The organism is Polaribacter cellanae, assembly GCF_017569185.1.
GTDB lineage: Bacteria > Bacteroidota > Bacteroidia > Flavobacteriales > Flavobacteriaceae > Polaribacter > Polaribacter cellanae.
The window spans coordinates 3,940,172-4,055,514 of record NZ_CP071869.1 but is presented as its reverse complement, the minus strand read 5'-3'; the positions used below and the strand labels follow the sequence as shown (position 1 = coordinate 4,055,514).

Here is a 115,343-nt window from a genome sequence, read left to right as displayed (position 1 = left end):
ACATTTCGTTTGTATAAATCCATGGCAGTTGTGCTCGCCAACGCATTTAATTCAGATGCTGTTGAAGACATTGCAGCAGATAAAATAACCGCTAATAAAAGTCCGATTAATCCTCTTGGCAAGTTGTTTAAAATAAAATGAATAAACACATAATCTTTGTCATTCGATTCTATTTTTTCTAGTGAATTTTCTTCATCAATTTTATCGATAATTACTTTCGATTTTGCTTTTAAAGCCAAATCTTTCGTATTTAAATCTAAAATTTGTTGCTTTTCTTCTGCCTGAAAACCATCAGCAAATAGTATTTTTTTAGCGTTTTCAATCTCTATATGCTCATCTTGTAATTGCTTATATTCATTCGCATACTTAGACCTTGCAACTTCTTCATTTGCACCAGGATTAAAATTTAAAGGCGAAGGATTAAATTGATAAAACACAAAAACCATGACACCAATCAGTAAAATAAAGAACTGCATTGGCACTTTTAAAAGTCCATTAAAAATTAAACCTAACTGACTTTCACGAACAGATTTTCCTGATAAATAACGTTGCACCTGACTTTGGTCTGTTCCAAAATAAGACAACATTAAAAAAGTTCCACCCAAAATCCCTGTCCAAACTGTGTAACGATTACTCAAATCGAAAGAGAAATCTAAAACTTCCATTTTGCCACTTGCACCAGCAATTTTTAATGCTTTTGCAAAAGTAATATCTGTAGGAAGTTGACTCATAATCATATAAAAAGCAATGATCATTCCACAAAAAATGATAATCATTTGTTGTTTCTGTGTTACATTTACTGCTTTTGTTCCTCCAGAAACTGTGTAAATAATTACCAAAAAACCGATGATAATATTTAATGTTAATAAATCCCAACCTAAAACCGCACTTAAAATAATTGCGGGTGCAAAAATGGTAATTCCTGCTGCCAAACCACGCTGAATTAAAAATAAAATCGCCGCCAAACTTCGTGTTTTTAAATCGAATCTTCCTTCCAAAAATTCGTAGGCTGTATAGACTTTTAATTTGTGATAAATAGGTATAAAAACCACACAAATTATTATCATTGCAATTGGCAAACCGAAGTAAAATTGCACGAATCCCATTCCACTATGAAACGCTTGTCCTGGCGTAGATAAAAAGGTAATTGCACTTGCCTGTGTTGCCATGACAGATAAACCGATTGTCCACCATTTTGAGTCGCTTCCTCCTTTTATATAATCGGTTACATTTTTACTTTTTCGCGTTACATAGGTTCCATAAGTTACTATAAATAAAAGTGTTATCGAGAGCACAATCCAATCTACTGTGGCTAATTTATCTGCTACTTCCATAACTAAACAGTAAAATAATTAGTAATTAAATAAAACGCAATTAAATACACCAAATTTGCCACCAAAACCAGCGTGTAAACTTTTTTCCAAACGTATTTTTGTTCTTTCATAAATATTGTGTAATTGTTAAAAAGTTGAATTGTAAATAATCTAATTGAATTCTTTTTAACTTTATTTAAACCTTTTGCAACTTTGAAGCTTTGAAATTCTATAGTTTTGAAACTATTTTTTCCCTACAGACAACATATTCGCAAACAATTTATACGCACCAGAAACTCCTGCTGGCAATTCTCTAAAGAAACTTAAACCTGTGTATATATAATTTCCTTTTCCGTATTTTGCAATTAATAAACTTCCGTTTTTAGATGTTTCTCCTTTATCATTCATCGATAAAATTGGGGTGAAATTCGCATCCCAAGAATTGGGGAAATACAAACCTCTTTCTTGTACCCAACCTTTAAAATCTTCTTCTGTTATTTTATTCGGAAAGTTTAGTAAGGGGTTGTTTTTATCTAATATTCTTACTTCTGCAAATTCGTCTGTAACTCTATCTCTCGATAATTTTAAAGGAAATGGTGGTGCCACATCTACACCTCTATTGGTGTTGTATTGCACAATCATATTTCCGCCATTTTTTACAAATTCCAACAAATATTTTTGTTTGAATTTTAATTCTTTTACCACATTATAGGCTCTAATTCCCAAAACAATGGCGTCGTATTTCTGTAAATTTTCAGCATTTATTTCTAACGGATTAATTTCTTCTACTGTATAACCAATCTGACGTAAATTTTCTGGAACAGTATCTCCTGCTCCTTTGATATAACCAATATTATTTCCAACTTTTTTAATATTTAAACGAACAATTTTTGCTTCAGAATTTAATAAAACCGATTGTTTTGGAATGTGATTGTATTTAATTTCCACCAATTCTTTAGTAAAGTTTTTACCTTTGGAGGTTGCAATAACTTCTAACTTTCCTTCTGATTGTTTTTTAGGTGGATTTACTAAAAACTCAATGGTTTGTTTGTCGTTTTTTTGCTGAATTTTAAAATTGATTTCTTTTGGTGAAACTTTCCAATTTGTAGGTAGTTTTAAATGTACTTTTCCTGCAACATTATTCTCTCCTGCCCTAACTTCTACGACCACTTTTTGAGGAACATCCTCAGAAAAAATAATTACTTTATCTTTTAGTTTTGTGGTTACTTTGGGCAAAATTTCAAAAGGTTCGTAAATCTCTCCTTTATCTCTTTCTGCATACCTTCTTACCACGTCTTTTGTGATGGAAACAGGCACATTTTCCATCATTAAATTGAATGTAATTTTCGCTGGCCTTGGTGTTTCTGGTTTTCCAATTAATAACTGATTCTTTACTTTGTACATTCCCAAAAAAGCATTTTCACGCAACCAATATGGGTCTGAATAAGTATTTGTTTTTAATTGAATGGTTTCTTTAAAATTTGATTTTTTATTACTTTCTAAATCAATATTTTTAGCGATCTTTTTTCCATCAATTGTAGAAATAATGGATGTTAATTCAATTGGAAAATCGCTTCTATTTAAGGCTTCAAAATTAATTTCTATTGAAGAATTTGGCGTTCCTGACGAGCTTACTGCAGAAGCTTCTAAATACAAACCTGCACAAGCTTCTATAACTTCTAAAATTTGTTTTTCTTTAATTTTTTTCCAATGATTATCTTTTAATTTCTGTATCTTCTGATAGGCTTCCAGCAACATTGGTAAATGTTTAGACGGATTTACAAAATCGAATTTTTCTTCAACTTCGTATAAAATATCGCCAATTTCTCCTCCACTTTCTACACGATTCCAAGTGGTATTAATTCCTGAAAAAATATCGTTTTTATCTTTTGGTTTGTCGCCTTTTAGAAATTCTACATATTCAGTTTGAGTTCCTCTTGTTGTTAATCTTCCAAAACCTTGGCACAAGTGCTGGCTACTTGCTATGGACGCTAATTCGTTGTTAGACAAGCCTTTTAGCGGATAATAAACACCGATGTTAAATTTTGTAAAATCTTTTGCAATTTCTTTAAACTTCTCTTTATCTCTATAAAACCAAGAAGATGTATTAAAAAAAAGTCTTTTTGGTTGCCAGGTTTCTGTATATTTTAATTGTTCTGGAAATTGTGTTTTATCGCCAACTTTATCAAAAGCCTCTACACTTAAAATGGCAGAACTTGTGTGATGCCCATGTGTGGTTCCTGGAGTTCTATGATCAAATCTATTGATAATTACATCTGGTTTAAAGGTTCGAATTGCCCAAACAACATCGCTTAAAACCTCATTTTTATTCCAAATTTTTAAGGTTTCATCTGGGTGTTTAGAATAGCCAAAATCGTTGGCTCTCGTAAATAATTGTTCTCCTCCATCTACTCTTCTTGCTGCCAATAATTCTTGCGTTCGAATTACACCTAACAATTCTCTAATTTCTGGGCCAATTAAATTCTGGCCTCCATCTCCTCTTGTTAAAGATAAATAACCAGTTCTTGCTTTTACGTTGTTGGCTAAATAAGCAATTAAACGTGTATTTTCATCATCTGGATGCGCAGCAATGTATAAAGCAGTTCCTAAAAAGTTTAGTTTTTGAACTTTCTCATAAATTTGATTCGAGTTTAATTTGGCTGGTTTTTGTGCAAATATATTAGTAGAAATCAGTAAAAATACTGATACAAAAAATAAGAATTTCTTCATTTTAATATTTTGATAGTAAGTAGTAAATATATTTAGGACGAACGTAGTCGAGACCTAAATAAAACCTCTCAAGAACTACGTTTGTTATTTTTAATAAAAAATCTTTTTATTTCAGTAATGTTCAAAGAGACATTATCTTTTTTAAAAAGAAAACATGCAAGCAAACAAATGTACTTTTTTTATCAACCAAAATAGGCGAATTAACATAATTATAACGTTTTTAAAATCATCAATAAAATTGCTCATAACCTGTTGATAAATTAATTTTCAGAATAACATATTAAGGTTATATTTGTAATACTAATTAAGATAAGAAAATCAATGAAATTTATTGTATCGAGTTCGCAATTATTAAAACAATTACAGGTTTTAGGTGGCGTTATAAATAGTAATAATACATTACCAATTTTAGACAATTTTTTGTTTGAATTGTCTGAAAACCAACTAAAAGTTTCTGCATCAGATTTAGAAACGACAATGAGTTCTGTGGTAGATGTAGAAAGTAATAGCGAAGGTTCTATTGCTGTTTCTGCGCGTTTATTGTTAGATACTTTAAAGACGTTTCCAGACCAACCTTTAACATTTAAAACGGAAGGAGACAACACCATTGAAATTAGCTCTGACCAAGGAAAATACGACATGGCTTATTTTGGTGGAGATGAATTTCCGAAAGCGGTTTCTTTACCATCTCCAAGCCAAACTGTTGTTCCTGCACATATTTTAGGAACTGCCATTTCGAAAACGATTTTCGCAGCTGGTAATGATGATTTGCGCCCAGTTATGAGTGGCGTTTTCTTTCAGTTTAGTTCTCAAAGTTTAACGTTTGTGGCTACTGATGCTCATAAATTGGTTAAATATTCCAGAACAGATGTTACTGCAGACCAAACTGCAGAATTTATTATGCCCAAGAAACCTTTAAATTTATTAAAAGGAATTTTAGGGGGCTCTGATAGCGATGTAACGATTGAATATAATGACGCAAATGCAAAATTCACGTTTGATAATGTGGTGTTGGTTTGTCGTTTAATTGATGGAAAATATCCAAATTACGAAGCTGTTATTCCAAAGGAAAACCCGAATAAATTAACAGTAGATAGAGGTTCTTTCTTAAATTCTGTAAGACGTGTTTCTATTTTCTCAAGTAAAACTACACACCAAATTCGTTTGAAAATGGCGGGTACAGAACTAAATATTTCTGCGGAAGATTTAGACTTTGCCAATAAAGCAAACGAGCGTTTAAGTTGCGATTATCAAGGTGATGATATGCAAATTGGATTCAACTCTCGTTTTTTAAGTGAAATGTTAAACAATTTAAGTTCTAACGAAGTTTTAATTGAAATGTCGTTACCAAACAGAGCAGGAATTTTAACGCCAATTGATGGAACTGATGAAGGTGAAAAAATTACTATGTTGGTAATGCCAGTGATGTTGAATAACTAGATTTATTTTGAGAATTTTTATAAAAGAAAAAAGGTCGTCTAAAAATTAATTTTTAGACGACCTTTTTTCTTTACATTTACTATTATGAACTTCCTCGCCCATTTATACCTTTCACAAAACAATACCAATATTATGATTGGCAATTTTATTGCAGATCATATTAGAGGAAATAATTACAAGAATTTTTCAAAAGAAATTCAGCAAGGAATTTTCTTACACAGAGCAATAGATACATTTACAGATGCACACGAAATTGTAAGAAAAAGCAAACGCAGATTACACAAACGCTACAGACATTATGATGGTGTAATTATCGACATTTTTTACGATTACTTTTTAGCAAAAAATTGGGCAGATTATTCAGCAATTCCTTTGAATGTGTATACAGATTCAATTAATAAATTGTTTTCTAAAAAATCTCCTGAATTACCTTTAAAATCTCAAAGCTTTATCAAATATATGATTGAATATAATATTCTATACAATTATCAGTTTAAAGAGGGAATTCAAAAAGTTTTAAATGGCGTAAATGCAAGAACTAAAGGGAAATCTCAAATGAATTTAGCCATTGAAGATTTACGAAAATTAGAACAAGAATTACAAGAAGATTTTACACTCTTTTTTAAAGATTTAATAGAATTTTCTAATCAGAAATTATTTGAATTAAAATATTAATGTCTGTTCGAGCGCAGTCGAGAACTTAATAAACTATTCAATTATGAAAACAAAAAACATCTTTATAACATTCCTATTCCTTTCTTTACTAATAACTTCCTGTAAAACATCAGAAAAAAAAGAAAGAGTTATTGGCAAAATAACCGAAAAAGCCATGGTGGTTTCTGCAAGAGAAGAAGCTTCTAAAATTGGTGCTCAAATATTAAAAAAAGGTGGAAATGCTTTCGATGCCATGGTTGCTACAGAATTGGCTTTGGCAGTTGCATATCCTTATGCAGGAAATATTGGTGGTGGTGGTTTTATGGTGTATCGAAAAAACAGTGGAGAAATTGGTGCTTTAGATTATAGAGAAAAAGCGCCTTTGGCTTCTTCTAAAAATATGTTTTTAGACGCTCAAGAAAATGTAATCCCTAATAAAAGCACATTGGGAGCCATGGCTGTAGGAATTCCTGGGACAGTTGCTGGCGTTTTCGAAGTGCATAGAAAATTCGGAACATTATCGATGGAAGAAATTTTAGAACCTGTAATTAAGCTTGCCAAAAAAGGAGTTGTAGTAACAGCTAAACAAGAAAAAAGAATTAAATATTACCAATCTTCGTTTTTAGAAGCAAACAAAGATTCTATTGTTTTTAATAAAAGTTGGAAAGAAAATGACACTATAAAATATCCTGAATTGGCAAAAACTTTAACCAGAATTCAAAAAAATGGACGAGACGAATTTTACAAAGGAGAAACCGCCAAACGTTTGGTTACTTTTATACAAGCAAATGGTGGAATTATAACGCTTGAAGACTTGGCAAAATACGAAGCAAAATGGAGAACTCCTGTTACTTTTACGTATGACGATTTAAAGATAATTTCTATGTCTCCACCTTCAAGTGGCGGCATTTGCTTAGCGCAAATTATGAATGCAATTGAACCTTTTGATTTGGATAAATTCGGGCATAATTCAGTAAAAACAATTCAAGTGATTGTAGAAGCCGAAAGACGTGCTTATGCAGATAGAAGTCATTTTTTAGGCGACCCAGACTTTGTTACAATTCCTCAAAAAGAATTGATTTCGAAAGCATATTCAGCAAAAAGAATGGCAAATTTTTCTTTTGACAAAGCAACACTATCATCAGACGTTTCTCACGGAACTATTAAAATTATTGAGAGTGATGAAACTACGCATTATTCGATCGTAGATCAATTTGGAAACGCAATTTCTGCAACCACCACCATAAATGGCGGTTATGGTTCTAAATTGTATTGTAGTGATTTAGGTTTTTTCCTAAACAACGAAATGGACGATTTTTCCAGCAAACCAGGTGTGCCAAATATGTTTGGTTTGGTGGGCGCAAAAGCAAATGAAATTGCTCCAGAAAAACGCATGTTAAGTTCTATGACACCAACTATTTTAGAGAAAAACGGAAAGCTACATATGGTTGTTGGAACTCCTGGAGGCTCCACTATTATTACCTCTGTTTTGCAAACTATTTTAAATGTACATGAATTTAAAATGAGCATGCAAGAAGCCGTAAATGCGCCAAGATTTCATCATCAATGGTTGCCAGATGAGATTAAAATGGAACCTAATAGTTTTAATGAAAATATAAAATCGGAACTTATAAAATTAGGCTATACTTTAGATGAAACCAATTCGCCAGTTATCGGAAAAGTAGCTGCAATTTTAGTTTTAAAAAACGGACATTTAGAAGGTGGCGCAGACAAACGTGGAGACGATTCCGCTTCTGGTTTTTAGAAAATTATTTGGTTTATTTTTTTGGGCGTTCGAGCGGGCTTTCCGTTCCAATCTTTTGCCTTAAAAAAAGGCAAAAGGATTTCCACTGCAATCCCTAACGCACTTACTCAAAACAAAACTCAAACGGAAATTAAGACTAATAAATTTTCTTAACTTTGAATTTTAAATAAAAAAACTTTGAATATGAAACTACAACCCTTCCACCTCGCAATTCCTGTTCAAAATTTAGAAAAATGTAAAGCTTTTTATAGAGATATTTTAAATTGCGAAGAAGGTCGCTCAACAAAAGATTGGATAGATTTTAATTTCTTTGGTCATCAATTGGTACTTCATGTAAAAGAAGATTATAAACCCCAAAGAATCTCTAATGCTGTGGATGGACATAATGTTCCTGTTCCGCATTTTGGCGTTGTGTTAACTTGGGAAGATTGGAATGCTTTGGCAGGTAGATTAAAAGAAGCCAACACAAAATTCGAAATAGAACCTTGCATTCGTTTTAAAGGAAAAGTAGGCGAACAAGCCACCATGTTTTTTATGGATCCAGAAAATAATGCGTTGGAATTTAAAGCGTTTAAAGATATTGGGCAATTGTTTGCGAAGTAGAATTTTAAAAATTCGTATACCTTGTCTCTTCGAGCATTACTAAAATCAAAATAAATTTTGATTGAAAGTACCGAACGCAGTTCTCGAGAAGTTATTAAATTTAGGAATTTATATTTAGGTCTCGACTGCGCTCAACCAGACATTTTAGCATAATAATAAATTTTGACACTCACAGAAACTCATATCGCCAAAACATTAGAAAAACCTATTCGTTTTCAAGAGTATGCAGTAGGTATTTTTAAAACAATTCCTACAAAATCTGCGATTAAAAAAGCCATCAAAAAACAACTCATTTTTATTGATGGAATTGTAGCAACCACATCAAAATTTATTGCTGGAGGAGAAAAAATAGAGCTTTTCGAATCAGAAAAATCTTCAACTTTCGAAAGACTAAAATTAGATATTGAAGTTTTATTTGAAGACGATTATTTAGCCGTTATTTACAAACCTTCAGGAATATTAGTTAGCGGAAATAAGTTTGTAACCATAGCAAACGGATTGGCACAAAACTTACAAAAAAGCAACCAACAAGATGCAGTAAAACCACAACCAATTCACAGATTAGATTATCCAACAAGCGGATTATTATTAATAGGAAAAACAAGTTCTGCAATTCTCGAACTAGGAAATTTATTTCAAAATAAAGAAATTAGTAAAACCTATTTTGCAATAACAATTGGCAAAATGAATTCTAAAGGAATTATAAATGCTCCAATTGACGAAAAAGAATCCATTACAAAATACACAGTAATACAAACCGTAAAATCGGAACGTTTTGGTTTTTTAAATTTGGTAAAATTAAATCCAAAAACAGGTAGAAAGCATCAATTAAGAAAACATTTATTATCTATTGGAAATCCTATTTTAGGTGATAAAGAACACTTTTTAGAAGGAAAGGTTTTAAACGGAAAAGGATTGTATTTACATGCTTCAACATTGGAGTTTATGCATCCTTTTAGGGATGAAAATATTTTAATTTTTAAAGATTTACCAAAGAAGTTTACAAAGATTTTTTCTATTGACATTATAACCTAAAAAATCTTCTCAAACACAATCGAAAAGGTTATTTTCTTATAATAAGCTAAATTGTATTCTCTTGAAGGATCTATTTTAGTACTTTAACATCATTTATCGTTTTTGAGAGTCTTTTCTATAAATTTATAAGTTTCAGCTTCATTATAAAGAGTTTTTAATAAATTCCGAAACATGTTTTAGAATATTACGAGTAAAACAAATAAATTCCTTTAAAATGTAATAAATTAGCTTCTTTATTTTAAATTCTACGAATGAGACAATTTTTCAAGTTTTTAGGAGTCATTATTTTGTTATTAATTGTTGCTGGAACGATTTTTTATTTTATAAAAAATGAAGAACTTCCTAAAGGAAAACAAGGCAAAGAAGCAGATGCATTAGCTATTAAAATGTTCAATGCCATAAATAACGATGCTTTTGAAAACACAGAAGTTATAGAATGGAGTTTTAGAGATGTGCACCATTACAAATGGTTGAAACAAGAAAATATTGTACATGTTTCTTGGGCTAATAACAAAGTAATACTAAACACAAAATATCCAAAAAAATCAACCATTTTTGTAGATAAAAAAGAAACAAATAATCCTGAAATTATAAAAAAAGCCACAGAGTTTTTTAATAACGATTCTTTTTGGCTAATTGCACCTTACAAAATTTTTGACGTAGGTACAGAAAGAAGAATTGTAAATTACGAAGGAAAAGACGCACTTTTAATTACCTACAGTTCTGGAGGTTCTACTCCTGGAGATTCTTATTTGTGGATTTTAGATGAAAATTATTTGCCAGTTTCTTTTAAGATGTGGGTAAAAATTATTCCTATTGGTGGAATTTCGGCAACTTGGAATCCTTTAAAAACTACTGAATCTGGCATAAAATTGCCAACCTCCCACACACTTTCTTTATTTGGTTTAGAGATTCCCTTAGAAAATGTAAAAGCGTACAATCCGAAAGCAAACGAATTGGCAAACAAAATTCTAAAAGCTATTAAACACGAAAATTATAAAAATACGCGCTATTTAGAATGGAGTTTTGGTGGAAGAAGAAGTTTTAAATGGGATAAAGAAAAACACATTGTAGCTATTTCTTGGGATTCTATTCGTGTGAATTTACATCCTCAAAATAAAGAAAAAAGCACTGTTTTTATCAATGAAAAACTACAAAAAATCGCAGACTCTACAATCGTAAAAAAAGCTTGGAATATTTTTAACAACGATTCTTTTTGGTTGGTTGCGCCCCATAAATTATTCGAAAACGGCATTATTAGATCCATTCAAAAAGAAGATGGTAAAGATGCTTTGTTCGTTAAATATACAACTGGTGGCACAACTCCTGGAGATTCTTATTTATGGGTTTTAGATAAAAATTATTTGCCAATTTCTTACAAAATGTTTGTTCCAAGTATGAAAATGAATGGAGTTTCTGCAACTTGGGAAGGTTGGATTACCACAGAAAGTGGCACTTTATTACCAACGAACCATACATTTGGTAATGGTAGAAATTTAAGTATGGGCGAAGTAAAAGGATATAATTAAATGACAGCAAAAACTTTATCAAACGGAATTTTAAGAGCCTTAGCCATTTTATTAGGCATTTTTCTATTGGGTTATTTTTTATACACCATCCAATCTGTAATCGTTTATGTTATAATTGCAGGTGTAATTTCGTTAATTGCAAGACCCATTATTTTGTTTTTAAGAAGAAAATTAAAGTTTCCAAATACCATTGCAGTAATTACAACCATGGTACTTTTCTTGGGAATAATAACAGGTATAATTATATTATTTATTCCTTTAATTACAGAACAAGGTAAAAGTTTATCGCTTCTGCAAAGTGATGAATTACAAGCAAATATTCAGAATATTTTCAATCAAATTACCACTTATTTTTCTTCTAAAGGAATTGATGTTTTGGGCGAGTTAAAAAGTATCGATTTTACATCTCAATTTAAAGAAATTCCTAATTTATTAAACTATGTTTTAGGAACACTAGGCTCTTTAAGTGTTGGGTTATTTTCTGTTTTATTTATCTCTTTTTTCTTTATGAAAGATAGCCGAATTCTTAAAAACGGAATCATGACAATTATTCCGAATAAAACTGAAACAAGATTTTCTAAATCGCTAGAAATTATTAACGATTTGTTGTCGAGATATTTTATTGGTTTAATATTACAGATTACTATTTTGTTTGTTTTATACACCATTATTTTACTAATTTTTGGAATAGACAATGCAGTTGTAATCGCTTTTTTATGTGCTTTATTAAATTTAATTCCCTATGTTGGTCCTTTAATTGGTGCAGTAATTATGTTTGTTTTATCGATGACCAGCAATATTGAAATGGAGTTTCAAACAGAAATTTTACCAACCACAATTTATGTGATGATTGGTTACCTAATTGCTCAAATTATCGATAATTTTGTGAGCCAGCCAGTTATTTTCTCTAAAACAACAAAATCGCATCCATTAGAAATTTTCTTGATTATAATTATTGGCGGTTTACTTTTCGGAATTGTTGGTATGATAACAGCAGTTCCATTATACACCGCTTTAAAAGTTATTTTAAAGGAATTTTTATCAGAAAATAAAATTGTAAAATCGTTAACTAAAAACTTGTAATTTTATTTTGAATCTCACTATTCTACAGGCAGATGTTCAAAATTTCATCAACGAAAATTTAAGGACAAAAATTACAAAAGTTGTTTTAAAAGGAAGTCCTTTTAATGCTATTTCCATCCAAGAAATCGCAAACCAGATTTTAGCAAAACAGAAGTCCGAAAAGAAATTACCAACTTGGTTTCTAACAGAAAACATTTACTATCCTGCGAAAATAAGTATTGAGCAAACCTCTTCTGAAATTACTGCAGATTACAAATCTAAAATTGTTTCTGGTGATTCAATTATTGATATTACTGGTGGTTTTGGAGTAGATGCTTTTTATTTCTCAAAACAATTTAAAAAAGTAATTCATTGCGAAATTAACGAAGAATTATCTGCAATTGTAAAACACAATTTCCACCAATTAAAAAAAAACAACATCGAAATATTTGCAGGAAATGGAACCAATTTCTTACAAAAAACATCTAAAAATTTTGATTGTATTTATATAGATCCATCAAGAAGAGACGATGTAAAAGGAAAGGTTTTTCTGTTGAAAGATTGCCAGCCTTACATTTCTCCAAAAATTGATTTCTTTTTCACAAAAGCCAAAACAATTTTAGTAAAAGTATCTCCTATTTTAGATATTTCACAAACCATTGGCGAGTTAAAAAATGTAAAAGAAATTCATATTGTTGCTGTAAATAACGAAGTAAAAGAATTGTTGTTTTTATTAGAGAAAGACTATGAAAACACGATAGAAATCAAAACAATAAACGTTAAAAAAGAAAAAACAGAAAGGTTTAATTTCAATTATAAAGAAGATGTACTTTCTAATTATTCAGAGCCTCTCTCCTATTTATACGAACCAAATTCAGCAATTTTAAAATCTGGTGGCTTTCATCAAATTACAAATCAATTAAAAGTTTTTAAATTACAGCAACATTCACATTTATATACTTCAAACAAACAACTAAATTTTCCTGGAAGAGCTTTTAAAATTAAACATATTTTATCTTACGATAAGAAGAAAATACTAAAATTACTTCCTAATAAAAAAGCAAATATTACCACTAGAAACTTTCCAAAAACAGTTGCTCAAATTCGAAAAGAAACAAAAATTAAAGATGGTGGAAACACTTTTACTTTCTTTACAACAGATTACAAAGGAAAACTAATTGTGTTAATTTGCGAGAAGGTTTCATAGTTATTTTGTTAAAATATTCATAATTAATCTATTTACATAAAAGAAATAAGGTGTAATATTTATATCTTTGAAGAGCAATTGTGTGTTTTATTATTAGGGGTGTAAAACACACAAGAAAAAGTCTCGAATTAACTTTCGAGACTTTTGTTTTTTTAGGCTAATAGTTTTTATTAAGTTTGTATAGTAAGTCTTAAATTGCATGCAAACACTCTCTTACCAAGGTTTAAAAGTATCTAAATTTTTAAAAACCAAAACTTTAGATAGTTTGGTAGTGGAAGCTCCATTGCAAATAAATATCAACAAAGAAGCGTACACTGTTGTTATGAGAACTCCCAATAACGACCTCGAATTAATACGTGGCTTGTTATATGCAGAAGATATTTACAAGAATTCTTCTAGCTTAAAAATGTCTTTAGAAAAAGAGCAAGACAATATTCCGCAAATAATAAATGTAAGTATTCCTACTAAATTTTTAGGAAAAGGATATTTAAATAAAAGAACACTTTTATCTGTTTCCTCTTGTGGAATTTGCGGAAAAAAAGAGTTGAAAGATATTAAAGTAAATGGAGATAAACTTACTGAAGAAAATCTATTTTCATCAAGAGAAATCCATGAAATGTTTATTCAAATGACTCAAAATCAACCTACTTTTAAAGATTCTGGTGGAAGCCATGCAGCTGCAATATTTAATAAGAATTACGAATTATTAACAATTAAAGAAGATATTGGAAGACACAATGCTGTTGACAAAACAATTGGCGATTTACTAAACAAAAAAAAATTAAAAGAGGCTAATTTTTTATTAGTTAGTGGTCGAGTTTCTTATGAAATTGTTTCCAAAGCTTTTATTGCAAAAATTCCAGTAATTATTGCTGTTTCTGCTTGTTCTTCGTTAGCTGTCGATTTTGCTAAAGAATTTGGGATTTGCCTGATTGGGTTTACTAGAAATGGTAAAATGACTATTTACTCAAATTCTTCTTACCTCAAAAAAAATTAGATATGTCGAAAAATACAAATGCACAACCACCAGAAAAATTAACAGGTATAAAATTTCAGGAAATACCAAAATCGGCAGTTGGTGTAAAAGCAATAAAAGTTGCATTAACCCATATTAAAGACGAAGTTGGTGTAATAGATGGAATTAGACTTTTAAAAAACTTAAACCAAAAAGATGGTTTCGATTGCCCAGGTTGTGCTTGGCCAGATCCAGATGAAAAACGTGCTTTTTTAGCAGAGTATTGCGAAAATGGAGCAAAAGCAGTAGCAGAGGAAGCTACAAAAAACAAAGTTTCGCCTTTATTTTTCGCAACACATTCTGTAAAAGAGTTAGCAAAACTACCTGATTATGAAATAGGAAAAAGCGGAAGAATTACGCATCCAATGTATTTACCAGAAGGAAAAGATAATTACGAAGAAATTTCATGGCAAGATGCTTTTAAAATGATTGGAGACGAACTAAATTCTTTAGATTCTCCTGATGAAGCCATTTTTTATACTTCAGGAAGAACCAGTAACGAAGCCGCGTTTTTATATCAACTTTTTGTACGTCAATTTGGTACAAACAACTTACCAGATTGTTCTAATATGTGCCATGAATCTAGTGGTTCTGCACTTTCGGAAACCTTAGGTATTGGAAAAGGTTCTGTAACTCTAGAAGATTTCGACCATGCAGATTTGGTAATTGTAATGGGGCAAAACCCAGGAACAAATCACCCAAGAATGTTAACAGCTTTGGGAGATACTAAAAAAAATGGCGGAAAAATTATTACTATAAATCCTTTACCAGAAGTTGGTTTATTAAATTATAAAGACCCTCAAAACCCTTTAAAATGGGTGGGTACAGGACAAGACTTAACAGATTTGTTTTTGCAAGTAAAAATAAATGGAGATGTAGCTTTATTAAAAATTATTCTTAAGTTGATGAAAGAAAAAGAAACTAAAAATCCAGGTTCTGTTTTTAATCATCAATTTATTAAAGAAAAAACAGCTGGTTTAGACGAATTTCTATCAAATTTAAATAACTATACAATTGAAGAATTATTACCTCAAACAGGTTTAACTTTAGATCAAATTAAAAAAGCAACTGAGCTTATTATCGATAACGATAAAATTATAATTTGCTGGGCAATGGGTTTAACACAGCACAAAAACTCTGTAGATAATATCCGAGAGCTCGTAAATATTTTATTATTAAAGGGTAGCATTGGAAAAAAAGGTGCTGGAACTTGCCCTGTTCGTGGTCATTCTAATGTGCAAGGAGATAGAACCATGGGAATTTGGGAGAAATCTCCAGATTCTTTTTTAGATAAATTAGATAAAGAGTTTAATTTTAAATCGCCAAGAAAACATGGTTTTGATGTTGTAGAATCTATTAAAGCAATGCACAAAAAAGAAGCAAAAGTATTTTTTGGAATGGGTGGAAATTTTATTTCTGCAACACCAGACACAGAGTTTACTGCAACAGCTTTGCGTAATTGCAATCTTACAGTTCACGTTTCCACAAAACTAAATAGAAGCCATTTAATTCATGGAAAAAAAGCCTTAATTCTGCCATGTTTAGGTCGTTCTGAAAAAGACATTCAAAGTTCTGGAGAACAGTTTGTAACTGTAGAAAATTCTATGGGAATTGTACACCAATCTAGTGGTGTTTTAGAACCACATTCAAACAAATTATTAAGCGAACCAGCCATTGTCGCTGGAGTTGCAAACGCAACTTTAAAAAACTCTAAAGTAAATTGGACAGAATTAGTCTCTAATTACGACCATATTAGAAATAAAATTGAAGCCACCATTCCTGGTTTCGAAAACTACAATCAAAGAGCTCGTATAAAAGGAGGTTTTTATTTACCAAATAATGCTAGAGATAATAATTTTAAACCGACTTCGACCGGAAAAGCAAACTTTAGTACAAATTTACCATCGGATATTTTACTGGAAAAAAATCAATTTTTAATGATGACGATTCGTACACACGATCAATACAATACAACAATTTATGGATTAAACGATCGTTACAGAGGTATTTTAAATGAACGAAGAGTTATTTTTATGAATAAAAATGATATGAAAAAACAAGGTTTAAAAAAATTAGATTTGGTCGATTTAACTAGCCATTTTAACGGAGAAAAAAGAGAAGCTAAAGGGTTTTTAGTTATTCCTTACAGCATTCCAAAACAATGCACAGCTACTTATTTTCCTGAAGCGAATGTATTAGTTCCTATAAAAAGTGTGGCTAAAATTAGCAATACTCCAACATCTAAAACCGTGGTTATTTCTATTCAAAAGAGAAGTTAATTATATTTTATGAAAAAGTACATCCCATTATTATTATTGATCGTTTTATGTAACCAAATTATTAATGCTCAAAATGATAAAGTTCCAAATAAAATTACACAAAAAGCATTTGCTAAAATAGATTTTCTATCTATAAATATGCCAGAAGCCCAAATTTTAAACGAACCTAATATGGGGTTTACTGGAATTCATTACAACTTAATGTTAAATGATTGGGCCTATGCTGGTTTAGGTATTTATGGTTCTGTTAGAGGTGCCAGAGGTGGTTTTTTTACTTTAGGTATTAACGCAGGTATTAAAAAATATTTCTCCAAAAAATTGTATGTAGATACTGGTTTCCATTTTGGTGGTGGTGGTGGTGCAGGAGCTCTAGATGGTGGAGGCGCATTTATTTTACCACACGTAAATTTAGGGTATGATTTTAAACATTTTACTTTAAATAGTGGTTGGAGTTATGTCAATTTTTTTGATGGAGGAAAGATAAAAGGACACCAATTAAATGTCGCTTTAGAAATTCCTTTAGATTTTGAATATTCTAATTACAAAGCTTCAGAAAATGATTTTTCGCTTATAGAATTAAAAAACTCAAATTGGAATCAAAAGACAAATAGAACTTCTTTAATGTTGCATCTAAACAATTTAAAAGTTACAAGTAAAGCAGATGCAACAACAGGAGAAATTTTAAATGGAAAAATAATTCGTTTAGCAGGTTTTGAGCTTGCTTCTTTTATCAATAAAAACTGGTTTGCTTTTTTAAAAGTAGATGGTGCTTATAGTGGAATAAGAGCAGGTTATATGGATGTGCTTTTAGGAGGTGGCTATCATTTATCTATGAATAAAAATCGAACTAATATTCAAGCTAAATTTGGAATTGGAGCTGGTGGTGGTGGTGGTGTTGATACACAAGGTGGTTTTTTAATATATCCTGATATTTCTTTAGAACAAAAAATACATAAAGATCTTTACCTTTCTGTAAATAAAGGCTTTTTATTTACTCCTAACAAGTATTTTGCAACCTCTTCTTTTGGAGCTGGTTTAAAATATTACATTGAAAGAAATGGTACTTATAACAATACTTCTAATTTTAACGAGGGTATTTTTAAAGGGTTCGAAGTAATCGTAAAACAAGATTGGTATTTTAATGCAAAAAGGATGACGAATTCAACTGAAGACATGCACCAAATATCTCTTCAAATTAATTTAAATATGAATAAAAATATATTTGTTGCAGGGCAAACCTCATTTGCAAACTTTGGAAATGCTGGTGCTTATGCAGAAGGTTTGGTTGGTTTGGGTGTAAAAACGAATCCTCTCTTGGGTGGCAATACTACTTTTTTTACACAAATTTTAGGAGGAGCTGCAGGTGGAGGAAATATTAGTACTGGAGAAGGTTTTATAATAAAACCAAGTTTAGGTATTGATTACCAAATAAATAACACTTTAAGTTTACGTGGTTCTGCTGGTTATGTAAAAGCTAAAGGAGGTAATCTTAGCAATCCTTTTATCAATTTTGGAATAAAATATAATTTTTCGTTTTTAAAGTTGAAATAAATTTGTGTATATTTATATGCTCAATTATATATAATTGTTACTCCCTTTTTACAATTTATAAAAACGTTCAAAATAATTTTTGTTCTTAAATGAACAAACTTAATGTTTATTGTAATACAAATTAAAGCTCCCTAACTTTACGTGTATTTTTGTACTATTATTTTATGGTATTAGAAAAACCATAGCTCCAACCCCTACAAAAGTTCGTCTCTGAGAATAAAATAATAGTTTTTTATTAAAAATTATTTATTATGAAAGTGTTACTAACTTTAACATTTGTAGGGAGTATACTAATGGGTTGTCAACCAGTAAAAACAGAATTAGAACATTACGAATCTAACAAAACTGTTGTTGAGAAAGAATTTCCAAACTATCATATTACATCATTTAGACAGTTTAGCTATGTGTTTCAGGTATCGAATTCTAAATATGTAATTAAAGTAACTTTAGATAATGCAAAAATTGTAAAAAGAGATACTTTAAAAGTATTTTCTAAAATTTCAAAAAGATAACTATTCCCCACAAGTACGTTTATAAAACGTTTAATATTAACGTAACTAAAGCAACCTTTTTGGTTGTTTTTTTATTGGTCTCAAATTTAGTTAAAACTATAAACTTTTACTGTATTTCGCTTTGGTTACTAACGCAATCCTAACATACCTCCTACTGATTATCAGGTGTTTATGTGTTTTTATTTAAAAATAAATGTTATTTCGATGACGCAGAAAAGAGGAATCTTACAAATTGTAGTTATAAATTATGAGATTTCTCCTATCGTCGAAGTAACAGGAAGTACAAATTACTGTCTATCAGAAAATTAAAATATAATTATATATTATTTCTTAAATCGAACTCACGTTACTAAAAAATTTATCTTTATTGTATGTCGAATGTGCGAGTTAATAATCGTACAGTTTAAATATTAAACAATATTTAAACAAAACGAAATACAAAATTTTAAAATGGAAAGGAAACGGAATAAATAAGCAATAGAAAAAGTAATGACTTTATACAGTTTCTTTTCCGAAAATATTTTGCGATGTTTATATTTCGATTATATTGTATGAATATCGTATTTAATAGATTTTTTAGTGGTTGATTATAAATGAGTTTCTAAACCTTTATGAATCTATATCAAAAAACATTATAAAAGTTTAATCGTTAAGCTCACGTTTTTTTATTTGAAAATAAATATAGAATCCTACAAGAGAAATTGATACCCAAAGCATATCAACTATAAAAATGTCATGCCGACCTTCTATAAATGTTTTCCAAAACCAATTGCCTGAAAAGATGCCATTTGCAATAGGGATTAAAATTCCCAAAATGCTCCCTAAAAGAAGTGTAAGTTTATTGGTGAGCACATTGTCTTTTTTTAGTATAAAAAATAAGCTGAGTACCAACCATGTTATAAAGTAAAATGGATATAGAAACTCCTTACCAGATGTTCCGTTGATTTTGACCATTAAAAACGTTAGTGCTGTTGTAGGGTACATACTAAGACAAATAGCCAAATAAAGCCTAACTAAAATACTATTAAACCTTTTTTTGTGTTCAGGAATATGTTTTTTGTCACGTGCTACAAGCCATATCATAACTCCAGAAATAATAACAAAACACGAAACAAAGCCCAAGACCATAGAAATTAACTTTAAGGCATAACCTCCATAATCTCCATAGTGCAATCGGTACAGTACATTTTTTACACCATCTAAATATGTGGTTTCCTTGTAGGGGTCTTTTGTGGAAAGCATTTTTCCTGTAATACCATTGTAAAGCACTTTCCCTTTACCTGTAAATTTATGATTATAATCAGTTTCTCCTTCTACAAGTACTTTCATGGTCTTATCGCCGTAATTAAGAACTTTTAGACCTGTAGGATTAAAATTTTTCCATATACTTTTTGTACTGTTCAATAACATATTGACACTTACAAATGAATTGGTTTTTTGATATTCTAATGGCATAGTGGGTATCGTATATTCCAAATCTTCATATAATTTATTTTGATTGCCATTGTAGAGTATCATTACACTTGGCGCAATCACTAGAGCCTTTATCATAAAAAAAGATCCAGTAACAGCGTACACAAATTGAAACGGAAGCCCTATAACGCCTAATGAAGTATGAGCATCTGTCCACATGGTTTTTAGCTTTGAAAAAGGTCTAAAAACATAAAAGCTAGAAATTATTTTTTTCCAATGTACTAATACTCCAGTTATAATGGCGAACAAAAAAAAGAAAGCAGTAAAGCCAGAAAGGTAATAGCCAATTGGGTAGGGTATCTGTGCTAAAAAGTGTAACCGATATAAAAACTCTCCCAAAGCATAAGATTCCTCATAACTGGAGCTTTCATAGGTATCGATGTCCACATAAAAGAATGCTCCCCTTTTTTGAGCAACACTTGCTAAGGTGTCTTTTGAAGCGGAAAGACTTACATTTACTCTATTTTCTACACTTGGCCAATTAATGGTAATATCTCTTCCATAAAGATTATATTTACTTTTTATACCATCTAAAACAGTATCAAAGTTAACATCCTTTGGCAGTTTGCGGGATGTTGACTGGTTACGTTCCCAATTATTGATTTCATCCCTAAAAAAGGAAAAAGAACCCGCAAAAAATATAACATAAAGTACGGCACTTATTATAATACCACTTATAGTATGGGTATGGAAAAAAATATTGTAATAACGATTGTTCATTTACTTTAAGAAATTATAGGGTGATATAACTTGCCTAGATAAATGCACCCAGAAAAAAATAGAGTTAGTAACAAGTACAAACCCCAAACTTTCCATCCATTCTTTGCTAAAAAAGCAAGAAGAAACAATGCAACCCATAATATGAAGCCTGAAAACGTAATAGTTATCAATACATTTACATGATTTAGCCATTGTGCTAACGCCATATGTAGTGACATGCTTACCAAATAGCCACCTAAAAAACCAGCAGAAAATTTTAAAAAGCGTTGCCATTTAGAAGTCGTAAGATGTTTTTTATTTGCTGGCATACTTATACGATGTAAAGTTCTAAAAAAAATGAAAGCATAAATATGATTAATAGAATACGATAATTAAAAATTTGTAAAGGGACAATACAAACCACAAGGCTTGCAAGCGTTATAAGGATAATACATTCCATTAAAATTCCGGCACCAAAACCGTGAAGAATTATAGCTCCTATATAAGCCAAGAAAAGTATTCCTAAAGCAACTCTTTTAGATACAAGAGGATGCTGCTGTACCCATTTTTCAAAAGGGCGATTATTGAGCAAAATAGCCTTTTTAGACGTATTATAGGCTATGTAAAAACCAAGAAACGTAAATACAATTAAAATGGTATTCATCATTTACTTTTTAAAGAAATACAGTAGGTTGCACAATGCCAAATAAAGTCGTAGTCCAGTCCTTTAAATGTGCCCGGAACTTTTTCTTCAAAAATAGTTTCTACGATATATTTGGTTTCCCAAGGAAGCTTAAACGTAACCTTACCCTCTTTATCGGTCTTTAGTTTTTTAGACCATAGGTCAGCTACAAAAACGGACAGTTCATTTTCTTTTAAGGGCTCTCCATTAAAAAGAACTTGAAGTAGAACAGTACTTTCTTTAGAGAATTCTTGGTCTGTAAGGTCAATAATCTCAATACCTGTAGTATTCGTCTTGTTAAAATTAGAAAGTGTATTACCCACAACTACCTTGGCTTTTGCATGATATTGCCCTTTAAAAATTCCATAATCATATTTTGTATAATCAAGGACTTTTATGTTTTTGTTATCTAAGGCTATAGTGTAGGTTCCATCCTCTGTTGGTATAAAGGAAGCTGCGTAAAAATCTTCTTTAGCAGAAACTTTAAGAGGTGTTTTTTTTCCGCTTGGAGACATTACCCAAAGCGTAAATTTGCTCACACTTTTAAAAGCATCCCCATCTGTTTTCTCTAAGACTCCATAAGTATATTCACCAAATCGTACTTTTATAAAGTGCTCTGTATGCTGTTTTCCAACAGGTGCTGTTTCTATCCAAATATAATGAGCAAATAAGGGTGTTGTTGCTAAGAATAGAACTAAGCTTATTATGTTTTTTTTCATGATAAATTATTTTAAAATTATTTTCTGTAATTAATCGTTTTGAAGTTTTTATTTTAAAGCATCTACATTTCTGACAGAAAAACCATTAAAAACAACTAAACTAAATTTTTATAAAATTAGGGTTATTAAAATGTATAAGCTATGGTAAGTCTTCCGTTAATTTTGGGTTCATTTTGCCAACCAACATAGGTACTATATGAAGATCCAGAAAACAAATGTTTATTTAATAGGTTGTTTATATTTAAGTTTATCCTAAGGTTTCTATTTCGCCAAGATATACCACCATCTAACCTAAAATAATCTGGTAAAATAGCTTCATTATCAGCGGACCATGCCCAAGATGAACGATCTATTTGGTATTGGTACCCTAAAGAAACCCCAATACCTTTTAGTACAGTTTCATTTGGAAATGTATAATTTAACCAACCGTTTGTAATGTGTTTAGCATAGCCAGTCATTTTAGTGCCTATTTTTTTAGGATCGGTGTCTTTTGTAATCTCAACATTGGTATTGGCATAATTAAAAATTACATCTAACTGAGGTGTTAATCTACCTTGAACGTCCACTTCAATTCCTTTTGATTGTACTTCTCCTAACTGAATAGAAAAATTCGGGTTTTCAGGGTCGGCAACCAAGATATTTTCTTTGGTAATTTGATAAGCGGTAATGCTTGTATTTAGTTTGCCGTTAAACCATGTTTTCTTAATTCCACCTTCAATATCTTTGGCTTCTACTGGTTTAAATTTTTTATTAGTAAAACTTGCCCCAAATTGCGGAGAGAACGACTGATCATACAAACCGTATACTGTTAAACTAGGTAGCACATCGAAACTAAGCCCAACTCTAGGTGTAAGTTTACTGTTTTTAGTTTCATTGCCATAAGCAAATACTTTCATATCTGTATATCTGGCTGCTAATGTTAGCCTTAGTTTGTTTTTTAACATCCAAATTTCATCTTGTAAATATAATGCGTTGTAGCTGTTTCCTTGATGGTTGGCTAGCCCTCTTACTTTTATAGGTTTGGACCTATCAAATTTTGGGTAAACAGCCTTACCATAAACAGGATTGTAGATATTAAAAGGTGTTACGTCTATACTTTCTTTTTGAGACCAATCTGCATAATAACTTAGGTCTCGATAGTCATAACCTCCCATAATTTTGTGTATTATAGTTCCTGTATTGAGCTCGCCATTAAAGTAAATTTGCGCTAATTGATTTGTACTAAGTGCGTCCCAAATACTTATTTTTCTATCTGCGTTTCCAGCATTATCTATACCCCAAACCCAAAAGCTAGCACCTTCTTGTTCGTATTTAAAATAAGCATGTTGTGCTTCAATGGACCACTTGTCATTAAATTTGTGGGTAATATTTGTTATTACACTAAAATCGTCAATTTTTGTTTTTGGAAAACCTCTATCAATTGACGTATAATCATAGTCAAAAGCACCAAGCCCATCCTCGGGTAAAGCAAATACATAGGCGGATCCTAAAAGCATATTTGCTTTTTGATATGTAAGTTCTGTGGATAGTGAAGTTTTGTTACTAATCTTATATTTTAACGAAGGCACGATACTAAATCGATTTGAATTTTCAAAATCTCTATACGAATCAGCTGTTTGATACATTCCATTAAATCGATATTGAAGCTTTCCGTCTGAAGTTAATTTACCTCCCGAATCCAATGTACCTCTAAATGTATTAAAGCTTCCTGCTGTTAGGGTAATCTCATTAATAGACCTTTCCGTTGGTTTTTTTGTAACCACATTATAAAAACCACCTGGCTCTCCAGCAGACATCATAAAACCTGATGGACCTTTAACAAATTCTATACGCTCTACCATAGACATATCTTCAGATAATGGTCCCCAAGGCATTTCTACATTCATACCATTTCTAAACGCTGGGAGTTTAAAACCACGCATATTAATACGAGCAAAATTGCCCCAATGCTCAATCATTTGTGCGCCACTAATGTTTTTAGTAATGCTTTCCATCATATTTAGAATGCCTTGGTTCTCCAGTAGATCCTCACTTATTACCTGTATGTTTTGAGGTAGTTTAATAATCTCTGTCTTCAAACGAAGTGTAGTTGAAGCCTCCTTTTCTAAAAATTTATTCTTAGCATTACCTTTAACCACAACTTCATTTAAACCTTCTGTTTCAACGATTAAAATAATTTTAGGAATAAATGTAGTTTTGTTAGCATTAATTTTAGTTTCAAGTTTTAAAGTTTTATACCCCACATTACTTATAATCACAGTTGCTCTACCAGGACTTAAACCAGTTAGTTTAAAAGTTCCATCTGTTTTTGTATATGTACCAATAGACGAGTTTTCTATAGACACATTTACATAAGCTACAGGGTTTCCATCTTCTCCTACAACCCCCCCTTTTATTTCTCCTGATTGAGAATAAACCAAAGAGGTTATAAATAATGTGAAAAAAGTTTTTATTATTGTTTTCATAAGGATTGTTTTTTCGAGTACTCAGTTTTTTTTTAACAATGAGGTTATTCTTATTTTCTTTTTTTTAGGTTACTCTATATTTTCAAAAAAATATGCATACTTTTTTTTCTTAAAAATCTTATATTTAAATTTGTTATTTATATTAAGTCTAAATAAATTTACTGCGCAAATCTAATACTAGTTAAGCTCAGAAAAAAGACGGTTTATGGATAAAAAAAGACGTAAAAAAAACAAATGGAAAGCTTCACATATTATTAAAGAGAATGGTTGTTTAGAGGAACTTATAGGCACTATTAGTAACAAAATCCATAATAAAGAAAATGCTCTTAAAGAATATTCAATATCCCCTTCTTATGGAAAAGGAACCATATCCATTTACACTTTTAACGATATTTGGCTTAGCATAAGTAATTTTAAGCTGCACAATGATCTTTTGCTTACCTATGAAAAACAGTACAATTCACTTCAGCTAGTATTTTTATTAGATGGCGAAAAAATCATAACCCTCAATGGAGCCAATAAAGACATTGTGTGTGAAAACCAGCAATGTTACATGGCAAAAATCTATGATGTGAATGGAAACACCAGAATCTCTGGGGGCAAGCTATATAAAGAAATAAAAATAAGATTATCGCCTATATTTCTAAAAAAAATGGGAATCGAAAATCAATTGACCTTTAAGGATTTAACGGATACTAAACTTATAAGACCGATCACAAATGAATTGTCCAAGGTACTTAGAGAGTTAGAAGATTACAAATTACAGGGCATTAACCACAGGCTTTTTTTTAATGCAAAAGTATTGGAACTTCTTGTGTTTCAAATAGAAAACTATAAAAGCTCAAAACCCACAAAAGCATTAAACGGCAATACAGAGGTTATAAAACATCTTTATGGTATTCGCCAATATATTATAGACAATATTCACAAAAACTATACTATAAAAGAACTGTCATTAAAAGTTGGCTTAAACGAATTCGTCTTAAAAAAAGAGTTTAAACGGATTTTTGGTTATTCCGTAAACCAATTCAGTAGGAAAGAGAAAATGCGTTTTGCTCAAAATTTATTAAAAACGACCCAGATTCCAATTTATGAAATTGCCGAAAAAATTGGATACAAAAATGCAACACACTTTAGCGTCGCATTTAAAAAGTACACCGGTATCACGCCCAAAAAATTTAGGATGCGTTTATAATATGATATGGATTATTAGGTAACATGGCCTTTTATCGGTTGTCGAAATTTATTTTACAATTCAAACCCATAAATTACCATGTTCTTAAATTGTAGGCACCATCCCAAAATTGATATTCTAAATGGCTCGAAGTAATAAAAGCGTCCGTCATTAAATTTTGTTGGGCTTTTGTACAATTTAAAGCCAACCGATCTGTAATCTTTATTGCCTGTTCTACTAAAGTATTGAATTCCTCCCCTCCATAGGTGTCTATCCACTTTTGGTACGGATTATTTACCGACTTTAGATTTGTAGTAATATAATGCCCTACCTCTCTATAAATCCAGAAACAGGGCAGTACTGCAGCAACAGCTACTTCTATATTTGCTAAAGTTGCCGTACTTTTTAAAGTGTGGGCATAGTGATGACAACTGGGCTGCATACTACCTTTATCGGTTAAATTAAAGTCTTTAAAATAGGACTCATGAAGTGCGTTTTCTACAACAATGGCACCTTCTGCAAAACGGATAAAGGTAAGAGTATCGTTTATATTTTCAATTCGACTTGCAATTAAAGATAGGCTTCTGCCAAAGTGTTCTAAATAATGCGAATCTTGCGCCATGTAGAATTTAAATTTTTCTTTGGGTAAAGTGCCATCTGTTAATTCTGCAATAAATGGCATGTTTAAAATACGGTTATAAATGGGCTGTATTTGTTTCCAGACATTAGTGGACCAATTCATTTTTAATAAGTTTTTGTGGATTGAAAAAGTGATTTAACGGACCATTGCCTTTACCAATGATAACGTCCCTACCATGGTAGATTGCCTCTTTTGTATAATCTTGCCCCAATGTAACAGCATCCAACATTGATTTTCCTTGCGCCAAATAAGACGCGATTGCAGATGATAAACTACAGCCCGAACCATGGGTATTCTTTGTGTCATATTTTTTGAAATGAAACTCGTAAACCTTACCATCTCCACTAAAAAATAAGGACGTAAGCCGAGCCGTTTTCAGGTGACCTCCCTTTAGCAATATATTTTTAGCTCCTAATCCTTTAATCTTTTTGCCAGCCAGGTACATGTCTTCAATGGTTTCAATTTTCATGTTGGCCAATATTTCGGCTTCATCAAGATTGGGCGTAATAATATCTGCTATGGGAAAAAGTTTGTTAACAATGCTTTGAATGGTCTCGTCCTCTATTAATTTATGGCCACTGGTAGCTACCATAACAGGATCAAAAACCAGCGGTATTTTAGGGTATTTACCCAAAGTGTTAACTATGGTGTTAACCAGTTCGCAGGTATGCACCATGCCTATTTTTAGGGCATCAGGAAAAATATCTTCCAGTATTACCGCAATTTGTTCTTTTACAGCTTTATAGGGAATTGGGTAAATGGTATTTACGCCCATTGTATTCTGAACGGGTAAGGCCGTTAATACTGAAGTGGCAAAACAGCCCAGAGCCGAGATGGTTTTAATGTCTGCCTGTATGCCAGCGCCTCCACTTGGATCGAAACCTGCAATGGTAAGAGTTGATGTGTACCTATATTTTTTCATAATGCTTTTTCAATTTGATTTCTAATTTCTATTGCTGCCTTCATAGGGTCTTTTGCCAAGCAGATTGCCGAGGCTACAGCAATGCAATCGGCTCCTGCTTTTATGACGTTAGATACATTTAACGAATTCATATTACCTATGGCAATCAATGGTTTATCGGTTAGGTTTCGGATTTCTGAAACGCCTTGTAACCCCCATTCGGTTATGGTATTTTTTTTTGTGGATGTTTTAAATACAGGACTTACCGCCAAACAGTCGGAAACCTCCGCTTCTTTAGTATTGAGCTGTTCTAGAAATTCAATGGAATACCCAATAGACCTACAGTCCTTCCACACAGCGCTAATATATGATGGTGCTATGTCGTTATTTCCTACGTGTATTCCATAGGCCTTAACTTTTTGGGCCACTTCTAAATTATCATTTATTATCAATGGTGTGCCGGTTTTAGCAAGAACATCCTGTAAACGGAAGGCTTTCTCAACAAACTCTTGGGTAGAGGCTTTTTTCTCTCTCAATTGCACAATATCTACACCTCCCAAAATGGCTTGTTCCGCTACTGTTAGGAAATGTCTTTCTGCACAACCTTTTTCTGAAAGCACTAAATACAGTTTAAAGGGAAAGTTTTCTTTCGTCATATTTTTTCTAGTTGTATATGATGCATAAATTCCTCTTCTGTAATGTTATACAGTTTGTCGAGCAGTAGCATTTGTAAACTTCCGGGCCCTTTTGCGCTTTTAGCAGCAATTTCCCCACAGACACCCATTAGAGCAGTTGCAGCGGTTACAGCTGCTGTTCTATCCTCTATTACAGCTATAAACGCCCCTATAATTGCGGTTGCAGAACAGCCCAACCCTGTTACTTTTGTCATTAGGCTGTTTCCGTTTTTAACCCGTACTTGCTGTCCTTTTGAGATAATGATATCCGTTTCTCCCGATATACAGATCGTTGCCCCAAAAGTTTGGTTGAGTACCTTGGCCGCTTCAATGGCCTCAGTACTTTGAGCGGTACTATCCACTCCTTTTGTTTTGGTTGCATTAAATTTAGCAAGTGCCAAAATTTCTGAGGCGTTGGCTCTAATTACCGTTGGTCGTAAAGCTATTAATTTAGCCAGTGTACGATCTCGATAATGGGTTGCCCCAGCTCCAACAGGGTCTAAAACGAAAGGTTTTTTTAACGCATTTGCTTTTTCTGCAGTAGTTAGCATAGATTGTACCCAATATTCATCTAGAGTCCCTATGTTAATTACCATCGCTTCACACAGACCGACCATTTCGTCAATTTCCTGGTGCGCATGAGCCATAATTGGTGAGGCTCCAACAGCCAATAAAGCATTGGCGGTATTGTTCATTACGACATAGTTGGTGACGTTATGAACCAAAGGTGATGTTTTGCGGACAAGTACAATATTGTTCCAGATAGAAGTTGCCATAACTTTATTTTTTAAAATATAAATACGGCTAAAAGGTTCTCTAAAATGAGAAGAAATGAAATAAAAGGAAGAAATGTATTTCTAACTTTTCCCTACGCCAGTGTTAACTGAATCAGGTTCAAAGGGACTGTCTCAATTCTTTGCAGAATACCCCTAAAGCCAGTACAAAAATAATAAAAAAAGTGCTTTTTTTTACTTTAATTTTAAGTATTTATTAAAATAGATTTTTTGATGGATATCTTTTTTGAACCTGTCGTCTCGTAAAATATTAGTTAAACATTCCATATTTAAAAAGCGGGCTTAACTTTAAAGATGAAAAATTAAAAGAGGAATTTATATATTGAGGATAAACAATTCTAAATAGATGAAGTTTCTCAAAAACCATTTTTTATCTTTTTATATAAAATTTGATACCAAAAATGAAGCTGTCTCATAAATATTAGAATTTATCATCGACTATAATGAAGAAATCTTATTCATTGAATTTCTATTTTTTTTTAGATTTTTCGACTTCGCTCAAAATGAAAGCTAAATTTACTTTTGAGACAGCTTCATTTTTTATTTTGTTTTAAAAAAACTATTCTTTCGACAAAACAATTTTAGAAATCATTAAATTATTACCTTTTGTTGCTTTTGTTTTTAGAATTAATTTACCATCATTACTATCTTCTCTCATTACGTGAAATTTCACCCATTTTCCTTCTTTCCCTTGATGGTTTCCTAATTTTACTTTTCTTCCTTCAAACTCTAAGAAACCTTCCCTTCCTTGCTTGTTCCAATCGTTAAATTCTACGTAAAAAGTTCCTAAAATTCCGGCAGGACATTCAATTTCTATTGTTATTTCTTCTCCATACCAAACTGTTACAACATTGTCTTTCCAAAAACCATTTGCTTTTACCTTGTATTTTGTATCTTTAGAAACTTCAACAATATCTAATGCTGGTTTCCAAGGTTTATTGGTTTCTTTTTCATTAAAATTTCCTGCAGCGTTTATTTCAAGAATTACGTTTTTAAATTGACTATTGGTAGCCACATCTTCCACTTGTGGTATTAACGGAAAAAGATTTTTAATAAAAGGAATACTTACGGATTGTTCTGGAGCAAAATCCGATGTTTTCATATATGCTGTTAAACTATATTTCAACTGATTTGCAACTACGTTTTTAGTATTATTTAGGTCGAAACCAGAGATTAATAACTTTCCTTTTCCTACCTTAAATTCGAAAATTGCACCTTCTTTATTATTTCTATGAAAATCGTCTACAACCTGAGCAATAGGCTTATAATTTGCTGGTAAATCGTTTAAAATAAAGCCTTTTGTTTTATTTTTAAACGTTTCCCATTGCCAATCGCTATGAAACTTTGTTGGAAATTTATCGAAGGCTGGATGTTTGTCTTTTAACAACATTCCAATATTGGTTTTTCCTTGACCAGGGAAAAAAGTTAACGACCAATACAAAGGATAAAAACCAACATTTACACTGTTTTCTGTAGTTCCTAAATTATTTGCAACCAATAAAACTTTTGCTCCGTTTTCTAATGCCTGTAAAGTCTTATCATCTAATTGATCTGAAATAAGAATGGCACTATTATCTACTTTAGGCAACTCTTTTGGAAACACCCAAATTTGCCATTCGTTTTTATATTCTGTTCCTTTTAATTGTAAAGAAATCGTAAGTTCATCTGCATTTGTAATCTCATTTAATGGAAAAGAAATATTCCCTAAATTTATTAACGAGCCAATTTTAACATTATTAATATTCCAAGCATCTTCTTTTAATACTTTTCCTTCGGAAGTAAGAATTTTCATTTGCACAACTCCATTTTTAATCGCATTATTTCCATAATGAGATAGTTGTGCTTTTGCTTGGTAAACCTCGTCTGTAGACCATATAAATTTCTTCATTCGAAGTAATGGAACGGTTTCTGTAAAATGTTCTCTAAATTTTTCTGGTGTGGTAATTCCTTTACTATCCCAATGAGCATCTAACCAACCTATTAAAGCTTCTCCTTGTCCTTGGTAATCTTGCATGCTTAGTAATTGCACTCCTGCACAACTTTTTGTTCTTAAGAAAGATTCTGTTTCATATTTATACATAATTTGATTTAATGCTCCAGATGCCATTTTAAAATCTTCATCTTGATCTACAATTCCGTTTTTCTGAGCAACAGCTCTAAACTCTTCGAAATTTCTTGCTTTTAAAACTCCTGTATATTTATCGATTTCTGTCCAAGATGGGTATACTGGCCATTGCCCAATTTCATGTGCAATAATTGGAATATTCATTTTATTATATACAGCCTCGAAATCCCAATCTGTTCCAGGACCATTTAAACCTCTTGTTCTACCAACATTTGGTATGTAATGTGTTGCCATATAATCGTCTACTGTTGTTATTTTTCTTGCAGTAGAAATTGCGTATAGTCTTCTTGGATCTTTCTTTTTAAGGTCTGCAATCCAGTTTTTCATTACATCGAAATCTGAATTTCCTAACTCGTTTCCAATACAAAACATGGTAAATGATGGGTTATTTCCATAATAATCTACGACTCTATTCATTTCTGCAATTACAAATTTGTCTCTTTTGGAATCTTTTCCTAAACCTTTTGGATGCCCTTTTGTATCCATTTCTGGTCTCCCTTTTTTCTTCATATCTTCACTCATCCACCAATCTATCCAAATAGAAGCTTCTGCTTGCATATAAATTCCCACTCTGTTTGCGGCTTTAAATGCTGCTTCTGGTGGACACCAAGAATGGTAACGAACATGATTTAATCCGTAATCTTTATAAATCTCGAAAATTCTTATCCAATCTTCTACTTTTGTAGATGGATAACCTGTTAATGGAAAATGCACACAGTCTAAATTGCCTCTTAAAAAAACTGGTTTTCCGTTTACGGTAACTCTGGTTCCATCGTGCGAAAATTGTACAAAACCAAATTCTGTTTCGTAAATATCGTTATTTTTCCCTACATTTAAGGTTACTTTTAAATTATAAACTTCTGGTGTAAATTCGGACCATTTTTTTAGTTTTCCTTTCAAATTCAAAACAATTTCTTTTGAATTTTCTCCGACAACCAATTTTTCTTTCTCCTTGGTTTTAAAGGCTATTTTATTTGTTTTTACATCAATAATTTCTATTAAAAAAGTTCCTTTTCTTTTTTCTGATGAAATAATTGCAACATCTAATTTTAATTGATCTTTATCTACCAAAGGAAACGTTCGAATCGATTTTATAAATGAAGGATCGTTTGCAATTAATTCGATTTTTCCCACAATTCCATTCCAAATACTTTGGGTATATTCTCCATAAGCATGCCCTTTATCGCCAATATTATGAATCATGTCGTTATTTACTCGGATTGAAATTTTGTGTTTTCCTGGCTTCAATTTTCCAATTGGATGAATATGAGGCGTTCCCAAACCATCTTGTGTGGTAAATTTTCTACCATCGATATACACTTGAGATTCCCATAAAACACGTTCTAAAAAAACTTCAATTGTTTTATTTTTCCAATTTTTTGGAACTGTAAATTCTCTTTCGTACCAAGCGACTCCAATGTATTTATAAGCCGGGGTTAAAATTCCAAAATCGGAACCCACCGTTTTTTCTCCAATTGCGGCTTCTGCCAAACTTCCTGGCAATTGCATTTGTTTTTTTACTTTGCTTTTATCTAACTGAACATGCCAAGTTCCTTGTAGATTTAATATATTTTGCGCTTTTAAAACTGTGGAAAAAGCTATTAATAAGATAAATATGATTGTTATTTTCTTCATTATTAGGGTTTATATATGTAAGTAATTTTTTTCTATTAATTTTTGATGAATTACAGCACCATCATGATTGATGTTTTCTTGTAATACTTCCTCGAACTTTTTTTGAGCTTTTGCTATTTTTTTTAAACCAAGGAAACCTAATCCCATTAAATAATTACAATGGATTTTATTTCTATTGTTTAAATCGTCTTCCCAAATTAACAAATCTGGCAACGAAACTGCAAAATAATCTAATTTTACTTCATCATTAAAATGAGTTTTTCCGTAATTTAATAAATTATTAAACCTTGTTTTTGCTTCTTCATTTTTATTTAATTTTTGAAAAGCCAAACCTTGATAAAATATTTTATCTGGTTGTTGGTCATTATAAAAAATCGCTGGAGATGGTTCTGATAATCCTTCTGAAGCCTTTTCCCAATAGTTTTCTGCCAATTGCTGTTCTCGCAAACCTTCATAAGCACAACCCAACCAATAATTTATATCGTTTTCTTGGGTTCCTTCTAATTTCCCTTCTCCTAAATTATTGGGATATTTTTCGGTTTTTTCAAGGAACTCAATGGCTTTTTTAAATTCTCCGTTTGAAATGGATTTTTTAGCAATTGCAATAATTGCAAACAAATACTGCCCAGAAACTTTCCCTTCTCCTCCTTCCCAAGGATAAAATTGTCTGCTTATTAACAAATCTAAACTTTTCGAATGTTCACCTAAATGATTATAAATGGTACATTTTTCGAGATATAAATCGTCTCTAAACTCTACCAATTCTGGATGTGTATTAAATAATTCCAATCGCTTTTCAATTGAATAGTTCAATCTTTTGTACAGTTGATCCAGTTCCATTAAAACTCTTGCGTCGGTTTTATCTAACTCAAAAGCTCTCTCTAAAGCTTTTACTGCTTTTTCTTTATCATCTAACTTATTAAAATACGCCAAAGACAAATTTCTATGGACTGTTGCGAAATTATCATCTATATTTTTTGAAGATTCCCAACAAGAAATTGCATTTGAATATTGTTTTTTATCGTACCATAAATTTCCTAAATGATACTGTGCTTTGGCATCGTCTTTTTTTAATTTAATTGCCGATTTTAATGCAGCAATCGCTTCTAATCTGTATGCAAAACATCCATTTGCATCTCTGTCTTTCAATAATTCTAACGCTTTATTCTCATTTCCATACTGGGCATAAAACCAAGAAAGAAAATAAAATGCCAACGGATTTGTATCGTTTGTAGAAATTCCTATTTCGAGCAACGAAACCGCTTCTATATAAAGCCCTGCATTTGCATAATCTAAAGAAAATTCAATATAATTATTGATGTTATTTCTTATGATATTTTTTAATTGCTGAAGAGTTTCTGATTCTTCAAAAATTAAATAGCTTTCAAAAATTGCTCCAAAATTAAATTTATCCAAAGTCAAACTATCTTCAATTAACTTTTTTGCTTCCTCCTTTTTACCTGTTTTTCTTAATAAAGAAATTTTTAAAACACGTGCTTTATGGTTGTGCCAATTTCTTACCAACGATTTATCAATCAACTCTAAAGCCAATTGTAACTTACCTTGTAAAGTGGCAATTTGCGCCAAATGAAAATACGCTGCATCCTGCCAAGCAGCATTCCAAGCAGATTTATAAAATGCTTTGTAAGCCTTATCATATCTTTCTTGATATTTTAAAGATTGCCCTAAATTATAATAAGCCTCACTATCATAAGGATTCGGATTTCTCTCTGTTAACGTTTCAATTGCCTTGTTAAAATACGCTTCCGCTTTTTCAAATCGTCCTGCTCTTAACAATAACAAACCCATTGCATTGTTGCATCGAACGTCAGTTGGTTCTCTTCTTAAGGCCTCCAAATAGTATTCTTTTGGGTTGTAAGTTGCGTGCCTATATTGCTCTAAATGCAAACCTCTCAAAAATAATTGCTCAATACTTTCTATTTCTTTTGGAGATTTTGCTGGTTTTGCTGGTTCTGGTAATTTTTTACCTGAAGTGTCTTTTGGCTGATATGAAACCAACACATTTCCAGCTTCATCTTCTAAAGAAAGTTTATAATCCGTTTCAGGAATAGAAGTATCTATTTTTATTATTTTTTCGTAAGAATTTTTCGGAGAAGCATCTACAACTTCTTCTAAAAACACCATTCCGTTTGCTTTTAATGTTATTTTAGAATTCTTATAAGCACCTAAAGTATAAAACTTTACAACAGCTTTACCTCCATTAAAAACAATATTTAGCATGGCTTCTTTTGTAGCATTTTTTACTACGCCTAAATCTCTGTAGGGCATAAAGTATTGCGAAAATGTTTTTTCTTCAAAAGGATGCATCCAAGAAAAATCTGGCTGATTATCTGTATAAACTCCACACATTAGCTCAATATACGGTCCATCTTCGTCCGTTAGATTTTTATCCCAAGCTTTGCCAAATTCTCCATTCCCCCAAGTCCATTGCTTTTTTCCAGGAGAAACATTGTTATCTGCAACATGTAACAAACCACCTTGACTATCATTTTCGAAACCGCCTACAAAATTATAATCGCTATTTATGGCCATATAAGAAGTTGGAACTGGAATATTTTTATAACGAGAAATATCTGTTCCTGGAGCATAATCTTTTTTATAATAAACTCCAGTTGCAATTGGAAAATCGGAAACATCTCTTTTTCCATGATCGAAAACCGCATTTACATCTGGTGGAAAAACAGATTGATAATCGTTATTTACTTTTACAGCAGGGTTTGCCCACCATAAAAAAGTTTGTGGCTGTTCAGTTCTATTGTATAATTTTACTTTAATTTCCAAATAAGCTTTTTCTGGATGCAAGGTAAAACCAGCCATTCCTTTGGTTCTAAACATTCGTTCTACTTCGCTACACCAAATGGTTTTACTGCCATCCGCATTTTCTTCAATATCAAAATCAACAGGACTATAAGTAGATGGTCTGTGATGTTGTGGCCAGTTAAATTCGATTCCGCCAGAAATCCAAGGACCTGTTAAACCTACCAAAGCTGGTTTTATAACATGGTTATAATACACAAAATGACGTTCCTTCGTTTTATCGTACGCCATTTGTACACGACCTCCCAATTCTGGTAAAATCATTATTTTTACAAACTCGTTTTCTAAATAAACAGCTTGCCATTCTTTGTCTATTTTTGTATTGCTAATTTTTTCTATTACAGGATTTGGATATACTTTTCCAGAACTTCCTTGATAGACTCTGTTTTCTAAAAAAACAGGATTTTTTTCAGGCTCGCCAACTTCATAAGTAGGAATTACTACTTTTTCTTTCCAAACTTTTACAGCATTCATACGTTTGCTTTTTTACTTTATATTTTTATAGATTTCTCTACATCCACAATTTCTTCTTCTATTTCTTCCAACGACTTTCCTTTTGTTTCTGGTAATCTCTTATAGATAAATATAAAACCAGCTAAAGAAATAAAACCATACATCCAAAAAGTTCCTGAGGCACCTAAAAAGTGATTCAGTAATGGGAAAGTATAGGTTAAAATAAAGCAAGCAGACCATAATGCAACTGTTGCTACAGCCATTGCTGCTCCTCTAATTTTATTGGGGAAAATTTCTGACAAAACCACCCAAGTAATTGGTGCCAAAGACATTGCATAACATGCTATTGCAGTAATTACCAATACTAATAATGGCCAACCACTAATTTTAAAAAAGTAAGCGGCTCCCATTAACGTGTAAATTCCTGCCAATCCTCCAGCTCCTAAAAGCATTAATGCACGTCTTCCCCAACGATCTACTGTAAAAATTGCTACAAACGTAAAAATTAGGTTTACACTTCCTGTAATTACAATGTTAAAAAGGATGGCTGATACTCCATAACCTGCTGATGAAAATATTTCGTCTGCATAATTAAAAATTACATTTATTCCACACCATTGTTGAAATACTGCAATTACAACACCAATTAATAATATCTTTTTAACATTTGGTTTAAAGAGTGCCTTAAAATTTACTTTTTCTATAACTCCTTTAGAAGTTTCTCTTATTTGGTCGATTTGTGTTTGCGCGTACTTTTGTCCGCCAATTAAAGTAAGTGTTTTTAATGCTTTCTTTTCATTTCCTTTTTTTACCAACCATCTTGGACTTTCTGGCACAAAAAACATCAATATAAAAAATAAACCTGCAGGGATTATTTCTACCCAAAACATCCATCTCCAGCCAGTTTGTCCGTTCCAAGAGTTTAAAATTTCTAAATCTGTAGCATTTATGGCTACTGGTTCTGCCAATTGCCAGTTGACTAATTGTGCTGCTAAAATTCCGACTACGATTGTTAATTGATTTAAGGAAACAAATTTTCCTCTTACAGCACTTGGAGAAATTTCTGCGATATACATTGGCGATAAATTAGATGCCAAACCAATACCAACTCCACCAATAATTCGATACATAATAAAAATTGTAAATGTGTCTGTTGCTCCTGTTCCTATTGCTGATACGATAAATAGAAATGCTGCTAAAATCAATAGTTTTTTTCTACCATATTTATCGCTTAGTATTCCAGAAAAAATGGCACCTATTAAACAACCAATTAATGCACAACTCATTGCCCAACCTTGTAAAGATGGAGAATCTGCAATATTAAAAAACTTCTCATAAAAAGGTTTTGCACCACCAATTACTACCCAATCGTATCCAAATAAAAGTCCTCCCATGGCTGTAACCAAAGATATACTGATTAGAAAACGATAATTAAAAGTGTTTTTTATACTCATAATTCTTTATTTTAGGCGGAAACTCTTTTTTAATGTTTGTAAATGTAATTTTAAATACTGATAAAACAAATAGAGAATAATTTTATAAACATGGATTATCTTACGATTTTTATATTAATTTTATAAAATGAAAAAAAAAGAAGGTTTTAATGAAGAAAAATCGATTGTTTTACCAAAAAGCATCATCAAAGATTTAAAGAAAAATAAACTTGTAAACTCTTTGTTAGTTACAGACATAGGTTATTACCCAAATGCTTATCATCATTATAGAAAAAGAAAAGGTATTTCTCAAAACATTCTAATTTATTGTGTAAATGGTGAAGGCTGGGTAGAAATAGATGAAAAAAAACAGCAAATAACCGAAAACGAATATATTATTATTTCCGCAGAAACTGCTCATAAATATGGTGCGAATAATAACAATCCATGGAGTATTTATTGGATTCATTTTACAGGAAACAAAGCAGAAAGCCTCATAAATCATCCGAATAAAAAAGTAGCTATTCATTTAACTTCAAACTCTAGATTTAGAGATCGAATTTTACTTTTCGAAGAAATTTTTAACAATTTAGAAATGGGTTATAGCAAAGATAATTTAGAATATGCCAACATTTGTTTGTGGCATATGTTAGGTTCTTTACGATATGTGTCTCAATTTAGAAAAGTAAAAGAAATACAAGCTTCAGACAGGATTTCGAAAAGTATTACTTACATGAAAGAACACTTAAACGAGAAAATAAGTTTAGATACTTTGGCAAAAGACGCACAACTTTCTGTTTCTCAATTCTGTACACTTTTCAAGAAAAAAACGGCGATTTCTCCATTAAATTACTTAACCCATTTAAAAATTCGAAAAGCGTGTAATTTGTTAGATTTTAGCGATTTAAAAGTAAATGAAATTGCAATAAAAGTTGGCTATCAAGATTCTTTTTATTTTTCTCGTGTTTTTACAAAAACAATGGGAAATTCGCCGAGAAATTATCGAAATTTAAAGAAAGGATAAGTATTTATTTTGCAGTTTTAAAATTGAATTTATTATCCAAAAATTCAACTATAATGGGTTTCGATCTATTGTAAATAGGTTCAAACATTATTGGTATCAACCAAACTGTTTTCAAAAAACAATAAATATTTTGGCTAAAATCAGCTGAATCGTTATTCTATCAATAAAATTGAAAGAATTTGATTGTTAAAAATAATATATCCAGTAAAATTATTTCAGAAATAATAAAAAATTACTTCTTATCAACCAACATTTCTGGGGTTGCAACCGTTCGAAAACCAATATGGTCTGCACTTGAGCTTGGTTCCATTCCCATTTTTGCAGAAATTCTAAAACTTGCACAATAAGAAGCATGACATAAAAAAGAACCACCTTTCATAACGTGTTCTAATTGATATGGATTCGAAGGTGTATAAGAACTATCTGCTCCTCTAGGGTTATTTAAAACTTCGTTAGAGTTTAATGATTTATAATAATTTACATTAAATAAATCTGTTGTCATTTCCCAAACATTTCCAGCCATATCATACAAGCCAATACTATTTGGAGGATACGATTCTACAGGAGCAATATATTCGAAACCATCCAAAGAATTATTTTTCGTAGGAAATTGACCTTGCCAAGTATTTGCATTTGCATTTAGTTCTGCAAAGTTATTTCCCCAAGTAAAAGTGTCTGCCGTATTTTTTCCTTGCGCTGCAGATTCCCATTCTGCTTCTGTTGGCAACCTTCTATTTGCCCATTTACAATATGCCAAAGCATCGTTGTAACTAACATGAACTACTGGGTAATTGTCTTTTCCTTCAATAGAACTTCCTGGACCTTCTGGTTGTTTCCAGTTTGCACCAATTTTCCAGATCCACCATTGTTGGTAATTATTCATAGAAACCACTTTTCTTGCGTGTTTGTTAAAAATTAAACTTCCTGGTTGTAAAATAGAATCTGCTGGTTTTTTGGTTCTTGCTGGTAGATCTTTTTTAATTTCGTCCCAATCAATTGGTTTTTCTGCTGTTGTAACATATTTGGTAGCTTCAACAAATGCTCTAAACTGCCTGTTTGTAACCTCATGAACATCAATAAAAAAACCATCTACAGAAACTTTGTGTGCTGGTTTCTCACGCATCATTGCATATTGGTCGTCTTCTTTTGCCCCCATTAAAAATGTTTTTCTTTCAACCCAAACCATTTCATCTGGCGTTTTTACATCCTCTTTTAAAACAGTTTTCGTTACTTTTTCACTTTTATCTAAATTTTTAACTTTTTCTTTTTTGTCACAAGAAATTATAAAAGAGCCACATGTAAAAAATGAGATTATTGTAAATTTTGTTTTAAAAGTCATAATTTTTAAACGTAAATGTATAATTTGTAACTAACAAGCACAGGTAATCACCTGTAAAGCAGTAAGTTGTTTTTTTTAATATTCAATAAAAGAGCTTTAAACTTCTTTTTAAAAACAATTACTAAAAGCTAAATCTTTAATATTTAGCAAAAATAAAATTAGGCTAATTTTTTCATTCCAATTTCTAAATTAAACTAAAAAACCATCTTTATTTACTGTAAATAAACTATTTAAGTAGTTTAATCTTTTAAAAAAAGATAGACTGATTAGTTCCTATAATTCCATTAGGCCATTATTTAATATTTTTACAATAACATATTACAAAGGTACATATTGAAATTTATTATTAAGTTATTTTGTATTTTGATTTTTTTTTTGTTCAAAATATTTGTGCACAGACTAAAATAGAATTTTCGCAACTTGAGAGAGAAAATACTTCAACCTAAATTATTACTTATGCTAAAATAAGATTGTAGTGCTTGGGATTTTAAAATGCATAACTAATACTTTTTTTGCATTTTTAACTGATAATTGTTTTTTTATTATTAATTTAGAATTAATGAAACTCCATTTATTAGATAGAAGCACCAATAATACAGCGATTTCTGTAAGAATTAATAGTTATCCTAATTTTTTAAAAATCTGGCATTATCATCCAGAGTTAGAACTAGTAACAATTTTAAAAAGTAAAGGCACACGTTTTATAGGCGATAGCATTAAAAAATTTCAACCTAAAGATGTGGTTTTAATTGGAAAGAATTTACCACATATGTGGTTAAATGATGGTAATTATTTTGAAGAAAGTAGCACCCTAAAAGCTGAAGCAATTTCTGTTCATTTCAAAGAAAATTTTTTAGGAGATGTTTTCCTAGATTTGCCTGAAATGAAATCAATCTCTCAACTATTTGAGAAAGCAAAACAAGGTATTTATTTTAAAAATGTACCTAAGAAATTAAGGCAAGATATAAAAGGTTTAGTTACTTCTTCCGATTTTTATAAAACGCATCAATTTATAGATATTCTATACAAGCTCTCTATCCATAAAAACTTTAAATTACTGGCCAGTTCTGGATATACGAAATCACTACAAAAGGAAGACTCTACATTATCTAACCAAGTAATAGCATATATTTTTAAGAATTTTAATCAAGAAATTAGTTTAAGTAGTGTTGCAAAAATTGCGAAAATGAATACAGCCGCTTTTAGTAGATCTTTTAAACGTGTGCATCGTAAAACGTTTTCTAAATATGTAAACGAAATAAGAATTGGTTATGCATGTAAATTACTTCAAGAAAATCAATTAAATATTGCTACAATCGCTTACGAATCTGGTTTTAATAACCTATCTAACTTTAATAGACAATTTAAAAATATTAAAAATATCTCCCCTTCAACTTATTTAAAAAAACATATAAATTACACTAAATAACTAAAACAAAACATTAAAGTGCAAAAATAGTATTAGCCTATGTTGAATATGTAGTGGATTTTACGTTTGCTCTAAATTACATTTGTAAAGCAATAAAATGTATACAATGAAACAACCAATTACAATAACCAATATAGTAACAAAAGATGTTCGTTTTCCAACCAGCGACTCGCTAGATGGTTCTGATGCAATGAATCCAGATCCAGATTATTCTGCGGCTTATCTTATTTTAGAAACAAATTATCCCGAGTTAGAAGGTCATGGATTAACATTTACGATTGGTCGTGGAAACGAATTATGTGTTGCTGCCATTGAATCATTATCTCATTTAGTAGTTGGAAAAACGTTAGAATCGTTCACTAAAAACATGGGCGATTTTTGGAGAATGATTACAGGAGATAGCCAATTACGTTGGTTAGGTCCAGAAAAAGGTGTTATTCATTTAGCCACAGGTGCAGTTGTAAATGCAGTTTGGGATTTGTACGCAAAAGCAGAAAAAAAACCTCTTTGGAAATTAATTGCAGACATGTCTCCAAAAGAATTTGTAAAATGTATAGACTTTACTTACATAACAGATGCTATTACACCAAAAGAAGCGTTAGAAATTCTTCAAAAAAACGAAACTACAAAGCAAGAACGAATTAATAATTTATTAGAAAATGGGTATCCTGCTTACACCACTTCTGCAGGTTGGTTAGGTTATAGTGACGATAAAATGCGAAGACTTTGCCAAGAAGCAAAAGCAGAAGGTTTTAAGCATATGAAAATAAAAGTTGGTTCCGATTTGCAAGACGATATGCGTCGTGCACAAATTATTCGTGAAGAAATTGGAGACGATTTACAATTAATGATGGATGCCAACCAAAAATGGGATGTGGATGAAGCAATAGAAAATATGGCTTCATTAAAGAAATTCAACCCCTATTGGATTGAAGAGCCTACAAGTCCTGATGATATTTTAGGACATGCAAAAATCGCAAAAGCAGTTGCACCTATTAAGGTAGCAACTGGCGAACATTGTCAAAATCGTGTAATCTTTAAACAATTAATTATGGCAGATGCTTTACAAATTTGCCAAATTGATAGCTGTAGAGTTGGTGGCGTAAACGAAATTTTAGCGATTCTTTTAATGGCTGCAAAATACAAAGTTCCAGTTTGCCCTCATGCTGGAGGAGTTGGTTTGTGCGAATACGTACAACATTTATCGATGATCGATTATATTTGTGTAAGTGCAACAACAAAAGATAGAATTATAGAATATGTAGATCATTTACACGAACATTTCTTTGAACCGGTTGTGATTGAAAATGGCGCTTACATGCCACCAAAACAACCAGGTTATAGTATTACAATAAAACCAGAATCTTTAAAAGCCTATACTTTTCCTAATGGAAAAATATGGGCAAAAAAACTTCAATTACAATAGTTATGATATTCAGTTTAAAAGAAAAAACAGCAATTATTACAGGTGGAGGAAGTGGCATTGGAAAAGCAATTTCAACCACATTTGCAAAGCAAGGAGCTCATGTTTGTATTCTAGATTTTAATGAAACAAATGGAACATCTACAGTTGCTGAAATTGAAAACATGAAAGGTTCTGCACATTTCTATAAATGCGATGTTTCGAATCAAGAACAAATGGAAAATATTATTGCAGTAATTTCTAAAAACAAAACAATCGATATTTTAATTAACAATGCAGGAATTGCTCATGTTGGAAATATAGAGAACACAAATCCCGAAGATTTAGATCGTTTATATAACGTAAACATTAAAGGAGTTTATAATGGAATAAAAGCGGTAATTCCTTATTTTAAAAAGAAAAAAAATGGTGTAATTATTAATATGGCATCCATTGCATCTTCTGTCGGAATTTCTGATCGATTTGCCTATTCTATGACCAAAGGAGCTGTTTTAACTATGACATATTCTGTCGCAAAAGATTACGTCGCAAACGGAATAAGATGTAATTGTATTTCTCCTGCACGTGTACACACACCTTTCGTTGATGGATTTATAAAACAAAATTACCCAAATAATCAAGCAGAAATGTTCGAGAATTTATCTAAAACACAACCCATTGGAAGAATGGGAACACCAGAAGAAATTGCAAATCTTGCATTGTATTTATGTAGTGATGAAGCTTCTTTTATTACAGGAACAGATTTTCCAATAGATGGCGGATTTATTAAATTAAATGGCTAATTTTAACAGCAATATTTTAATAGGTTTTAAAAATCTATCATATTATAAAAAATAAAAAACATTAAAATGAAACTCATAAGATTCGGTGCAGAAGGCAATGAAAAAGCAGGACTTCAATTAGATGACAAACGCATAGACATTAGTACTTTTGGCGAAGATTACAACGAACGTTTTTTCGAAACTGACGGATTAAATCGTTTAAAAGATTGGTTAAAAACTAACGAATCTAATTGCCCTATAGTTAATGATTCTGTAAGATTAGGTTCGCCAATCGCAAGACCTTCAAAATTAGTTTGTGTCGGATTAAATTATGCAAAACATGCAGAAGAAGCTGGTATGACAGTACCAAAAGAACCAGTATTATTCTTTAAATCTACAACTGCGATTGTTGGTCCTAACGACGATGTTGTAATTCCAAAAAACAGTACAAAAACCGATTGGGAAGTAGAATTAGCAATCGTTATTGGTAAAAAAGCGTCGTATGTAAATTTAGAAGATGCAGAAGATTATATTGCAGGCTATGTATTGCATAATGATGTTTCTGAACGCGCTTTTCAAATTGAAAAAGAAGGCCAATGGTGTAAAGGAAAAGGTTGCGATACATTCGCACCTCTTGGACCATTTTTAGCAACAAAAGAAGAAATTAAAGACCCAAATAATTTAGAATTATGGTTAGAAGTAAATGGCGAGCGTTTACAACATTCATCAACATCCGATTTTATTTTTAACGTACAAGAAGTTGTCTCTTACATTAGCCAGTATATGACATTATTGCCTGGAGATGTTATTTCTACAGGAACACCTTTTGGAGTTGGCTTAGGCTTCAATCCTCCAAAATATTTAAAAGCTGGAGATGTAATGCGTTTGGGAATTGAAGGTTTAGGAGTTTCAGAACAAAAAGCAATCGATTATAAATAATGAAAATAGACGCACATCAACATTTTTGGCAATTTAATCCGCAAAAAGACACGTGGATTACAAACGAAATGACCGTGCTTAAAAGTGATTTTTTTCCTAAAGATTTAGAGCCTTTATTAGAGCAACATCTATTTGATGGTTGTGTTGCAGTGCAAGCAGGAACTTCAGAAAAAGAAACCTTATTTTTATTACATTTGGCTGAAAAGAATCCGTTTATAAAAGGAGTTGTAGGATGGTTAGATTTATGTGACAAAAATATTCAAGAACGATTACATCATTTTTCAACTTATAAAAAACTAAAAGGTTTACGACATATTGTACAAGCAGAACCAAATGGCTTTATGCTTCGTAAAGATTTTCAAAGAGGAATTTTAGCTTTAGAAAAACACAACTTAACGTATGATATTTTAATATTTCCACATCAATTAGAAGAAGCTATTGAATTGGTTTGCAAATTTCCGAATCAAAAATTTATTTTAGACCACTGTGCTAAACCGTACATTAAAGATAAAAAAATAACGGTTTGGAAAAATCATATTGAAAAATTAGCAAGTTTTAAAAATGTTGTTTGTAAAGTTTCAGGTTTATCTACAGAAGCAAATTGGAATACTTGGAAAAAAGAAACCATAAAACCATATTTAGAGGTAGTATTTAATGCTTTTGGAACGAATCGAACCATCTTTGGAAGTGATTGGCCAGTAAGTTTATTAACTGGAAATTACTCTAAAATAGTAAATTTAATTGAAGATTATATTTTACAATTTTCTAAAACAGAACAACAACAAATTATGGGACTAAATGCCCAAGAATGGTATTCTTTAGACAACTAAGATTATGGATTTAAAACTAAAAGATAAAGTAATTATTGTTACTGGTGGTTCCAAAGGAATTGGTAATGGAATCTGTAATGTATTAGCAGAGGAAGGTGCAATTCCTGTAATTATTGGTAGAAATAAACCAAATGTTTTAGATGCCGTCCAAAAAATAAAAGATAAAGGTGGAAAAGCCTTTTACGCTTTTGCAGAATTAACAGACAAACAAGCTTGCGAAGATGCTGTAAAGAGTGTAATTAATAAGTTTGGCAGAATTGATGGATTGGTAAATAATGCAGGTGTTAACGATGGTATTGGTTTAGAAAACGGAAATTACGACGATTTTATGACCTCCATTCAGCGAAATGTAACCCACTATTATGCAATGGCGCATTTTGCGTTACCAGAGCTTAAAAAAAGTAAAGGAGCAATTGTAAATATTGGCTCTAAAACCTCGGTTACAGGACAAGGAAAAACCTCTGGATATGCTGCTGCAAATGGAGCAAGAAATGCATTAACCAGAGAATGGGCCGTAGAATTATTACCTTATAAAATTCGTGTAAATGCTGTAATTGTGGCAGAATGTTTTACGCCATTGTATAAAAAATGGTTAGATACTTTTCCAAATCCTGAAGAAAAATTAAATAATATTACCAAAAATATCCCTTTAGAAAATAGAATGACAACAGATATAGAGATTGCAAATACAGTGGCCTTTCTATTGTCAGAAACCTCTAGCCATACAACAGGACAACTCGTCTTTGTAGATGGTGGATATACTCATTTAGATCGCTCAATATAATTATGAAAAACACCTCAAAAATTTCAGTAGTATCCAAAAAGGTACTCATTCCTTTTATTCTAGTAACTTCTTTGTTTGCTCTTTGGGGCTTTGCAAATGCAGTTACAGATCCTATGGTAAATGCTTTTAAAAAAGTATTAGAACTTACAAACACTCAAGCTTCATGGGTTCAAATGGCTTTCTATGGTGGCTATTTTTGTATGGCAATACCAGCTGCATTATTTATGCGAAAATATTCCTATAAAGTTGGAGTATTAATAGGTTTGGGGTTATATGCTGTGGGTGCTTTGTTATTTTACCCAGCTGCAATTACAGAACAATTTTGGTTTTTTTGTTTAGGATTGTATGTTTTAACTTTTGGATTGGCTTTTTTAGAAACTGCTGCAAATCCGTATATTTTAGCAATGGGAGCCAAAGAAACTGCTACACAACGTTTAAACTTAGCACAATCTGCAAACCCTATTGGATTGATTGCAGGATTATTAGTCGCTAAATTTTTTGTATATGATAATTTACAATCAGACGATATTGCAAATTTTGGTGCTTTAGATGAAGCAAAAAGAGCAATGATTAAAGTTGCAGATTTGGCAGTAATTCGAGATCCTTATGTAATTTTAGGATTGGTTATTTTAGTTGTATTCGTTTTATTTTTAGTAAATAAAATGCCCCAATCAAAAGAAGAAGGAACAATGCCTAGCTTAAAAGACACTTTTAAAAAACTTTTAACCAATAGAAAATATGTTTTAGGTGTAATTGCTCAAATATTATATGTTGGAGCTCAAATTATGACCTGGACTTACATATATCAATATGCAGAAGCTATAGATTTAGCAAATGCAAATGTAGTAGGTTACGAAAAGATAGACGTTTTTACTTACCAATTTATAGCATTTGTATTATTTACATTAGGTCGAATTGTAGGAACTGCAATGCTACGTTTTATGAGTCCAGGAAAACTTTTAATGTCTTTTGCTTTACTTGCAGGCGCATTTGTTTTAACAGCCATATTTGTGGAAGGAGTTTTCGGATTGTATGGTATTGTAGGAGTCTCTTTTGCAATGTCTTTAATGTTTCCAACAATTTATGGAATTGCCTTAAATGATTTAACTGAAGAGCAATCTAAAGTAGGTTCTGCAGGATTGGTTATGGCAATTGTTGGTGGCGCTTTACTACCTATGTTGCAAGGAGCAATTATAGATGCTGGAGGAAGAGGGGTTGCAGACACTAAAATAATGGGGGTTACAGAAATAAATTTTTCTTTTATCTTACCTTTAGTTTGTTTTGTTTACATAGCTTGGTATGGTTTAACTGTATTTAAAAAACACGAATTAATAAATCTTTAAAAACTTACTCATGAAAGATTTAAAAAAATATTGTCTTGCTTTAGATTTAGTAAACGATCCAAAACTCATCGCCGAATATAAAAAATATCACGAACAAATATGGCCAGAAATTACGATAAGCATTAAAGATGCTGGAATAGAAAACATGGATATTTACTGTATTGAAAATCGCTTGTTTATGATTATGGAAGTAAACAATAGTTTTTCTTTTGAAAAAAAAGCAATGATGGACGCTAAGAATCCAAAAGTACAAGAATGGGAAACTCTTATGTGGAATTATCAACAAGATTTACCAACATCAAAACCTAATGAAAAATGGCGTTTGATGGAACATATTTTTCAATTAGAATAAAATGGATTTAAAATACAATACAAAATACCCATCAATAGACGATTTACGTGTAAAAGCAAAAAAACGTATTCCAAAATTTGCTTTCGAATATTTAGATGGTGGCTGTAATGAAGATGTAAACCTTCATAAAAATACTAAAGAAATTCGTGATGTAGAATTGTTTCCCAAATATTTAAAACCACATGGAGGCTCTTCATTAAAAACAGAACTTTTTGGACATACATATGATGCCCCTTTTGGAATTGCACCAGTAGGTTTACAAGGTTTAATGTGGCCAAATGCTCCAGAAATTTTAGCAAAATCTGCTCATAAACATAATATTCCATTTATTTTAAGTACAGTTACTACAAGTAGTATAGAACGAATTAGCGAAATTACGGAAGGTAAAGCATGGTTTCAATTATATCATCCTACAGAAGACCGTTTGCGAGACGATATTATAAAACGAGCAGAGGCTGCACATTGCCCTGTTTTAGTTATTTTATGTGATGTTCCTACGTTCGGGTTTAGGCCTAGAGACATAAGAAACGGTTTGGCAATGCCACCGAGAATGACTTTAACGAACATTCTTCAAGTGATGGGAAAACCAGAATGGGCTTTTAACACCTTAAAATATGGACAACCAAATTTTGAGACTCTAAAACCCTACATGCCTAAAAATCTCGATTTAAAACAATTGGGATTATTTATGGATAACACATTTTCAGGACGACTAACTGAAGAAAAAATAAAACCAATTCGCGATATGTGGAAAGGTAAAATCGTACTAAAAGGTGTCGCCACTGAAGCAGATACAGAAACTGCCATTAAATTAGGATTAGATGGAATTATAGTTTCTAACCATGGAGGAAGACAATTGGACGCAGGAGAATCTACCATAAAACCCTTAACAAGAATTGCAAAAAAATACAGTAACCAAATTAAAGTAATGATGGATAGTGGATTGCGTTCTGGCCCAGATATTGCAAGAACATTGGCAAGTGGAGCCGAATTTACTTTTATGGGACGTAGTTTTATGTATGGAGTATCTGCATTAGGAAAAAAAGGTGGAGACCATACAGTTTCAATTTTAAAAACACAATTACAACAAGTTATGGAACAGGTTTGTTGTGAAGATGTAAGAGATTTCAATCAATTTTTAAAAAAATAATTAAACCTTTTTTAGTTTCCTATAAGATAAAAAAACTTACGCTACTTCTATTATTTATATACGTTGCATTAAATAATTTTACTCAAAAGAACAAATCAAAATTATAAACGTAAGTTTAACAAACTACCAACCAACCAGCTAGTTACTAGCTACTTGGGTGTTTTTATTTTTAAAATAAATATCATTTCAGTGACGTAAGAAGAAGAACTTTACAAATTATAGTTATAAATTATAAGATTTCTCCTATTGTCGATAACAAAAACTAAATACTTATATACCAGTAAGTTAAAACACAACTGTATATAGATTCTTAAATCGAACTCACGTTAAAAACAAGTTCTTTGTTATTTATACAATCAATTTAACAAAAAATTATTGTTTAATAAATATTAAAAAATATTAAACATCCGTATCTTTACATAAATTCTATATTATGGCTCGCAAAAAAAACATCACCAAAGACCAATTAATTTCTTGGTACATGGAATTTGTACTAGATAACAATCATGCACCAAAATCTGTATTCAATTTCGCGAAAGAAAATAATTTCGAAGAAAGCGATTTCTATAAGTTTTATAGCTCTTTTGAAGCTATTGAAGAAGCAATATTTTCAGAATTCTTTCATCATACTTTAAAAGTTTTACATAAAAGCGAAGAGTTCGAAACTTATGATACAAGAAATAAATTATTAAGCTTCTACTTTACATTTTTCGAAGTTTTAACAGCAAACAGAAGCTATGTTGTTTACGCTTTAAAAAACGATAAAAAAGATATTAGAAAACTAAAATCTTTAAAACATCTTCGAAAAGAATATACGCAATTTGTGGAAGATTTAAATATTGATAGAATTGAATTAAAGCAAGAAACTTTAGAAAAAATTCAAAATACATCTATTAAAGAGTCTTCTTGGATTCATCTATTAATCACTTTAAAGTTTTGGTTAGATGATACCTCTACCTCTTTCGAAAAAACAGATATTTTTATTGAAAAATCTATCAATGCTCGTTTCGATTTAATGGATATAAAGCCGTTAAAAAGTATCATCGATTTTGGAAAATTTATTCTGAAAGAAAAAGTGAACTTTAATTAAAAAGATAAAAACACAATTTAATACCAGTTGAAAAATACTGAAATAAATTCAGCATAAATGAAAACGATAGACTCTATACCAACTTCCAAAATGCAACGTGCCAGTAAATTAGTAACTACAGGTGCAAAAATTGGAGTAAATTATCTAAAATATTATGGAGATAAAATTACAAAAACAGAAGTCGAAGCCAAAGCAAGATTAAACGAAAATAATGCAGAAGATATTTACGACGGATTAAAAACATTAAAAGGAAGCGCCTTAAAAGTGGCACAAATGCTAAGCATGGAAAAAAGCATTTTACCACAGGCTTATGTAGAGAAATTTTCGCTTTCTCAGTTTTCTGTTCCTCCTCTTTCCCCAGCTTTAGTAACCAAAACATTTAAAACCTATTTTGGTAAAAACCCGAATGAGATTTACGATAAATTCGATGCTGTTTCTGTAAATGCGGCTAGTATTGGCCAAGTACATAAAGCCGAAAAAGATGGTAAGAAATTGGCGGTTAAAATTCAATATCCTGGAGTTGCAGAAAGTATTGCATCCGATTTAGCTTTGGTAAAACCAATCGCCATTAAAATGTTTAATATAAGAGGTAAAGATTCTGATAAATATTTTAAGGAAGTTGAAAACAAACTGGTTGAAGAAACCAACTATATTTTAGAAGTTGAACAAAGTAAAGCAATTGTAGAAGCTTGCAAACACATTCCGAATTTGAATTTCCCCAATTATTATGCGGAATTATCTTCAGACAGAATAATTACAATGGATTGGATGCATGGAGTTCATTTATCTGAATTTAAATTTAAAAGCAAAGAAGTTGCCAATAAATTAGGCCAAGCTTTGTGGGATTTTTACATGTTTCAAATTCATAATTTACAAAAAGTGCATGCAGACCCTCATCCTGGGAATTTTTTAATTTCTCCAGAAAACGAATTAATCGTTATTGATTTTGGTTGTATGAAAACGATTCCGAACGATTTTTACGTACCTTATTTTGAATTAACTAAAAAAGAAAACTTAGAAAACCCAAGCTTTTTCGAACAAAAATTATACGAATTAGAAATTTTAAAAAAAGACGATTCTAAAGAAGAATTGGTGTTTCTAAAAGCCATATTTTATGAAATGCTAAGCCTATTTAGCCAGCCTTTTAACCAAGAAAGTTTCGATTTTTCTAACGAAGTATTTTTCGGTAAACTTTCTGAGTTAGGTACAAAATACTCAAAAAATATAGAGTCAAAAAACATGAATGGCAACAGAGGTTCTAAGCATTTTATTTATATCAGTAGAACATTTTTAGGACTATACAATTTAATGCACGATTTAAAGGCTAACGACGTAAAAATAAACAATTACACTTCTTTATAATGGTGTTTTTCAACAGAAAAAACATAGACGAATTAGGCAAAATCTATAAAATAAATTTAATAAATAGTTGCTCTGGTTTTAAATCTGCCAATCTTTTAGGTTCTATTTCTACAGAAGGAAAAACAAATGTTGCTGTATTTAGTTCCATAACGCATCTAGGTTCAAATCCACCAACTTTAGGTTTTATTTTAAGACCAACCACTGTTCCAAGAAATACGCATAAAAATATTAAAGAAACTGGTGTTTTTACCATCAATCATATTTTTGAAGATATTATTGAAGACGCACATCATACTTCAGCAAAATATCCAGAAGAAATATCTGAATTTGATATGACGAATTTAGAGGAAGAATACAAAGGTAATTTTAAGGCACCTTTCGTAAAAAACAGCCCTGTTCAAATGAGTATGAAATTTGTGGAAGAAATTTATATTCCTTCTAACGATGTAATGTTGGTGGTTGCTCAAATTGAAGAATTATATATTAATAACAAACTGTTAGAAAAAGACGGACTTATTAACCTATCCAAAGGAAATGTGGCAACTATTAATGGTTTAAATGCCTATGCAATACCAAAATTCAAGAAACAATTCTCTTACCAAAGACCCAAAAAACAACTTTAAAATGTTATGAAAATTCTCGTTACAGGAGCAACTGGCTATATTGGAAAACGCTTAATTCCGTTATTATTAAACGATGGTCACACAGTTGTTTGTCCTGTTAGAGATTTTAAAAGAGCCGAAAATTACTTCAAAGAAAAAGAAAACGTAATTCTTGTTGAAGCCGATTTTTTAGATGCCAACAGTTTAAATAACATTCCAAAAGACATAGATATTGCTTATTATTTAATTCATTCGATGTCTAATTCTGCCAAAGAATTTCATGTTTTAGAAGAAAAATGTGCCTTTAATTTTAAACGATTTGCAGAAACAACAAACTTAAAACAAGCAATTTATTTAAGCGGAATAACAAACGACACAAAACTCTCGAAACATTTATTATCAAGAAAAAATGTTGAAAATGCTTTGGCATCAAACACATACGCTTTAACCACATTTAAAGCAGGAATAATTGTAGGTTCTGGTAGTTCTTCCTTTGAAATTATTAGAGATTTGGTAGAGAAATTACCAGCAATGATTGCCCCAAAATGGCTCAATACAAAAACACAACCCTTAGCAATTAGAGATGTTTTATCCTTCTTACATAATGCTCTTGGCAGAAAAGAATTATACAATACTTCTTACGATATTTTTGGACCAGAAATATTAACCTATAAAGAAATGTTGTTACAATTTGCTGAAGTTAGAAAACTGAAAAGAACCATAATTACAGTTCCTGTAATGACACCAAAACTATCTTCTTATTGGCTATATTTCGTAACCTCTACTTCTTATAAACTGGCAACTTCTTTAGTAAACTCTATGGGTGTAGAAGTTATAGGAAATAAAAGTGATATCAATAAAGTTTTAAATGTAAATCCAATGTCATATAAGGAAGCTGTAAAATTAGCTTTCAAAAAAATTGAGCAAAATAGTATTGTTTCCAGCTGGAAAGATTCTTACGTGAGTAGTGGAAAAATGAAAAATTATGTTCATGAATTTATAAATGTTCCTGAATATGGTTGTTTTAAAGATTTTAAAAAACGAAAAATAAAAAACAAAGAACAAACATTAAATAGAATTTGGGCAATTGGAGGAGAAACTGGCTGGTATTATGGAACCTTTTTGTGGAAAATACGAGGATTTATAGATCAAATTTTTGGTGGTGCAGGTTTGCGAAGAGGAAGAAGGCATCCAACACAACTATTCGCAGGAGATGCGTTAGATTTTTGGCGTGTTATTTATGCTGATAAAGAAAAAGGCAAACTCCTACTCTATGCAGAAATGATTTTACCTGGCGAAGCTTGGCTAGAGTTTAAAATCGAAGACAATATTCTATATCAAACAGCCACTTTTAGACCTCATGGATTGGCTGGAAGATTGTATTGGTATACTGTTATGCCTTTTCACTGGTTCGTTTTTAATGGAATGATTAATAACATAACAAGGGAGCATGCTCCCTTGCTGTAAAGCATATTCCTTGGCTGTAAAATGCATAAAAAACAACACCTTCATAAAAAAACGTGTTTGGTTTGTGAAAAACCATTCACTTGGCGAAAAAAATGGGAAAAGAATTGGGAAGACGTAAAATATTGTAGCGAAAAATGCAGGAGAAACAAAAAAAAACAGGTTTAATTTGGTTTCGTAATAACTTACGAGTATATGATAATATCTCATTAAAAAAAGCAATAGAAAACCACAAAAAAGTAATTGCAGTCTATTTTTTTGACCCTAAATATTTTAAAATTGATGAGTTTGGTTTCCAAAAAACAGCAAAATTTAGAGCAAAATTTTTAATTGAAACGATTAAAGATTTGCAAAAAAAACTTTCTGATGTAAACATCACACTCCTCACCTATTTTGATGCTCCAGAAAACAAAATACATAAAATTTGTGATGAATTTTCGGTTGATAAAATTTACACTCAAAAAGAATGGACAAAAGAAGAAGTTGAAACTAATAATCTTATAAAAAATACGCTTTCTAATAACATTTCTTTTATTGAAGATTACGACCAATTTTTATATCATCCAGATACTGTTTCTAACGATTTTTCTAATATTCCTAATGTGTTTACACAGTTTCGAAAGAAGTTAGAAAAGACTGTAAAAGTTCAAGAATTAAATATTAGTTCAAAACTTTCGGATGATAATTTAATTGAAAACAATACAGTTATTCCAACTTTAAAAGAGTTAGGGTTTGATGATTTTGAGATACATAAAAAAACGGCTTTTCCTTTTTCTGGCGGAGAAAACAGTGCTTTAGAAAGATTAGAAAACTACTTTTTTGAAACTAAAAAAGTTGCTTTTTATAAGAAGACCAGAAACGGATTAATAGGCACAGATTATAGTACAAAGTTTTCTGCTTGGTTGGCAAATGGTAGTATTTCCGCAAAAACAATTTATTGGAAAATTAAAGAATTTGAAGCTGAATTTGGTGCAAATCAATCTACTTATTGGGTAATTTTTGAATTGATTTGGAGAGATTATTTTAAATATATTTCTTTAAAATACGATTCGAAAATCTTTAAAATTGGCGGAATTTTAGAGAAAGAATATCATTGGAATTCCGATTCAGAAATTATTAAAAAATGGATAAATGGAGAAACCAAAGACAATTTTGTAAATGCAAACATGATTGAATTGAAAGAAACTGGTTGGATGAGCAATAGAGGAAGACAAAATGTGGCTTCTTATTTTGCCAAAGAATTATTGCAAGATTGGCGAATTGGCGCTTCTTATTTCGAATCGATGTTGTTAGATTACGATGTACACAGCAATTATGGAAATTGGATGTATGTTGCTGGCGTTGGAAATGACCCAAGAGACCGTAAATTTAACACAAAACTGCAAGCAGAACGTTATGATGCAAATCATAAATTTAGAAAATTGTGGTTAGAAAAAACATTGTTTTAAGGTTATTAAAATTAGTGTCTCCTCGAGCGCAGTCGAGAGATTTTTTAAGTTATTTGAATTTTAAATTAGATCTCGACTGCGCTCGACCTGACAAAATCTAATCACATTAAAAACTATTGAATAGAAAACATCATTTTTTATGAAATCAAATGAAATACATATTATTTTTCCTCATCAACTTTTTAAAACTTCTGAAGTATTAGATAGGGTAAATGATATTATTATAGTTGAAGAATATTTGTTTTTCAATCAATATAAATTTCATCAACAAAAAATTGCTTTTCACAGAGCAAGCATGAAATCTTATGCCAATTTTTTAATCAAAAAAGGAAAAAAAGTAAATTATATAGAGGCTATAAATGAGTTAAGCAATGTTCGAAAACTACTACCAAAATTAGCAAAAGTTGGTATTTCTAAAATCCATATTATAGACCCAACAGACAATTGGTTAGAAAAACACATACAACAATCTAAAGAGAATTTAGAATTAATTTGGCACAATAACCCTTTATTTATCAATACAAAAGAAGAATTATCCACTTTTTTTAAACCTTCGAAAAAGAAATTTTTTCAGACTTCATTTTATAAAAGTGAAAGGAAAAATAGAGACATTTTAATGGACGGAAAGAACCACGTTGGAGGCAAGCTAACTTTTGATGATGAAAACAGAAAGAAATACCCGAAGACAAAAACGCCACCAATAATTCAATTTCCTGCGCAAAATAAATATCATAAAGAAGCAACAACTTATGTAAATAAAAACTTCTCTAAAAATTACGGAAAACTAAACGATTTTTTAGTGTATCCTATCGATTTTAAATCTGCCCAAGAGTGGTTACAACAATTTTTTGAAGTCCGTTTTCACGAATTTGGCACTTATGAAGATGCCATTGTTAGAGAAGAACATTTTTTGAATCACAGTTTATTATCACCTTTAATAAACGTGGGTTTATTACATCCAAAAGAAGTTATTGACCAAGCTATAGCATTTGCAAAAAAAAATGATGTTCCCATAAATTCTACAGAAGGTTTTGTGCGTCAAATTTTAGGTTGGCGAGAATTTATAAGAGGTGTTTACGAAGTAAAAGGAACTGAAGAACGCACCAAAAACTTTTGGAAATTCAGTAGAAAAATTCCAAAATCTTTTTACCATGGTACAACTGGTATTCAACCCATAGACGATGTGATTAAGAAAGTAAATAAAACTGCATACGCACATCATATAGAACGTTTAATGATTTTAGGAAATTTTATGGTCTTGTGCGAGTTTGACCCAGATGAAGTTTACCAATGGTTTATGGAACTTTTTATTGACGCTTACGATTGGGTAATGGTACCCAATGTGTATGGAATGAGTTTGTTTGCAGATGGTGGTTTAATGAGCACAAAACCCTACATAAGTAGTAGTAATTACATCATGAAAATGAGCAATTACAAAAAAGGCGACTGGCAAAAAACTTGGGATGGTTTGTTCTGGACTTTTATGGACAAGCACAGAGATTTCTTTTTAAGCAACCCAAGATTGGCAATGTTAATAAGAACTTTCGATAAGATGCATCAAAATAAAAAAGAAACACATTTCGAAAATGCAAAATTATTTTTAAATCAATTAGACAAAGACTAGAAGTTAAGAAATAAATATTGTTTGGTTTAAAAGCAGTTTAAGAATCTAAGATAACAAGGCTACTTACAATACTTTGGCTTCAAAAAAAAAAGAGTATTGTTTTTGTATGTTTTTAAAAAATCACTTCAAAATGATTTACATTTTAAAAGCGTTTCACTCAGAAATAACAACCACTTTAATCAATTTATACGTACAAAATAAACACCTTATTTTTTCGCATCAAGAAACAGGTTTGCTATTTAACCTATAATAGAGATAAATATTTTTTCGAAATTTTATTGATAAAAAGAACATTTTTACTACTTCTTCTTTCCCTTGATTGTTAATACTTTCATAATTTTTGTTTATCAATATTAAAAAATGATTAAACAAAAATATATTTTACGTATATTTGAGAGTGATTTTTAATACAACACATACAAATAAAGATGCAGAAACTACGATAAACGATTTAGTTGGAACTGCTTATTCCTTTATAGAAGCTATAAAAATGAAAGGCGTAGGTTCTAAAAGAATGGTGGTTGCAGATGTGAGTCAGGGTTTTAAAAATGTAATGAATACAGTTGCTGATATTAATTATGCGAATATTGAAATTAGAAGAAAAGGGATTTTAGTTCACATTACAAAAGGACTTAAAAATTTCAGCTGGGCAATTCCTTTTTATCAACTTTATATGTATAAAACAGATGGTTTTAGCATTCACGCACAAGGAAACTTTGTAAGATTTACAAGCAATAAATTACTAAAAGAAAATAAGAAATTTATAGAAAAGTTGGTCGATTTAAAAATTGAAAACGACAAGAATTACGATTTTTATAACACTATAAATTAAATTGATTAAAGATGGTTTTAGATGGTATAGCAATTGATAGAATAATAGAAATGGCTTGGGAAGATAGAACAACTTTCGAAGCAATTCAGTTTCAATTCGAATTAAAAGAACAAGAAGTTATCGATTTAATGCGAAAAGAAATGAAGCCAAAAAGCTTTAAAATGTGGCGAAAAAGAGTTCAAGGAAGAAAAACAAAACACGAAAAGTTAAGAACTTTCGAAAAAGGAAGGTTTAAGTGTTCGAGGCAAAAACAAATATCAAACAACTCTATAGCAAAAAGATAAAAACCGTGCTTTGCTTTTAAGATTAGAGTACTTAAAGACAGCACATTAAAAAGACAAATTATGATTACAGAAGTAATACCAAAAGAAACTTCAGAAAAATTAAACGGTTTTTCATTCGAAGAAGTTGGAGACGACCATTTATTTACGGGTTTACAAACACCAATAAAACCAAATGCGTTTGAGCTCTCTGATGAAGAAAAAAAAGAAAAAATTGCCCATTTATTTTCAGAAATAATGGATGTAATGGGCTTAGATTTAACAGACGATTCTTTAAAAGGAACTCCCAAAAGAGTTGCTAAAATGTATATAGATGAAATATTTAGCGGATTAAATCCTGCAAACAAACCAAAAGTTGCTTTGTTTGAGAACAAATACCAGTACAACCAAATGTTGGTAGAAAAAAACATTACTTTTTACTCGAATTGCGAACATCATTTTGTGCCAATTATTGGAAAAGCACATGTTGCCTATATTTCATCAGGAAAAGTAATAGGGCTTTCTAAATTGAACAGAATTGTACAATATTATGCAAAAAGACCACAAGTTCAAGAAAGATTAACAAACCAAATTGCGGAAGAATTAAAAGGAATTTTAAATACAGAAGATGTTGCAGTTATTATAGATGCAAAACATTTATGCGTTTCTTCTAGAGGAATTAAAGATGATACTTCTTCTACAGTTACATCTTATTTTGGAGGCAAATTCCAGAATCAAGAAAAAATAGCAGAATTACAAAATACATTAAATTATTAATTATGAAAGAATTAATGGAAAAAGCCATGGAATTCGAAACAAGAAAAATGAGATTTCCAACAACGAGTGATCGTATTATGGCAGCAAGAGAAGCGAAAGATTTAGTCTTAAGTTTAAACGAGTTTTATAAAGAGAATAAAGACGAAAAGATTATGGATATCATGAAAAGATTGACAGTAATTAAGCAAAGAATCGAGAAACGTTTAAAGGGAAAACCTTTAACATCATAATTAACTGACTTTTTACTTGCTTTTCTAACAATTATAATTATATTCGAAAATTAGATAAAAATCGAATACATACAATATAATGACATTAAAAGAAAAGGCAGTAGAATTTGAGACGAGAAAATTCTCATTTAAAACTACAAGTGATAGAATTTTAGCATCCAGAGAGGTAAAAGCTTTAGTATTAGAACTTAACGAAGAATATAAAAAAGACAAAGATCCAGAATTAATGGATTTAATGAAGCGTTTAACAGTTGTAAAACAAAAAATTGAAAAACGCTTGAAAGGAAGACCTTAAAAGCATTATGAAAAAAATAGTAGTTATTGGAGGAAGCAAAGGAATTGGAAATGCAATTGTAAATGCTTTAGTTGAAAAAAACGAAGTTATTAACATCAGTAGATCTGCTTCTTTGCAGCCTCACAGTAATCTTACTCATTATAATTGCAATATTTTAGAAAATGCTTTGCCAGAAATTAAAGTTATAGATGCTTTAATTTACTGTCCTGGAAGTATTAATTTAAAACCAATTTCGAGATTAAAATTAGAAGATTTTAGAAACGATTTCGAAATTAACGTTATTGGTGCTGTTAAAGCGATTCAATATTATTTACCTTCATTAAAAAAAGGGAGCAACCCAAATATTTTATTATTTAGCACAGTTGCTGCCAAATTAGGGATGCCTTTTCACGCAAGTGTAGCCGCTGCAAAATCTGCTGTAGAAGGTTTAACAAAGTCTTTAGGTGCAGAATTCGCACCAAAAATTCGTGTAAATGCAATAGCCCCTACTGTTACAAATACTCAATTAGCTTCTAAACTTTTAAGAAACGAGCGTATGATAGAAAACATCACAGAACGTCATCCTCTTAAAAAATACTTACAACCTACAGAAGTTGCAGATTTGGCAACTTTCTTAATTTCTGACAAAGCAGCTTCTATTTCCGGACAAATTTTCGAATTAGATTGCGGTATTGTCAGTTTCAAAATTTAAAATATGACCAATATCTATGATATTAAAATCAATAGTTTACAAAACAAAGCTATTGACTTATCTGAATACAAAAACAAATTTATCTTGTTTGTAAATGTCGCTTCGAAATGTGGCTTTACTTCACAATATAAAGAACTGGAAGAATTGAGTAATCTGTATAAAGAAAACTTGGTGGTTATTGGAGTTCCTTGCAATCAATTTGGGAAACAAGAACCTGGAAATGCTTCCGAAATCGAAGAATTTTGTAAAGTAAATTATGGCGTTTCTTTTTTGATTACAGAAAAGGTAGATGTAAAAGGTGTTACCCAACATTACGAAAAAAAACAAAATCGTAACTTTACAAGATGAATAAAGATTTAACAACATCTGACTTACATAGAAAAAATATTCTGAATAATAATTATGCCTTAGAAATCATTTATGATGAAATTTCATTTCCAGGTGTAATGTTTGAAAATAAATATAGATTCACGAAAAAACAAGTAGCAGAATTCTTCGAAATTGACGAAAGAACTGTGGAAAGGTATATAGAAAGTAACAAATCAGAATTTGAAGAATCTGGATATGAAATTCTAACTGGGAACAGACTGAAAGACTTCAAGTTAGCGTATGGTACCGACACAAATGTCGGCACCATAGATGAATCCTTAAAAAAGACATCTGTTTTAGGAGTTTTCACTTTCCGTGCATTCCTAAATATTGGAATGATTTTAACCGAAAGTGAAAAAGCAAAATTATTACGAGCTTTTATTTTAGACATCGTAATAGATGTAATTAATCAAAAACTTGGAGGAAATACAAAATACATAAACCAAAGAGAGGAAGAATTCTTATCAAGTGCTTTAAAAGAACATAATTATAGACAAGAATTTACAAATGCACTCGATAGTTATGTTGAACCTAATAAATTCAAATACGCACAATTAACCAATAAAGTATATAAAAGTATATTTAAAGAAGATGCTAAAGAATATCGTCAAATACTTAAATTAAAAGATAAAGAAAGTGTAAGGTCAACAATGTATTCAGAAGTATTAGATTTAATATCAAGTTACGAAAATGGATTTGCGGACTTTCTAAAAAAACACTCTGAAAAAGCACATAGAAAACTACGATTATCAGAAACAAACGCCTTGTTTGACCAATTTGAGAATATTACAAATTCAATATATGAACCATTAAGAGAAAAAGTGAGAGGATTAATGGCGAGTAGAGATATGGCTTTCAGAGATGCATTACACGAAAAATTAAAAAACTATATAACGCATCTCTCTACAGAGGAATTTGACAAATTCCTTGGAGAAAAAAGTATGGATTTAGAAGACCGAATCCTTAATAATATAGACGTGTTTAAGAGGTTAAAAAATAGATAATGGAAACATATATTTATTTTAACATTGAACACGCAATAAGAACTCACGATTTCATCATAGAAAATTCGGGAGGAAATTCAGGAATTATAGAAATTGGAAAAGTTGAAAGTGTTTTAGAACATATTCAAAATGACTTATACTATCCCGAATTTGAGGACAAACTAACCCATCTTGTTTTTTCGGTAAACAAATTTCACGCATTTAGTGACGGAAATAAAAGAACATCTATTGCTTTAGGAGCTTACTTTTTAGAAGTCAATGGAATAGAATACTGTATTGATAAATTTATTATCGAAATGGAGAATATTGCAGTTTATGTTGCGGATAACAAAATTGACAAAGAATTATTACACGAAATTATTTGTTCTATATTGACCGAAGATGACTTTAATGAAGAACTAAAATTAAAAATAATAGATGTATTAAGTGAATAAATAACGTTGGGTAACAACGTATATAAAAAATAGCTGTTTAATCGCTTAATCGAAAGAAAATGAATAAATTAAAGGTCAGTAATAATCCGAAAAATTAGAGCTTAAAATCCGCTACTTTTCATATACAAGACCATAAATCAACACCCTTTATATACATGGTTAACAAATAGAGAATTTAATAACAAAAAGAGTTCTACTGTAAAATGGAATTTTCAAAAATATTTGGTTTCTCCTGAAGGGAAGTTAATAGATTATTATTTTTCAATTACAAAACCATTGAGTTCTAAAATTACGAAATACTTAAAATAAAATATAACCTGTCTTCTCGACTGCGATCGAACAGACAAATTCTAACTAAAATAAAAGCTATGTTCGGACTTTTCAAAAAGAAATCAGCAGTAGAAAAATTACAAGAAAAATATAAAAAATTGTTGGAAGAAGGTTTTAAACTACAATCTATCAATAGAAGTGATAGTGACCAAAAATATTTAGAAGCAGACAATCTACTAAAAGAAATAGAAAAGTTAAAAGCAAATTCTTAAAATGAAACAATTAAATTTTACCATTTTATTTTTAATCATCAATTTTGGTGGTTTGGCTATTGGAAATTGGTTGATGGAAAATGGTCCAATGACAGATTGGTATATCAATTTAAACAAAGCACCTTGGACACCTCCAGGTTGGGTTTTTGGTGTTACTTGGACGTTAATTATGATTTGCTTTTCCGTTTATTTAGGAAAATTGTTTTCAGAAGAAAACACACAGAAAATGAAATTTATTTTTCTTTTTCATTTTATATTAAATGTAAGTTGGAACTTTATTTTCTTCAATCAGCATTTGGTTTTATTGGGGTTGATAAACCTTACACTACTCACTTCTCTCCTATTTTATTACTTCTTTAAATTGAGTAGTAAAGTAAAAAATTACAAATATTTATTACTCCCATATATAATTTGGTTGTGCATTGCAACTTCCTTAAATCTTTATGTTTTAATACACAATTAAAATGAAAATATACACATTTCACAGAAAACAAAATCTACCAATTTCATTAGAAAAAGGTTGGGAGTTTTTATCGAACCCTAAGAATTTAAAAACAATTACTCCAAATTATATGAGTTTCGATATTCTTTCTGGAGCAGACAGACCCATGTTTCCTGGACAGATAATTCAGTATATTGTAACTCCGATTTTGGGAATAAAAACAAAATGGGTCACAGAAATTACGCACGTAAAAGACAAGGAATATTTTGTAGACGAACAACGTTTTGGGCCTTATGCTTTGTGGCATCATAAACATTTTATCAAGGAAATTGAAGGTGGTGTAGAAATGGAAGATATTATCGACTACAAAGTTCCTATGGGAATTTTAGGACAAATGGCGCACCCTTTTTTAGTGAAACCAAAATTGGAAGAAATTTTTGAATACAGACAAAAAAAATTAATAGAACTTTTTGGAGAATATAAAAAATAAGACATAAGATGCTTTCGCTTTTCGACTTTACACATAAGACGTTAGACGTAAAGTTGATTATAATAAAATTGTGTAACTACCACAATTCTCCATTAAAACTGAATAAAAAATTGCAAAAATGAAAAACAAAATAAATATTTTTTGGTTTCGAAGAGATTTAAGATTAGATGATAATATCGGTTTTTACAACGCTTTAAAAAGTGAGTATCCTGTGCTTCCTATTTTTATTTTTGATGAAAATATTTTAGACAAACTACCAAAAAACGATGCAAGAGTCACCTTTATTTTTGATGAATTGCAAAAAATGAGAAAAACCTTACAAGATGAAAACGACAGTAGTTTGGCTATTTTTTATGGAACTCCAAAAGAGATTTATCAAAATTTAATAAAAGATTATAAAATAGATACCGTTTTTACAAATAGAGATTACGAACCCTATGCAAAAGAAAGAGACGAAGAAATTGAAAAATTATTAGTAGATAATAACATCCATTTTAAGACTTTTAAAGACCAAGTAATTTTTGAAAAAGATGAAGTTGTAAAAAAAGATGGAAACCCTTATGTGGTATATACTCCTTATATGAAAGTTTGGAAAGAACAGTTTAAAACCTATAATTTAGATATTTACTACACCAATTCTTTCTTAAAAAACTTGATAAAAAATACGCGTTTACCCAATGTTTCATTATCTGATTTAGGTTTTACAAAATCCAAACAAAAAATAGACGATTACGATGTTACGCCTACTTTAATTCAAGAGTACGAAGACACACGTAATTTTCCTGCGAAAAACGCCACTTCTAAATTAGGACCACATTTACGATTTGGAACGGTTAGTATTCGAAAAATGATTAAAAAAGCCACTTCAGAAAAAAACGAAATTTTTTGGCAAGAATTAATTTGGCGAGAATTTTTTATGCAAATTTTATGGCATTTCCCAAAAACACACAAAGAAGCCTTCAAACAAAAATACGACAGAATTGAATGGCGAAATAACGAAAAAGAATTTAAAAAATGGTGCGAAGGCCAAACTGGATATCCTTTAGTAGATGCAGGAATGCGTCAATTAAACGAAACTGGTTTTATGCATAACAGAGTTAGAATGTTGGTAGGAAGTTTTCTATGCAAACATTTGTTAATCGATTGGAGATGGGGAGAAGCTTATTTTGCAGAAAAATTACACGATTACGAAATGGCAAGTAATGTTGGTAATTGGCAATGGGTTGCAGGTTCTGGTGTAGATGCATCTCCGTATTTTAGAATTTTTAACCCAACAACTCAAATTAAAAAGTTCGATAAAGATTTAAAATACATTAAAAAATGGGTGCCAGAATTTCAAGAACTTACGTATGCCAAAGAAATTGTAGATCATAAAGAAGCAAGAGAACGTTGTTTAAAAACCTATAAAGAAGCATTAAATTAATTTGCTTAACTTTAAAGTCGAACCAAAATATAAAATTATGAATACTTTAGAAGTTGCAAACAAATGGCGCCAAATGTGCCAAGAAGGAAAAAATTTAGAATGCATTACAGAATTGTATGCAGACAATGTGGTTAGTAGAGAAATGCCTGGCGTTCCTTATGGTGAAGTTGTTTCTGGAAAACAAAATGTCTTCGAAAAAAGCAAGCAATGGTTAGAGGATGTCGTGGAATTTCACAGTAGCGAAATTTCTGAACCTGTAGTTGCAGACAACCATTTTACAAGCAAAATGAGTTTCGATGTAACATTTAAAAGTAGAGGAAGACAACAAATGGACGAAGTTTGCGTTTTCGAAGTACAGAATGGAAAAATTGCTAAAGAGCAATTTTTCTATACAATGTAATTTATTCTTCTTGTTATAAAAGCTTCAATTTATTTTGAAGCTTTTTTTATGCAAAAAAAGCAATTTTGTTTAGGTTAATTTTAATTTTTGTTTTTAATTTGCGCTCGTTAAAACAAAAAGCCGATGTAGCTCAGCTGGCTAGAGCAGCTGATTTGTAATCAGCAGGTCGTGGGTTCGAGTCCCTCCATCGGCTCTTAAATTGAAAAGTCTCAAATTAATTTTTGGGACTTTTTTTGTTTGATAAATTAAATTAATTGAGAAGAGAAATTTATGCTGAGTGCAGTCGAAAACACCAACTTTGGCTTTAAAACAACAAACTGTCTATCAAAAAAAATAACTCACTAAAATTTTAGTGAGTTATTTGGTGGACTTTAGTAAAATAATATTAATATTCAATAATAATTTTATACACCTTGTCTGTATCTGTTTTGTCTGATGGAGAATCATACGATTTTAACACAATCTTATCAGGCGCAAAATTTTCAACTTCTAAATATTTTATTTTATAAGTTACCAACTTACTTGCAAAAAACTTAAGCCCCTTTTCTATTTTTTTAATATCGTCTGTAATTTTGAAACCCAATAATTCTTTATCTGCATCATAATTTTGATGAATAATTTCAGAAATCACGGTAGCATAAGAATTTGGGTTTCTATTTGGAAAACTAACCAATTCCTGTGCACCTTTTTCATTCTCAATAAATATTTTATATGGAGCACGACTTGATTCTATTACAGTGGAATAAGTACCATCTTCGTCATATAAGTACTCACATACTTTAGCAAAGCTAAAAAACTTCTCTGCATTGTAAGGTATTAAAGAAAATTTTGGAGTAATAACTTTAGAATAAAATGTTGCTAAATCTATTTTATTTTCTTCAAACTGTTCTACTCTATAATCAAAATCCATAAGTTTCTCTCTCTTAAATTGAGATAAAACTCCTTTACTTAAAATAGCTAATTCACTTCTTAATTCTCCTCTTACCTCATAAGTGTTAGGATTATCGTGTAAAATATCTTTTTGATTTGATTTTGTTTGAAAATCTGCTTGTCTTATAGTTGCATAAATTTTCACACCTCCATCGTCTTTAAAATCATATCCTACAAAATAAGGCGTAACAATATCCCCGTTTTTCCAACGTCCAAACATATATCTATATTCCTTTTTGAACTTCATAGGTGTTGTAACCCAAATATTACCTTCTTTTTCTTTTGAAAGAAGTATTTGCTTTAATTTCTGGTGGCTTTTTGTTATATCTGCTTGTCCTTCTGGTATACTATTATCGAAATCAGCTTCACAAGAAGAAACCAAAACCAAACATACTAATAGCAATAGTAACTGTATTTTTGTTTTCATTTTTTTTAGTTTTAAGTGGTGTTATTTATCGAAAAAGATTCTTTTTAAAAATTAGAAATATTTTTTAAAAGAATATTCCAAAACAATAACTAATTTTTATTTACTATTTATTCAACATAAAGTTTAAATAAATATTTGTATTTATTTGCTCTACTATGTCTTGTTATTATTATCTATAAAACAAAAAGAACTTTAGTTATTGGATTAATAAATACAAAATTTTAAAATCTTTGGTAATTTATTTGTACTTTTCTTTTATTTTTAAAAGCTTTTCTCTAAGCTCATCTGAGTGCAAATAATCTCTAAGTTTATATAAATCTAATCCTTTTTCTAAGTAATAGTCGTAAACAAGTTTTAATTTTTCTTTAGTAGCATTGCTTAACACGTAGTTATCTTCTATTGTTTTTCTGTCTTTCCACACTAAAACTTGTACATAGGTTGCAAAATCTTCGTGTTCATTTTGCATCCCATAAGGTAACATAAACCCTTTTTTTCTTGCATCATTATATTTTACTCTTGTGTATGCACTTGTACCTCTTAAATAGTTATCGAACGCTGGTTTTTCAAACCCTTTTGGAATATCGTGTTTGGCATCTATATAGTGTGTAAATTCATGATAAAGAAACCCTGCTAAACCTCCTTCTGCAGGAAACCCGAAAGCACTTCTATCGATACTGGCTTCAATAAACTTATCTTCAGAGCCATTACGAATAAGGTTTCCATACTCTGTTAAACCTCCTAATGTTAATCTATTTGGCTGGATATTTCCTGCCTGACCAACTGTTCCTTCACCAAAATTACCTCCTTCTCCGTAATTAATACCACTTCCTATAAGGTAAAAGTTTAGTGGTGTTTCTTTGTTTGCAAAATCTGTCTTTTTGGTTTGTACTTTTTCTATTGCTTTAAAAAACACTTCCTCCATCATCTCTACATAAGGTAGCACATCTTCTTCAGCTGCTGGGTCTGCTAATGCATTCTGAGCAAAAACATTTCTATCCCATTTATAACTAATAATAGCATCGTATTTTTCATACATATACTTCAGTTTTTTTCCTAAAGGTGTATCATCAAACGTAATCTCTTGTTTTTGTTCTGGCACGTCTAAAGTGTTTGATTCTTTACATTTTATAAAGAATACTGCTATTAACAACATTACTGCTGTAAAAATTATTTTTTTTCTCATTTTTATTATTTTAATTAAAAAACTGTGTGATGCAATATGAACATATACATTAAAGAAAAGTAACATATTGCACCACTTGTTTTTTGGTTATTTATTTGTAATCTCTAAAGTCTATTTCTTCTACAGGTGGTTTTATTACATAGTCTGAAGGGTTTGTTCCGTCTATTTTAAATTCACCAGCATCACTTGTATGTGTAATTGGAAGTTGGTATCGTTTTAAATCAAACCATCTCATTCCCTCACAAAAAAAGCGAAGTCTTCTTGTTTCTAATAAAAATTTTGTTAAACCTTCTTTTGTATTTATCGCATTTAAATCTGCTTTACGTTTTGTAAGGTTTCTATATACGTCTAAATCTAATATCTTTGAAATTTCTGCTTTAGCTTCTGCAAATTGGTTATTATAAATATATGCCTCTGCTCTGTTTAAAACAACTTCGTCAACTGTAAATAAAGGCATCATTATTTGTAATCTTTGGCTACCTCTACTTTCTAAGTACAACCATTTATCTGCTATAATATCATTAAATAAAGGAGATGTTCTTATAACGTAAAAAGCAAAACCTACATTACCTGCAAATTCTTGAATTGGGTAAGGATAGAACCCTGAATAAAAATAGGAAATTAATTGAAAAGTATTATCTGAAACCTGAATATAAGATTCTTGGTCTGGATTAAAATACTGTTTACTATACTCTGTAAGATCATTTTTTTGAACAATATATTTGTCTATTAATTTATTAATAGCTAATAATTTATTGTTTTCTTCTAAAGTTTCAGAACTATATTTTATACATTTTTTCCAATCTTTCTTGTAAAGGTACAATCTACTCAATAACGCTTTTATTGACACCGTGTTAAAATGCAGTTTGTTTATACGTTTATCGTCATTAATACCTTTTAAAGCTTCTAATAAGTCTTTTTCGATATTATTGTAATAAAACTCAACTGATTTTTGTGGAAAAATTTCTACTGATTTTGCTGAATAGCCGTCTATAAAAGGAGGACCAAAGTCAGAAGATGCAGTGCTTGCATCATATTGTTTTGCATAAAGATTTACCAACATAAAGTTACAGTATGCTTTTATTGCTAAGCATTCTGATTTTGCATTAAGTAATCTTTCTTTCTCTGAGTTACTTTGAGGTTTGTATTCTTCTATTTTTTTTAACATTAACCAAGCGTTGTTAATTCTATAATAATAGCGACGCCAAGCCATGTATGGACTAAAACCACTTGAGATAAAGCTAGTTTTTGTTAAACTTTGTTTTGTTACCGTAAATTCATAAATAGGTCTAACTTGATCTCTAAGAGTACCATTAACTCCCCCTGCAATATTCTTGAAAGTATAATCATCACTCATTAAATCTGTAAACAAGTAATCTGCTCTTGGGGCTAAATTTGCCACTCCATACTCTATTTCATCTAAAGAGGTAATTAAGGTACGATTATCTACTTTTTCTTCTAACAAATCGGAACAAGAATAAGATAATAGTAAACAAAATAGTATTAAATAATTAAATAATTGCTTCATCTTTTTTTATTTTTTAGTTTATTAAAATCCTAGATTTATGGCTAATGAAAGCGACTTTACTGGCGGAATATTGGTACCCTCTAATAATGTTTCAGGATCTTGCCCTCTTAATTTCTTAGATGCAAACAAAGCAACATTTGTAGCTTCTAGTCTCATGCTTAAATAATCTACTTTAAGAATATCTGTAAGTAGTTTAGGGAAAGCGTATTTTAAAGAAACATTTCTAAGTCTTACATAAGATGCATCAACGGTTCTAATATTACTTTTATTATAGGCTTCATATTGAGTTCCAAAAATACCTTGACCTGCGTAAAAAGTAGCATCTGTATTATCTGTTAATCTAGGGATGTTTGTATAAGACTCATTACCAGGAGCCTGCCATCTATCTTTATAATCTCCAGGAACATTAAAATCGTCTCTAAATAGTGTTTGAATGTTATTTCTTCTATAAAAGTCGCTCTTTCGAACAACATTACCTGCTGCAAAAGTAAATAGTCCTGTAAGTGTTAATCCTTTATAATTTAAACTAGTAGAAAAACCACCTGAATACAATGGGTCTCTACTACCTTGGTACTCTATATTACCATAATCTTTATCTGATCTATTAAAACCATGTATTTTATTTCCTTTTGCATCGAAATATTGAGCCAAACCATTAGCATCTAATCCTGCAAATTTGTATGAATAAAGACCTGTTAAAGGTTTATTTTGAAACGGGAAACCATTAATTCTTGTGGCTCTAAAAGTAGTTGGGTTATCTCCGAAGTAATTAGACACAACTTCGTTTTTATTATAACCTATATTAAAACTTCCGCTCACATTCAAATCATCTGTTATTTTTATAGGACTTACTTTTAACGAAAGTTCTAAACCTTGGTTTGTCATTGTTGCCCAATTAATTAACTTACTATCGTAACCTAACGAAAGTGGAACCGTTTTTAAGCCTACAAGATCAAAGTTTTTACGATGATAGTATTCAAATGTAATATTTAAATATTTTAAGAAAGAGGCGTCTAGTCCTGCATTAAAAATATGTTCTTTTTCAAAATCTAAATCTGAGACTTCTGGCTGTCTTATATCTATAGATAATTCGTTATATGAAGGATATATTCTAGATTTTAAACCATAAAAAGCCACCAAATCTGGCCCTCTATTTCCTGCATTACCTCTTAAACCATAAGAAACACGAAGTTTTAAATTAGAAAAAATATCTTGATTTTCCATAAATGGTTCGTTAGTTACTGTCCAAGCACCTGCAGCTACCCATGTTGGTAAAAACCTATTTCTGGTTGATGTACCTGAAACATTGGTCGCGTCATTTCTCAAAGAAGCTGTAAAATTATAACGATTTTTTAATGTATAAATTAAACTACCATAAAAAGAAACCTGATTTCTTCTAAAAATTGCAGTATTGTAATAATTTTCGTCGTTATCTCTAATAGATTTAATTAGGGCTAGTTCATTTGGAATTGGAGTTCCAGATTCGAATATGTAACCAAATCCTTTAAAACTTGTTTCTGAAGATTTGCTTTGTATAATTTCTGAACCACCAAAAACATTTAATTTATGTAAGTTATTTCTAAATACTGTATAATCTGCTTGTGCTCTAAATGTAGTTGAAACAGTTTCTGCATTGGTTTGATCTAAAAAACCACCTATAGGAAGCGTAGTTTCTGGCAATGCATTAGAGGGTTTATTTGGGTCTTGATATAAACGACCGTTTCTATTTATAATATTAAAATTTGTAGTTCTAAAAGACTGAGCATATGAAGAGTTTTCTGTTGCTGCAGAGACTATAGATGAAGTTATAGTAGTTCTATTGGCTAAAACTTTAAAACTTAAATTGTCTTTTGGTTTATAATCTAATTGAACTTGTAAATTCAAATCTTTAGAGTTAATATCTATATAGTCGTTTTCTATTTCTTTAATAATATTAAAAGGAGCATAGTTCTTTTTGTAATATTCAAAATTTCCATTATCATCATAAGGTCTCATAGCTCTTGATGTGTTTAGAGCATAATTATAAGGATTTACTCTACTACCTGGGTTTCTTTGTTTACGATTGGAGTGCTTAATTAATGCTTCTACAGAAAACTTATCATTAAAATAATATTTTGTAGAATAATTAATAGTATATCTACTTACATTTTCTCCTAAAGTATAACCAGGGTCTTTTAAATAACTTAAAGATAAACGACCAGAAGATTTCTCTCCTCCATTAGAAATGGAGATACTGTGTTGTTGTTGGTGTGAAGCAGGGTTTTTAAATAAGACATCGAACCAATCTGTATTTACGGATTTTATACTTCTTAATCCACGAAGAAATTGACTTTGATTAATTTCCTTACGATTTCTTTGGTTTAATAATCTTGTATATGCACCTTCGTTTCGTGCAGAATAATTTAATAATTCTGCTTGATAAATTCTAAAAAGCTGCTCATGAATATTGGTTTCCTCATGAGAGTCTAAAATATCAAAATTATTTATCGAAGGTTTTACTCTGTAGGTATATACAGAATTGTAGTTTACCTTAAGTTTATCTCCCTTTTTTGCTCTTTTTGTTGTAATTACAATTACTCCATTTACTGCCTTGGTTCCATATAAAGCTGTTGCAGTAGCGTCTTTTAATATTGTAATATCTTGTATATCTTCTGGGTTTACACCACTCATAACACTAGATAGTAAACTTCTAGCAGAGCCAGAGTATAGGGCTGAAGGTTCGATATTTAAAGGAGTCTGCAGTACCACACCATCTAAAACCCATAAAGGCTCATTTATACCTGTTATAGAAGAATTTCCTCTAATTCTAATTTTTGGTGCTGCACCAAAAACTGAAGATTTTGTTTCTATTTGTACACCTGCTACTTGACCTTGTAACATTTTATCTACTGAAGAAACTCCACCTATTTTTGCATCCTCCATTTTAATTTTTGCAGATGCCCCTGCGAATTCATTCGCTTTAATTTTTCTGTATCCTGTTACTACAATTTCTTCAAGCGCTACTTTATCTTCTTCTAAAACAACATTTAAAGTATTAGAGTCACCTACCAACACTTCTTTTAATTTATAACCAATTGAGCTAAAAACTAATGTTTTTCCTTTACTAACATTAATTTTATAATTTCCATCAAAGTCTGAAGAAACTCCTTTTCTGGTTCCTTTAATAAGAACAGAAACGCCAACTAAGGGTTCTCCTTTCGAACTTTTAACAACTCCTGTAATTTGTTTTTGCTGAAGTTTACCAATACTATTTTTCTCTGCAGATTTAAGTACTATTTGCTTGTTTACAATTTCAAATGTAATTTTAGAATTGGTAAATAAATTCTTCAAAACAGAAGATAGTAGTTCTTTTTTTGCGTTTACAGAAACTATTTTTTTATAATTAATTTCATCATAATTATAAAAAAATTTGTAGTCTGTCTGAGATTCTATTTCATTTAAGACTTTCTCCATAGTTACTTTTTCTAAATTTAAAGTAACTTTTACCTTTTGTCCATGAGATACTGTTGCATGGAGCTGAAATAACGTGGCTATCAATAAAAACGTAGTTAGTTTCATTTTTAAATCAAATTTTAATGGAAAAGAAATAATTTTCTTTAACTTTAATACTATTTTCATATGTTTTATGTATCTTTTTAATTAGTAGTTAATTAGTGTTTTAAACAAAATGTTTTAGTTTTTTTGTAGAACTTTTGAGTTTACTAAAACAAGTTATATTGTAAGAATATTTATATTTAAAAGCAACCTGAGTTTACATTCAATACTGAAAAAAAAATCAGCAAATTCTTTTCTTTTTAAACGGAATAATTCTATTATGTCATAAGCACTTTTGTTATTTTAGTTAATTATTATTTTATTATCTTTAATTGTATAGTTTATGTGATAATTAGTATTTAAGGTTTCTAAAACATCTTCTATTGTTTCAATATCGAAACTTGCTGCAAATAATTTATTATCTAGTGTTTTATTATTGTCTATAATTTCTACATTATAATGGCGCTCTAACTTTTTTAACATGTCTTGAAAAGTTATATACCTAAAAATAATTTTACCATATATCCAAGCTGTGTATAAATCGACATCTGCATTTGTTATTTCAATCTTTTTTGTTTTTTTCTTCCATAGCGCTTTAAAGTTAGGTTTTAAAAGAAATGCTGTTTTGGGATTGTAGGTTTTATTTGCATCATAAATTTTCACTGACCCCTCTACCAAAACAGTACTAATACTACTATCTTCTGGGTACGAAGAAACATTAAACTTAGTTCCTAAAACCCTTATATTCATTTGGTTAGAATTTACTACAAAAGGATGCTCTTTGTCTTTTGCTACCTCAAAATAAGCCTCTCCATTTTCTAAAAACACCAATCTATCTTGCCCTTTTATAAAATTTACAGGATATTTTAAAGATGTTCCAGAGTTTAAATGAACTATTGTTCCGTCTGATAATTTAACTTTAAAACGTTTCCCATAAGGCACTGTTAATGTGTTGTATGCAATTTTTTCTTTTTCAATCTCTTTTTTATAAATTAACTCGTTTCCTTTTTGGTTTCCGAAAACCTTCCCTTTAGAGTTTTCAAGTGAAGTGTTTATATTTTCTTTAATAACTTTGGTAGTACCATTCTCTAATTTTAAAGTAATGCTTTTATTAGGGATAATTATTTTTGCATGAGCTTTTTTGGTTGTTTTTTGATTTAACAAAAAATAACCCAAATTAAGAAACAAAACCAATAATGCTGCTACTTTTAATATGTAAAACTTAGGGCTACTTTTTTTGTTTACATAGTCTCTTTTTTCAATAATATTTTGCCATGTTGTGTTAAAATCTGTATCCGAGAATTCATCTGGGTTAAAATTCATTAAAAGAATAAATCGTTTAGCTTCTGCAACGTCATCTTTTTTATTTGGATGTTTTAACAACCAATTTTCCCAAAAATTATCTGTCATTTCATCTGTTGATAAAATCCATTTCTGGAAATATTCATCTTTTATGAAGTCTTCAACACCAAAATAATTATATTTCATATAAAAGTTATAATTTCTAAAAAAAGTAATTTTTAAACCAAAAACACACTAACATTAAATAGGTGTTATTTTACAAGAGCAGAAAGTTTAATTTTTACTTCAAAAAAAAAACGTTTTTTTTTATGATGTTTAAAATTATCTTAAAAATAGATGTTTCTTTTGTAGAAAAAAAAAGAAGAAATAAATGTGAAGTTTGTGGAACTTAAAAAGAAAATAAGAGCATTAGAAAAATAAGAGAAAATTTCATTTGTTTACGAAGAATTTTTACTGTTCGAGACATTAAGTTGTAGGTGGCTTTTTTATCTAAAGACATTACCTCCATTATATCTTCGTAACTTAAGTTGGCATAAAATTTTAAATGAATAATTTCTTTTTGCTTTTGCGATAAAGTAGCAATATGTTTTTTTAATATTTTACAATCACGATCAAAATGTTGCTTTTCAATAAGGTTAAACTCTGCAGATGGTGTTGAACTTAACAGATTACTTATATCTTTAGTATTATCGAAAAACTTTCTTTGCTTTGTAGCTTCTCTTATTAATTTTCTTCTAATTGATTTGTATAAATATCCTTTTATAGAAGTTACATTTGCTAATTTATCTTTAGAGTTCCAAATATCAACAAATAAATCTTGTATAGAATCTTTTACTAAATCTTCATTTCTTACCAGTTTTAAACCATAGCTATATAGTTTTGCTGCGTGGTTTTTATATATTGTAGCAAATGCAGACTCACTTCCAGATTTAAACTCTTGCCATAATTGTAAATCTGAGACACCATTTATAACTTTCTTTTCCTTAAAAAAAAATGATTCATTTCCATTTTTTTTTAAGTTTTCATTATAGTTAAACAAAGATGCAGTATCCATTTAATCAAAAATAAATGTTTAAAATTTTGCTAAAGATATAAAAAAATAACCAAATTTAACATTTTGGTAATTTTAGCTTCTGAGAAAAATCATACTCTTATACTGGATATTTTTTAGCAGATATTTATCTTTCCAAACCATTTTTAAATCTTTTTTACCTGAATGCCTTGTTTTTTTATTAGGTTCATAAGAAAAATGTCGATTAAATTATGAAGTATGATTTTGCTCTGAACATTTTACAAAAGTGAACTGTTTTTTGCACAAAAATTACCATATTTTAAGTCTCTTATTAGGGGAAAGATAAAGAGAGTCAGTAGGTTTTACTTGAAAAGCTTCATAAAATTCGTCTATATTTCTTACTACACCATTTACTCTAAATTTGGATGGAGGATATTTACTTTGGGGGTTGTTTAAAAAATACTTATTATTGCTAACATTATCATAAATTGATGCATAGCCAATAAAAATACGTTGTAAAGATGTAAAACCATCAATAATAATATCATCTTTACGTAATCTTTTATATGCTTCTATTGCCATACTTAACCCTGTTAAATCGGCTAAATTTTCTCCTAGTGTTTCTTTTCCGTTTACATAATGACCTGGTATTATCTCATATGCATCGTACTGTTTTACAAGGGTATCCATTTTTTTATTAAGCTTCTGCCTATCTTCTTTTACTAACCAATCTCTTTTAACACCCTTACTGTCATATAAACTCCCATTAGAATCAAAAGCATGACCAAGTTCATGACCTATTACAGCACCGATAGCTCCATAATTTATGGCTTCTTCTGCTGATTCTGTAAAATAAGGAGGGCTACTAAATAGCATCGCAGAAATCCATATTTTATTTTCACTCGGCATAAAATAACCATTGGGTATTAATGGTGAAAATCTTTTTGAGTTACTATTAATACTATCTTCTAACAACCTAGTAAGGCTTTGTTTATAGTTAAATAAATTAAGTTGCCTAATATTTTCATACAAGTTGTTAGGCGTAATTACTAAATCATTATAATCTGTCCAATTATCAACATAACCTATAATTTTTCTAAGTTTTTTAAGTTTATCAAGAGCTTCTTCTTTCGATTTACTACTCATCCAGTCCAATTTCTTAATTCTTAAAACATAAGCTTTCTGGATGTTTAAAACAATATCTTCTACTCGCTTTTTAACTTTATCTGTACAGTATGTTTTTACAAATTTTTTGCTAATTAATTCTTGTAAATTATCTTTTATACAGCGTACTGCTTCTCTATTAAAATTTTCAGAGATATTAATTCCATAAAAACTAGCGTAAGCATTGTAAATAGACTTATTTAAAAATGTAGCACCTTTAAATAAAAGAGCCCATTTTAAATAACTCTTCCATACTGATAATTCTGTAATTTCAATTAGGCCTGCAAGTTTTTGTAAATATTCCTGTGAAGATACAACTGTTTTAACCTCCATACTTAAAAAAGCTTCTTTAAAATATCTATCCCAATTAATTTTAGGTACTACATTATTGAGTTTATTTAATGTAAAAACAGTAGATTCATTAGAACTTTTATTATCTATATTTTGATGTATTTTCGCTAATTTGGTTTCTAATTCTACAATAGATGAAATAGTGTTTTCATCAAAAAAAAATCCAGTTTTTGTAAAAAGATTTTTTATATAATTTTTATATCTTTTATTGTCTGTGTTAACATAAATTCTAGAATTTCCTAATTGCAAACCTCCTTTTTCCAATAAGATTTGCTTCTTGTTATTTACATTTATTTTTAGTGGAACTTCATACCCATATATATTTGCATATGCAAAGTAAGCCATTAAACCAGAAGTTGTTTTAATGGCGTCTATCTTAGAAAATTCCTGTTTTAGAGGTAAAACTCCTATGCTATCTCTTTTCTTGAAGTTAATAAATGATTGATATAAGTCTTTTATTTTTTGTTCATCTGAGCTTAAAGAACCTTGTTTTGAAATAACTGAACTGATAATATTTGAATTTATACTTCTTGTAAATTTATAAAATTCTACCATTTTGGGTTGTAAACCATTACCATTCACGTAGGCTGTAAAGTTGTCTCCAGGTTTTATTGAAGCGTCTATATAGCTCAGAAAAACTCCAGAAGTTTGTTTTTTTTCTAAACTTTCAGATATTGGTAGTTGGTTTTTACATCCAAGAACGATAATTAACAAAAAAATCGAGACTTTTTTTAACATGTGTTTTCTTTTAAATTACTTTATTATCTTATTAGAGTAAAATAGCTTAAAAATAATAAATAAGCAACTCTTTAAATGGTTTAGGCAAATTATTAAGGATTAGGTTCTAATTCTGGATTTAAAGATGTATATATTTTTGCGATAGGAAACACCCATCTATTATCTCCTGGAGCCAGGGTTTGTGTTTCTCCTTTATACGTTCTGGTTAATGTAATATTGGCATTGTCGTAAACGTTATATCTTTTTATGTCATACCACCTCAGTCCTTTATTGGTAAATTCTCTTCTTCTTTCATCTTTTACAATTCTTAAAGCCTCGTTACTAGTTGCAGGGTATCCTAAATCGACAACATTCTCAATTCTTTTTTTTCGTAAATCGTTAACTATATCTATGGGTGCAGTAATGTCTCCTTGTCTAGCAAGACATTCTGCTTTTGTTAGCATCATTTCTGGAACACTTGGGCCAATTAATCTAATACCTTGCCCTAATTGGCCATCAAAAGCCACCGTAATAAAACTAGGAGCTACAAAGTCTTTAGCAAAAACCCCCTTATATCTTATATCATTTGCAGTATCAAAAAGAGCCAAATGCGTATCGCTAAGTTCGGTTGGCAAATATGCAACTGACAACCTTCCTTTAGCTAATAAAACTTCAGTGTTTTCATGATATGTCGGAAAACTCACTAAGTTCGGATATAAAGAAACAATTGAAGTTGCAGGTAATTGGGTATAGTTTATTAACGATGAATAAATGGTTAAAGACTTATTAGAAAAAGTAAGTGCTTTATTAAAATCGCCCATATACAAGTATGTTCTAGCTAAGAGAGCATAGACCGATGCTTTTGATGGCCTATGGTTCCATTCTGGAAAATCTGGTAAAGCTTTAATAGAAGTTTTTAAATCCTCTAAAATAAAATCATAAGTTTGTTGAACAGTTGCTCGTTTTAAAGAACCTTCAAGAATAGCTTCTGTTAATAAAGGAACGCCTAAATCTGCATTGGAAGTTGTTGGGTTATAATGCTTACTATACAAATTAACTAAAACTAAATACGCATAAGCTCGGTGAGTTTTTGCTTCCGCTAATAGTTGTTCTTTTATTTTAACTTTACCTTTTGCACCTAGAACTCCGTTAATAACAATGTTACTAATGTATATTTGGTTGAATAGCGCATCCCAATCTAAATCTCTAAAGTTCTGATTTATTTCCACACTATTATCTTTCCATAAATATTGGTTTATAGACTTACGATTATATCTCGAAGGAGAAACTTTGTTATAATCATCTGTTATTTTTACCTCGTCCGATAAATATTGGTCATTATCACTACAATAAAAAAAACCATTTGAATCACCTTTCCTGTCTATCTGGTCTAACATTAACCTATAATCTTCGACTTTAGTAAGCATTACAAATCCTTTTGGAACAATGTCTAAATAATCTTTACTACAAGAAAGTAAGAATATAAATAAGACTGAATATATATATGTTTTCATATTTTATTTAATTAAAAGTTTACATTTACACTAAAAGTATACTCGGGTTGTATAGGTATGTACCCTACATTAAAGCTATTGTTTTCTGGATCTACTCTTTCACTATTAAATACTTTTACACCCAAATCTCTTACCTGAAAACCAAACTTTAAGGATTGAATGGTTAGTTTTTCTGTAACACTTTTAGGAAGACGATAGGAAAGATTTATTTGCTTAAATCTAATGTGAGAACCATCTAAAATATTTTGGGAGCCATTTATATAAAATGTATTATTTTTAGATATTAAATCTGCATTATCATCTGGAAGTCTGGGTACATTTGTTATGTTTTCATCCCCTGGTTTACGCCACCTATTTTCAAATTCTTTAGGAACAAAGTCTGGAATTCTATTAGCATAGTCAATATAATCAAAGTATGATTTTCTAAACTTATACCCAAATTTATAAGTAAATATTGTTGATAATGAAAAGTTCTTGTATGTAAAAGAATTTACAAACCCTCCATAAACTTTTGGTTCTACCCCACCACTGTAGGTTAAATCTTCAATTTCGAAAGTTCTATTATCATTATAAGAAATAATGTTTCCATCTTTGTCGAAAACTTGAGAAAACCCTTCGTTTGATAAACCTGCCCACTTATAGCTATACAGATGTCTTAAAGGTAAACCTACTCTTGGACTATTGTTTATGTATGAGTTAAAATTTTCATTGTCAAAACTCACAGACTCAACTTTGTTTTTATTTGTACTAAAATTTAAAGTTGATGTCCAATTAAATGGTTTTTTTATTATTACTGCATTTAAATTAATGTCCACCCCTTTATTAGACATTTCCGCAACGTTATATAAGGCAAAATCGATTCCGTAGGTTGGGTTAAATTCTTTATTTGCTAATAAATCTACACTTTTTCTTTCGTAATATTCTACAGAGCCATAGAGCCTTCTATTTAATATCGAAAAATCTAATCCTAAATTTAGCGTTGTTGTTTTTTCCCAACGCAGTGTAGGGTTTGGTGGACTTTGTAGGTAAGCATATGGCAATCTATTTCCAGACGCTCTAAAATTAGAACTGTTTCTTAAAATAGTAAAAGGGCTTGTGGTTCTATCTATATTTCCTCCAGTACCTATGGTAGTTCTTAAAACAAAATTATCTATTACGTTACTATTAAAAAAATCTTCTTTTGTTATGTTCCATCCCAAACCTACGGACCATAATGGAATGTTTCTATATTTTGGTGAAGCACCAAATAAATTAGAATCATCTAACCTATAACTTCCTGAGAGTTTATATTTATCGGCATAACTATACCCTAAATTAAAATAGGTAGAAACATACCTGTTTTCGTTGTACGACACCCCTTGTACGAATGGTATTGTATTACTTACTCCAAAAGGATTTGAAGCTAATGGAATTTTTGAGGTATAGTCTATATGGTTATCTATTCGTAATGATTCTGGGTTGTAGCCATATATCCTGTTCAGAGAAGATTCTGCTACAACCTGCCTGACTTCTGCCCCTGCAAGGAAAACAATATCATGCTTATTAAATCTTTTTTTAAAATTTATTTGTGCATTTATGGTTTGAGACTTAAAACTTGAATTTGTTTCATCTAATATAGATCCTAAAGGAATATTATTTACACTGGTTCCATCATTATTTAGCGAAGTATAATCATTTAATAGATTTCTAGTGAAATAGGTGTTTTCATTATTTAAGTCTTTAAATACTGTTTGTGAATGATTATATTGGTAATTTATATTTAAATTTAAATAGTCTTTAATATTGTAATCTAAACCAAAATTCACCCTATAAGTATTATCATTACTCGTTTTATTAAATTCTAATTGATCTTTTTTTAGATTATATTTCCAATCATAAGGAAGAACTAAACCCGTTTTTTGGTTTTCCGCAAGTTTAACTGAAGTATAATTTCCATTTTTATCAAATATTCTTTCATACTGATCTACTGCCACAGTTTCAAAGTTTTTATACCCGTTTAATTTTTCACGTTTAATATATACAGTTACGCCTGTATTTATTTTAAAATTGGGGGTTATGTAAAATACATTATTAGCATTAAGGTTTATTCGCTCATCGTTAAATCCTTGGTTTTCAGTTAATATATCATTAAAACTAGTTGAAAAATAGTAAGCATTTTTTTCGCTACTACCAGAAGCAGATATATTATAGTTTTTACGGATTGGGCTACGAAGTAAGTATCTTGAAAACTCTTTTCTTAAATCATTTTTTTTTAAATTATTTATAATATTGTTTTTCTCTGATTCTGAAATGTTACCATCAAAAAACGATTTGTAGGTAGCAAAACCTTTAGGGAGTAAAAAATTTGTAGAAGCCCAACCGTTTTTTGCTTGATGCTCTTGTAATTCGAGTAATGCCGAAGTTGAACCCGAAGACTGAGTAAGATCTGGTCTTTTTTGAAATGTAATAGTAGTTGAAAAGTTTATAGCCAACGGACTATTGTCTTTTTTGTTTTTTTTACTAACAATAACAATAACTCCATTTGCAGCACGTGCTCCCCAAATAGATGCTGCAGCAGCATCTTTTAAAACTGTAACAGATTCTATATCATCTGGATTAATAGTCTCAAGAAGTTCTGGTTCTATAGGGTGTTTATCTAAAACAATTAGTGGTTCCGAGGAATCTCCACTACGAAATGTAGACACACCTCTAAGTACCAACCTACCATTTCTATCGGAAATTAGCCCAGGAACTAAACCTTCAATTTTTTCAATAATACCCAAGGTTTGAATATTTTCTAAAGTTACATTATTTATTTTAGCAAAAGATCCTGTTGTTCGAGATTTCTTAATTTCCTGATACCCAGTAACCACAATTTCATCTAAAGCATTGGTAGCCTCTTTTAGGGTTACATTAATAACTTTTTGGTTGCCTATAGTTATCTTTTTTGTTACATAGCCCAAAAAACTAAATTTTAGTGTTTTTTCTGAAGCATTGGTTATTTTTAAGGTATAATTTCCGTCAAAATCTGAAACCACACCTCTTTTCGTTTCCATTACAAAAATACTAACCCCAGGTATCGGTTGGTTATTTTCATCTACTACCTTACCTGTAATTTGTTCTTGTTGTTTTTGTTTTTTTAGAATACCAGTGTGTAAAGTTTTTTTACTAGGTTTTAAAACAACTTGTTTTCCTTTTAGTGAAAAGGAAATTTTCAATTTTGAAAGTAGATTTTGTAATACCTTAGATAAAACCTCTTTTTTAGCGTTAACCGATACTTTTTGCAAATAATCTATTTCTTTATCCTTATAAATAAATTTAAACTTTGTAACAGATTCTATCTTATTGAGTACTGTTTCTAAACTAACATTAGCATAATTTAACGTAACTTTTGTTTTTTGTGCATTAATTTCATTGGCTTGAAGTTGAAAAAGAGATACTATTAATAAAAATAAAGTAATTCTCATTTTTAAATTAAGTTTTATTGGAAAAGAATATTTTACTCTTAACCTTATTACTTTTTTCATATTTTTGTAGTGTATTAAGTGATTAGTTAATTTTAGTCACATTATTTAATCGGAAGGTGTTGCAGCATCTTTCGATTTTTTATTATAAATAATGTTGCTTTCATTATTAAGTTAAAAGTGATTATTTCATCGGCTATTTTTAATTGTTTTAGTTAATTATTATTTGATTTTTATTTATTTTAAATTTGATAGGATGTAATTCGTTAATTGCTTCAAATACTTGCTCTATTGTTTCAATATCAAATGTTGCAGTAATAAATTCTTCTCCCAAAAATTTATTATTATTAATTATTTTTACATTGTAATGGCGTTCTAACTTTTTTATAATATCATTAAACTTCATGTGTTTTAATATAATTCTTCCATCAATCCAAGCTGTACATACTTCTACATCCGCTTTTTCTATACTAATAGAGGCCTTCTTTTTACTAAAATCTGCTTTATAACCTGGTTTTAATAATGTAGCTTTTTTAGGTTCATAAATATCATTAGAAACATATAAACTTACTGAACCCTCTACCAAAACTGTAGCTATATTTTTATCTTCTGGATAAGAACTTACATTAAATTTTGTTCCTAAAACCTTTATATTTAAATTTTTATTACTTACTATAAAAGGGTGTTTTTTATCTTTAGTCACGTTAAAAAAGGCTTCTCCATTTTCAATAAATACTTGCCTTTTTTTACCTTTTAAAAATTTTACAGGATACCTTAAAGAGGTACCTGCATTTAAATTCACCTTTGTGCCATCAGATAACTTTACAACAAAACGTTTTCCATAGGGAACCGTTAAAGTATTATATACAAGTTTCTCTATTTTATTTTTAGGATTGTACTCAATAACATTTCCTTTTTGACTCCCCAATACATTTCCGTCTTTATCTTTTATATTAGCATTTTCTTGTTCCTCAACAACCCTAATATTTCCATTATCCATTTTTAATGTGATATTTTGCTGAGCAGTATTTATTGTTTCTTTTTTAGTGTAGAAGTAAGCTAAGGAGAAAAAAACTACTATAACTGCAACATACCTGTAAAACAATTTAACTCTTCTTAATCTCTGCATTTTCTTTTCTCTGGAAATAAGATTTAATAATTTTGTTTCCGAATTTAAAGTGTTAAACTTTTTAAAATTAAGATCAATTATAAAATTGACTTTAACATATTCAGTGAAATATTTTTCGTTATCATCTTTCTCGAGCCATTTCTCCAATTCTTCTATTTCTGAACTAAAAGCCTGATTACCTAGGTACTTTACAATAATATTTTTAATTTTCTCTGGAACCATTTAAGTGAACTATATACCTATGTAACGTTATTTTTTTGCTTAACCCTAACTCTTTGAATAACTTTTTTTCTACATTCGTATTAAAATAAAGTTAAATTTCACAAAATGAAAGTCAATTTTTCAAATGATATCGATTTAATAAGTTCCTTAAAAAAAGGAGAAGAAATAGGATATGCTTATTTGGTTACATCATACCATAAAAAACTTTGTGTTTATGCTTGTAGTTTAAACAATAATCCTGACTTAGCTGAAGATATTGTTCAAAATGTTTTTGTAAGTATTTGGAAAAATAGACATAAACTGAAAGATAATTTTGTTGTGAAAAGTTATTTATACAAATCTGTTTACAACGAATTTATCAATCAATACAGAAAAAATAAAAAGGTTAGTACTCTTGAAAAAAAATATATTGATGCTCTTTCTTGTATTGTTGAAGAATATGATGATAAACCTCTAGCAAAACAAATTAATATTGTAAAAAAAGAAATAGATAATTTACCTCATAAATGTAAGCAAACATTTTTATTAAGTAAAAAAGAAGGACTTACCAATATTGAAATTGCAGAATATTTAAATATTTCAATAAAATCGGTAGAAGCGCATATAACAAAAGCCTTTAAAATTTTAAGAAAAACTCTTGGAACTAAAATTGAAAGCATCTTATTTTTAATGTTAGGTAAGCTGTACCAGAAGTAAACAAACAATTAAATATCAGTTAATTATTTTTGTAAAAAATGGAAAAACAGTTTATAATTTAGATACTATTATAGCTTACTACCAACTTAATAATATTGCAAAAAATAGTATTTTCTATTAAAATATTACGATAAAAACTACAATTCATTTTTTAACAACTTTACTATACTTTAAAAAATAGTTTACCTAATCTTAATACACCAATTGTAAGTTTATGTAATTATTTTATTGTAATTTGTAGCACTATAATTACTAATTTAATATCTTAATTTTTCTTGGTAGCAACAAAAAGTATACATATTAAAGAGAATTTTAAACAAATTTTCGATGATAATTACGAAGCATTAGTTCTTTATGCAACAAGATTTTTACCTCTAAAAGAAACTAGCGAAGATTTAGTACAAGATATCTTTGCCGATTTATGGAATAAAGAACAAACCTTCCCAGACAATATATCTCTTAAGTCTTACTTGTACAAAGTAACTCGTAATAAATGTTACAATGTAATTAAACATTATAAAGTAAAAGACAAACATTCTTTAAATACAATTAAGACACTACATGACGATAATTTGTTTTTTAAACACATATTAGAAGAAGAAATTGTAAAACAATTATATCAGGCAATAGAAACTTTATCCGACCGTAAGAAAGAAATTATAAAACTTAGCTTAAAAGGTATAAAAAATAATGAAATTTCAGAAAATTTAGGCATTAAACTACAAACCGTAAAAACCCTTAAATCTCAAGCCTACAAGACTTTAAGAGAACAGTTTAGAGAACTGGAAAACACTATTTACTTCTTATTATTTGGCAATAAACTAATTAGTTCTTCAAAAAAAAACACATTTCTAATAGTACCATTTTAAAACTTTGTTGTTCTATATAAAACAACAAGTAGTATGAAAGATATTTTAAAAATATCGAATCTTATAATTAAGAAGAAGCTGAAAATATTAACGGCTCAAGAAAGAATAGCCTTAAAAGAGCTGTATAAAGAATATCCATCTTCAAAAAAAATAGATTTTGAAAAAGTGGCAGATAGACTTTCCAAATACGAAACCATTAATAAAGAACAAGCTTGGGAAAATATCATTCTAAAAAGAGAAAAAATCCAAAAAAAGACCAGGACAAACAAACCTCTGTTTAAAAAAAATTGGTTTAAATACGCTATTGCAGCAATGTTTGTGGGAGTTTTAGCTACGAGTTATTTTTATAAAAACAGTTCGTTTAATAACGTTACAGAGAAACATATTTCTAAAAAAGTTGATACAATCATTATTCCTGGTAGCAATAAAGCCACACTAACTTTGGCAAATGGAACTTCTATCCTGTTAGAAAAAGGAGCCTCTTTTTCAACAAAAAATGCAAATAGTAATGGCGAAAAATTATTTTATAAAAATAAGAAACAAAAAGTTACAAAAATTGCATACAACTATTTAACAATTCCTAGAGGTGGAGAATTTTTTCTAAAATTATCTGACGACACCAAAGTATGGTTAAACTCCGAAACACAATTAAAATACCCAGTTACATTTATAGAAGAAAAAACACGAAAAGTTGAATTAATATATGGTGAAGCCTATTTTGTTGTTTCACCAAGTACACAACACAAAGGTGCAAAATTTAAGGTAATTAATAGCGCACAAGAAATAGATGTTTTAGGAACGGAATTTAATATAAAAGCCTATAAAGATGAAACAAATATTTACACCACTTTAGTAGAAGGTAAAGTTTTAATAAATATAAATGATAGAAAACAACAATTAATTCCAAAACAACAATTAAACTACAATCTTACAACAAACACCCTAACCACGCAAAAAGTAGATGTTTACAACGAAATTTCGTGGAAAGATGGCTTGTTTAGCTTTGATAATAAATCCTTGAAAGAAATGATGAAAGTACTATCTCGTTGGTATGATGTAGATATTATAATAAAAAATAAAAAAATAGAAAATGAAGAATTCATTGGAGTTTTAAGAAAACAACAACAAATTGAAGACATCCTAAACAGTATTAAAAATTTCGGAACAATTAAAAACTTTAAAATAATAGATAAAAAAATAATTTTAGAATAAAAAAAAGGAACGAAGTATAAACATTTCGAGGTGTCAACAACTTCATTCCCAGTAATCACGTATCAATTAAAAATAAATATTTAACTAACACATGCAAACTTATGAAATTTAGTCCTATTAATTTTAGTTTCTTATGTAGGAAACAATTATTCAAAGTAATTATGAAAACCTTTATCTTTTTAATGTGCACAACCGTTTTTAGTTTCAACGTTAAAAACACAATTGCACAAAACAAGGTTTATATCGAAAGTGATAAAGAAATAACTATCGACCAAGTATTTAAAATCATAAAAACACAAAGTGATTTTAATTTTGTATATCCTAAAAATTTATTCAAAAAAACACCTAAAGTTAGAGTAAAAAAAGGAGAAATTGAAATAACTGAACTCTTAAAAAATAGCCTTTCTAATAAGAATGTTACTTTCGAAATAATAAAAAACCATACCATAATAATCAAAAGAAAACCTATTGATAAAATAAGAGAAAAGATACAGCAAATTATTACTGGGTTGGTTACTGATGATGTAGATAATCCTTTACCTGGTGCCAGTATACACATAAAAGGAACCTCAAAAGGTACTGAAAGTGATTTTGACGGAAATTTTTCTATAGAAGTAGCTAATGATAATGCTATGCTTGTTATTTCTTATATTGGATATACTACAAAAGAAGTGGCCATTAAAGATAAAAAACAAATTGTAGTAAAGCTAAAAGAAGATGCTGGTCAACTAGAAGAAGTTGTTGTAATTGGTTATGGAAAACAGTCTAAAGCTAAGGTTATTGGAGCTGTTAGCAAAATTGATGCAAAGCAATTAAATAAAGTGGCTTCTGTATCTTTAGACCAACAATTAGCTGGTAAAATATCTGGAGTAGTTGTAAACCAAAGCAATGGGCAACCTGGTGCATCTTCAAATATTTCCATTAGAGGCGTTGGAACGTTAACAGCGGGTACAAATCCACTAATTGTGGTCGATGGTTTTCCCCTATCTGAAGGTAGTTCTTTAAACTCTATCAACACAAACGATATTGAAAATATTAGTATTTTAAAAGATGCTGCTTCTGCTGCTATTTATGGTTCTAGAGCAGCAAACGGAGTTGTTTTGGTAACCACTAAAAAGGGCAAAAGTAATCAAGAAACTAAAATTACTTTAGATACTTACGTTGGTTTTCAACAACAAAGTTCTGGTGTAGAATTAGTAGACGCCTACCAACATGCACAATTTTTAAAAGAAGCTAGAGATTGGGGCTATGTCTCTAAAGACCCTAGCAATAGAAGTGCTTCTGACCCAAATAGTGTAAGAGTTACCAAAAAACTGAATGGTAGAAATATCGATGGTCGTGAATTAAATTTAGATTTTCTACAACCTTATTTAAATAGACAAACAGGTTTAACAAATACAAATTGGATGGATGTCGCCTTTAGAACTGCTCCCATGTACAATTACAACCTTGCTGCATCTGGAGGTAACAAAAAAACAAATTATTACGCTTCTTTAGGATATTTTAATCAAGAAGGTGTTGTAATTGGAACCGATTTAAAACGTTATTCTGCTTCGTTTAATTTAAGCTCTAAGATTAATAATAAAATTAAATTTGGTATTCTATTAAACCCAAGTTTTACCATACTAAATTCCAAAAACCAAGGAAGTAGAAGTTCTGGTGCTTTAGGTTTACTTCCATTAAGTTTTCCTTATTACAGTCCTTATAAAACAGACGGAAGTCTAAATATTAGTGAACAGGTTATTAGCGAACAAAGAGAGTTAGAAGGCGTTCGTATTAATGGTACTCCTGTAGAAAATTTACTTGCAACCTCAACAAAGGTAATAGACCATAAAAAAAGGTTTAGAGTTTTTGGAAACATGTTTGTAGAAGCAAAAATTTTAAATAATTTAACTTATAAATTACTTTTAGGTGGAGATTACGATGCCTATAATAAAAATTATTACTATCCTTCTGATGTTGGTTCTTACAGAAGACCTGCTCCAAGAAACGATGCAAATGGGCAAGAAACAAAGCAATTTCGTTATAATTATTTAGTAGAAAACACACTAAATTATAGTTTAGAAATCAACAACCATAGTTTTGATATTTTAGCAGGACATACATTTCAAAAAGAGTTTAACAATTTTACAAAAGTAACAGGAACAGGCTATCCAGATGATAACATTCAAAACATTGCTGGTGCTAGTGCGTATTCTGCAGATTACAACTCTTCTATTTGGACACTAGAATCTTATTTAGCGAGAATTCAATACGATTATCAAACAAAATACTTAATAAGTGCAGCAATTAGAACAGATGGCTCTTCAAGGTTTGGTGTAAATAATCGTTGGGGAAGTTTTCCCTCTTTATCTGCTGGTTGGATTTTTACAAAAGAGTCTTTTTTCCCAGAAAACGACATTCTAAACTTTGGAAAACTTTCTGCAAGTTGGGGTAAAACAGGAAATAATCAAATAGGAAACTATGGTTCGCAAGCCTTAATTACAGACTCTAATTATATTCTTAATGATGCTTTAGCTCCTGGATTTATTACCACATCTTCTCCCAACCCAAATTTAGGCTGGGAAGTGGCTTCTTCTCTAAATATTGGTTTAGATTTTCGTTTATTTAATAAACTAAATATAAGTACTGCATATTACAAAACCAACACAACAGATTTGTTACTAAACTTACCGGTACCACAACAAACGGGTTACAATACAGTGTTAGCAAACATTGGTGAGATGGAAAACAAGGGTTTTGAAATAGACCTTTCTGCCAATAATTTAAAGTTAGGTGCATTAAACATTGGTTTTAATGCAAATATTACTACCTATAAAAATAAGGTGTTGGCTTTAGGCCCAGACCAAGAGGAAATACGTACTGGTAGAGATGAAAATTTTGTAACTAAAATCGGTCAATCTATCGCAGAAATATATGGTTATGAAATTGAAGGTGTTTATAAAACACAAAAAGAAATAGACAATTCACCTCATCTTAGTGGAACGTTAACAGGAGACTATAAAGTAAAAGATATTAATAAAGATGGTAAGATAAACACAAGCGACAAAGTTTCTAAAGGTTCTTTTTTACCTGATTTTACCTATGGTTTTGGTGCAAATGTAGCTTATAACAACTTTAATTTTAGTTTCGATTTTACAGGCGTTGCTGGTAGAACTTTAATGGACGGAGATATGGCTTCGTTAACAGAAGCTGGAGAAGGGTTTTCTGTACCAACAACTTATTATTTTGAAAACAGATACCACCCAACCAACAATCCAAACGGATTTTTAGGGCAACCAAACTTTGGAAACTTTTCTAACTCGAGAAAGCAACTAAGAAGTTCTTCTGTGGTAGAAAAAAATAATGGCGATTATTTAAGACTTAGAAACATTCGCTTAGCTTACAATTTTTCTCCTTCAGTTTTAAAAGCTATAAAAGTATCTAGTTTTCAACTATATCTTTCTGCAAATAATGTTTTTACGCTCACAAAATATAGAGGTTGGAACCCAGATGGAACCAGTTCTAACGTACTAACTTCTGGTTATAATACAGGTGCAAACTATCCAATTGCTCGTACTTTTTTAATAGGTGCAAGAATTCAACTTTAAAAACTAAAAAAATACAATATTATGAAACGTATTATAGTAATTTTAATAACAATCGCTTTAACCACTATTTCTTGTCAAAACGAATTGTTACAAGAACCTATTTCCAATAAAGTATCTGGTAAATTTTACACCAATGAAAAAGAATTAGAAGAAGCTGTAAATGCAGTATATGCAACCCTACAATTTACAGGAAATTTTAATACAGCAATTCCTGCAATGGGAGAAATTCCAGGAGAAGATGCTTACGATGCAACACCTGCAAACGATGGTGGTGTTTATGGGCAATTAGACGATTATAATGTAATTCCTCAAAATAGCTTAATAGGTACTATTTGGCAAGATGGATATAAAGGCATTCAAAGAGCCAATATTGTTATTAATAGAATTGAAAATATTACATACGAAAATAACGACACCAAAAAAGCCAGAATTGGAGAAATGAAATTCATTAGGGCTTTATACTACTTTAATTTAGTAAGAATTTTTGGTGATGTTCCTTTAATTATTAATGAAGTTGAAAATCCACAAGATTTTTTCGACCAAAAAAGAGCGTCAACCACTGAAGTTTACGCACAAATTAAAACAGATTTAGAGGACGCAATTTCTAAATTACCAACTCGTAATGCCAGTAACAAAGGTAGAGTCGTAAAATCTGCTGCATATACTTTATTAGGCAAAGTATCTTTAACCTTAAAAGAATATGCAGAAGCAAAAACACAGCTATTAAAAGTCGTAGATACACAAATTTTTAAATTAATAGATTCAGATAAAGTTTTTGCAATTGATAATGAATTAAATGAAGAAATTATTTTTGCTGTACAATATGCTTCAGGCATTAATACAAATAAAGAAGGTTCAGATGCCTACAGAATGTTTAACCCAACAAGTAGAGTTGTAAATTCCTTAAGAGGTGCCAAAGGACATGGCGTTTTAAAAGAATCTTTTTACAATTTATATACAGCCACAGATACTCGTAAAGACGTATATGTAGGTAAACTTCCTAGTGGTGAAGCTTTTAATAACAAAATTACAGCACCAACCACAGTAATAAATGATGCTGGTAGCGATTGGGTTGTTTTAAGATATGCAGATGTAATACTAATGCTAGCTGAAATAGAAAATGAATTAAACAACCAAAACCAAGCAATTTTCTATATAAATGAAATTAGAAAAAGAGCTCAGTTAACACCATATATTGGTACAACTGATAAAAATGCTGTTTTTAATGAAATCGATTTACAAAGAAGATTAGAATTGGTTTGGGAGGGGCATCGTTGGTTCGACTTATTACGTCAAGAAAGAGCACAATCAGTTCTTGGAATTACAGATTCTAATAGTTTATTAATGCCAATTCCTGCAAGCCAAATTGCGGCTAGTACAGGTTTAGTTCAAAACCCAGGGTATAATTAAGATGAAAAAAACACACTTATTATATAGTTTTCTATTTCTTCTTTCTTTAATGAGTTGTAAAGAGACAACCTCTAAAGAAGAACCTAAAATTATAACAAAAAAAGTAGTTACAATTAACAATTTAATTAAGAATTTAAAAGATTCTAAAAATGAAGACGTAATTGTAGTTGCTCACAGAGGAGATTGGAGAAATGCACCAGAAAATTCGATACAAGCCATAAAAAATTGTATAAAAATGGGTGTAGATATGGTAGAAATAGATGTGCAAGAAACCAAAGATGGGCAACTCGTTTTAATGCACGACAAAACAATTAACAGAACCACAACTGGTAAAGGAAAAGTAACTGAACTAACTTGGGAATATTTACAAACTTTACAACTTTTAGACGGAATTGGTCATGAAACTCCACACAAAATTCCAACACTACAAGAAGCTTTAAAAGTTTGTAAAGGTAAAATTTTAGTAAACTTAGATAAAAGCTATAAAATTTTTGATAAGTGTTTCGAAATCGCAAAAAAAACAGGAACATTAGCTCAAATTATTATCAAAGGAAACAAAACAAAGGCAGAAGTAGAAAGTGAGTTTGGTAACTATTTAAACAACATTAATTTTATGCCTATTGTTCGTTTAAACAACCCAAATTCAAAAAAAATTGTAACCGATTATTTGAAGGATAAAAACAACATTCCTGTGGCGTTCGAATTTACTGTACCACAAGATACGATAGCATTAATTAAAGAGTTTAAAAACATCCGAGAACAAGGAGCTAGTATTTGGGTAAATTCTCTTTGGCCAAAACATAATGGAGGTCATGATGATGAAAAAGCTGCCCTAAACCCAAAAGTTTATGATTGGTATTTAAACAACCATATAGATATTATACAAACAGATAGACCTGCCTTACTACTTTCTTATTTAAGGGAAAAAGGTAAACATCAATAATTAAAAAACATACATAATGAAAAAAATTATAATACTATTATTCTTTTTTGCGAGCTCTTTTTATGCGCAAGAAACTAAGACAGAAACAAGAGCTACTACAATTTTGAAACATTTAAAAAACCCTTCAAAAGATTACATTTTAGCTGTTTCACATCGTGGCGATTGGCGTTACGCACCAGAAAATAGCTTACCAGCCATACAACGTTGTATAGATTTAGGGGTAGATATTGTAGAAATAGATGTTCGTCTTACAAAAGATGGGCACATGATTTTAATGCACGACAAAACTGTAGATAGAACTACCAATGGAAAAGGAAAAGTAAGTAATTTTACACTGGCAGAAATTAAACAATTACGTTTAAAAAACGCATGTGGTGTAAAAGGTTCCATACACCAAGTACCTACTTTAAAAGAAGTTATGGAGCTAGCGAAAGATAAAATTTTAATAAATTTAGATAAAGTTGAAGGCGAAACCGTAAAAGAAGCCTACGAAATCTTAAAAGAAACTGGCACCATAAAACAAGCCATTTTCAAAGGTCGTAAAACAGCAAAATATATGCTCGATAAATATGGAGATTTAATGAGAGAAATTATTTATATGCCTATTTTAATAGACAATGTTACAGATGCCAAAAAATATGTAGAAGAATATAGCAACACTATTTCACCTTTTGCTTACGAAGTTACATTTCCCTCCACAGACTCTAATAACTTTAAACAAATTAAATATTTAAATGCAAAAAACATTACAGTTCTTACCATTCCACTTTGGGACGATTTAACAGCAGGTCATGCAGACGAAAAAGTAATTACAGAAGGTCCAGATGCAGTTTGGGGATGGTTAATTAATAACGGAACCAATGCAATTATGACAGACAGAACTGCCATGTTAATGGAGTATTTAAGAAGTAAAAATCTGCATGATTAAACGTTTAAAAATTTTAGCAATTATTTAAACTCGTCTTAAAAGGCATCGTATTAATTTAATATGATGCCTTTTTTATTGTGCTAAAAAAATAAAAGCCATTTAAATAATTAATTTACAATGTTTTTTTAGTTTTTTTTTTTGATAAAATACGTATTATAAAATAAGAAATGTTTCGTAATTATTAGGTTACAAACTTAGAAAAAGAAGAATTAGAAGATATTATTAACAACATAAATGAAGTTGCAAAAGGTGTTAAAAAACACAAAAGTAGTAATGCAACTTGCCAACGATTATAATGTAAATACGCCAATTACAAGAGATGTTTACAAAGCTTTATACGAAGAGAATACCGCTTTCGATGCTTTTAAAGAACCCATAACTCACAAAGTTGGTTCCGAAAAAGAATTAGGATAACCACAAAATTTAGATATTTGTAATATCTTTACTTTTTAAAGTTGAGTTTTTATTAAAATTGTAATTTTTTATGCTAATTATTGGAATTGCTGGTGGAACAGGAAGTGGAAAAACAACTGTTGTAAATCAAATTATTAAACAATTACCTACAGACGAAGTTTGTGTAATTTCACAAGATTCTTATTATAATGCCACTGATAATATGGTGTACGAAGAACGTGCGAAAATTAATTTCGACCATCCAAGAGCCATTGACTTCGATTTAATTATTAAACATTTAAAAGCGTTAAAACTTGGTAAAACAATAAACCAACCAGTATATTCTTTTGTAACGCATAATAGAACCAAAGATGTTGTAAAAACACACCCAAGAAAAGTGGTAATTGTTGAAGGAATTCTTATTTTAAATAATAAAGAATTACGAGATTTATTTGATATTAAAATTTTCGTTCATGCAGAAACAGACGAGCGTTTAATAAGAAGATTAAAAAGAGATATTTCTGAAAGAGGTAGAGATTTAGATGAAGTTTTAAATCGTTACCAAACAACTTTAAAACCTATGCATCAGCAATTTATAGAACCTACAAAAAACTTTGCAGACCTTATAATACCTTACGACAAATACAACACTGTTGCCATAGATATCGTTAGAACAGTAATTAACGAACGATTATAACAAGATGATTTTAAAGAATTTAAAAGAAAATAAAGCCGTAAAAATTCTAACAAATATTTTTGTTTTAATTTTAATTCCGTTTATAATATGGATGCTTTTTTTTGATGACAATTCTTATTTAGTACATCGTAAATTTAATAACGAAATAGAAGATTTAGAAAACACCATCTCATTTTATAAAACAAAAATAAAGGAAGACAAAGCCACCATAAAAAAACTAGAAGATTCTTTACAATTAGAGCGTTTTGCAAGAGAAAAATACCTAATGAAAAAAGAAAATGAAGATATTTATATTATTGAATTCGATACCATAAAAAAATAATGAACACATTTCTATTTGATGATTTTAACGGAACTTCGCCAGTTGCTTGGAAACAAAAAATTCAGGTAGACTTAAAAGGTGCAGATTATAACGAAACATTATTGTGGAAAACTAATGATGGTCTTACTGTAAAACCTTTCTATACAAAAGAAGATAGAAACAACACAGCAATTAACTTACCAAAAACCGGCTTTAAAACTTGCCAAACAATCTTTATTGAAGACGAAAAAACTGCAAATACCTTTGCATTAGATGCTTTAAAAAGAGGAGCAACTGCGCTTCAATTTGTGGCAAATTATAAATTCAATTTTAAAGTATTATTGAAAGACATTCAACTTAAAGAAATTGTAGTTTATTTTAAATTTAGTTTTTTAAATGATTTTTTCATTAAAGAAATATCCGAATTTGTAAATAGTAAAACTTGTTATTTTCAATTAGATATTCTTGGACATTTTGCAGAAAGTGGTAATTGGTTTGTTAACTTAAAAGAAGATTACAAAAAGTCAAAAAATATTATAACATCTACAGAAAATTCAATTTCTGTTTCTGGAGATTTATATCAAAATTCGGGTGCAAACAACATCCAACAATTGGCTTATACTTTAGCACATGCGAACGAATATTTAAACCATTTTGGAGCTTCGATTGCTTCCAAAATTCATTTTCAGTTTTCTGTAGGTGGAAATTATTTTCATGAAATTGCTAAATTAAGAGCATTTCGTTTGCTTTGGTCTGCGCTTTTAAATGAATATAATGTTAAAGAAAAAAAGGAAATACACTTATTTGTGCAACCTTCTTTACGCAACAAAACATTGTACGATTATAATGTAAATATGTTGCGAACAACATCCGAATGTATGAGTGCAATTTTAGGTGGCGCAAATACGATTTCCAACATTTCTTATGATGCAATTTATGCAAAGAAAAATGAATTTGGAGAAAGAATTGGTAGAAATCAATTATTAATTTTACAAGAAGAAAGCGGATTTAAAAATGCCCAAAACTTTGCAGATGGAGCTTATTACATAGAATCTTTAACCCTGCAAATGGCAGAAAAAGCACTTGTTATTTTTAAACAAATAGAAAAAGGTGGTGGTTTTCTAAAACAGTTAAAAGAAGGGAATATTCAAAAAAAGATAAAACAAAGCGCTTTAAAAGAAGAAACACAGTTTGCCAAAAACGAACTTGTTCTATTAGGCACAAATTTACAAGCAAACAAACAAGATATTATGAAAGGAAATATAGAAATAGATTCTTTTGTAAAACAAAGAAATATTAAAACACTAATTCCTCCATTAATTAGAAAACGAATTTCGGAAAATCATGAAAAACAAAGATTGAAAAACGAAAAGTAGTTCTCATTAATTATTAATGAAAATGAAAGAAAAAGAAGAAATTTTATTACAACAAAAAAAACAAGTACAACTAAAAAAAGAAATTAAAAAGATAAAAAAAACAATGCCCATCTATTTAACGGGGTTTGTTTTTGCAATGTTTTTAATCGTATTTTTTCTGGAAGATAAAATGTATATCCATTTTAAAGGAGCTATAAATTTTATCTTAGCAGGAATATTACTTACAATAATAATCGGAATTTTATTCTATTATTATTGCCAGCGAAAAATCAGGGCAAAAGAAAAATTATCTAAAGCAATTGGTGTAAAATTATACAGCTTAATGAAGCTTGAAAAATGAGAAGAAAATCAGTACAAAATATTACCCTTAAAAAAGGAACTTCTAAACCTTCAAAATCTTTTAATCACGAAGATTTTGTGGCAGGAATTGCCCCGAATTTGCGTGGACCTTATTCAACAATGTATGTGAGAAGACCTTGGACAATAAGACAATATGCAGGTTTTTCAACAGCAGAAGAAAGCAATGCTTTTTACCGAAGAAATTTAGATGCAGGACAAAAAGGGCTCTCTGTTGCTTTTGATTTGGCAACTCACAGAGGTTACGATTCTAACCACGAACGCGTACAAGGAGATGTTGGTAAAGCTGGAGTCGCCATAGATTCTGTGGAAGACATGAAGGTATTATTCGACCAAATTCCGTTAGATAAAATGTCTGTTTCTATGACTATGAATGGCGCTGTTTTACCCATTTTAGCTTTTTATATTGTTGCTGCAGAAGAACAAGGAGTTTCGCCAGAATTATTATCAGGTACCATACAAAACGATATTTTAAAAGAATTTATGGTGCGTAATACGTACATCTATCCTCCTGCTCCATCCATGAGAATTATTGCAGATATTTTCGAATATACCAGCAAAAAAATGCCGAAATTTAATTCGATTTCTATTTCTGGGTATCACATGCAAGAAGCTGGTGCCACTGCAGAAATTGAATTGGCATATACACTTGCAGACGGATTAGAATACATTAAAAAAGGAATTGAAGCAGGAATGGATATCGATTCTTTTGCCCCAAGATTATCATTTTTCTGGGCAATTGGTATGGATCATTTTACAGAAATCGCAAAATTAAGAGCTGCTAGAATGTTGTGGGCTAAAATTGTGAAAGAATTCAACCCCAAAAACCCAAAATCTTTAGCTCTAAGAACCCATTGCCAAACAAGTGGCTGGAGTTTAACAGAACAAGATCCGTTTAACAATGTTGCTAGAACCACCATTGAAGCCATGGCTGCTGCCTTTGGTGGCACACAAAGTTTACACACAAATGCATTGGACGAAGCCATTGCATTGCCCACAGATTTCTCTGCAAGAATCGCAAGAAATACACAAATATATTTACAGCAAGAAACACATATTACAAAAACAGTAGATCCTTGGGCTGGAAGTTATTATGTAGAAGAATTAACAGAGAAAATAGCCAATAAAGCTTGGGAATTAATGGAAGAAGTTGCAGAATTGGGTGGCATGACAAAAGCCATCGAAAAGGGAATTCCGAAAATGAGAATCGAGGAAGCAGCTGCAAAAAAACAAGCAAAAATAGATAGTGCACAAGATGTAATTGTTGGCGTAAATAAATATCAATTAGAAAAAGAAGATCCTTTACATATTTTAGAAGTTGATAATGAAGCCGTTCGAAATTCTCAAATAGAACGTTTAGAAAAATTAAAATCCGAAAGAAATACTACCGAAGTTAAAAAATCTTTAGTAGCTTTAACGGAAGCTGCAAAAAATAAAGATAAAAATTTATTAGGTTTGGCTGTAAATGCTGCAAGAAACAGAGCAACTTTAGGTGAAATTTCTGATGCTTTAGAAGCAGTTTTTGGCAGGCACAAAGCAGTTCACAAAACCATATCTGGTGTGTATAGTAAAGAAATAAAAGAAGACAAACTCTTTAAAAAAGCAAAAGATTTAGCCGATAAATTTGCCAAATTAGAAGGAAGACGTCCAAGAATTATGATTGCCAAATTAGGGCAAGATGGCCATGACAGAGGTGCAAAAGTAGTTGCAACTGGTTATGCAGATTTAGGTTTCGATGTAGATATTGGTCCACTTTTTCAAACTCCACAAGAAGCTACAAAGCAAGCTGTAGAAAACGATGTACATATTTTAGGGATTTCTTCTTTGGCTGCCGGCCATAAAACTTTAGTGCCACAAGTTATTGCAGAACTTAAAAAATACGAACGCGAAGATATTATGGTAATTGTGGGTGGCGTAATTCCTGCACAAGATTATCAGTTTTTATTTGATGCTGGTGCTGTGGGTGTTTTTGGTCCTGGAACAAAAATCGCACAAGCCGCTATAGATTTAATTACTATTTTGATTGATAGTTTTGTTGAGTAGGTTGGTTTCTAAACTTAAAAAAATAACCTCACTAACTTCATTATAAAATGAATTAAAACTCGTCTTATCATTAGAATTAGCGAAACCACTTCAAAAAAACATCGTTACATAAAAATATTCTCATCTGTAGAAATGTTCTCATCAGGAATTTCTTTAAAAAATTCTGCGGTTTCTAAATCTGCAGTGGCTCCGTAAGAAGCAACTAAAGTTCCTTTAGTGTCTTTGGTTTCTATTACATATAAGATAGGCATATCATCAGGATTGCTCATGCCCTCGAATCTGTGTTCTGCAACAATTTTTACATCTTTTGGTGTATATTTTGTCTTTGCGTTGTTGGCAATCAGTTTATTCTCTGCAACTCTGTAACTTTCTGTATATCCTTTTTCTTCGTATTTTTTAATTAATTCTAATTCGTTTTTAGCATTTTCCATAATAATATTGGTTTTTATTTTTATCAAAATAACAAAAAAGTAGAGAGTTCTTTTATTGCAATCCATCTTAAAATTGACTCATTTAAGGAAGCCCTTAAATAACGATTCGAAGTAATTTTTAATTCTAATGAGTTCACATTGTTTTATTTTATTCTTCATCTTTGTAAAAAAAATTACAACCAATGGCAATATTAGGAAATCTTATAAAAGGCTTAATCGATTTAAAAGGCGTGTTTACAACTGAAGTAAACCATGTGGAAAATCAAGAAAAAGTACTTAAAAATTTACTTGAAAAAGCGAAAGATACACAATTTGGAGAAAAATATAATTTTGATGATATCTTAAACTCAGAAGATATTACAAAAGCATTTTCAGATACAATTCCATATTTCGATTATAATAGTATCGATAAAGAATGGTGGCATAAATTACACAAAGGAGAGGAAAATGTTACTTGGCCAGGAAACCCGTCTTATTTTGCATTGAGTTCTGGAACTACTGGGAAAAGCAGTAAAAGAATTCCTGTAACAAACGAAATGATTGATGCCATAAAAAGTGCTGGAATTAAACAAGTTACAGCTTTAAGTAATTTCGATTTACCTGCAGATTTTTTCGAAAAAGATATTATGATGCTGGGAAGTTCTACAGATTTACAAGAAAAAGACGACCATTTAGAAGGAGAAATCAGTGGAATTAGTGCCAGTAACATTCCATTTTGGTTTAAAGGATATTACAAACCAGGAGAAGAAATTGCCAAAATAGAAGATTGGGACGAGCGTGTACAGCATATTGCCGAAAACGCGAAAACTTGGGATATTGGCGCGTTAAGTGGAATTCCTGCTTGGATAGAATTAATGTTGCAGAAAGTAATTGAGCATCATAATTTGGAGAACATTCACGAAATTTGGCCTAACTTACAAGTGTATACTTCTGGAGGTGTTGCTTTTGGACCTTACGAAAAAAGTTTTAACGCACTTTTAGGAAAACCAATTACGGTTATAGATACCTATTTAGCGTCTGAAGGCTACATAGCCACACAAGTAAGACCTGAAACAGATGCCATGCAATTGAATACCGAAAACGGAATTTATTTCGAATTCGTTCCTATGAATCCAAATTATATAAATGCAGACGGGTCTCTTCACCAAGATGCGCCTACATTTACTTTAAAAGAAGTCGAAAAAAAGAAAGATTATATTTTAATTATTAGTACAGTTTCTGGTGCTTGGCGTTATTTAATTGGCGATACTATCGAATTTACAGATGTAGAAAAAGCCGAAATTAAAATTACAGGTCGTACAAAATTCTTTTTAAACACGGTTGGTTCGCAGTTATCTGTCAATAAAATGGACGATGCCATAAAAAGTTTAGAAGAAAAATTCGATACGTTAATTCCAGAATATACCATTTGCGCAAAACGTTTCGAAGATGGCGAATTTTATCATTCTTGGTATTTAGGAACCGATGTAAAGAAAAACAAAGAAGAAGTTGCAACAGCCTTAGATAATTTTCTAAAAGATGCTAATAAAAATTACAAAGTTGCCAGAAGCAAGGCTTTAAAAGGCGTAAAAGTCCAGCTGATTTCTACTGAAAAATTCCACGATTGGAGCGATAAAAACAAGAAAAAAGGTGGGCAAGTAAAAATGGAACGTGTTATGAAAGAAGATAAATTTGCAGAGTGGGAAAAATTTGTGAATAATTAATTTCATTTTAAATATTTTTATTTGGGCGTTTTAACGGGCTTTCCATTATATCTTTTTGCCAAAAAAGCCAAAAAGGATGTCATTTCAATCCCTAACGCGCTCACTCAGAACCATAAAACAACAATTTTTAAAATTAAAAAATATTGTTTTTCGGAAGTGTTAAATGTTATTTTTCAATCAAGAAATACTGTAATAATTTCGTAACTTACACTACTTTTTCTTCGAGAAAAACACCATCAAAAAAAACACGATACAACAACACTTTATGTCTTTCGACAGAACTTTAGAAAAGCTAAAAATATTGGCAGACGCTGCCAAGTACGATGTCTCTTGTTCCTCAAGTGGAAGTAATCGCGCAAATACCAATAAAGGTTTGGGAGATTCCACAGGAATGGGAATTTGCCATTCATATACAGAAGATGGCAGGTGTGTTTCATTACTAAAAATATTGTTGACGAACCATTGTATTTTCGATTGTGCTTATTGTGTAACCAGAAAAAGTAACGACGTAAAAAGAGCTGCTTTTAAAGTACAAGAAGTGGTAGATTTAACCATAAATTTTTACCGAAGAAATTATATTGAAGGCTTATTTTTAAGCTCTGGTATTTTTAAAAGTGCAGATTATACCATGGAACGCTTAGTAGCTGTTGCTAAAAAATTACGTTTAGAAGAAAATTTTAATGGATATATTCACTTAAAGTCTATTCCTGGAGCGTCAGACGAATTAATGAGAGAAGCTGGTTTGTATGCAGACAGGTTGAGTGTAAACATAGAAATTCCCACAAAAAGTGGATTAAAATTATTAGCACCAGACAAGAATTTCGACGATTTTATAAAACCTATGGACAAGGTTAAAAATGAAATAATTCAATATAAATCGGAAAAGAAAATTATAAAAAGTACGCCAAAATATGCTCCAGCTGGGCAAAGCACACAAATGATTGTAGGTGCAAGTGGCGAAAACGATTTTCAAATTTTAAAAACATCCGAACATTTTTATAAAACCTATAATTTAAAACGCGTCTATTTTTCGGGGTACGTTCCCATAAGTTACGACAGTCGTTTGCCAAAAATTGGTAGTGAAGTACCTATGTTGCGTGAGAACAGATTGTATCAATCAGATTGGTTAACGCGCTTTTATGGTTTTCAAACCAATGAAATTGTAAATCTAAATCACCAAAACTTAGATTTAGATATCGACCCAAAATTAAGTTGGGCATTAAGAAACTTGCATGAATTCCCTGTAGATGTAAACAAAGCAGATAAAAGAATGTTGGCAAGAATTCCTGGTGTTGGCATGAAATCTGTAAGTAAAATTTTAATGGCAAGAAAATACAGAAAACTCAATTGGGATCATTTAAAGAAAATAGGCATCGCATTTAACAGAGCACAATATTTTTTGGTTTGCGATAGTAAGTTATTTGAAAGAAGAGATTTATCCGCAGAAAAACTAAAAGCAACTATTTTAAAAAACTCTACCAGTAAATACGATAAATTGTTGAGTCCGCAATTGAATTTATTTGAGAGTAGTTAATCTTAAAAAGAACTTGTCATTTTGAGCAAAACAAAGTGAAGCCGAAAAATCTTAATATTATAAGCTGAAAATTTGAGATTTCTCCACAAGGTCGAAATGACATTCGTTTTTTTATTTAATTGTCATTTTGAGTGAAACGCAGTGGAATCGAAAAATCTTAATATTCTACCCTTAGAATTTGAGATTTCTCCACAAGGTCGAAATGACATTTGTTTTTTTATTAAATTGTCATTTAGAGTGAAACGCAGTGGAATCGAAAAATCTTAATATTCTAGCCTTAGAATTTGAGATTTCTCCACAAAGTCGAAATGACATAAATTAAATAAATATTTTAATGACAGGAAAAACACTAATTTATGACGGCTCTTTTGAAGGCTTTTTAAGCTGTGTTTTCTATGTTTTTGAATATAAATTAGCAGATGTTACTATTCAAAATGAATTTGTTGTTCAGAATGAGCTATTTTCAGAAAATGAAACCATTCTTACCAATAAAGAAAAAGCAGACAGAGTTTGGAAAGGTTTAAAGAAAAAGGCTTCCACAAATTCTTGCACTAAAATTTACTACGCTTTTTTAAGTGAGCAAGAAAATGTAGAAAATGTTCTATTAGATTACATTTCTTATATTTTTAAAAACTCTACAAAAGTAGATACCAATTTTACACAGCCAAGTGTTTTAAAAACGTCTCAAATTGCAAAAAACGTAAGCCGAGAAAAACACAGAATGGAAGCTTTTGTGCGTTTTAGATTAACAAAAGACGAGATTTATTTCGCCAGTATTTCTCCAGATTTTAATGTGTTACCTTTAATTTCTAAACATTTTAAACGCAGATATGCAGACCAAAAATGGGTTATTTACGATATTGTAAGACATTATGGGTTGTTTTATGACTTAAAAACAGTAGAAATTATAGATATGGAATTTCCTCCGGATTTCGATTTCTCAAAAACAAACGAAGATTATTTTGCAAAGGAAGAATTCGATTTTCAAAAATTATGGCAAAACTATTTTAAAAGCACCAATATTACTGAAAGAAAAAACATGAAGTTGCACGTTAGACACGTTCCCAAACGTTATTGGAAATATTTAAGTGAGAAGCAACCCGATTTTTAATTTTCAATTCTTTCTACACATCCTTTTGCCCAATCTTTAATTCTCGATCCAAAACATTCTAAAATTGCATCTACTCCAATAACACTTCCTTTTGCTAATCTTCCTAAAACCGCTAAAGGAATCTCTTTTTTATCAGCATTTATAATAGTTCCGTTTTTATTTGTATGCACTCCAAGTTTTGTATGTATTGGCTTTATTATCTCGTTTTTTAATAAATTTAGAATAATTGGGGCAGTAACATCTAATACTTTTGGCGCACTTAAAACACTATTTACAATTACATTTACAGTAATTTCTTTACCGTCTTTAGAAAATTTCCATCCTTTTTCATTATGTTCAATTTTTGGGTTATCAGCAAACGAAAAATCTACAACTTTTGCTTTATGTAACGCCAATAATTGTTGTAAACTTTCAATTGGAGGCCCATAAGAATACCTTTTTAATTGCTCGTCTAATTTTATAACTTCACCAATAATTTCTTCAGAGACATTCGCATGAGAAAATATTTTGTACAATGTTGGTTGGCAATGACGCACTACTTGCCCTACACAATAATCTAAAGAAACAGCTCTTTTTCCAATAGCCATTTCTACAAAAGAGGCAAGAATTGTTGCAATATCTTGGTTGGAATCTTCTATTAATTCATGTTTGTAAAAATTGTCTTCTAACCAATAAGTTATTATTTTCTTAACTTCTTTTTTATCAATTTTTAGAGGGATTCTATTTTCTAAATTTAGATAAACTTCTGCAGAAACTTGCGCAGTAACTTTCTTTAAAAACTCATTTCCTGTTGTTTCTTCTTTTCCGCTAGCTATATTTTTAATACTTTTCTTAAAAAGTTTCAATTGTTTTTTAGAGGGTTTAAAAATTGCATCCATTTTTGCATGAATTGGTTTTGGCGCCATTGGCAAACCATCTAAAGAATATGGAATAATTTTATAAGGAATTTCTTTGGAGGCTATAAATTCTAATTCAAATGTTTTTTTGTCTAAAATTTTAAAACTTCCTCCTTTTTCTATTGTTAAAGCTCTTACAGCATCTATCATACTTAAACCTAAACCTCTAATTGCTACGTTTGTATTTGGAGCAATTTTCTTAGATTTTATTATGGTTTCCAAAGGATATACTTGCGAAAAAGAAGTGTGTTTTTTGTCTAAAGATTGTATCTCGTAAGTTTCTACATCTTTATCAAATTTTGTAGTTTGATGCCCAATTGTTAATAAAACTTCATCAAAAAAAAATGTATTTTTTTCTAAATCTGTTAACGTAAACTTTTTAGAATCAAAATCGATGTTTACAATAACTGCGTTAGAAGTTTTTACCATTTTATGTTTTTCTAAAACAGCAATAATAGAATTTGCACGTTCTACCAAATACCTACCAACCTTATTTCTTGGCGGAAATTTATCTGGTGTTATTTTCGATAAAAATTTATCTTTTTTTGGCAACCATTTTTTATAAGAAGGAAATGCTGGTATCGTAAAATCTCCAAAATTTATTTCTTTTCTACCAGACAAACCTTTTAATGCTCTTTCAGAAATATTTATCCAATTTATATCTGGCTGTTTGGTATTCCATACTTTTCCAGCTCCTAAATCTTCCTCATTTTCGAATATAGAAATGCTTATATGTTGCACTTTTTTCTTTTTGGATAAATTTGCACACAAACACTCTAATGAATACAAACCTCTAGGTCCAAAACCTATAATTGCTAATTCTCTCATGTTTGTGCTAATAATTCGTCTCTTTCTTTAATCAATTCCATAATTTCTTCTGGCGATAAATAATATCTTTTAATTCTGTTTTTGTAAGTTTCAGGAATATCGGAATTATTCAAAATAAAATCTTTCGTTTTTAAAATGTATTCTTCCATATTGTGTTGCACTGCAAAGCTATCTGCGGCTCTTTCTGCTTCAATTATATGGTTATCGGACAATAAATATTTTATTCCAAACCAAATTAAGTTCAGCTTATTTCTATGTTGATAATCCATAATATGCCCCAATTCATGCCCAATCCAACCAATAAAAATATCTTTAGGAATATCTACTGTCGAGAATTCTCTTCCAGAAATTTTAAATTTTTCGCTAATTAAAATCAAGTATTTTCTATTTTTTTTTGATTTAAAAAAACTATCGAAAGTAGGTCTTGCCTGCATTGTAGATTTTTTAATATTTTTCTTAAACTTAAATTCTATATGTATATTCTTTAATTGCGGATAATGTTGTAATGCAAATTCTACTTCTTCTTTAATATTAAACGGTATTATATGTTTTTTAGACATTAATTATTTTGTTTTTTAACAATTTATATTCAATAAATATAGCGCATACAAATCGCTTATTTGTGCTTTTATGCTTAAATTTGTAACTCTTTTAAAAAGCACTTCAAAAGGATGAAAAATTTATTCAATTTCCTATACTCTACACGTTTAATGGCTGTTTTGTTTATCTTATTTGCAACAGCAATGGGCGTTGCCACTTTTATTGAAAATGATTTTGGCACACAAACCTCCAAAGCTCTTATTTACAACGCTTGGTGGTTCGAATTAATTATGGTTTTGTTCGTGATTAACTTTTTTGGAAATATTTTTAGATATCGTTTGTATAGAAAAGAAAAATGGGCTGTTTTAATGTTTCATGCTTCTTTTTTGTTAATTATAGTTGGTGCAGGAATTACACGTTACATTGGTTATGAGGGAATTATGCTAATTGAAGAAGGACAAACCACCAATAAATTTTTATCGGAAACTACTTACTTAAACGCTATTGTAGATGATGGAAATTTACAAAAACCAGAAATTAACGAACCCATAATGCTTTCTGCTTGGGGAAGCAATTCTTGGTCCTATTCAGATACTTTTAAAACTAAAGACAGTAATACCGATTTTTCTTTCGAATTGGTAGATTATATTCCTTGGGCAGAGAAAAAATTAGTAGAAGACGAAAATGGAGAAGAACATTTATTTTTTGTTGAATCTTCGGAAGGAACGCGTCACGAACATTGGATTAAAAAAGGAACTTTACAAAATATTCATGGAATTTTAGTCGGTTTTGAAGCAAATGAACAAAATGCATCCATCAACTTTACCAATAAAGATGGCGTTTTAAAAATGAAAGCAAAAGCAGATGGAGATTGGTTTCGAATGGCAGACCAAAAAAGAGGGAAAATTATAAAAGATTCTTTACAAGAGTTCCAATATTTAACATTACATAATATTGAAGATTTACAATTTGTTATTCCCAAACCTGCAGAAAAAGGAATTATGAAAACCGTTCGCGGTCCAAAAGACGATAAAAAACAAGATTTAATTATTGTAGATGTTACAGCCAATAACGAAACCAAAAGAGTAGAACTTACTGGAGGAAAATTTAATTCTGATGGTTCTAAAGAACTTTCTGTTGGGGGGTTAAACTTTAGAATGTTATATGGTTCTAAAATATTAGAAACCCCTTTTAGTATAAAACTAAATGATTTTCAACTAGAAAAATATCCTGGATCTGAAAGTGCAGCAGCGTATGCAAGTGAAGTTACTGTTATCGATACAGATGAAACGTTCGATTACCGAATTTTTATGAATCATATTTTAGACCACAAAGGCTATAAATTTTTCCAAGCGAGTTACGATTTGTCTGGTGAGAGAGAAGAAACGCACCTTTCTGTAAATCACGATTTCTTAGGAACTTTTGTTACCTATTTAGGATATTCCTTATTATATACTGGATTAATTTGCATTCTTTTTGCGAAAAATACACGTTTCGACGACTTGAAAAAAGGACTAACGAAGATTAGAAAGAAGAAATTAACGTTATCTATTTTTGCTGCTGTTTTACTAAGTACTTCTGGTTTCTCTCAACATGATAACCATAAAACAACCAAACTTTCGCCCCAACAAATAGATTCGATTTTAGAAGCAAACTTGGTAGATGCAAAGCACGCCGAAAGTTTTAATAAACTGGTAATACAAGATGCTGGTGGTAGAATGAAACCTGCACATACTTTTGCCTCGGAATTGGTTCGAAAAGTAAGCCATACAGATAAATTTAAAGATATGGAGCCAAGTCAGGTTTTATTATCTATTATAGAAAATCCGTATTTATGGTACGAAGTTCCTGTAATTTATTTAGAGAAAGGAAATAAAGAGATTAGAAAATTTATAGGGGTCGATGAAGATACTAAGTTTGCAAGTTTGTCGGACTTTATTGTTTCCAATACTGGCGAATATAAAATTAGAGAAAAAGTTGCAGAAGCTCAAAAGAAAAAGGTTAAAAATAAGTTTGAAAAAGATCTTATAAAAATTGATAGAAGAATTGGTTTATTATACAGTGCTATTGGTGGTGGAATTTTAAAAATTTACCCAATACCAAACGACGATAACAACAAATGGGTTTCTAGACCAGAAAGCTCTCAAGCAAACTTTAAAGGAACAGATTCTGTTTTTGTAAGACAATCTTTGCCAGTATATATTCAATTTTTACAAAAAGCGAAAAAGACAAACGATTATACTGAAGCAAATAAGATTTTAGATGGAATAAAGAAGTTTCAGAAAAAATTTGGGGCGGCAGTTTATCCTTCAGAAAGAAAAATAGATTTAGAGATTGGTTACAACAAAATTCAGCCTTTTCAAAAATTGGCAACCTATTATGGCTTTGTTAGTTTGTTTCTAATCATATTTGTAATTTGGCAAATTTTTAATTCTAAAAAATGGATCGACACTACTGTTAAAGTACTAACTGCCATAACAGTTGCTTTATTTATCTTCCACACATTAGGTTTAATTTCACGTTGGTATATTAGTGGAAATGCACCTTGGAGTAATGCCTATGAGTCGATTATATTTGTTGCGTGGGCAACTATGCTGTTTGGTCTTTTTATGGGAAGAAAATCTGCATTAACCATTACAGCAACTGCTTTTTTAGTGGCAATTACATTAGGGTTTGCACACCAAAACTGGATAGACCCTGAAATTGCAAACTTACAACCTGTTTTAAATTCTTGGTGGCTTTTAGTACATACGTCTATTATTGTAGCTAGTTATGGACCACTTTCTTTAGGGATGATTTTAGGTATTGTGGCACTTCTTTTAATGGTTTTTACCAATGAAAAGAACAAAAAGAAAATGGATTTAAACATAAAAGAACTTACCATAATTAACGAAATGGCAATTACTGTTGGTTTAATAATGTTAACCATTGGTAACTTTTTAGGTGGTATGTGGGCCAACGAAAGTTGGGGTCGTTATTGGGGTTGGGATCCCAAAGAAACCTGGGCACTAGTTTCTATTATGGTATATGCATTTGTTTTACACATGCGTTTAATACCAGGTTTACGTGGTAGATATACTTTTAATTTATGGTCTGTAATTGCATATGCTTCTATTATGATGACGTATTTTGGAGTAAACTTCTATTTATCTGGCTTACATTCTTATGCAAGTGGAGATCGAGTAATCACACCAAGTTCTGTTTATTACTCTGTAGGTTTTGTGGCAATTTTAGGAACTTTTGCTTGGTTTAAATACCGTAAATATTATAAAAAATAAATATAATATCTTATAAATTTCAAAGGAAGTTTCTGTGATTCTTCATAAGAAAATGTATTTTTGCACATTGTAAAAATTCTCGTGGAATTAGATATCATAAAAAATAAACACAACATGTTTCATAAAAATATAAAATTAATTTTAGCAGGTTTAATAACAGTTTGGGCTGTATATCAATTTAGTCAAGGAAATATAATGAATGGAATTTCTATTTTATTATTAGCAGGAATTTTTGTGCTATTATATTTTAAAAATGAGTTTATTTTGCTTGCTTTTTTACAGTTAAGAAAGCAAAATTTTGAGGGAACAAAAAAATGGTTAAATTATATTAAAAACCCAGAAACTGCTTTAACTGTAAAACAACAAGGTTATTACAACTATTTACACGGAATTATGCTTAGCCAAACAAACATGACACAGGCTGAAAAATTTTTAAGAAAAGCTGTAAAATTAGGCTTATCAATGGATCATGATTTGGCAATGGCAAAATTACAGTTGGCAGGAATTGCAATGACGAAAAGACGCAAACGTGAAGCAACAAATTTAATGGCAGAAGCTAAAAAATTAGACAAACACGGAATGTTAAAAGAGCAAATGACCATGATGAAACAGCAAATGAAGAAGATTTAAAACCTTCATTTAAACATAAAAACATCCGCTGTAAATAATTTTACAGCGGATGTTTTTTGGTAACAGGGAGCATGCTCCCATGCTTTTTTTTATATATTTTCTTAACTAATCTATTCTCGTTAAAGTTAAATCTGGATTGTACTTAACAATAAACAAACCTTTGTTTTCTGATGTTTTAAACATTTTATTTGTATAATCGAACTTACTTTCTACTCTGTAAGAATAGCCATCATCAAAGGTAGATTTTAACCTTTTTCCTGAAGCCAAACGCACTAAAACATCGTAAGCAACATCAAAACCTCTAGTTGCATAATAAGAAGGTAAAACACCATTTTGTTGTAAATACCTATTATTAAAGTTTTTAGATTTGAATGAATCTTCTCTAACAAACTCGTCACTTACATAAGTAAAACCAATTTTCGCTAGTTTAAAATTATCTATTTTATTAAAAGCACTTACTTTATCGAATGTAAAAACTCGAACAGTTACATCTTCTGGCAAACTAATTAAACTGTTAATAGCACTTGCCACAATTACGTTATCGTCTGTTGTTAGAACCACTAAATTTCTCATATTTGGCTTTAAAACATCCGTAAATTTTTCTCTTTTAATGTATCCTTTTTGAGATCTTATTACTGTTACAGAATTTATAGAATCATGCGTTTCTAATTCTTTTTGAATTTGTCTAGAATTTAAATTAGAAGCTGCTTTTCCATCTCCTACTAAAATAATATTTCCATCGTGAAAGTTTTCTTTAATATATTCTAATAGTTTCCCTCTAAACAACTCTTTATTAGGGGCCGTTTTTACAATTCTTTTAGAAGTAAATCGAGATTGCTTTTTAGAATAGAAAGGAAAAACTATGGGAGTTTTAATTTTTTCTGCTAAGAATTCTGCTTCCTCCGAATATAAAGGTCCTATAATAACATCGTTATCATCTAAATCTTTTTCTGCAACAATACTCTTAATCTTGGTACTATTAGAGTCTGTATCGTAAACATCTAAACGAATATTTACCCCTTGTTTTCTTAAAGAATCTACTGCGATTTGTACTCCTAAATAAAACTCTGTTACAATGTTTGCCAACTTACTGCTTCCAAAAATTTGAGTTCGAGTTAAAGAATCTAATTCTTTTGCTCTAAAAGGCAATAATAATGCTGCTTTTATAGAAATACCTTCTTCAATTTCATCTTCATATAAATATTCTTCTTCATCGAAAATCTCTTCTAGTTTTTTAATTTTTATAATCTGCTGTAATTTTAAACCTTCAGACAATTCAGGGTTTAAAGCAATTAAATCTTCTCGAGAAACATCGTAAAACCTTGTTAAGCTATAAAAAGTATCTCCTTTTTTAACTTCATGGATTTTATATTCTTTTTCTAATTCTTCAATTAGCTCGTTTCTTTGACGTTCTTTATCTGTAATTACATCTGTCTTACCATTGGTATCGCTATTCGTTTTATCTTTTTTTATGGAACCATCTTTGTTAACATCTCCACCTTTAAGAGTTTTTATCTTTTTATTAGGGATAATAATAACCGTATTTTCTTTTGGTTCCTTATCCACATCCGGATTTAAACGATACAAATCTCTTGCAGACATATCCAATTTCTTGGCAATTTCTGTAATTGTTTCTCCTTTTTTGACTTTATACTGAATGTATTTTTTCTGTTGACCGCAAGAAACAGTAAACGTTAAAATGCACAGAAAAATAAAAAATTTTAAATGTTTCATATATTTTATTCCCATTCTATAGTTGCAGGTGGTTTTGAGCTGATATCATATACTACTCTATTAACGCCTTTTACTTGATTTATTATCTTATTTGATGTTTTTTGCAAAAATTCGTAGGGTAAATTTACCCAATCTGCAGTCATTCCATCCGTACTTTCTACAGCTCTTAAAGCAACCACTTTTTCGTATGTTCTCTCATCTCCCATAACTCCAACTGAGTTTACAGGCAATAACATTGCACCTGCTTGCCAAACGCTATCATACAAACCATCTTCTTTTAATCCATTGATAAAAATAGCATCTACCTCTTGCAAAACACGAACTTTTTCGGCAGTAATATCGCTTAAAATACGAATTGCTAAACCTGGTCCTGGAAAAGGATGACGACCTAATAAATCTGAATCTAACCCCATAGAAGCTCCTACCCTTCTTACTTCGTCTTTAAAAATCATTTTTAAAGGTTCTACGATTTTTAATTTCATAAAATCTGGTAAACCTCCTACATTATGATGACTTTTAATAGTTGCAGATGGCCCTCCATTTACAGAAACAGATTCTATAACATCTGGATAAATAGTTCCTTGTGCCAACCAAGTTACATCTTTAATTTGATGTGCTTCATCATCAAAAACTTCTATAAAAGCATTTCCAATCGCCTTTCTTTTCTTTTCTGGATCGACCAAACCTGCCAAAGCAGATAAAAAACGTTCGGATGCATCTACACCTTTTACGTTTAATCCCATTCCTTCATATTGTGCTAAAACACTTTCGAACTCATTTTTTCTAAGCAAGCCATTGTTTACAAAAATACAATACAGGTTTTTGCCAATTGCTTTGTGTAATAAAACTGCTGCAACTGTAGAATCTACTCCTCCAGAAAGCCCTAAAACTACTTTATCGTTTCCAACTTCTTTTTGAATGGCTGCTACTGTACTTTCTACAAAAGAATCTGCTGTCCAAGTTTGTGCAACTCCTGCAATTTTTACTAAAAAGTTTTCTAACAATTGTTTTCCATCTGTAGAGTGATACACTTCTGGGTGAAACTGAATTGCATAGGTTTCTTCTCCTTCAATTTTATAAGCGGCATTTTCTACATCTGTTGTACTTGCAAGCTTTATTCCATTTGTTGGTAGTTCTTTTATGGTGTCTGAATGACTCATCCAAACTTGGCTTCCTTTAGAAATATTTTCAAAAAAAACTTCTTCCTTTTTTATGTATGATAAATTTGCTCTACCATATTCTCTTGTACTTGAAGGGGCTACTTTCCCTCCAGAAAAATGTGCTAAATATTGTGCCCCATAACAGACTGCCAATACTGGTTTTTTCCCTCTAATTTCAGATAAATCTGGATGTAAAACATTTTCTCCTCTTACCGAATTTGGACTTCCAGATAAAATAATTGCTTTAAATTCTGAAACGTTTTTTGGTGGATTGTTATAAGGGTGAATTTCACAATAAATGTTTAATTCTCTAACTCTTCTCGCAATTAATTGAGTGTATTGCGAACCGAAATCTAATATAAGTACGTTGTGTTGTTGCATGCGCAAAAATAATATATTGAGATTAGATTTACGATATTACTTCTTAGATTTTTTAACAAATTTATCTTAAATGTTTTTTGAGGTAAATATTGAAGTAAAATGTTATTTTTCTGAAGAAAATCTATGTTAAGAATAATTTTGAATACTGAAACCATGACAGTTTACTTTTTTTTAAAACCACATAGGAACATAGAAAACATAGATTTGTGTATACTTATCTGAGTTCTAAAAACCTGGAGCTTTAAAATTTTTCGAGAGTTACTTTAAAATCTATACACAATTGCATTGATATTCATTCCTGCACCAACAGAAGCCAGAATAACAACATCGCCTTTGTTTACTTCTTGGTTTTTTATATTTCCTTTTAAAACCAAATCCAATAAAGTAGGTACTGTTGCTACAGAACTGTTCCCTAATTTATGAATACTCATGGGCATAATGCCTTCTGGAGTTTGCTTTTTATACAATCTATAAAACCTTTTTACAATGGCTTCGTCCATTTTTTCATTGGCTTGATGGATAAAAATTTTCTTTACTTCATCTATTGAAACACCACTTTTATCCAGAGCTGATTTTATGGCTGCTGGAACATTGGTAATTGCAAATTCGTATATTTTTCTCCCATACATTTTTATGTAACGAACATCTTCATCTTCATTTTTATTAAAAGAATTTCCAAAATGTAAAAAATAAGCTTCTTCTTTGGCAAAAGTTTGTGTGGCATGACTTAAAATTCCTGAATTTTCGTCTGCTGAAGCTTCTACAATACAAGCTCCTGCTCCATCGCTATAAATCATGGAATCTCTATCGTGTTTATCTACAACTCGAGACAATGTTTCTGCCCCAATCACCAAACACTTTTTTGCGATTCCTGCTTTTATAAACGCTTGTGCTTGTATTACACCTTCGATCCAACCAGGACAACCGAAAAGAATATCGTATGCAACACAATTTGGGTTTTCGATTCCTAATCGATACTTTACTCTTGTTGCTAAACTTGGCAACACATCACTTTGGATGGCTCCTTGTTTTACGTCTCCAAAATTATGTGCTACAATAATATAATTTAGTTCTTCTGCATTTACATTTGCATCTTCTATTGCCTTTTGGGCTGCAAAAAATGCCAAGTCAGATGCTTTGTATGCTTCTTTTGCATAACGTCTTTCATCTATACCTGTAATGGTTTTAAATTTATCGATAATTACGTTGTTTTTAGAGGAAAAAACAGAACCATCTGCATTTAAAAAATCTGCATTTAAAAAAGCATTGTTCGCTTTTTTAATAGATGGAATAAATGTTCCTGTACCTGTAATTTTTGAAGTAATCATAAATTTTGAAAAATTTTGTACGAATAAATTGTGCATTAAAGTTACAAAAAACACTTATTCTTTAAAATGCAAAAAACTTAAAAAAACCGATGTTCAACATTAACTTTGTTTTAATATATAATTTAGTAAAACAAACCTATTATTTGTAAACACCCAGCTTAAGCTCCATTACTGTTGCAATAGACCTTGCACGGTTTTTCATATTGCTGGCATTTTCACCTTCGAAATACGTGTCTATTGTTTCAAACAAATACGATATCCAACTTGTAAAATGTTCTTTTTCGAACTTTACAAAAGCATTTTTATCTAAATGTTTTTGCATCGTATTATTTTTATATGTGGAAGTGTAGAAAAGTATATCGTTCCAAAAATCGGAAATAATTTCTAGATGTTCTTCTAAGTGATTATCTGCCAAAATATCTTCGAAAAAAGGCAACATAATTTCGTCTGATAATAATTTATCGTAGAATTTTGTGATGATAAACTTAATGTCTTTTCTGTTTGAAATGTCTGGTTTCATAATAATTATATTAAACTTGTAATTTTTGCCACGAATTCACGAATTTCTAAATTTAAAAACTTATATGATTTTATAAAATAACTGAACTTCACGAATAAAAACTTAAAAAAACAATTCGTGAATTCGTGGTGTTTTTATCTCTATAAATAAGCGCTATCAAAAGAAAAAGGCAACAAAGATAAAAGCGATTCTGTTTTAACAACTTCGCCAACTTCTCCCATAAATATAAGTTCGAAAGGTTGTTTTTGATTGATTTCAAATTCCGACAATGTTTGTCTGCAAGCTCCACAAGGCCCTACAGGTTTATCTACTTTAGAAATTGTTGAACCAGCAGTAATTGCCAATTTTAAAATTTTAACACCTGGAAAACGAGCACCTGCATTCCAAATGGCAACTCTTTCTGCACACATTCCAGATGGGTATGCTGCGTTTTCTTGGTTATTTCCTAAAACAATTTTATTATTTTCTAATAATAAAGCTGCTCCAACATTAAATTTAGAATAAGGTGCATACGCATTTCCTCTTGCTTCAATTGCTTTATCCATTAACATTTTATCTTCTTTAGGAAGTTCTAAAATGTCTTTAAAAACAATTGCGGAAGTACTAATTTCTATTTTTTTCATAAATAAACGAGTCAAAAAAAAGCAGCCTTTTTAGACTGCTTTTATGTTTTATAAATTTACTAAATTTTTACGACTTTTAAAAATCTTCATAAATTTCTCCTAAATCAAATGATAAAGAAAAACGTAAAGAATTTTCTAAAGGATTGTTTACATCCGAAGCATTTATTAAATAAGATAAATCGATATTTAAAGCATTGGTTTTAAAACCTCCACCCATTGTAAAGAATTGTCTATTTCCTTTATCTTCACTTTCATGAAAATAACCTGCTCTTAATGCAAAAGCGTTATTATATAGATATTCAGCTCCTAAAGCATAAGTAATTTCTTTCATTTCTTCGCTAAATCCTCCTGGAGCATCTCCAAAAGAACTAAATATACCTTCTACCCAACCTTTTTCGTTGTTTGGATTTTGCACTGTTGGTACTAATAATTTTGTAAACTCGACAGTTGTAGAGATTGTGTTATAATCGTCAAAAATAAAGTCGAAGCCTCCACCTAACTTTAAATTTGTAGGAATAAAATCTTCTTTACCAGGTGTATAAGAAACTTTTGGTCCAATATTGGCGATATTAAATCCGAACCTGTAACGACCATTAAAATTTCCATAAAACTCTTCTGTAGATTGGTAATACCCAGAAACATCTACTGCAAAAGAATTAATTGGCTGTAAATTGTTTCCATTAGTTCCATTGAATGTTAAATTAGAACGAATGTATTTTAAAGAAACTCCCATTGCAAAAGTTTCACTTAACTTTAAAGAGTAAGCTCCTGTTGCAACTAATTCATTTGGATTTATGGAACCATTATCATTTCCGTTATTGT

Annotated in this window: 95 protein-coding genes, 1 tRNA gene, 2 pseudogenes and 1 riboswitch (2 of these 99 running past the window's edge); of the genes and pseudogenes, 64 read left to right on the top strand and 34 right to left on the bottom strand. The window is 30.4% G+C overall.

What is annotated here, in order from left to right; genetic code table 11:
- Nucleotides 1-1,334, bottom strand: partial view of a sodium:solute symporter family protein gene (locus J3359_RS17825; RefSeq protein WP_208078512.1) — the 5' portion only. Its footprint begins 379 nt before the window's first position; 1,334 of the gene's 1,713 nt are visible here — the first part of the coding sequence; its start codon is at nucleotides 1,332-1,334; its stop codon lies off the left edge, out of view.
- Between the two features lie 222 nt (nucleotides 1,335-1,556).
- On the bottom strand, nucleotides 1,557-4,043 hold the full coding sequence (locus J3359_RS17820) for a PIG-L family deacetylase (protein ID WP_208078511.1): 2,487 nt from the start codon (nucleotides 4,041-4,043) through the stop codon (nucleotides 1,557-1,559).
- A gap of 321 nt (nucleotides 4,044-4,364) precedes the next feature.
- On the opposite strand from J3359_RS17820, the gene dnaN reads away from it, so the two are divergent.
- The 12 genes from dnaN to J3359_RS17760 all read left to right on the top strand — a co-directional run bounded on the left by dnaN (nucleotide 4,365) and on the right by J3359_RS17760 (nucleotide 18,695).
- Nucleotides 4,365-5,483 (top strand): DNA polymerase III subunit beta, encoded by a 1,119-nt coding sequence (dnaN, locus tag J3359_RS17815; protein ID WP_208078509.1) that lies wholly within the window; start codon nucleotides 4,365-4,367, stop codon nucleotides 5,481-5,483.
- A gap of 84 nt (nucleotides 5,484-5,567) precedes the next feature.
- Nucleotides 5,568-6,158, top strand: a complete 591-nt coding sequence (locus J3359_RS17810) for an acyl carrier protein phosphodiesterase (RefSeq protein ID WP_437440105.1) — start codon at nucleotides 5,568-5,570, stop codon at nucleotides 6,156-6,158.
- 43 nt (nucleotides 6,159-6,201) lie between these two features.
- Complete coding sequence (gene ggt, locus J3359_RS17805; protein ID WP_208078507.1) at nucleotides 6,202-7,902, top strand: gamma-glutamyltransferase; 1,701 nt, start codon at nucleotides 6,202-6,204, stop codon at nucleotides 7,900-7,902.
- Nucleotides 7,903-8,085: 183 nt separating this feature from the next.
- Complete coding sequence (locus tag J3359_RS17800; protein WP_208078505.1) at nucleotides 8,086-8,505, top strand: VOC family protein; 420 nt, start codon at nucleotides 8,086-8,088, stop codon at nucleotides 8,503-8,505.
- A gap of 162 nt (nucleotides 8,506-8,667) precedes the next feature.
- Complete coding sequence (locus tag J3359_RS17795; RefSeq protein WP_208078503.1) at nucleotides 8,668-9,540, top strand: RluA family pseudouridine synthase; 873 nt, start codon at nucleotides 8,668-8,670, stop codon at nucleotides 9,538-9,540.
- Between the two features lie 251 nt (nucleotides 9,541-9,791).
- On the top strand, nucleotides 9,792-11,069 hold the full coding sequence (locus J3359_RS17790) for a hypothetical protein (protein ID WP_208078501.1): 1,278 nt from the start codon (nucleotides 9,792-9,794) through the stop codon (nucleotides 11,067-11,069).
- Nucleotides 11,070-12,152 (top strand): AI-2E family transporter, encoded by a 1,083-nt coding sequence (locus J3359_RS17785; protein ID WP_208078499.1) that lies wholly within the window; start codon nucleotides 11,070-11,072, stop codon nucleotides 12,150-12,152.
- 7 nt (nucleotides 12,153-12,159) lie between these two features.
- On the top strand, nucleotides 12,160-13,338 hold the full coding sequence (locus J3359_RS17780) for a class I SAM-dependent methyltransferase (protein ID WP_208078497.1): 1,179 nt from the start codon (nucleotides 12,160-12,162) through the stop codon (nucleotides 13,336-13,338).
- A 199-nt stretch (nucleotides 13,339-13,537) separates the two neighbouring features.
- Nucleotides 13,538-14,335, top strand: coding sequence for a formate dehydrogenase accessory sulfurtransferase FdhD (gene fdhD / locus J3359_RS17775; protein WP_208078496.1), 798 nt, complete (start codon nucleotides 13,538-13,540; stop codon nucleotides 14,333-14,335).
- Nucleotides 14,336-14,337: 2 nt separating this feature from the next.
- Nucleotides 14,338-16,632 (top strand): FdhF/YdeP family oxidoreductase, encoded by a 2,295-nt coding sequence (locus tag J3359_RS17770; protein ID WP_208078494.1) that lies wholly within the window; start codon nucleotides 14,338-14,340, stop codon nucleotides 16,630-16,632.
- A 9-nt stretch (nucleotides 16,633-16,641) separates the two neighbouring features.
- Nucleotides 16,642-18,183 carry a hypothetical protein gene (locus J3359_RS17765; protein WP_208078492.1) on the top strand — a complete coding sequence of 514 codons (1,542 nt, stop codon included), beginning with the start codon at nucleotides 16,642-16,644 and terminating at the stop codon, nucleotides 18,181-18,183.
- A gap of 251 nt (nucleotides 18,184-18,434) precedes the next feature.
- Complete coding sequence (locus J3359_RS17760) at nucleotides 18,435-18,695, top strand: hypothetical protein (RefSeq protein WP_208078490.1); 261 nt, start codon at nucleotides 18,435-18,437, stop codon at nucleotides 18,693-18,695.
- A 642-nt stretch (nucleotides 18,696-19,337) separates the two neighbouring features.
- On the opposite strand, the gene J3359_RS17755 is transcribed toward J3359_RS17760, so the two are convergent.
- The 5 genes from J3359_RS17755 to J3359_RS17735 all read right to left on the bottom strand — a co-directional run bounded on the left by J3359_RS17755 (nucleotide 19,338) and on the right by J3359_RS17735 (nucleotide 24,733).
- Nucleotides 19,338-20,888: a PepSY-associated TM helix domain-containing protein gene (locus J3359_RS17755; protein WP_208078489.1), complete on the bottom strand. Its 1,551-nt coding sequence runs from the start codon at nucleotides 20,886-20,888 to the stop codon at nucleotides 19,338-19,340.
- Nucleotides 20,889-20,893: 5 nt separating this feature from the next.
- Nucleotides 20,894-21,196 carry a hypothetical protein gene (locus tag J3359_RS17750; RefSeq protein WP_208078487.1) on the bottom strand — a complete coding sequence of 101 codons (303 nt, stop codon included), beginning with the start codon at nucleotides 21,194-21,196 and terminating at the stop codon, nucleotides 20,894-20,896.
- A 2-nt stretch (nucleotides 21,197-21,198) separates the two neighbouring features.
- Nucleotides 21,199-21,531, bottom strand: a complete 333-nt coding sequence (locus J3359_RS17745; protein WP_208078485.1) for a hypothetical protein — start codon at nucleotides 21,529-21,531, stop codon at nucleotides 21,199-21,201.
- The gene (locus tag J3359_RS17740; protein ID WP_208078484.1) at nucleotides 21,531-22,268 is read right to left on the bottom strand and encodes a DUF4198 domain-containing protein; all 738 of its coding nucleotides are present in this window, start codon (nucleotides 22,266-22,268) and stop codon (nucleotides 21,531-21,533) included. Before J3359_RS17740 ends, J3359_RS17745 begins: the two co-directional genes overlap by 1 nt.
- A gap of 125 nt (nucleotides 22,269-22,393) precedes the next feature.
- Nucleotides 22,394-24,733, bottom strand: a complete 2,340-nt coding sequence (locus J3359_RS17735) for a TonB-dependent receptor (protein ID WP_208078482.1) — start codon at nucleotides 24,731-24,733, stop codon at nucleotides 22,394-22,396.
- A 205-nt stretch (nucleotides 24,734-24,938) separates the two neighbouring features.
- Between J3359_RS17735 and J3359_RS17730 the strand changes: the two genes are divergently transcribed.
- On the top strand, nucleotides 24,939-25,928 hold the full coding sequence (locus J3359_RS17730) for an AraC family transcriptional regulator (protein ID WP_208078481.1): 990 nt from the start codon (nucleotides 24,939-24,941) through the stop codon (nucleotides 25,926-25,928).
- A gap of 73 nt (nucleotides 25,929-26,001) precedes the next feature.
- Here J3359_RS17730 and tenA read toward each other — a convergent pair whose 3' ends face one another.
- The 7 genes from tenA to J3359_RS17695 all read right to left on the bottom strand — a co-directional run bounded on the left by tenA (nucleotide 26,002) and on the right by J3359_RS17695 (nucleotide 37,421).
- On the bottom strand, nucleotides 26,002-26,649 hold the full coding sequence (tenA, locus tag J3359_RS17725; protein WP_208078480.1) for a thiaminase II: 648 nt from the start codon (nucleotides 26,647-26,649) through the stop codon (nucleotides 26,002-26,004).
- Nucleotides 26,633-27,469 (bottom strand): bifunctional hydroxymethylpyrimidine kinase/phosphomethylpyrimidine kinase, encoded by an 837-nt coding sequence (thiD, locus tag J3359_RS17720; protein WP_208078479.1) that lies wholly within the window; start codon nucleotides 27,467-27,469, stop codon nucleotides 26,633-26,635. Before thiD ends, tenA begins: the two co-directional genes overlap by 17 nt.
- Entirely contained in the window at nucleotides 27,466-28,104 is a 639-nt protein-coding gene (gene thiE, locus J3359_RS17715) for a thiamine phosphate synthase (protein ID WP_208078478.1), read from the bottom strand. The genes thiD and thiE overlap by 4 nt, the downstream gene beginning before the upstream one ends.
- The gene (thiM, locus tag J3359_RS17710; protein WP_208078477.1) at nucleotides 28,101-28,898 is read right to left on the bottom strand and encodes a hydroxyethylthiazole kinase; all 798 of its coding nucleotides are present in this window, start codon (nucleotides 28,896-28,898) and stop codon (nucleotides 28,101-28,103) included. Before thiM ends, thiE begins: the two co-directional genes overlap by 4 nt.
- A gap of 72 nt (nucleotides 28,899-28,970) precedes the next feature.
- Nucleotides 28,971-29,063: riboswitch (TPP riboswitch) on the bottom strand.
- 412 nt (nucleotides 29,064-29,475) lie between these two features.
- A complete protein-coding gene (locus tag J3359_RS17705) occupies nucleotides 29,476-32,676 on the bottom strand; it encodes a DUF8487 domain-containing protein (protein ID WP_208078476.1) in 3,201 nt (1,066 codons plus the stop codon).
- Between the two features lie 9 nt (nucleotides 32,677-32,685).
- Nucleotides 32,686-35,988 (bottom strand): DUF5107 domain-containing protein, encoded by a 3,303-nt coding sequence (locus tag J3359_RS17700; protein ID WP_208078474.1) that lies wholly within the window; start codon nucleotides 35,986-35,988, stop codon nucleotides 32,686-32,688.
- A 17-nt stretch (nucleotides 35,989-36,005) separates the two neighbouring features.
- Nucleotides 36,006-37,421 carry a sugar porter family MFS transporter gene (locus J3359_RS17695; protein ID WP_243765954.1) on the bottom strand — a complete coding sequence of 472 codons (1,416 nt, stop codon included), beginning with the start codon at nucleotides 37,419-37,421 and terminating at the stop codon, nucleotides 36,006-36,008.
- Between the two features lie 127 nt (nucleotides 37,422-37,548).
- Between J3359_RS17695 and J3359_RS17690 the strand changes: the two genes are divergently transcribed.
- Nucleotides 37,549-38,424 carry a helix-turn-helix domain-containing protein gene (locus tag J3359_RS17690; RefSeq protein WP_208078473.1) on the top strand — a complete coding sequence of 292 codons (876 nt, stop codon included), beginning with the start codon at nucleotides 37,549-37,551 and terminating at the stop codon, nucleotides 38,422-38,424.
- 232 nt (nucleotides 38,425-38,656) lie between these two features.
- Here J3359_RS17690 and J3359_RS17685 read toward each other — a convergent pair whose 3' ends face one another.
- The gene (locus tag J3359_RS17685) at nucleotides 38,657-39,763 is read right to left on the bottom strand and encodes a formylglycine-generating enzyme family protein (protein WP_208078471.1); all 1,107 of its coding nucleotides are present in this window, start codon (nucleotides 39,761-39,763) and stop codon (nucleotides 38,657-38,659) included.
- Between the two features lie 559 nt (nucleotides 39,764-40,322).
- Here J3359_RS17685 and J3359_RS17680 point away from each other — a divergent pair.
- The 32 genes and pseudogenes from J3359_RS17680 to J3359_RS17530 all read left to right on the top strand — a co-directional run bounded on the left by J3359_RS17680 (nucleotide 40,323) and on the right by J3359_RS17530 (nucleotide 64,746).
- The gene (locus tag J3359_RS17680) at nucleotides 40,323-41,192 is read left to right on the top strand and encodes an AraC family transcriptional regulator (protein ID WP_208078469.1); all 870 of its coding nucleotides are present in this window, start codon (nucleotides 40,323-40,325) and stop codon (nucleotides 41,190-41,192) included.
- Nucleotides 41,193-41,298: 106 nt separating this feature from the next.
- A complete protein-coding gene (locus J3359_RS17675; RefSeq protein WP_208078467.1) occupies nucleotides 41,299-42,618 on the top strand; it encodes an L-fuconate dehydratase in 1,320 nt (439 codons plus the stop codon).
- Nucleotides 42,591-43,397, top strand: coding sequence for an SDR family NAD(P)-dependent oxidoreductase (locus tag J3359_RS17670; RefSeq protein WP_243765953.1), 807 nt, complete (start codon nucleotides 42,591-42,593; stop codon nucleotides 43,395-43,397). Before J3359_RS17675 ends, J3359_RS17670 begins: the two co-directional genes overlap by 28 nt.
- Nucleotides 43,398-43,463: 66 nt before the next feature.
- A complete protein-coding gene (locus J3359_RS17665; protein ID WP_208078465.1) occupies nucleotides 43,464-44,315 on the top strand; it encodes a fumarylacetoacetate hydrolase family protein in 852 nt (283 codons plus the stop codon).
- Entirely contained in the window at nucleotides 44,315-45,145 is an 831-nt protein-coding gene (locus J3359_RS17660; RefSeq protein WP_208078463.1) for an amidohydrolase family protein, read from the top strand. Before J3359_RS17665 ends, J3359_RS17660 begins: the two co-directional genes overlap by 1 nt.
- 4 nt (nucleotides 45,146-45,149) lie before the next feature.
- On the top strand, nucleotides 45,150-45,929 hold the full coding sequence (locus J3359_RS17655) for an L-fucose dehydrogenase (protein ID WP_208078462.1): 780 nt from the start codon (nucleotides 45,150-45,152) through the stop codon (nucleotides 45,927-45,929).
- Nucleotides 45,930-45,931: 2 nt separating this feature from the next.
- Nucleotides 45,932-47,272 carry an L-fucose:H+ symporter permease gene (gene fucP, locus J3359_RS17650; protein ID WP_208078461.1) on the top strand — a complete coding sequence of 447 codons (1,341 nt, stop codon included), beginning with the start codon at nucleotides 45,932-45,934 and terminating at the stop codon, nucleotides 47,270-47,272.
- Between the two features lie 10 nt (nucleotides 47,273-47,282).
- On the top strand, nucleotides 47,283-47,624 hold the full coding sequence (locus J3359_RS17645; RefSeq protein WP_208078460.1) for an L-rhamnose mutarotase: 342 nt from the start codon (nucleotides 47,283-47,285) through the stop codon (nucleotides 47,622-47,624).
- Nucleotide 47,625: 1 nt separating this feature from the next.
- Nucleotides 47,626-48,774 (top strand): alpha-hydroxy acid oxidase, encoded by a 1,149-nt coding sequence (locus J3359_RS17640; RefSeq protein ID WP_208078459.1) that lies wholly within the window; start codon nucleotides 47,626-47,628, stop codon nucleotides 48,772-48,774.
- Nucleotides 48,775-49,207: 433 nt separating this feature from the next.
- Entirely contained in the window at nucleotides 49,208-49,864 is a 657-nt protein-coding gene (locus J3359_RS17635) for a TetR family transcriptional regulator C-terminal domain-containing protein (protein WP_208078458.1), read from the top strand.
- A 57-nt stretch (nucleotides 49,865-49,921) separates the two neighbouring features.
- The gene (locus J3359_RS17630; protein ID WP_208078457.1) at nucleotides 49,922-51,226 is read left to right on the top strand and encodes an ABC1 kinase family protein; all 1,305 of its coding nucleotides are present in this window, start codon (nucleotides 49,922-49,924) and stop codon (nucleotides 51,224-51,226) included.
- Nucleotides 51,226-51,849, top strand: a complete 624-nt coding sequence (locus J3359_RS17625; protein ID WP_208078456.1) for a flavin reductase family protein — start codon at nucleotides 51,226-51,228, stop codon at nucleotides 51,847-51,849. Before J3359_RS17630 ends, J3359_RS17625 begins: the two co-directional genes overlap by 1 nt.
- Before the next feature lie 6 nt (nucleotides 51,850-51,855).
- Nucleotides 51,856-53,295: an SDR family oxidoreductase gene (locus J3359_RS17620; protein WP_208078455.1), complete on the top strand. Its 1,440-nt coding sequence runs from the start codon at nucleotides 51,856-51,858 to the stop codon at nucleotides 53,293-53,295.
- A gap of 21 nt (nucleotides 53,296-53,316) precedes the next feature.
- Nucleotides 53,317-53,460, top strand: coding sequence for a DUF2256 domain-containing protein (locus tag J3359_RS17615; RefSeq protein ID WP_208078453.1), 144 nt, complete (start codon nucleotides 53,317-53,319; stop codon nucleotides 53,458-53,460).
- Nucleotides 53,430-54,740 (top strand): DASH family cryptochrome, encoded by a 1,311-nt coding sequence (locus tag J3359_RS17610; RefSeq protein WP_208078451.1) that lies wholly within the window; start codon nucleotides 53,430-53,432, stop codon nucleotides 54,738-54,740. Before J3359_RS17615 ends, J3359_RS17610 begins: the two co-directional genes overlap by 31 nt.
- A gap of 139 nt (nucleotides 54,741-54,879) precedes the next feature.
- Nucleotides 54,880-56,364, top strand: coding sequence for a cryptochrome/photolyase family protein (locus J3359_RS17605; protein ID WP_208078449.1), 1,485 nt, complete (start codon nucleotides 54,880-54,882; stop codon nucleotides 56,362-56,364).
- 397 nt (nucleotides 56,365-56,761) lie between these two features.
- Entirely contained in the window at nucleotides 56,762-57,196 is a 435-nt protein-coding gene (locus tag J3359_RS17600; RefSeq protein WP_208078447.1) for a hypothetical protein, read from the top strand.
- Nucleotides 57,197-57,207: 11 nt separating this feature from the next.
- Nucleotides 57,208-57,480 (top strand): TIGR03643 family protein, encoded by a 273-nt coding sequence (locus J3359_RS17595; RefSeq protein WP_208078445.1) that lies wholly within the window; start codon nucleotides 57,208-57,210, stop codon nucleotides 57,478-57,480.
- A gap of 60 nt (nucleotides 57,481-57,540) precedes the next feature.
- Nucleotides 57,541-58,233, top strand: a complete 693-nt coding sequence (gene folE, locus J3359_RS17590) for a GTP cyclohydrolase I FolE (protein ID WP_208078443.1) — start codon at nucleotides 57,541-57,543, stop codon at nucleotides 58,231-58,233.
- A 2-nt stretch (nucleotides 58,234-58,235) separates the two neighbouring features.
- Complete coding sequence (locus tag J3359_RS17585) at nucleotides 58,236-58,463, top strand: hypothetical protein (protein WP_208078441.1); 228 nt, start codon at nucleotides 58,236-58,238, stop codon at nucleotides 58,461-58,463.
- A gap of 79 nt (nucleotides 58,464-58,542) precedes the next feature.
- On the top strand, nucleotides 58,543-58,758 hold the full coding sequence (locus J3359_RS17580; RefSeq protein ID WP_138536862.1) for a hypothetical protein: 216 nt from the start codon (nucleotides 58,543-58,545) through the stop codon (nucleotides 58,756-58,758).
- A 7-nt stretch (nucleotides 58,759-58,765) separates the two neighbouring features.
- The gene (locus tag J3359_RS17575) at nucleotides 58,766-59,449 is read left to right on the top strand and encodes an SDR family NAD(P)-dependent oxidoreductase (RefSeq protein WP_208078439.1); all 684 of its coding nucleotides are present in this window, start codon (nucleotides 58,766-58,768) and stop codon (nucleotides 59,447-59,449) included.
- Nucleotides 59,450-59,452: 3 nt separating this feature from the next.
- Nucleotides 59,453-59,761: pseudogene (locus J3359_RS17570) on the top strand (glutathione peroxidase); the annotation flags it as partial.
- 32 nt (nucleotides 59,762-59,793) lie between these two features.
- Nucleotides 59,794-60,822, top strand: coding sequence for a DNA-binding protein (locus J3359_RS17565; protein ID WP_208078435.1), 1,029 nt, complete (start codon nucleotides 59,794-59,796; stop codon nucleotides 60,820-60,822).
- The gene (locus J3359_RS17560; protein ID WP_208078434.1) at nucleotides 60,822-61,256 is read left to right on the top strand and encodes a type II toxin-antitoxin system death-on-curing family toxin; all 435 of its coding nucleotides are present in this window, start codon (nucleotides 60,822-60,824) and stop codon (nucleotides 61,254-61,256) included. Before J3359_RS17565 ends, J3359_RS17560 begins: the two co-directional genes overlap by 1 nt.
- A gap of 126 nt (nucleotides 61,257-61,382) precedes the next feature.
- Nucleotides 61,383-61,565 (top strand): annotated as a pseudogene (locus J3359_RS18360) (glutathione peroxidase); the annotation flags it as partial.
- A 59-nt stretch (nucleotides 61,566-61,624) separates the two neighbouring features.
- Complete coding sequence (locus J3359_RS17555; protein ID WP_208078433.1) at nucleotides 61,625-61,798, top strand: Lacal_2735 family protein; 174 nt, start codon at nucleotides 61,625-61,627, stop codon at nucleotides 61,796-61,798.
- A gap of 1 nt (nucleotide 61,799) precedes the next feature.
- Nucleotides 61,800-62,261, top strand: a complete 462-nt coding sequence (locus J3359_RS17550) for a TspO/MBR family protein (RefSeq protein WP_208078432.1) — start codon at nucleotides 61,800-61,802, stop codon at nucleotides 62,259-62,261.
- A gap of 1 nt (nucleotide 62,262) precedes the next feature.
- Complete coding sequence (locus J3359_RS17545) at nucleotides 62,263-62,730, top strand: SRPBCC family protein (protein ID WP_208078431.1); 468 nt, start codon at nucleotides 62,263-62,265, stop codon at nucleotides 62,728-62,730.
- 118 nt (nucleotides 62,731-62,848) lie between these two features.
- A complete protein-coding gene (locus J3359_RS17540) occupies nucleotides 62,849-64,153 on the top strand; it encodes a cryptochrome/photolyase family protein (protein WP_208078430.1) in 1,305 nt (434 codons plus the stop codon).
- A 37-nt stretch (nucleotides 64,154-64,190) separates the two neighbouring features.
- A complete protein-coding gene (locus J3359_RS17535) occupies nucleotides 64,191-64,553 on the top strand; it encodes a nuclear transport factor 2 family protein (protein WP_208078429.1) in 363 nt (120 codons plus the stop codon).
- Nucleotides 64,554-64,672: 119 nt separating this feature from the next.
- A tRNA-Thr gene (locus tag J3359_RS17530) sits at nucleotides 64,673-64,746 on the top strand.
- Between the two features lie 192 nt (nucleotides 64,747-64,938).
- Here J3359_RS17530 and J3359_RS17525 read toward each other — a convergent pair.
- From J3359_RS17525 to J3359_RS17480, 10 genes are all read right to left on the bottom strand, one after another.
- Entirely contained in the window at nucleotides 64,939-65,910 is a 972-nt protein-coding gene (locus J3359_RS17525; RefSeq protein ID WP_208078428.1) for a hypothetical protein, read from the bottom strand.
- Between the two features lie 238 nt (nucleotides 65,911-66,148).
- A complete protein-coding gene (locus J3359_RS17520; protein WP_208078427.1) occupies nucleotides 66,149-67,093 on the bottom strand; it encodes a putative zinc-binding metallopeptidase in 945 nt (314 codons plus the stop codon).
- A gap of 91 nt (nucleotides 67,094-67,184) precedes the next feature.
- Nucleotides 67,185-68,621 (bottom strand): RagB/SusD family nutrient uptake outer membrane protein, encoded by a 1,437-nt coding sequence (locus tag J3359_RS17515; RefSeq protein WP_208078425.1) that lies wholly within the window; start codon nucleotides 68,619-68,621, stop codon nucleotides 67,185-67,187.
- A gap of 21 nt (nucleotides 68,622-68,642) precedes the next feature.
- The gene (locus J3359_RS17510) at nucleotides 68,643-72,239 is read right to left on the bottom strand and encodes a SusC/RagA family TonB-linked outer membrane protein (RefSeq protein ID WP_208078423.1); all 3,597 of its coding nucleotides are present in this window, start codon (nucleotides 72,237-72,239) and stop codon (nucleotides 68,643-68,645) included.
- 219 nt (nucleotides 72,240-72,458) lie between these two features.
- Nucleotides 72,459-73,643 carry a FecR family protein gene (locus tag J3359_RS17505; protein WP_208078421.1) on the bottom strand — a complete coding sequence of 395 codons (1,185 nt, stop codon included), beginning with the start codon at nucleotides 73,641-73,643 and terminating at the stop codon, nucleotides 72,459-72,461.
- Between the two features lie 202 nt (nucleotides 73,644-73,845).
- On the bottom strand, nucleotides 73,846-74,511 hold the full coding sequence (locus J3359_RS17500; protein ID WP_208078420.1) for an RNA polymerase sigma factor: 666 nt from the start codon (nucleotides 74,509-74,511) through the stop codon (nucleotides 73,846-73,848).
- Nucleotides 74,512-74,778: 267 nt separating this feature from the next.
- Nucleotides 74,779-76,722, bottom strand: a complete 1,944-nt coding sequence (locus J3359_RS17495) for a M13-type metalloendopeptidase (protein ID WP_208078419.1) — start codon at nucleotides 76,720-76,722, stop codon at nucleotides 74,779-74,781.
- Nucleotides 76,723-76,814: 92 nt separating this feature from the next.
- A complete protein-coding gene (locus J3359_RS17490; protein WP_208078418.1) occupies nucleotides 76,815-78,215 on the bottom strand; it encodes a RagB/SusD family nutrient uptake outer membrane protein in 1,401 nt (466 codons plus the stop codon).
- An 11-nt stretch (nucleotides 78,216-78,226) separates the two neighbouring features.
- The gene (locus J3359_RS17485) at nucleotides 78,227-81,721 is read right to left on the bottom strand and encodes a SusC/RagA family TonB-linked outer membrane protein (RefSeq protein WP_208078417.1); all 3,495 of its coding nucleotides are present in this window, start codon (nucleotides 81,719-81,721) and stop codon (nucleotides 78,227-78,229) included.
- 148 nt (nucleotides 81,722-81,869) lie between these two features.
- Nucleotides 81,870-83,009 (bottom strand): FecR family protein, encoded by a 1,140-nt coding sequence (locus J3359_RS17480; RefSeq protein WP_208078416.1) that lies wholly within the window; start codon nucleotides 83,007-83,009, stop codon nucleotides 81,870-81,872.
- 105 nt (nucleotides 83,010-83,114) lie between these two features.
- On the opposite strand from J3359_RS17480, the gene J3359_RS17475 reads away from it, so the two are divergent.
- The 13 genes from J3359_RS17475 (at nucleotide 83,115) to scpA (ending at nucleotide 97,824) form a co-directional block, all read left to right on the top strand.
- Entirely contained in the window at nucleotides 83,115-83,705 is a 591-nt protein-coding gene (locus J3359_RS17475; RefSeq protein WP_208078415.1) for an RNA polymerase sigma factor, read from the top strand.
- Between the two features lie 275 nt (nucleotides 83,706-83,980).
- Nucleotides 83,981-84,574 carry a sigma-70 family RNA polymerase sigma factor gene (locus J3359_RS17470; protein ID WP_208078414.1) on the top strand — a complete coding sequence of 198 codons (594 nt, stop codon included), beginning with the start codon at nucleotides 83,981-83,983 and terminating at the stop codon, nucleotides 84,572-84,574.
- 33 nt (nucleotides 84,575-84,607) lie between these two features.
- Nucleotides 84,608-85,786 carry a FecR family protein gene (locus tag J3359_RS17465; protein WP_208078413.1) on the top strand — a complete coding sequence of 393 codons (1,179 nt, stop codon included), beginning with the start codon at nucleotides 84,608-84,610 and terminating at the stop codon, nucleotides 85,784-85,786.
- Between the two features lie 161 nt (nucleotides 85,787-85,947).
- A complete protein-coding gene (locus J3359_RS17460) occupies nucleotides 85,948-89,376 on the top strand; it encodes a SusC/RagA family TonB-linked outer membrane protein (protein WP_208078412.1) in 3,429 nt (1,142 codons plus the stop codon).
- A gap of 21 nt (nucleotides 89,377-89,397) precedes the next feature.
- Nucleotides 89,398-90,786, top strand: coding sequence for a RagB/SusD family nutrient uptake outer membrane protein (locus tag J3359_RS17455; protein WP_208078410.1), 1,389 nt, complete (start codon nucleotides 89,398-89,400; stop codon nucleotides 90,784-90,786).
- 1 nt (nucleotide 90,787) lies between these two features.
- Nucleotides 90,788-91,729: a glycerophosphodiester phosphodiesterase family protein gene (locus tag J3359_RS17450; RefSeq protein ID WP_208078408.1), complete on the top strand. Its 942-nt coding sequence runs from the start codon at nucleotides 90,788-90,790 to the stop codon at nucleotides 91,727-91,729.
- 16 nt (nucleotides 91,730-91,745) lie between these two features.
- Nucleotides 91,746-92,657, top strand: a complete 912-nt coding sequence (locus tag J3359_RS17445; protein WP_208078407.1) for a glycerophosphodiester phosphodiesterase family protein — start codon at nucleotides 91,746-91,748, stop codon at nucleotides 92,655-92,657.
- A gap of 234 nt (nucleotides 92,658-92,891) precedes the next feature.
- The gene (locus J3359_RS17440; protein WP_208078406.1) at nucleotides 92,892-93,071 is read left to right on the top strand and encodes a hypothetical protein; all 180 of its coding nucleotides are present in this window, start codon (nucleotides 92,892-92,894) and stop codon (nucleotides 93,069-93,071) included.
- Between the two features lie 70 nt (nucleotides 93,072-93,141).
- A complete protein-coding gene (gene udk, locus J3359_RS17435; RefSeq protein WP_208078405.1) occupies nucleotides 93,142-93,747 on the top strand; it encodes a uridine kinase in 606 nt (201 codons plus the stop codon).
- Nucleotides 93,748-93,751: 4 nt separating this feature from the next.
- Complete coding sequence (locus tag J3359_RS17430) at nucleotides 93,752-94,069, top strand: FtsB family cell division protein (RefSeq protein ID WP_208078404.1); 318 nt, start codon at nucleotides 93,752-93,754, stop codon at nucleotides 94,067-94,069.
- Nucleotides 94,069-95,424 carry a methylmalonyl-CoA mutase subunit beta gene (locus J3359_RS17425; protein WP_208078403.1) on the top strand — a complete coding sequence of 452 codons (1,356 nt, stop codon included), beginning with the start codon at nucleotides 94,069-94,071 and terminating at the stop codon, nucleotides 95,422-95,424. The genes J3359_RS17430 and J3359_RS17425 overlap by 1 nt, the downstream gene beginning before the upstream one ends.
- A 22-nt stretch (nucleotides 95,425-95,446) precedes the next feature.
- Complete coding sequence (locus tag J3359_RS17420; RefSeq protein ID WP_208078402.1) at nucleotides 95,447-95,764, top strand: hypothetical protein; 318 nt, start codon at nucleotides 95,447-95,449, stop codon at nucleotides 95,762-95,764.
- Nucleotides 95,761-97,824 carry a methylmalonyl-CoA mutase gene (gene scpA / locus J3359_RS17415; RefSeq protein ID WP_208078401.1) on the top strand — a complete coding sequence of 688 codons (2,064 nt, stop codon included), beginning with the start codon at nucleotides 95,761-95,763 and terminating at the stop codon, nucleotides 97,822-97,824. Before J3359_RS17420 ends, scpA begins: the two co-directional genes overlap by 4 nt.
- 104 nt (nucleotides 97,825-97,928) lie before the next feature.
- Here the strand turns inward: scpA and J3359_RS17410 are convergent, their stop codons facing one another.
- The gene (locus J3359_RS17410; RefSeq protein ID WP_243765952.1) at nucleotides 97,929-98,255 is read right to left on the bottom strand and encodes a hypothetical protein; all 327 of its coding nucleotides are present in this window, start codon (nucleotides 98,253-98,255) and stop codon (nucleotides 97,929-97,931) included.
- 182 nt (nucleotides 98,256-98,437) lie between these two features.
- On the opposite strand from J3359_RS17410, the gene J3359_RS17405 reads away from it, so the two are divergent.
- From J3359_RS17405 to J3359_RS17395, 3 genes are all read left to right on the top strand, one after another.
- The gene (locus J3359_RS17405) at nucleotides 98,438-99,958 is read left to right on the top strand and encodes a GH3 family acyl-acid amido synthetase (RefSeq protein WP_208078400.1); all 1,521 of its coding nucleotides are present in this window, start codon (nucleotides 98,438-98,440) and stop codon (nucleotides 99,956-99,958) included.
- A gap of 265 nt (nucleotides 99,959-100,223) precedes the next feature.
- Complete coding sequence (locus tag J3359_RS17400; protein ID WP_208078399.1) at nucleotides 100,224-101,492, top strand: putative DNA modification/repair radical SAM protein; 1,269 nt, start codon at nucleotides 100,224-100,226, stop codon at nucleotides 101,490-101,492.
- A 334-nt stretch (nucleotides 101,493-101,826) separates the two neighbouring features.
- Nucleotides 101,827-102,603 (top strand): TIGR03915 family putative DNA repair protein, encoded by a 777-nt coding sequence (locus tag J3359_RS17395; protein ID WP_208078398.1) that lies wholly within the window; start codon nucleotides 101,827-101,829, stop codon nucleotides 102,601-102,603.
- Here the strand turns inward: J3359_RS17395 and J3359_RS17390 are convergent.
- Nucleotides 102,600-104,327: an FAD/NAD(P)-binding protein gene (locus tag J3359_RS17390; protein WP_208078396.1), complete on the bottom strand. Its 1,728-nt coding sequence runs from the start codon at nucleotides 104,325-104,327 to the stop codon at nucleotides 102,600-102,602. The two genes, J3359_RS17395 and J3359_RS17390, sit on opposite strands and share 4 nt — an antisense overlap.
- A complete protein-coding gene (locus tag J3359_RS17385; protein ID WP_208078395.1) occupies nucleotides 104,324-104,887 on the bottom strand; it encodes a hypothetical protein in 564 nt (187 codons plus the stop codon). The genes J3359_RS17390 and J3359_RS17385 overlap by 4 nt, the downstream gene beginning before the upstream one ends.
- A gap of 111 nt (nucleotides 104,888-104,998) precedes the next feature.
- On the opposite strand from J3359_RS17385, the gene J3359_RS17380 reads away from it, so the two are divergent.
- Together J3359_RS17380 and J3359_RS17375 are read left to right on the top strand one after the other, a co-directional pair.
- Nucleotides 104,999-108,145: a cytochrome c biogenesis protein CcsA gene (locus tag J3359_RS17380; protein ID WP_208078394.1), complete on the top strand. Its 3,147-nt coding sequence runs from the start codon at nucleotides 104,999-105,001 to the stop codon at nucleotides 108,143-108,145.
- 114 nt (nucleotides 108,146-108,259) lie between these two features.
- Nucleotides 108,260-108,775 carry a DUF2892 domain-containing protein gene (locus tag J3359_RS17375; protein ID WP_208078393.1) on the top strand — a complete coding sequence of 172 codons (516 nt, stop codon included), beginning with the start codon at nucleotides 108,260-108,262 and terminating at the stop codon, nucleotides 108,773-108,775.
- A gap of 105 nt (nucleotides 108,776-108,880) precedes the next feature.
- Here J3359_RS17375 and J3359_RS17370 read toward each other — a convergent pair whose 3' ends face one another.
- From J3359_RS17370 to porV, 6 genes are all read right to left on the bottom strand, one after another.
- Nucleotides 108,881-110,509 carry a LysM peptidoglycan-binding domain-containing protein gene (locus tag J3359_RS17370; protein WP_243765951.1) on the bottom strand — a complete coding sequence of 543 codons (1,629 nt, stop codon included), beginning with the start codon at nucleotides 110,507-110,509 and terminating at the stop codon, nucleotides 108,881-108,883.
- A gap of 5 nt (nucleotides 110,510-110,514) precedes the next feature.
- Nucleotides 110,515-112,050 (bottom strand): glutamine-hydrolyzing GMP synthase, encoded by a 1,536-nt coding sequence (gene guaA / locus J3359_RS17365; protein WP_208078391.1) that lies wholly within the window; start codon nucleotides 112,048-112,050, stop codon nucleotides 110,515-110,517.
- A 263-nt stretch (nucleotides 112,051-112,313) separates the two neighbouring features.
- A complete protein-coding gene (locus tag J3359_RS17360; protein ID WP_208078390.1) occupies nucleotides 112,314-113,378 on the bottom strand; it encodes a 3-oxoacyl-ACP synthase III family protein in 1,065 nt (354 codons plus the stop codon).
- A 139-nt stretch (nucleotides 113,379-113,517) separates the two neighbouring features.
- Entirely contained in the window at nucleotides 113,518-113,898 is a 381-nt protein-coding gene (locus tag J3359_RS17355) for a group III truncated hemoglobin (RefSeq protein WP_208078389.1), read from the bottom strand.
- Between the two features lie 140 nt (nucleotides 113,899-114,038).
- The gene (gene cdd, locus J3359_RS17350; RefSeq protein ID WP_208078387.1) at nucleotides 114,039-114,521 is read right to left on the bottom strand and encodes a cytidine deaminase; all 483 of its coding nucleotides are present in this window, start codon (nucleotides 114,519-114,521) and stop codon (nucleotides 114,039-114,041) included.
- 76 nt (nucleotides 114,522-114,597) lie between these two features.
- Nucleotides 114,598-115,343 carry the 3' portion of a type IX secretion system outer membrane channel protein PorV gene (gene porV / locus J3359_RS17345; RefSeq protein ID WP_208078385.1) on the bottom strand. Its footprint extends 382 nt past the window's final position, so the window shows 746 of its 1,128 coding nt (coding positions 383-1,128); the start codon falls outside the window, past its right edge — the gene reads right to left on this strand; it ends in the stop codon at nucleotides 114,598-114,600.

Coding starts and splice junctions, on each gene's coding strand:
- J3359_RS17585 (WP_208078441.1), top strand. CDS start 58,236: ATGAAAGAATTAATGGAAAAAGCCATGGAATTCGAAACAAGAAAAATG.
- J3359_RS17760 (WP_208078490.1), top strand. CDS start 18,435: ATGAAAGTGTTACTAACTTTAACATTTGTAGGGAGTATACTAATGGGT.
- J3359_RS17560 (WP_208078434.1), top strand. CDS start 60,822: ATGGAAACATATATTTATTTTAACATTGAACACGCAATAAGAACTCAC.
- J3359_RS17460 (WP_208078412.1), top strand. CDS start 85,948: ATGAAAACCTTTATCTTTTTAATGTGCACAACCGTTTTTAGTTTCAAC.
- J3359_RS17385 (WP_208078395.1), bottom strand. CDS start 104,887: ATGTCTAAAAAACATATAATACCGTTTAATATTAAAGAAGAAGTAGAA.
- J3359_RS17610 (WP_208078451.1), top strand. CDS start 53,430: ATGCAGGAGAAACAAAAAAAAACAGGTTTAATTTGGTTTCGTAATAAC.
- J3359_RS17380 (WP_208078394.1), top strand. CDS start 104,999: ATGAAAAATTTATTCAATTTCCTATACTCTACACGTTTAATGGCTGTT.
- J3359_RS17660 (WP_208078463.1), top strand. CDS start 44,315: ATGAAAATAGACGCACATCAACATTTTTGGCAATTTAATCCGCAAAAA.
- J3359_RS17820 (WP_208078511.1), bottom strand. CDS start 4,043: ATGAAGAAATTCTTATTTTTTGTATCAGTATTTTTACTGATTTCTACT.
- J3359_RS17375 (WP_208078393.1), top strand. CDS start 108,260: ATGTTTCATAAAAATATAAAATTAATTTTAGCAGGTTTAATAACAGTT.
- guaA (WP_208078391.1), bottom strand. CDS start 112,050: ATGCAACAACACAACGTACTTATATTAGATTTCGGTTCGCAATACACT.
- J3359_RS17445 (WP_208078407.1), top strand. CDS start 91,746: ATGAAAAAAATTATAATACTATTATTCTTTTTTGCGAGCTCTTTTTAT.
- J3359_RS17405 (WP_208078400.1), top strand. CDS start 98,438: ATGGCAATATTAGGAAATCTTATAAAAGGCTTAATCGATTTAAAAGGC.
- J3359_RS17420 (WP_208078402.1), top strand. CDS start 95,447: ATGAAAGAAAAAGAAGAAATTTTATTACAACAAAAAAAACAAGTACAA.
- J3359_RS17670 (WP_243765953.1), top strand. CDS start 42,591: ATGGGCAAAAAAACTTCAATTACAATAGTTATGATATTCAGTTTAAAA.
- J3359_RS17770 (WP_208078494.1), top strand. CDS start 14,338: ATGTCGAAAAATACAAATGCACAACCACCAGAAAAATTAACAGGTATA.
- J3359_RS17735 (WP_208078482.1), bottom strand. CDS start 24,733: ATGAAAACAATAATAAAAACTTTTTTCACATTATTTATAACCTCTTTG.
- scpA (WP_208078401.1), top strand. CDS start 95,761: ATGAGAAGAAAATCAGTACAAAATATTACCCTTAAAAAAGGAACTTCT.
- J3359_RS17640 (WP_208078459.1), top strand. CDS start 47,626: ATGGATTTAAAATACAATACAAAATACCCATCAATAGACGATTTACGT.
- J3359_RS17540 (WP_208078430.1), top strand. CDS start 62,849: ATGAAAAACAAAATAAATATTTTTTGGTTTCGAAGAGATTTAAGATTA.
- J3359_RS17550 (WP_208078432.1), top strand. CDS start 61,800: ATGAAACAATTAAATTTTACCATTTTATTTTTAATCATCAATTTTGGT.
- thiM (WP_208078477.1), bottom strand. CDS start 28,898: ATGGCAACTTCTATCTGGAACAATATTGTACTTGTCCGCAAAACATCA.
- dnaN (WP_208078509.1), top strand. CDS start 4,365: ATGAAATTTATTGTATCGAGTTCGCAATTATTAAAACAATTACAGGTT.
- J3359_RS17635 (WP_208078458.1), top strand. CDS start 49,208: ATGGCTCGCAAAAAAAACATCACCAAAGACCAATTAATTTCTTGGTAC.
- J3359_RS17355 (WP_208078389.1), bottom strand. CDS start 113,898: ATGAAACCAGACATTTCAAACAGAAAAGACATTAAGTTTATCATCACA.
- J3359_RS17440 (WP_208078406.1), top strand. CDS start 92,892: ATGAAGTTGCAAAAGGTGTTAAAAAACACAAAAGTAGTAATGCAACTT.
- J3359_RS17730 (WP_208078481.1), top strand. CDS start 24,939: ATGGATAAAAAAAGACGTAAAAAAAACAAATGGAAAGCTTCACATATT.
- J3359_RS17430 (WP_208078404.1), top strand. CDS start 93,752: ATGATTTTAAAGAATTTAAAAGAAAATAAAGCCGTAAAAATTCTAACA.
- J3359_RS17620 (WP_208078455.1), top strand. CDS start 51,856: ATGAAAATTCTCGTTACAGGAGCAACTGGCTATATTGGAAAACGCTTA.
- J3359_RS17395 (WP_208078398.1), top strand. CDS start 101,827: ATGACAGGAAAAACACTAATTTATGACGGCTCTTTTGAAGGCTTTTTA.
- J3359_RS17800 (WP_208078505.1), top strand. CDS start 8,086: ATGAAACTACAACCCTTCCACCTCGCAATTCCTGTTCAAAATTTAGAA.
- J3359_RS17630 (WP_208078457.1), top strand. CDS start 49,922: ATGAAAACGATAGACTCTATACCAACTTCCAAAATGCAACGTGCCAGT.
- J3359_RS17690 (WP_208078473.1), top strand. CDS start 37,549: ATGAAAAAAAAAGAAGGTTTTAATGAAGAAAAATCGATTGTTTTACCA.
- J3359_RS17510 (WP_208078423.1), bottom strand. CDS start 72,239: ATGAAAATAGTATTAAAGTTAAAGAAAATTATTTCTTTTCCATTAAAA.
- J3359_RS17505 (WP_208078421.1), bottom strand. CDS start 73,643: ATGAAATATAATTATTTTGGTGTTGAAGACTTCATAAAAGATGAATAT.
- J3359_RS17645 (WP_208078460.1), top strand. CDS start 47,283: ATGAAAGATTTAAAAAAATATTGTCTTGCTTTAGATTTAGTAAACGAT.
- cdd (WP_208078387.1), bottom strand. CDS start 114,521: ATGAAAAAAATAGAAATTAGTACTTCCGCAATTGTTTTTAAAGACATT.
- J3359_RS17765 (WP_208078492.1), top strand. CDS start 16,642: ATGAAAAAGTACATCCCATTATTATTATTGATCGTTTTATGTAACCAA.
- J3359_RS17525 (WP_208078428.1), bottom strand. CDS start 65,910: ATGAAAACAAAAATACAGTTACTATTGCTATTAGTATGTTTGGTTTTG.
- J3359_RS17410 (WP_243765952.1), bottom strand. CDS start 98,255: ATGGAAAATGCTAAAAACGAATTAGAATTAATTAAAAAATACGAAGAA.
- J3359_RS17740 (WP_208078484.1), bottom strand. CDS start 22,268: ATGAAAAAAAACATAATAAGCTTAGTTCTATTCTTAGCAACAACACCC.
- J3359_RS17705 (WP_208078476.1), bottom strand. CDS start 32,676: ATGAAGAAAATAACAATCATATTTATCTTATTAATAGCTTTTTCCACA.
- J3359_RS17810 (WP_437440105.1), top strand. CDS start 5,568: ATGAACTTCCTCGCCCATTTATACCTTTCACAAAACAATACCAATATT.
- J3359_RS17700 (WP_208078474.1), bottom strand. CDS start 35,988: ATGAATGCTGTAAAAGTTTGGAAAGAAAAAGTAGTAATTCCTACTTAT.
- fucP (WP_208078461.1), top strand. CDS start 45,932: ATGAAAAACACCTCAAAAATTTCAGTAGTATCCAAAAAGGTACTCATT.
- J3359_RS17750 (WP_208078487.1), bottom strand. CDS start 21,196: ATGCCAGCAAATAAAAAACATCTTACGACTTCTAAATGGCAACGCTTT.
- J3359_RS17520 (WP_208078427.1), bottom strand. CDS start 67,093: ATGAGAAAAAAAATAATTTTTACAGCAGTAATGTTGTTAATAGCAGTA.
- J3359_RS17370 (WP_243765951.1), bottom strand. CDS start 110,509: ATGAAACATTTAAAATTTTTTATTTTTCTGTGCATTTTAACGTTTACT.
- J3359_RS17465 (WP_208078413.1), top strand. CDS start 84,608: ATGAAAGATATTTTAAAAATATCGAATCTTATAATTAAGAAGAAGCTG.
- J3359_RS17360 (WP_208078390.1), bottom strand. CDS start 113,378: ATGATTACTTCAAAAATTACAGGTACAGGAACATTTATTCCATCTATT.
- J3359_RS17455 (WP_208078410.1), top strand. CDS start 89,398: ATGAAACGTATTATAGTAATTTTAATAACAATCGCTTTAACCACTATT.
- J3359_RS17535 (WP_208078429.1), top strand. CDS start 64,191: ATGAATACTTTAGAAGTTGCAAACAAATGGCGCCAAATGTGCCAAGAA.
- J3359_RS17425 (WP_208078403.1), top strand. CDS start 94,069: ATGAACACATTTCTATTTGATGATTTTAACGGAACTTCGCCAGTTGCT.
- J3359_RS17580 (WP_138536862.1), top strand. CDS start 58,543: ATGACATTAAAAGAAAAGGCAGTAGAATTTGAGACGAGAAAATTCTCA.
- J3359_RS17655 (WP_208078462.1), top strand. CDS start 45,150: ATGGATTTAAAACTAAAAGATAAAGTAATTATTGTTACTGGTGGTTCC.
- J3359_RS17500 (WP_208078420.1), bottom strand. CDS start 74,511: ATGGATACTGCATCTTTGTTTAACTATAATGAAAACTTAAAAAAAAAT.
- J3359_RS17605 (WP_208078449.1), top strand. CDS start 54,880: ATGAAATCAAATGAAATACATATTATTTTTCCTCATCAACTTTTTAAA.
- J3359_RS17745 (WP_208078485.1), bottom strand. CDS start 21,531: ATGAATACCATTTTAATTGTATTTACGTTTCTTGGTTTTTACATAGCC.
- J3359_RS17675 (WP_208078467.1), top strand. CDS start 41,299: ATGAAACAACCAATTACAATAACCAATATAGTAACAAAAGATGTTCGT.
- ggt (WP_208078507.1), top strand. CDS start 6,202: ATGAAAACAAAAAACATCTTTATAACATTCCTATTCCTTTCTTTACTA.
- J3359_RS17475 (WP_208078415.1), top strand. CDS start 83,115: ATGAAAGTCAATTTTTCAAATGATATCGATTTAATAAGTTCCTTAAAA.
- tenA (WP_208078480.1), bottom strand. CDS start 26,649: ATGAATTGGTCCACTAATGTCTGGAAACAAATACAGCCCATTTATAAC.
- J3359_RS17390 (WP_208078396.1), bottom strand. CDS start 104,327: ATGAGAGAATTAGCAATTATAGGTTTTGGACCTAGAGGTTTGTATTCA.
- J3359_RS17595 (WP_208078445.1), top strand. CDS start 57,208: ATGGTTTTAGATGGTATAGCAATTGATAGAATAATAGAAATGGCTTGG.
- J3359_RS17485 (WP_208078417.1), bottom strand. CDS start 81,721: ATGAAAAAAGTAATAAGGTTAAGAGTAAAATATTCTTTTCCAATAAAA.
- fdhD (WP_208078496.1), top strand. CDS start 13,538: ATGCAAACACTCTCTTACCAAGGTTTAAAAGTATCTAAATTTTTAAAA.
- thiE (WP_208078478.1), bottom strand. CDS start 28,104: ATGACGAAAGAAAACTTTCCCTTTAAACTGTATTTAGTGCTTTCAGAA.
- J3359_RS17495 (WP_208078419.1), bottom strand. CDS start 76,722: ATGTTAAAAAAAGTCTCGATTTTTTTGTTAATTATCGTTCTTGGATGT.
- udk (WP_208078405.1), top strand. CDS start 93,142: ATGCTAATTATTGGAATTGCTGGTGGAACAGGAAGTGGAAAAACAACT.
- J3359_RS17615 (WP_208078453.1), top strand. CDS start 53,317: ATGCATAAAAAACAACACCTTCATAAAAAAACGTGTTTGGTTTGTGAA.
- J3359_RS17480 (WP_208078416.1), bottom strand. CDS start 83,009: ATGGTTCCAGAGAAAATTAAAAATATTATTGTAAAGTACCTAGGTAAT.
- J3359_RS17545 (WP_208078431.1), top strand. CDS start 62,263: ATGAAAATATACACATTTCACAGAAAACAAAATCTACCAATTTCATTA.
- J3359_RS17680 (WP_208078469.1), top strand. CDS start 40,323: ATGAAACTCCATTTATTAGATAGAAGCACCAATAATACAGCGATTTCT.
- J3359_RS17450 (WP_208078408.1), top strand. CDS start 90,788: ATGAAAAAAACACACTTATTATATAGTTTTCTATTTCTTCTTTCTTTA.
- J3359_RS17755 (WP_208078489.1), bottom strand. CDS start 20,888: ATGAACAATCGTTATTACAATATTTTTTTCCATACCCATACTATAAGT.
- thiD (WP_208078479.1), bottom strand. CDS start 27,469: ATGAAAAAATATAGGTACACATCAACTCTTACCATTGCAGGTTTCGAT.
- J3359_RS17785 (WP_208078499.1), top strand. CDS start 11,070: ATGACAGCAAAAACTTTATCAAACGGAATTTTAAGAGCCTTAGCCATT.
- J3359_RS17490 (WP_208078418.1), bottom strand. CDS start 78,215: ATGAAAACATATATATATTCAGTCTTATTTATATTCTTACTTTCTTGT.
- J3359_RS17625 (WP_208078456.1), top strand. CDS start 51,226: ATGGTGTTTTTCAACAGAAAAAACATAGACGAATTAGGCAAAATCTAT.
- folE (WP_208078443.1), top strand. CDS start 57,541: ATGATTACAGAAGTAATACCAAAAGAAACTTCAGAAAAATTAAACGGT.
- J3359_RS17575 (WP_208078439.1), top strand. CDS start 58,766: ATGAAAAAAATAGTAGTTATTGGAGGAAGCAAAGGAATTGGAAATGCA.
- J3359_RS17685 (WP_208078471.1), bottom strand. CDS start 39,763: ATGACTTTTAAAACAAAATTTACAATAATCTCATTTTTTACATGTGGC.
- J3359_RS17400 (WP_208078399.1), top strand. CDS start 100,224: ATGTCTTTCGACAGAACTTTAGAAAAGCTAAAAATATTGGCAGACGCT.
- J3359_RS17555 (WP_208078433.1), top strand. CDS start 61,625: ATGTTCGGACTTTTCAAAAAGAAATCAGCAGTAGAAAAATTACAAGAA.
- J3359_RS17565 (WP_208078435.1), top strand. CDS start 59,794: ATGAATAAAGATTTAACAACATCTGACTTACATAGAAAAAATATTCTG.
- J3359_RS17515 (WP_208078425.1), bottom strand. CDS start 68,621: ATGAAGCAATTATTTAATTATTTAATACTATTTTGTTTACTATTATCT.
- J3359_RS17790 (WP_208078501.1), top strand. CDS start 9,792: ATGAGACAATTTTTCAAGTTTTTAGGAGTCATTATTTTGTTATTAATT.
- J3359_RS17695 (WP_243765954.1), bottom strand. CDS start 37,421: ATGAGTATAAAAAACACTTTTAATTATCGTTTTCTAATCAGTATATCT.
- J3359_RS17665 (WP_208078465.1), top strand. CDS start 43,464: ATGAAACTCATAAGATTCGGTGCAGAAGGCAATGAAAAAGCAGGACTT.